107 protein-coding genes, 1 tRNA gene and 2 pseudogenes (2 of these 110 running past the window's edge) are annotated in these 113898 nt (G+C 65.1%); 51 read left to right on the forward strand and 59 right to left on the reverse strand.

All coding sequences use genetic code 11. From position 1 onward, the window contains the following. The 3 genes from QX070_RS08695 to QX070_RS08705 all read right to left on the reverse strand — a co-directional run. Nucleotides 1–181, reverse strand: the beginning of a protein-coding gene (locus tag QX070_RS08695) for a di-heme-cytochrome C peroxidase (RefSeq protein WP_315736479.1). It extends 2624 nt beyond the left edge of the window; only the first 181 of its 2805 coding nucleotides appear in the window; it begins with the start codon at nt 179–181; the stop codon falls past the left edge of the window. Between the two features lie 173 nt (nt 182–354). After that, nucleotides 355–2148, reverse strand: a complete 1794-nt coding sequence (locus tag QX070_RS08700; RefSeq protein ID WP_315736480.1) for an adenylate/guanylate cyclase domain-containing protein — start codon at nt 2146–2148, stop codon at nt 355–357. Between the two features lie 114 nt (nt 2149–2262). Then, on the reverse strand, nt 2263–4008 hold the full coding sequence (locus tag QX070_RS08705; RefSeq protein WP_315736481.1) for an adenylate/guanylate cyclase domain-containing protein: 1746 nt from the start codon (nt 4006–4008) through the stop codon (nt 2263–2265). A 174-nt stretch (nt 4009–4182) separates the two neighbouring features. Between QX070_RS08705 and QX070_RS08710 the strand changes: the two genes are divergently transcribed. Next, nucleotides 4183–4824: a LysE family translocator gene (locus QX070_RS08710; RefSeq protein ID WP_315736482.1), complete on the forward strand. Its 642-nt coding sequence runs from the start codon at nt 4183–4185 to the stop codon at nt 4822–4824. Nucleotide 4825: 1 nt separating this feature from the next. Here the strand turns inward: QX070_RS08710 and QX070_RS08715 are convergent, their stop codons facing one another. Then, nucleotides 4826–5578, reverse strand: a complete 753-nt coding sequence (locus tag QX070_RS08715; protein ID WP_315736483.1) for a sulfite exporter TauE/SafE family protein — start codon at nt 5576–5578, stop codon at nt 4826–4828. Nucleotides 5579–5663: 85 nt separating this feature from the next. Between QX070_RS08715 and QX070_RS08720 the strand changes: the two genes are divergently transcribed. After that, nucleotides 5664–6554, forward strand: coding sequence for a LysR substrate-binding domain-containing protein (locus tag QX070_RS08720; protein WP_315737053.1), 891 nt, complete (start codon nt 5664–5666; stop codon nt 6552–6554). Nucleotides 6555–6620: 66 nt separating this feature from the next. On the opposite strand, the gene hisN is transcribed toward QX070_RS08720, so the two are convergent. After that, nucleotides 6621–7406, reverse strand: coding sequence for a histidinol-phosphatase (gene hisN, locus QX070_RS08725; RefSeq protein ID WP_315736484.1), 786 nt, complete (start codon nt 7404–7406; stop codon nt 6621–6623). Between the two features lie 484 nt (nt 7407–7890). After that, the gene (locus QX070_RS08730) at nt 7891–8775 is read right to left on the reverse strand and encodes an N-formylglutamate amidohydrolase (protein WP_315736485.1); all 885 of its coding nucleotides are present in this window, start codon (nt 8773–8775) and stop codon (nt 7891–7893) included. Nucleotides 8776–9119: 344 nt separating this feature from the next. On the opposite strand from QX070_RS08730, the gene cpdR reads away from it, so the two are divergent. Together cpdR and QX070_RS08740 are read left to right on the forward strand one after the other, a co-directional pair. Then, nucleotides 9120–9479 carry a cell cycle two-component system response regulator CpdR gene (gene cpdR, locus QX070_RS08735; RefSeq protein ID WP_006610087.1) on the forward strand — a complete coding sequence of 120 codons (360 nt, stop codon included), beginning with the start codon at nt 9120–9122 and terminating at the stop codon, nt 9477–9479. A 118-nt stretch (nt 9480–9597) separates the two neighbouring features. Next, nucleotides 9598–9672, forward strand: a tRNA-Val gene (locus QX070_RS08740). A 527-nt stretch (nt 9673–10199) separates the two neighbouring features. On the opposite strand, the gene QX070_RS08745 is transcribed toward QX070_RS08740, so the two are convergent. Both QX070_RS08745 and QX070_RS08750 read right to left on the reverse strand, forming a co-directional pair. After that, nucleotides 10200–10586, reverse strand: coding sequence for a hypothetical protein (locus QX070_RS08745; RefSeq protein ID WP_315736486.1), 387 nt, complete (start codon nt 10584–10586; stop codon nt 10200–10202). A gap of 14 nt (nt 10587–10600) precedes the next feature. Next, entirely contained in the window at nt 10601–12118 is a 1518-nt protein-coding gene (locus tag QX070_RS08750) for an MFS transporter (protein ID WP_315736487.1), read from the reverse strand. Between the two features lie 165 nt (nt 12119–12283). Here QX070_RS08750 and QX070_RS08755 point away from each other — a divergent pair, with 165 nt between their 5' ends. Beyond that, on the forward strand, nt 12284–13141 hold the full coding sequence (locus tag QX070_RS08755; protein WP_315736488.1) for a LysR family transcriptional regulator: 858 nt from the start codon (nt 12284–12286) through the stop codon (nt 13139–13141). 858 nt (nt 13142–13999) lie between these two features. Here the strand turns inward: QX070_RS08755 and QX070_RS08760 are convergent. The 7 genes from QX070_RS08760 to QX070_RS08790 all read right to left on the reverse strand — a co-directional run bounded on the left by QX070_RS08760 (nt 14000) and on the right by QX070_RS08790 (nt 20983). Further along, the gene (locus tag QX070_RS08760; protein WP_315736489.1) at nt 14000–16102 is read right to left on the reverse strand and encodes an ABC transporter permease; all 2103 of its coding nucleotides are present in this window, start codon (nt 16100–16102) and stop codon (nt 14000–14002) included. 28 nt (nt 16103–16130) lie between these two features. Next, nucleotides 16131–17402, reverse strand: a complete 1272-nt coding sequence (locus QX070_RS08765; protein ID WP_315736490.1) for an efflux RND transporter periplasmic adaptor subunit — start codon at nt 17400–17402, stop codon at nt 16131–16133. A gap of 272 nt (nt 17403–17674) precedes the next feature. After that, entirely contained in the window at nt 17675–17839 is a 165-nt protein-coding gene (locus QX070_RS08770; RefSeq protein WP_315736491.1) for a DUF3309 family protein, read from the reverse strand. Nucleotides 17840–18666: 827 nt separating this feature from the next. Next, nucleotides 18667–18960, reverse strand: coding sequence for a hypothetical protein (locus QX070_RS08775; protein ID WP_315736492.1), 294 nt, complete (start codon nt 18958–18960; stop codon nt 18667–18669). A 30-nt stretch (nt 18961–18990) separates the two neighbouring features. Further along, a complete protein-coding gene (locus QX070_RS08780; protein ID WP_315736493.1) occupies nt 18991–19224 on the reverse strand; it encodes a hypothetical protein in 234 nt (77 codons plus the stop codon). 168 nt (nt 19225–19392) lie between these two features. Further along, nucleotides 19393–19965 (reverse strand): Hsp20/alpha crystallin family protein, encoded by a 573-nt coding sequence (locus QX070_RS08785; RefSeq protein WP_315736494.1) that lies wholly within the window; start codon nt 19963–19965, stop codon nt 19393–19395. A gap of 625 nt (nt 19966–20590) precedes the next feature. Continuing rightward, nucleotides 20591–20983, reverse strand: coding sequence for a BA14K family protein (locus QX070_RS08790; RefSeq protein WP_315736495.1), 393 nt, complete (start codon nt 20981–20983; stop codon nt 20591–20593). A gap of 153 nt (nt 20984–21136) precedes the next feature. Here QX070_RS08790 and QX070_RS08795 point away from each other — a divergent pair, with 153 nt between their 5' ends. Both QX070_RS08795 and QX070_RS08800 read left to right on the forward strand, forming a co-directional pair. Beyond that, the gene (locus QX070_RS08795) at nt 21137–21673 is read left to right on the forward strand and encodes a hypothetical protein (protein ID WP_409999158.1); all 537 of its coding nucleotides are present in this window, start codon (nt 21137–21139) and stop codon (nt 21671–21673) included. Between the two features lie 338 nt (nt 21674–22011). Continuing rightward, a complete protein-coding gene (locus QX070_RS08800; RefSeq protein ID WP_315736496.1) occupies nt 22012–22911 on the forward strand; it encodes an NAD(P)-dependent oxidoreductase in 900 nt (299 codons plus the stop codon). A 167-nt stretch (nt 22912–23078) separates the two neighbouring features. Here the strand turns inward: QX070_RS08800 and QX070_RS08805 are convergent, their stop codons facing one another. The 7 genes from QX070_RS08805 to QX070_RS08835 all read right to left on the reverse strand — a co-directional run bounded on the left by QX070_RS08805 (nt 23079) and on the right by QX070_RS08835 (nt 32669). Then, complete coding sequence (locus QX070_RS08805; protein ID WP_315736497.1) at nt 23079–23858, reverse strand: ABC transporter permease; 780 nt, start codon at nt 23856–23858, stop codon at nt 23079–23081. After that, nucleotides 23855–24967, reverse strand: coding sequence for an ABC transporter permease (locus QX070_RS08810; RefSeq protein ID WP_315737055.1), 1113 nt, complete (start codon nt 24965–24967; stop codon nt 23855–23857). Before QX070_RS08810 ends, QX070_RS08805 begins: the two co-directional genes overlap by 4 nt. A gap of 35 nt (nt 24968–25002) precedes the next feature. Continuing rightward, nucleotides 25003–26097, reverse strand: coding sequence for an ABC transporter ATP-binding protein (locus QX070_RS08815; RefSeq protein ID WP_315736498.1), 1095 nt, complete (start codon nt 26095–26097; stop codon nt 25003–25005). A gap of 105 nt (nt 26098–26202) precedes the next feature. Beyond that, nucleotides 26203–27318, reverse strand: coding sequence for an ABC transporter substrate-binding protein (locus tag QX070_RS08820; RefSeq protein ID WP_315736499.1), 1116 nt, complete (start codon nt 27316–27318; stop codon nt 26203–26205). A gap of 212 nt (nt 27319–27530) precedes the next feature. Next, nucleotides 27531–27752 (reverse strand): hypothetical protein, encoded by a 222-nt coding sequence (locus QX070_RS08825; protein WP_315736500.1) that lies wholly within the window; start codon nt 27750–27752, stop codon nt 27531–27533. 250 nt (nt 27753–28002) lie between these two features. After that, complete coding sequence (locus tag QX070_RS08830) at nt 28003–31185, reverse strand: multidrug efflux RND transporter permease subunit (RefSeq protein WP_315736501.1); 3183 nt, start codon at nt 31183–31185, stop codon at nt 28003–28005. 245 nt (nt 31186–31430) lie between these two features. Then, nucleotides 31431–32669 carry an efflux RND transporter periplasmic adaptor subunit gene (locus QX070_RS08835; RefSeq protein ID WP_315736502.1) on the reverse strand — a complete coding sequence of 413 codons (1239 nt, stop codon included), beginning with the start codon at nt 32667–32669 and terminating at the stop codon, nt 31431–31433. 190 nt (nt 32670–32859) lie between these two features. Here QX070_RS08835 and QX070_RS08840 point away from each other — a divergent pair, with 190 nt between their 5' ends. Continuing rightward, nucleotides 32860–33474, forward strand: a complete 615-nt coding sequence (locus tag QX070_RS08840) for a TetR/AcrR family transcriptional regulator (RefSeq protein WP_315736503.1) — start codon at nt 32860–32862, stop codon at nt 33472–33474. Between the two features lie 118 nt (nt 33475–33592). Further along, on the forward strand, nt 33593–35068 hold the full coding sequence (locus QX070_RS08845) for a M81 family metallopeptidase (RefSeq protein WP_315736504.1): 1476 nt from the start codon (nt 33593–33595) through the stop codon (nt 35066–35068). Between the two features lie 258 nt (nt 35069–35326). On the opposite strand, the gene QX070_RS08850 is transcribed toward QX070_RS08845, so the two are convergent. Continuing rightward, nucleotides 35327–36952: an MFS transporter gene (locus QX070_RS08850; protein ID WP_315736505.1), complete on the reverse strand. Its 1626-nt coding sequence runs from the start codon at nt 36950–36952 to the stop codon at nt 35327–35329. Next, on the reverse strand, nt 36939–38072 hold the full coding sequence (locus tag QX070_RS08855) for an HlyD family secretion protein (protein ID WP_315736506.1): 1134 nt from the start codon (nt 38070–38072) through the stop codon (nt 36939–36941). The genes QX070_RS08850 and QX070_RS08855 overlap by 14 nt, the downstream gene beginning before the upstream one ends. Nucleotides 38073–38672: 600 nt before the next feature. Here QX070_RS08855 and QX070_RS08860 point away from each other — a divergent pair. Further along, nucleotides 38673–38953, forward strand: a pseudogene (locus QX070_RS08860) (NAD-dependent epimerase/dehydratase family protein); the annotation flags it as partial. Between the two features lie 83 nt (nt 38954–39036). On the opposite strand, the gene QX070_RS08865 reads toward QX070_RS08860, so the two are convergent. After that, the gene (locus QX070_RS08865) at nt 39037–39330 is read right to left on the reverse strand and encodes a hypothetical protein (protein ID WP_315736507.1); all 294 of its coding nucleotides are present in this window, start codon (nt 39328–39330) and stop codon (nt 39037–39039) included. A 214-nt stretch (nt 39331–39544) separates the two neighbouring features. Then, the gene (locus tag QX070_RS08870; RefSeq protein ID WP_315736508.1) at nt 39545–40819 is read right to left on the reverse strand and encodes a sensor histidine kinase; all 1275 of its coding nucleotides are present in this window, start codon (nt 40817–40819) and stop codon (nt 39545–39547) included. A 450-nt stretch (nt 40820–41269) separates the two neighbouring features. Between QX070_RS08870 and QX070_RS08875 the strand changes: the two genes are divergently transcribed. Beyond that, nucleotides 41270–41569, forward strand: coding sequence for a helix-turn-helix domain-containing protein (locus QX070_RS08875; RefSeq protein ID WP_315736509.1), 300 nt, complete (start codon nt 41270–41272; stop codon nt 41567–41569). A gap of 74 nt (nt 41570–41643) precedes the next feature. Here the strand turns inward: QX070_RS08875 and QX070_RS08880 are convergent, their stop codons facing one another. The 4 genes from QX070_RS08880 to QX070_RS08895 all read right to left on the reverse strand — a co-directional run bounded on the left by QX070_RS08880 (nt 41644) and on the right by QX070_RS08895 (nt 46523). Further along, complete coding sequence (locus tag QX070_RS08880; RefSeq protein WP_315736510.1) at nt 41644–42393, reverse strand: Crp/Fnr family transcriptional regulator; 750 nt, start codon at nt 42391–42393, stop codon at nt 41644–41646. A gap of 211 nt (nt 42394–42604) precedes the next feature. After that, complete coding sequence (gene trpS, locus QX070_RS08885) at nt 42605–43624, reverse strand: tryptophan--tRNA ligase (RefSeq protein WP_315736511.1); 1020 nt, start codon at nt 43622–43624, stop codon at nt 42605–42607. A 256-nt stretch (nt 43625–43880) separates the two neighbouring features. Continuing rightward, on the reverse strand, nt 43881–45515 hold the full coding sequence (locus QX070_RS08890) for an ABC transporter substrate-binding protein (RefSeq protein WP_315736512.1): 1635 nt from the start codon (nt 45513–45515) through the stop codon (nt 43881–43883). A 390-nt stretch (nt 45516–45905) separates the two neighbouring features. Further along, nucleotides 45906–46523 (reverse strand): TetR/AcrR family transcriptional regulator, encoded by a 618-nt coding sequence (locus tag QX070_RS08895; protein WP_315736513.1) that lies wholly within the window; start codon nt 46521–46523, stop codon nt 45906–45908. A 103-nt stretch (nt 46524–46626) separates the two neighbouring features. Between QX070_RS08895 and QX070_RS08900 the strand changes: the two genes are divergently transcribed. From QX070_RS08900 to QX070_RS08915, 4 genes are all read left to right on the forward strand, one after another. Beyond that, nucleotides 46627–47325, forward strand: coding sequence for a PspA/IM30 family protein (locus QX070_RS08900; protein ID WP_315736514.1), 699 nt, complete (start codon nt 46627–46629; stop codon nt 47323–47325). A 60-nt stretch (nt 47326–47385) separates the two neighbouring features. Continuing rightward, nucleotides 47386–47661, forward strand: a complete 276-nt coding sequence (locus QX070_RS08905) for a YiaA/YiaB family inner membrane protein (protein WP_315716622.1) — start codon at nt 47386–47388, stop codon at nt 47659–47661. A gap of 262 nt (nt 47662–47923) precedes the next feature. Further along, nucleotides 47924–48928: a hypothetical protein gene (locus tag QX070_RS08910; RefSeq protein ID WP_315736515.1), complete on the forward strand. Its 1005-nt coding sequence runs from the start codon at nt 47924–47926 to the stop codon at nt 48926–48928. Continuing rightward, a complete protein-coding gene (locus QX070_RS08915; RefSeq protein WP_315736516.1) occupies nt 48925–50193 on the forward strand; it encodes a hypothetical protein in 1269 nt (422 codons plus the stop codon). The genes QX070_RS08910 and QX070_RS08915 overlap by 4 nt, the downstream gene beginning before the upstream one ends. Here the strand turns inward: QX070_RS08915 and QX070_RS08920 are convergent. The 3 genes from QX070_RS08920 to QX070_RS08930 form a co-directional block, all read right to left on the reverse strand. Beyond that, a complete protein-coding gene (locus QX070_RS08920) occupies nt 50126–51712 on the reverse strand; it encodes a hypothetical protein (protein WP_315736517.1) in 1587 nt (528 codons plus the stop codon). The genes QX070_RS08915 and QX070_RS08920 overlap by 68 nt on opposite strands. Nucleotides 51713–52122: 410 nt before the next feature. Further along, nucleotides 52123–52974, reverse strand: coding sequence for an SDR family NAD(P)-dependent oxidoreductase (locus QX070_RS08925; RefSeq protein WP_315736518.1), 852 nt, complete (start codon nt 52972–52974; stop codon nt 52123–52125). 152 nt (nt 52975–53126) lie between these two features. Next, nucleotides 53127–53516 carry a winged helix-turn-helix domain-containing protein gene (locus QX070_RS08930; RefSeq protein WP_315736519.1) on the reverse strand — a complete coding sequence of 130 codons (390 nt, stop codon included), beginning with the start codon at nt 53514–53516 and terminating at the stop codon, nt 53127–53129. A 100-nt stretch (nt 53517–53616) separates the two neighbouring features. Between QX070_RS08930 and QX070_RS08935 the strand changes: the two are divergent. The 10 genes and pseudogenes from QX070_RS08935 to QX070_RS08980 all read left to right on the forward strand — a co-directional run bounded on the left by QX070_RS08935 (nt 53617) and on the right by QX070_RS08980 (nt 64353). Next, nucleotides 53617–54740 (forward strand): annotated as a pseudogene (locus QX070_RS08935) (alkene reductase). 102 nt (nt 54741–54842) lie between these two features. Further along, nucleotides 54843–55322: a GFA family protein gene (locus QX070_RS08940; RefSeq protein ID WP_315736520.1), complete on the forward strand. Its 480-nt coding sequence runs from the start codon at nt 54843–54845 to the stop codon at nt 55320–55322. A 260-nt stretch (nt 55323–55582) separates the two neighbouring features. Continuing rightward, nucleotides 55583–57247, forward strand: coding sequence for a thiamine pyrophosphate-binding protein (locus QX070_RS08945; RefSeq protein ID WP_315736521.1), 1665 nt, complete (start codon nt 55583–55585; stop codon nt 57245–57247). A 246-nt stretch (nt 57248–57493) separates the two neighbouring features. After that, nucleotides 57494–58876 (forward strand): M20 family metallopeptidase, encoded by a 1383-nt coding sequence (locus QX070_RS08950; RefSeq protein ID WP_315736522.1) that lies wholly within the window; start codon nt 57494–57496, stop codon nt 58874–58876. Nucleotides 58877–59444: 568 nt separating this feature from the next. Continuing rightward, nucleotides 59445–60359 (forward strand): amino acid ABC transporter substrate-binding protein, encoded by a 915-nt coding sequence (locus tag QX070_RS08955; protein WP_315736523.1) that lies wholly within the window; start codon nt 59445–59447, stop codon nt 60357–60359. Nucleotides 60360–60561: 202 nt separating this feature from the next. Continuing rightward, a complete protein-coding gene (locus QX070_RS08960; RefSeq protein ID WP_315736524.1) occupies nt 60562–61293 on the forward strand; it encodes an amino acid ABC transporter permease in 732 nt (243 codons plus the stop codon). A gap of 1 nt (nt 61294) precedes the next feature. Beyond that, nucleotides 61295–61987, forward strand: a complete 693-nt coding sequence (locus QX070_RS08965) for an amino acid ABC transporter permease (RefSeq protein ID WP_315736525.1) — start codon at nt 61295–61297, stop codon at nt 61985–61987. A gap of 9 nt (nt 61988–61996) precedes the next feature. Then, nucleotides 61997–62728 (forward strand): amino acid ABC transporter ATP-binding protein, encoded by a 732-nt coding sequence (locus QX070_RS08970; protein WP_315736526.1) that lies wholly within the window; start codon nt 61997–61999, stop codon nt 62726–62728. A 67-nt stretch (nt 62729–62795) separates the two neighbouring features. After that, complete coding sequence (locus tag QX070_RS08975; protein ID WP_315736527.1) at nt 62796–63656, forward strand: D-amino-acid transaminase; 861 nt, start codon at nt 62796–62798, stop codon at nt 63654–63656. 103 nt (nt 63657–63759) lie between these two features. Next, nucleotides 63760–64353, forward strand: a complete 594-nt coding sequence (locus tag QX070_RS08980) for a DUF1080 domain-containing protein (protein WP_315736528.1) — start codon at nt 63760–63762, stop codon at nt 64351–64353. Here QX070_RS08980 and QX070_RS08985 read toward each other — a convergent pair. The 3 genes from QX070_RS08985 to QX070_RS08995 all read right to left on the reverse strand — a co-directional run bounded on the left by QX070_RS08985 (nt 64340) and on the right by QX070_RS08995 (nt 65940). Beyond that, on the reverse strand, nt 64340–64489 hold the full coding sequence (locus QX070_RS08985) for a hypothetical protein (protein ID WP_315736529.1): 150 nt from the start codon (nt 64487–64489) through the stop codon (nt 64340–64342). The genes QX070_RS08980 and QX070_RS08985 overlap by 14 nt on opposite strands. Before the next feature lie 77 nt (nt 64490–64566). After that, nucleotides 64567–65166, reverse strand: coding sequence for an NAD(P)H:quinone oxidoreductase (wrbA, locus tag QX070_RS08990; protein WP_315736530.1), 600 nt, complete (start codon nt 65164–65166; stop codon nt 64567–64569). A 75-nt stretch (nt 65167–65241) separates the two neighbouring features. Beyond that, on the reverse strand, nt 65242–65940 hold the full coding sequence (locus tag QX070_RS08995) for a pirin family protein (RefSeq protein WP_315736531.1): 699 nt from the start codon (nt 65938–65940) through the stop codon (nt 65242–65244). A gap of 128 nt (nt 65941–66068) precedes the next feature. On the opposite strand from QX070_RS08995, the gene QX070_RS09000 reads away from it, so the two are divergent. Together QX070_RS09000 and QX070_RS09005 are read left to right on the forward strand one after the other, a co-directional pair. Beyond that, nucleotides 66069–66977: a LysR family transcriptional regulator gene (locus QX070_RS09000; protein ID WP_315736532.1), complete on the forward strand. Its 909-nt coding sequence runs from the start codon at nt 66069–66071 to the stop codon at nt 66975–66977. Between the two features lie 20 nt (nt 66978–66997). Next, nucleotides 66998–67582 (forward strand): hypothetical protein, encoded by a 585-nt coding sequence (locus QX070_RS09005; RefSeq protein WP_315736533.1) that lies wholly within the window; start codon nt 66998–67000, stop codon nt 67580–67582. A gap of 50 nt (nt 67583–67632) precedes the next feature. On the opposite strand, the gene QX070_RS09010 is transcribed toward QX070_RS09005, so the two are convergent. The 3 genes from QX070_RS09010 to QX070_RS09020 form a co-directional block, all read right to left on the reverse strand. Continuing rightward, nucleotides 67633–68100, reverse strand: coding sequence for a YbaK/EbsC family protein (locus QX070_RS09010; protein ID WP_315736534.1), 468 nt, complete (start codon nt 68098–68100; stop codon nt 67633–67635). Further along, nucleotides 68090–68836 (reverse strand): haloacid dehalogenase type II, encoded by a 747-nt coding sequence (locus QX070_RS09015; RefSeq protein WP_315736535.1) that lies wholly within the window; start codon nt 68834–68836, stop codon nt 68090–68092. Before QX070_RS09015 ends, QX070_RS09010 begins: the two co-directional genes overlap by 11 nt. Nucleotides 68837–68935: 99 nt before the next feature. Then, a complete protein-coding gene (locus QX070_RS09020; protein ID WP_315736536.1) occupies nt 68936–69820 on the reverse strand; it encodes an amidohydrolase family protein in 885 nt (294 codons plus the stop codon). 254 nt (nt 69821–70074) lie between these two features. Between QX070_RS09020 and ykgO the strand changes: the two genes are divergently transcribed. The 3 genes from ykgO to QX070_RS09035 all read left to right on the forward strand — a co-directional run bounded on the left by ykgO (nt 70075) and on the right by QX070_RS09035 (nt 71281). After that, nucleotides 70075–70200 (forward strand): type B 50S ribosomal protein L36, encoded by a 126-nt coding sequence (gene ykgO / locus QX070_RS09025; protein ID WP_006611362.1) that lies wholly within the window; start codon nt 70075–70077, stop codon nt 70198–70200. A gap of 96 nt (nt 70201–70296) precedes the next feature. Further along, nucleotides 70297–70926, forward strand: coding sequence for a tetratricopeptide repeat protein (locus QX070_RS09030; RefSeq protein ID WP_315736537.1), 630 nt, complete (start codon nt 70297–70299; stop codon nt 70924–70926). A 100-nt stretch (nt 70927–71026) separates the two neighbouring features. After that, nucleotides 71027–71281, forward strand: a complete 255-nt coding sequence (locus QX070_RS09035; RefSeq protein ID WP_315736538.1) for a hypothetical protein — start codon at nt 71027–71029, stop codon at nt 71279–71281. A gap of 28 nt (nt 71282–71309) precedes the next feature. Here QX070_RS09035 and QX070_RS09040 read toward each other — a convergent pair whose 3' ends face one another. After that, nucleotides 71310–71492 carry a hypothetical protein gene (locus tag QX070_RS09040; RefSeq protein WP_231319498.1) on the reverse strand — a complete coding sequence of 61 codons (183 nt, stop codon included), beginning with the start codon at nt 71490–71492 and terminating at the stop codon, nt 71310–71312. 251 nt (nt 71493–71743) lie between these two features. Here QX070_RS09040 and QX070_RS09045 point away from each other — a divergent pair, with 251 nt between their 5' ends. Further along, a complete protein-coding gene (locus QX070_RS09045) occupies nt 71744–72700 on the forward strand; it encodes an alpha/beta hydrolase (RefSeq protein WP_315736539.1) in 957 nt (318 codons plus the stop codon). 65 nt (nt 72701–72765) lie between these two features. On the opposite strand, the gene cycA is transcribed toward QX070_RS09045, so the two are convergent. After that, a complete protein-coding gene (cycA, locus tag QX070_RS09050; RefSeq protein WP_315736540.1) occupies nt 72766–73161 on the reverse strand; it encodes a cytochrome c-550 CycA in 396 nt (131 codons plus the stop codon). Between the two features lie 208 nt (nt 73162–73369). Here cycA and QX070_RS09055 point away from each other — a divergent pair, with 208 nt between their 5' ends. After that, on the forward strand, nt 73370–74863 hold the full coding sequence (locus QX070_RS09055) for an FAD-linked oxidase C-terminal domain-containing protein (protein ID WP_315736541.1): 1494 nt from the start codon (nt 73370–73372) through the stop codon (nt 74861–74863). Nucleotides 74864–76043: 1180 nt separating this feature from the next. Here the strand turns inward: QX070_RS09055 and QX070_RS09060 are convergent. The 4 genes from QX070_RS09060 to QX070_RS09075 all read right to left on the reverse strand — a co-directional run bounded on the left by QX070_RS09060 (nt 76044) and on the right by QX070_RS09075 (nt 79561). Then, the gene (locus QX070_RS09060) at nt 76044–76757 is read right to left on the reverse strand and encodes a hypothetical protein (RefSeq protein ID WP_315736542.1); all 714 of its coding nucleotides are present in this window, start codon (nt 76755–76757) and stop codon (nt 76044–76046) included. Further along, on the reverse strand, nt 76758–77468 hold the full coding sequence (locus tag QX070_RS09065) for a hypothetical protein (protein ID WP_315736543.1): 711 nt from the start codon (nt 77466–77468) through the stop codon (nt 76758–76760). Further along, nucleotides 77465–78637, reverse strand: a complete 1173-nt coding sequence (locus tag QX070_RS09070; protein ID WP_315736544.1) for a hypothetical protein — start codon at nt 78635–78637, stop codon at nt 77465–77467. The genes QX070_RS09065 and QX070_RS09070 overlap by 4 nt, the downstream gene beginning before the upstream one ends. Before the next feature lie 570 nt (nt 78638–79207). Next, nucleotides 79208–79561 (reverse strand): putative quinol monooxygenase, encoded by a 354-nt coding sequence (locus QX070_RS09075; protein WP_315736545.1) that lies wholly within the window; start codon nt 79559–79561, stop codon nt 79208–79210. 544 nt (nt 79562–80105) lie between these two features. Between QX070_RS09075 and QX070_RS09080 the strand changes: the two genes are divergently transcribed. The 4 genes from QX070_RS09080 (at nt 80106) to QX070_RS09095 (ending at nt 84668) form a co-directional block, all read left to right on the forward strand. After that, nucleotides 80106–81344, forward strand: a complete 1239-nt coding sequence (locus QX070_RS09080) for an FAD-binding protein (RefSeq protein WP_315736546.1) — start codon at nt 80106–80108, stop codon at nt 81342–81344. Beyond that, nucleotides 81341–82663, forward strand: a complete 1323-nt coding sequence (gene glcF, locus QX070_RS09085; protein ID WP_315736547.1) for a glycolate oxidase subunit GlcF — start codon at nt 81341–81343, stop codon at nt 82661–82663. Before QX070_RS09080 ends, glcF begins: the two co-directional genes overlap by 4 nt. A 75-nt stretch (nt 82664–82738) precedes the next feature. Beyond that, on the forward strand, nt 82739–83182 hold the full coding sequence (locus tag QX070_RS09090) for a hypothetical protein (protein ID WP_315736548.1): 444 nt from the start codon (nt 82739–82741) through the stop codon (nt 83180–83182). 490 nt (nt 83183–83672) lie between these two features. Then, nucleotides 83673–84668, forward strand: a complete 996-nt coding sequence (locus QX070_RS09095) for a TorF family putative porin (protein WP_315736549.1) — start codon at nt 83673–83675, stop codon at nt 84666–84668. Nucleotides 84669–84982: 314 nt separating this feature from the next. Here the strand turns inward: QX070_RS09095 and QX070_RS09100 are convergent, their stop codons facing one another. Next, a complete protein-coding gene (locus QX070_RS09100; RefSeq protein ID WP_315736550.1) occupies nt 84983–86743 on the reverse strand; it encodes an ABC transporter ATP-binding protein/permease in 1761 nt (586 codons plus the stop codon). Between the two features lie 321 nt (nt 86744–87064). Between QX070_RS09100 and QX070_RS09105 the strand changes: the two genes are divergently transcribed. Both QX070_RS09105 and QX070_RS09110 read left to right on the forward strand, forming a co-directional pair. Then, nucleotides 87065–88729 carry an L-lactate permease gene (locus QX070_RS09105; RefSeq protein ID WP_315736551.1) on the forward strand — a complete coding sequence of 555 codons (1665 nt, stop codon included), beginning with the start codon at nt 87065–87067 and terminating at the stop codon, nt 88727–88729. A 149-nt stretch (nt 88730–88878) separates the two neighbouring features. Further along, a complete protein-coding gene (locus tag QX070_RS09110) occupies nt 88879–89286 on the forward strand; it encodes an META domain-containing protein (RefSeq protein WP_315736552.1) in 408 nt (135 codons plus the stop codon). Between the two features lie 329 nt (nt 89287–89615). Here QX070_RS09110 and QX070_RS09115 read toward each other — a convergent pair whose 3' ends face one another. The 3 genes from QX070_RS09115 to groES all read right to left on the reverse strand — a co-directional run bounded on the left by QX070_RS09115 (nt 89616) and on the right by groES (nt 93010). Further along, nucleotides 89616–90806 (reverse strand): hypothetical protein, encoded by a 1191-nt coding sequence (locus QX070_RS09115; RefSeq protein WP_315736553.1) that lies wholly within the window; start codon nt 90804–90806, stop codon nt 89616–89618. A 142-nt stretch (nt 90807–90948) separates the two neighbouring features. Beyond that, nucleotides 90949–92592: a chaperonin GroEL gene (groL, locus tag QX070_RS09120; protein ID WP_315736554.1), complete on the reverse strand. Its 1644-nt coding sequence runs from the start codon at nt 92590–92592 to the stop codon at nt 90949–90951. Between the two features lie 121 nt (nt 92593–92713). After that, a complete protein-coding gene (gene groES, locus QX070_RS09125) occupies nt 92714–93010 on the reverse strand; it encodes a co-chaperone GroES (RefSeq protein WP_008961387.1) in 297 nt (98 codons plus the stop codon). A 332-nt stretch (nt 93011–93342) separates the two neighbouring features. Here groES and QX070_RS09130 point away from each other — a divergent pair, with 332 nt between their 5' ends. Beyond that, nucleotides 93343–93849, forward strand: a complete 507-nt coding sequence (locus QX070_RS09130) for a hypothetical protein (protein WP_315736555.1) — start codon at nt 93343–93345, stop codon at nt 93847–93849. Between the two features lie 140 nt (nt 93850–93989). Here the strand turns inward: QX070_RS09130 and QX070_RS09135 are convergent, their stop codons facing one another. Beyond that, on the reverse strand, nt 93990–94769 hold the full coding sequence (locus QX070_RS09135) for a protein phosphatase CheZ (protein ID WP_315736556.1): 780 nt from the start codon (nt 94767–94769) through the stop codon (nt 93990–93992). A 307-nt stretch (nt 94770–95076) separates the two neighbouring features. On the opposite strand from QX070_RS09135, the gene QX070_RS09140 reads away from it, so the two are divergent. After that, nucleotides 95077–95868 carry a L,D-transpeptidase gene (locus tag QX070_RS09140; protein ID WP_315736557.1) on the forward strand — a complete coding sequence of 264 codons (792 nt, stop codon included), beginning with the start codon at nt 95077–95079 and terminating at the stop codon, nt 95866–95868. Nucleotides 95869–95957: 89 nt separating this feature from the next. Here the strand turns inward: QX070_RS09140 and QX070_RS09145 are convergent, their stop codons facing one another. The 6 genes from QX070_RS09145 to QX070_RS09170 all read right to left on the reverse strand — a co-directional run bounded on the left by QX070_RS09145 (nt 95958) and on the right by QX070_RS09170 (nt 101939). After that, nucleotides 95958–96758, reverse strand: coding sequence for a DUF2076 domain-containing protein (locus QX070_RS09145; RefSeq protein WP_315736558.1), 801 nt, complete (start codon nt 96756–96758; stop codon nt 95958–95960). 223 nt (nt 96759–96981) lie between these two features. Continuing rightward, entirely contained in the window at nt 96982–97824 is an 843-nt protein-coding gene (locus tag QX070_RS09150) for a ChbG/HpnK family deacetylase (RefSeq protein ID WP_315736559.1), read from the reverse strand. Then, nucleotides 97821–98864: a glycosyltransferase family 2 protein gene (locus tag QX070_RS09155; protein WP_315736560.1), complete on the reverse strand. Its 1044-nt coding sequence runs from the start codon at nt 98862–98864 to the stop codon at nt 97821–97823. Before QX070_RS09155 ends, QX070_RS09150 begins: the two co-directional genes overlap by 4 nt. 70 nt (nt 98865–98934) lie before the next feature. After that, on the reverse strand, nt 98935–99912 hold the full coding sequence (gene hisG / locus QX070_RS09160; protein ID WP_315736561.1) for an ATP phosphoribosyltransferase: 978 nt from the start codon (nt 99910–99912) through the stop codon (nt 98935–98937). After that, complete coding sequence (locus QX070_RS09165) at nt 99909–101069, reverse strand: ATP phosphoribosyltransferase regulatory subunit (protein ID WP_315736562.1); 1161 nt, start codon at nt 101067–101069, stop codon at nt 99909–99911. The genes hisG and QX070_RS09165 overlap by 4 nt, the downstream gene beginning before the upstream one ends. A gap of 117 nt (nt 101070–101186) precedes the next feature. Further along, the gene (locus tag QX070_RS09170) at nt 101187–101939 is read right to left on the reverse strand and encodes a 16S rRNA (uracil(1498)-N(3))-methyltransferase (protein WP_315736563.1); all 753 of its coding nucleotides are present in this window, start codon (nt 101937–101939) and stop codon (nt 101187–101189) included. Between the two features lie 209 nt (nt 101940–102148). Between QX070_RS09170 and QX070_RS09175 the strand changes: the two genes are divergently transcribed. The 3 genes from QX070_RS09175 to ubiA all read left to right on the forward strand — a co-directional run bounded on the left by QX070_RS09175 (nt 102149) and on the right by ubiA (nt 104434). Next, the gene (locus QX070_RS09175; protein ID WP_315736564.1) at nt 102149–102568 is read left to right on the forward strand and encodes a hypothetical protein; all 420 of its coding nucleotides are present in this window, start codon (nt 102149–102151) and stop codon (nt 102566–102568) included. Nucleotides 102569–102851: 283 nt separating this feature from the next. After that, nucleotides 102852–103505: a hypothetical protein gene (locus QX070_RS09180; RefSeq protein ID WP_315737057.1), complete on the forward strand. Its 654-nt coding sequence runs from the start codon at nt 102852–102854 to the stop codon at nt 103503–103505. Then, a complete protein-coding gene (gene ubiA, locus QX070_RS09185) occupies nt 103502–104434 on the forward strand; it encodes a 4-hydroxybenzoate octaprenyltransferase (protein WP_315736565.1) in 933 nt (310 codons plus the stop codon). The genes QX070_RS09180 and ubiA overlap by 4 nt, the downstream gene beginning before the upstream one ends. Here ubiA and QX070_RS09190 read toward each other — a convergent pair whose 3' ends face one another. Next, nucleotides 104435–104959, reverse strand: a complete 525-nt coding sequence (locus QX070_RS09190) for a DUF6101 family protein (RefSeq protein ID WP_315736566.1) — start codon at nt 104957–104959, stop codon at nt 104435–104437. Between the two features lie 284 nt (nt 104960–105243). Between QX070_RS09190 and QX070_RS09195 the strand changes: the two genes are divergently transcribed. From QX070_RS09195 to lpxK, 6 genes are read left to right on the forward strand one after another with little or no spacing between them, the layout of a single operon-like run. Then, nucleotides 105244–106632: a TldD/PmbA family protein gene (locus QX070_RS09195; protein ID WP_315736567.1), complete on the forward strand. Its 1389-nt coding sequence runs from the start codon at nt 105244–105246 to the stop codon at nt 106630–106632. A 58-nt stretch (nt 106633–106690) separates the two neighbouring features. After that, entirely contained in the window at nt 106691–107437 is a 747-nt protein-coding gene (locus QX070_RS09200) for a 3'(2'),5'-bisphosphate nucleotidase CysQ (RefSeq protein ID WP_315737058.1), read from the forward strand. Between the two features lie 59 nt (nt 107438–107496). Further along, nucleotides 107497–107736, forward strand: coding sequence for a DUF4170 domain-containing protein (locus QX070_RS09205; protein WP_009031572.1), 240 nt, complete (start codon nt 107497–107499; stop codon nt 107734–107736). A 17-nt stretch (nt 107737–107753) separates the two neighbouring features. Further along, nucleotides 107754–108494 (forward strand): lysophospholipid acyltransferase family protein, encoded by a 741-nt coding sequence (locus QX070_RS09210; RefSeq protein ID WP_315716682.1) that lies wholly within the window; start codon nt 107754–107756, stop codon nt 108492–108494. Continuing rightward, a complete protein-coding gene (locus QX070_RS09215) occupies nt 108487–109794 on the forward strand; it encodes a 3-deoxy-D-manno-octulosonic acid transferase (RefSeq protein ID WP_315736568.1) in 1308 nt (435 codons plus the stop codon). Before QX070_RS09210 ends, QX070_RS09215 begins: the two co-directional genes overlap by 8 nt. Beyond that, nucleotides 109787–110812, forward strand: a complete 1026-nt coding sequence (gene lpxK, locus QX070_RS09220) for a tetraacyldisaccharide 4'-kinase (protein WP_315736569.1) — start codon at nt 109787–109789, stop codon at nt 110810–110812. The genes QX070_RS09215 and lpxK overlap by 8 nt, the downstream gene beginning before the upstream one ends. On the opposite strand, the gene QX070_RS09225 is transcribed toward lpxK, so the two are convergent. After that, nucleotides 110782–111009: a DUF2093 domain-containing protein gene (locus tag QX070_RS09225; RefSeq protein WP_315736570.1), complete on the reverse strand. Its 228-nt coding sequence runs from the start codon at nt 111007–111009 to the stop codon at nt 110782–110784. The two genes, lpxK and QX070_RS09225, sit on opposite strands and share 31 nt — an antisense overlap. Nucleotides 111010–111210: 201 nt before the next feature. Between QX070_RS09225 and QX070_RS09230 the strand changes: the two genes are divergently transcribed. Beyond that, nucleotides 111211–112041, forward strand: coding sequence for a dienelactone hydrolase family protein (locus QX070_RS09230; protein WP_315736571.1), 831 nt, complete (start codon nt 111211–111213; stop codon nt 112039–112041). 7 nt (nt 112042–112048) lie between these two features. On the opposite strand, the gene xseA is transcribed toward QX070_RS09230, so the two are convergent. Next, nucleotides 112049–113665, reverse strand: a complete 1617-nt coding sequence (gene xseA / locus QX070_RS09235; RefSeq protein WP_315736572.1) for an exodeoxyribonuclease VII large subunit — start codon at nt 113663–113665, stop codon at nt 112049–112051. Nucleotides 113666–113796: 131 nt separating this feature from the next. Here xseA and QX070_RS09240 point away from each other — a divergent pair, with 131 nt between their 5' ends. Beyond that, nucleotides 113797–113898: the beginning of an alpha/beta hydrolase gene (locus QX070_RS09240; RefSeq protein ID WP_315736573.1), read on the forward strand. Its footprint extends 885 nt past the window's final position; only the first 102 of its 987 coding nucleotides appear in the window; the start codon lies at nt 113797–113799; its stop codon lies beyond the right edge, outside the window.

A 113898-nucleotide genomic window follows, 5' to 3' on the forward strand; every position in this document is an offset into this window, starting at 1 on the left:
TCTTGAAGCCGGTCTCGCCGCTCGCCGCCTCGACCCGGTCGCCGATGGTTTTCAAGGGGACGCTGTGGCCGTCGACGAAGCCGCCGGCGACGAGCGCGCGCAGGAAGGGACACGGGTTATCGGACGAGACCGGAAGCTGTCCGGGCAGGGCGTCACGGACGCGGGCGCTGTCTTCTTGCATCGAAGAACATCCTTGGAAAGCACCTGAGTGATGAAAACGAAATCACGCCAACAAACGAGGGCGGCGCCGAATTGCGCCGAGGAACGGGCGGAGCCCCGCCATCTGAACGTTACAATGCAATCATCAATGATTGGCGTAACCCGCCCAAGTGTCAACCTCAAGTCGCGATCGCGCTACTCGCCCGCGAATTTCGCCTTGGTGTCCACCAGGGTGAGCTTGGTCAGCGGCACGCCGGCCTTGGTGAGGCCGTCGCGATAATGCGCGATGTCGGCCGGATTGCGCCAGCGGATGTTGCTCAGGAGGCGCTCGATCGTCATCCACGGATGCTGGCTCAAAAGCGCCGCGACGGCCTCGCCGGCTTCGACCGAGCGTCCGAGCTGCGCCAGCGCGGCGGCGCGGATGGCGAGGCACTGCAGATGGTTCGGGTTCTGATAGTGCGACTCCCGCGCCCAGGACAGCGAGGCGTCGTACTGGCCGAGCATGTAGTGGCTGAATGCGCTCAGCACCGACCACTGATAGCGCGGATCGCTGTTGCCACGCTGGGCCGCGACCGAGAACAGCTCGATCGCCTGGCGGTGCTCGCCGGCGACGAGATGGCAGACGCCGAGCACGCCGCGCGCACCCATGTCGTAGGGATTGAGCTGCAGCGACTTGCGTGCCGCTTCCATCCCGGCTTCCACCCGACCCTGCATGGCGTGGACATAGGCCAGCAGCGAATAGGAGAAGGACGAGCGGGAATCGAGCCGGACGCCGGCCTCGGCGAGCGCCATTGCCTCGTCCCACAGCTCCCGCGAATTCCTGATCCAGCCGAAATGGATGCCCTGCAGCAGGATGGTGCCGAGATAGGTGTGGGCGATGGCGAGACCGGGGTCGATCCTGATCGCCTCGCGGAACAGCGAAATCGAGCTCTCGTAGTCGGCCTTGGTCGGCTGGTAGTAGTGCGACAGCCCGCGCAGGAAGCGGTCCCACGCCGTGAGGTCGGTGGTCTTGGACCGCACCGGCACCGCCGCCTCGGCACGGTAGATCTCGGGGATCAGCGCGGTGCACAGATTGGCGGTAATGTCGTCCTGCACGGCGAACAGGTCGCCGATGTCGCGGTCGTAGCGGCCGGCCCACAGCTGCTCGCCGTTCTCCGGCGCGACCAGCTCGGCGGTCACCCTGATCTTGTCGCCGGAGCGCCGCACCGAGCCCTGGATCAGATAGGTCGCATCGATCTCGCGCGCGATCAGGCGGGCGCTCATGCCGGCATGCTTGAAGGCGAAGGTGGAGTTGCGGCTGAGCACGCGGAAGAAGGACTGCAGCGACAGCGCGTGGATGAGGTCTTCCGCCAGGCCGTCCGAGAAATATTCGTCGGTCTCGCCGCTGAGATTGGCGAACGGCAGCACACCGACGATCGCAGTCCGGTATTGCGCCGGCAGGGTCGTGGCGGACCGCTGCTCGCGGCTCTTCTCCGGCGAGGACGGATCCCAGGTCCAGACGTTGATGGTGTCTTCGATGTTCTTGAAGCGGAACGGCCCGCGGTCGACGAAGGTGACCGTGAGGTGCTTGCTGGCTTCCTGGTAGGCCTTGTGGGAGACGGCAATTCCGCCGGGCGGTGCTGCGGCTTCAAGTCGCACAGCAGTGTTGACGCCGTCGCCGAATACCTCGTCCTCGTCGAAGATGACGTCGCCCATGTTGAGGCCGAGGCGAAACTGCATCACCCGGTCGGCCGGCAAATGAGCATTGCGCTCGGCCATCAGCTTCTGCACCTCGACCGAGGCCGCGATGGCGCCGACGACGCTCGGAAATTCCAGGAGAAATCCGTCCCCTGTGTACTTCACGATGCGGCCGCCGTGATTGAGGATGATCGGGTGGATGGCGCCGCGATGCGCCTTGAACGCGGCATGGGTTCCCGCCTCGTCGGCGCCCATCATCCGCGAGTAACCGACCACATCGGCACAGACAATCGCGGCCAGCCGTCTCTCCATTCCGTCTTTGCTCCTACTCAGGGCGATACCACGGCAACAGCAGTCGAATCCAATCAATTTGCGGAAGCAATGTGTAGGCCATGTGGCGGGCCGGCGACATGCGGTCCGATTGGCTCACGTCAGCCCGGCCCTGATCAGTCCGTCGCGGTAGTGGTCGATGTCGTCCCGGCGTTTCCACCGGATGTTCTTGATGTGGCGATCCAGCGTGAGCCAGGGATATTGCGCGCGCAGCGCGTCGACGGCGTCGCTCGCCTGGTCCGTCGCACCAAGTTGCGCCAGGGTTGCCGCGCGGATCGTCAGCGCCTGCAGATGGTTCGGGTAGAGAAACAGCTCCTCGCGGGCCCACGATAACGCGGCCTCATAACGGCCGAGCAGGTAGTGGCTGTAGGCGTTCAGCGCCGGCCATTGATAGCGCGGATCGCTGTTGCCGCGCTGGGCCGCGATCGAGAACAGATCGATGGCCTGCTGGTGCTCGCCGTTGACCATATGGCAGAGCCCGAGCACGCCGCGCGCCCCCATGTCGTAGGCATTGAGCTCGGTCGCCTTGCGCGCCGCCTTCATGCCGTCCTCATGGGCGCCCTGCATGGCCTGCACGAAGGCCAGGATCGCATAGGCGAAGGAGGAGCGCGCGTCGAGCCGCACGCTGTCCAGCGCCAGGTTCTTCGCCTCGTCCCAGAGCTCGCGCGAGCCCTTGATCCAGCCGAAATTGATGCCCTGCATCAGAATGGTCGCGAGATAAGCGTGCGCGAGGCCGAGCGTGGGATCGAGCGCAATGGCTTGTCGAAACAGCGAGATGGAGATCTCGTAGTCGGCCTTGGTCGGTCGGTAGTAGTGCGACAGACCGCGCAGGAAGCGGTCCCAGGCGGTCGGGTCGGTCGCCGGCGCACGGACCGGAATCGAGGCTTCGACACGATAGATCTCCGGCATCAGCGCCGCGCACAGGCTGGTGGTGATCTCGTCCTGCATCGCGAACAGATCACCGACGTCGCCGTCATAGCGACCGGTCCACAATTGAGCGCCGGTCTCGGGCGCGATCAGCTCCGCCGTCACGCGGAGCTTGTGACCAGAGCGCCGCACCGTTCCCTGAATCAGGTAGGTCGCATCGGTCTCGCGTGCGACCAGGCGGGGATTGAGGCCGCGGTCCCTGAAGCGAAACGTCGAGGTGCGGCTCAGGACACGGAAGAACGATTGCAGCGACAGCGCATGGATCAGGTCGTCCGCGAGCCCGTCGGCGAGATACTCGTCGGCGCCGTCGGAGAGGTTGACGAATGGCAGCACGCCGACGATCGCCGTGCGATATTGCGGCGGCAGGCCGGTGACGCTCGTCCCGGCCCGGATCGCCGCCTCGCTGCCGGGCTCCCATGTCCACGCCTGCACCGGCTCCTGCAGGTTCTTGAACTGGAAGCTTCCGGCGCTGGTCAGCTCGATGGGGAGTTGCGGGCCGGCCTCCTCATAAGCCTTGGCCGAGACAGCAACACCGCCCGGGACGGCGATCGATTCGAGATTGACGGCGACATTGATGCCGTCGCCGAAGGCCTCGCCGTCGTCGATCGTGAACTCACCCTTATGAATTCCGAGCCGGAAGCGCATGTTGCGGTCGGCCGGCAGATCGGCGTTGCGCTCCGCCATCAGGGACTGCATCTCGACCCCGAACTGGATGGCGCTGGCGGCGTTGGCGAATTCCAGCAAAAAGCCATCGCCGGTGTGTTTGACGATGCGGCCGGCGTGATTGAGAATGATCGGGTGGATGGCGCCGCGATGAGCCTTGAAGGCGGCGTGCGTGCCGTCCTCGTCGATTCCCATCATGCGTGAATAGCCGGCGACGTCGGCGCAAAGGATGGCAGCGAGGCGTCTTTCCATCACATCGTGCTCCCGCCTCGCGCATACCACGACCGAGGCGGCCGAATCCAACGCTTTTCCGGACCCTATCGCGGCACCTTTGCCATGCGGCCCCGCGCCGGCCTCTGCGGTGCGAGACAGCAATGCCGAGGCCAGGTAGATGATTAGACCGGTATCGTTAGGAAATGTTCAATCATGCTCGGCATTCACGATCTGCCTTTGTTTCTCGTCTCCGGGCTGCTGCTCAACATCACGCCGGGTCCCGACACCGGCTACATCGTTGGCCGCAGCGCGCAGATCGGCTGGCGCGGCGGGGCCGCTGCCGCTTTCGGCATCAGCACGGGGTGCCTCGTTCATGTGTTCGGAAGCGCGATCGGGCTGTCGGCGCTGCTCACGGCCTCCGCCACGGCCTTCGCGGCGGTGAAATGGGCCGGTGCGGCCTATCTGGTCTATCTCGGCATCACGCAGCTTCTGGCGCGGAGGCCGGACGCCGCCAGGGCCAGTGATGCGACGTCGATGCCGGCGGTGACGCTCCGCCAGGTGTTCTGGCAGGGCGCGCTCACCAACATTCTCAATCCGAAGGTTGCGATGTTCTTTCTCGCCTTCCTGCCGCAATTCGTCGCAGCCGATGCGCCGCACAAGGCGCTCGCCTTCCTGCTGCTCGGCACGATCTTCATCGTCAACAGCACGATCTGGTGCCTCGGCGTCGCCGTCGTCGCGGCCCGGGCTGCGCGCCGCGTGCGCGGCTCGTCCGCCGCGCTGCTCTGGCTCAACCGCGCGATCGGCGGGCTGCTGATCTATCTCGGCGTCCGGATCGCGATGCTCGAGGCGCGCTGACCTACCAGAGCAACTCGACGACCGCCGTGCCGGCGAGATACAGGCCGAGCAGGATCATGGCGATCAGGAACACACGGCGGAACGCCTCGGCCGGCAGTCGGGATCGCGCTGCCTGGCCCGCGAACATGCCGACAAAGGCGCAGGCCATGGCGACCGCGCCGGGCAGGGCGGTGGCCGTGCTGAGCAGGCCGGAGCTCGTCAGGTTGAACGCCAACGTGATGGTGGCGACCGTGAAGAACACGCCGAGCGCCTGGACCAGCTCGTCCTTCTCGAGCCCGATCGCCTGCATGTACGGCACCGAGGGCACGACCTGCACGCCGGTGGCGGCCGAGATCAGCCCAGTGACGAGGCCGACGATGCCGCCGACCCATTTCTCGTGCGGGGGCGCGACCTTGAAGGCGAACTTGGTGAGGCCGAGCAGGGCATAGAGCATCAGCAGCACGCCGAGCGCGACGTTGCCCCAGCGCGTCGAGGCATGGCTGAGCGCGCCGGCGTTGAGGCAGATGCCGATCGCGGTGCCCAGCATCAGCGGCCAGAGGCGCCTGGCGATATCGCGCAGATAAGGGCCGGCGAAGGTCTGCCAGATGTTGGTGATCACTGCCGGCACGATGACGATGGCGAGCGCCCGGCCGGGCGGCATGGCGACCGCGAGCAGCCCGACCGAGATGGTCGGCAGGCCGAGGCCGAGCGCGCCCTTAACGAAGCCGGCCAAGGTGAGCGCCAGGGCGATGAAGATGAGGATGGGGTCGATCATGGTCGTCACATTGACCAGACCGCGCTGGCGGCACAATGTGGAGGTTACGGAGCAAGCCTTCGTCCAGGACTGAGGCAGGATGACCATGCGTTTCGATCTGGTCGATCTCAGACTTTTCATTGCCGTGGCCGAGGCCCGCAGCATCACCGGCGGCGCCGACCGGGCGCATCTGGCGTTGGCCTCGGCGAGCGCGCGGATCAAGGGTCTGGAGGACGCGTTCGGCGTCGAGCTGTTCAAGCGCGGCCGGCGTGGCGTGGATCTGACCGCGGCGGGCGAGAGCCTGCTCGATCACGCCCGCATCATCATGGCCAATGTCGAGGCCATGCAAGGCGAGCTTTCGGGCTTCGCGTCCGGCCGCCGCGCCAATGTGCAGCTGCTCGCCAACACGGTCGGCCTCGCCGAGCATCTGCCCAAGGCGCTGGCCGCCTTCCTGCGCGAGCATCCCGACATCAACGTCGACGTCGAGGAGCGCGAAAGCACCGAGATCGCCGAGGCGATCGCGTCCGGCAGAGCGGATCTCGGCTTTGCGGCGGAGCATGCGTTGCCCGAGACGATCGAGCGCTTCGCCTTCGGCGAGGACCGGCTGATCCTGGTCGCCGGGCGGCGCAGCCCGTTCGCAGCCCGCCGGCAGATCGACTTCAGCGAGACCGCGGGGGAGGATTTCATCGGCCTCACGCAGGGGACGGCGCTCAACGTCCATATCGGCCGGCACGCCGCGCGGCTCGGCATCCGCCAGCACGTGCGGGCCAGGCTGCGCGATTTCGACGCGATCTGCCAGATGGTGGCGGCCGGGATCGGCATAGCCGTCGTGCCGGAAGCGGCGGCGCGGCGTTGCGCGCGGTCGATGCCGATCAGCCTCGTCGCGCTGCGCGATGCCTGGGCCGATCGCCGGCTCGTGATCTGCGCCCGCAGCTTCAAGGCGCTGCCGCGTCCCGCGAAGCTGCTCGTCGAGCATTTGCGCCGGGCCGCCGCGTGAGGCGTCCGGCGACAGGCCGGACGTCTCCGTTCAGCTCGAGGCGGAGCCAGGCCGGTGGAGGCGGGCTCAGCCCGCTGCCAGCCGCTTCAGCGCCGCTTCATGGACGCGCTTGTCGCCGGCGGCGACGATCCGGCCGCCGTTCTGCGCCGGGCCGCCTTCCCAATCGGTGACGATGCCGCCGGCGCCGTTGATGATCGGGATCAGGGCGGCGATGTCATAGGGCTTGAGCTCGGTCTCGATGACGAGATCGAGATGGCCGGCGGCCAGCATGCAATAGGAGTAGCAGTCGCCGCCATAGCGCGACAGCCGGGTCTCGGCCTCGACCCGGCCAAAGGTGGCGCGATCGGCCTCGTTCATCAACAATGGGCTCGTCGTATAGCACACCGCGTCCGCGAGACGCTCGCAGCGCCGGACCGAGAGCCGGCGCTCGCCGCCGCCGTTCTTGTAGTTGGCGGAGCCGTTGTCGCCGGCGAAGCGCTCGCCGATGAAAGGCTGGTGCATCATGCCGAACACCGGCGTGCCCTTGTGCAGCAACGCGATCAGCGTGCCCCAGGTCGGAAAACCGGCGATGAAGGACTTCGTGCCGTCGATCGGATCGAGCACCCAGACGTAATCGGCGTCCGCGCGCTCATTGCCGAACTCCTCGCCGACGATGCCGTGCTGAGGAAAGTTCGCCTTGATCAGGCGGCGCATCACCGCCTCGGCGGCGCGGTCGGCCTCCGTCACCGGATCGAAATCGTGCCTGCTGCTCTTGTTGTCGACCAGCAGCGAGGTCCGGAAGAACGGCAGGATGGTTTCGCCCGACGCGGTCGCCAGACGACCGATGAAGGCGGAGAAATCGATGACCGTCACAACGCGTCCTTGGGTGAGGGAATCGGGTGGCAATGAGCGGCTATGCCTAGCTCAAAGCGGTCCGGCGTGCATCCGGATATGGAACGCTGGCGTGGCATCTTGGATACCGTTTGGTGTCCGGCCCGCTGGCCGGGCGCGATTGATCCGTCGCTGGCCTCTCATGTGAAAGTGAAAGCGAAACCCGCGGTCCCTCTCGGGTCGTTTGGAATCTCCAATCAAGCCATTGACATCTATGATGAAAAGCAGAGGGCTGGGTCGCGCTGAACGCAACCCGGCCTATGTTTTTTTGCATGGAGAAGGGCGGAAAAACCCTTGCGCTTTGTGCAGCGCGATTGCATATTGTTGCGGTGCGGTAGCGCTTCGCGTTATCGCTGCCCTCCTTGGGCGTTTCCTCCCTAGACTTGGGCCGCTTGTCATTCAAGCGGCCCTTTTTTTTGTGCCGACGCCACCCGCCGAAATCCCTCGTACCGAAAGCGCAGCCGGTCTATTCCGCCGCCGCCTGGAACGGCCCGAGGTCGCCGAGCGGCACCGTCGCCAGCACCTCGGCGAGCACGGCGAGATCGGAAGCGACCTGCGCGAAACGCGGTCCGCGCTCCCTGCGGCGCTCGTCCATGTAGACCGCGCGATTGAGCTCGATCTGGATCGCATGCAAGCCCGTGGCCGGATTGCCGTAATGCTCGGTGATGAAGCCGCCGGCATAGGGCTTGTTGCGGCCGACGGAATAGCCGAGCCGGCCGAGCACGTCCTCGACCAGGTCCGGCAGCAGCGACGCGCAGCTCGTGCCGTAGCGGTCGCCAATCACCATGTCGGGCCGGCGCGGCTCGTCGCGCGAGACGCCGACCGACGGCATCGAATGACAGTCGACCAGGACGACCGTGCCGAACTGCTGGTGCACGCGGTTGATCAGCCGGCGCAGCGCGCGGTGATACGGCTTGTACAGCGTCTCGATGCGGTGCAGCGCCTCGTCGACGCTCAGCCGGTCGCGATAGATCTCCTGGCCGTCGCCGACCACGCGCGGGATCGTGCCGAGGCCGCCGGCCACCCGCATCGAGCGGGTGTTGGCAAAGCTCGGCAGCCGCCCGGTGAACATCCGCGGATCGAGCTCATAGGGCTCGCGATTGACGTCGACATAGCAGCGCGGGAAATGCACCCGGACCACCGGAAACCCGCGCGACAGGAGGTCGCCGATCAATTCGTCCATGAACGAATCTTCGGAGCGCCGCAGCGACGGCAGATCGATGCGCGAGGCCTGGAGGAAATCGTCGGGGTAGGCCGATCCGGAGTGAGGGGAATTGAAGATGATGGGCGCGCGCCATTCGGTCGGCTCCATGATCTCGAACGGCGGCAATTCGCCATCAAAGTCCGTCATCTCTGGGCGCCGTCCCCTTGGTCACGTGCGTCGATGTCACGTCCGTTGATGCGCCGGTATCCTCCGGCCGATTCGCGCTGGACAACGCAGGCACTGCTCTTGCCAACGCACATCTTCGATAATCCGAGCCGTTCTGCCAAGCGAAAAGCAATGAAAAAGTTCACCCGCCGTTTGGAACAACTCTGAGCTGGCGTGCTGTTTCGGTCGAAGACCGCACCTTCAGCCCTCAAATTGCCTTGCCGATGTCGGATCAAAAGGCGCAATCTTTCACCCGAAATTTACCGCCCGTCAGGCTTAGTGGCGGCAACGCTCCGCCTCTCACCCGGACCAGACAACCCCTCGCCATGCACAAAATCCTGCTCGCCGAAGACGACAACGACATGCGCCGCTTCCTGGTCAAGGCATTGGAAAATGCCGGGTTCCAGGTCTCGCCCCACGACAATGGCATGTCGGCCTACCAGCGGCTGCGCGAGGAGCCGTTCGAGATGCTGCTCACCGACATCGTGATGCCGGAGATGGACGGCATCGAGCTGGCGCGCCGCGCCTCCGAGCTCGATCCGGACATCAAGATCATGTTCATCACCGGCTTCGCCGCGGTCGCGCTGAACTCCGATTCGGAGGCGCCCAAGAACGCCAAGGTGCTGTCCAAGCCGGTGCACCTCCGCGAGCTCGTCAGCGAGGTCAACAAGATGCTGGCGGCCTGAGCCGCCGGGGACGGACGTCCGGAACTGGCGGATTATTCCCAATTTCGGCATTTTGCGTCCTTGCCTGCCTGCGTGGGAGCCGATATAGGGACGCCCACCCGAACGGACTTCTGGACTAGGGCACGTAGCTCAGCGGGAGAGCACTACCTTGACATGGTAGGGGTCACAGGTTCGATCCCTGTCGTGCCCACCATCGGCCGATCCGGCCGGTGACCCAACCTCGGTCCATTCCCCGACCTTCGAAGAACCAGGCACCGAGATCCAGGCGCTGACATTGTCGGCACGTGCGATTTTCCGGTGCACGGAGGCGCACCTGCGCCGAACGCGAGGCCTGCAGAGCGGCATGCCGATGGACGGTCCGGTGCTGGCCGATTTGGCGAACTTGACGTTGTCGACATGATCAAAGGACATGGCTTCGCTGTCTCGCGGCGCGCTGTCGCGTCCGAGGCTTGCTGATCGATCGCCCTCTTCGAGAAGAGGGCGCGGGGAATGCCGGGCGCTGGCCGCACCCATGGCCCGCCTGCAGAAAAAAAGCAGGCGGCAGTCACCACAGGTTCAGCCGAGAACACCCGGCATTCCCCGCGCGATGGTTTTGACGGCTGCTTCGCGATCTCCCCGGTGCGCCGGGCTTTCTGGCCACCGTATCGCACAACGTGCTTGCGCACGTTGCGCTGGACATCAGCATCGGGATGCCAGGACCACGCGACTTGACCGTGCGCATCAACGTCGTTCGTCGGCGCGGCTCAGCCACGCTGCAACATCGACACGCCCACCGCATCCCGCCTCGACGTTCGTGACGACCGCGAAGCGCCCCTCTTGTGAGACGGGACGGACGAGAGGAAAGCACGATTTCTGGAAAAAAGAAACAGAAATCTTCTTGCTCGAATGGCCGGCGAGGGCGATGTGTTTGAACCGGCGCGCGAAATGAGTTTTTCGGCGCATGCGGTTGGGGCCGCAATCGACCTCGAGCCCGCGGGGATGAGCCGGCACATCGCGCCTCGTGCAGGCTGCTTGCGCGGCAGCGATTTGCCCGGCGGGCCGGGCCACTCGATCTTTCGCCGACGGGTCGTGAGTTCGAAGAGACTGGCCGACGGCCGAACGGACCATTCACCGCGCTGCCTTCAAACCATCGGCGACTTCATCGATCGATGGTCCTGAGGCCGAAAAGCAAGCAGGCTGACGAGAGCGAGCCCCCAAACGCCAACCCCACCGTAAAGCATCACCCATCCAAAGCCTTGGACAAGCGCCTGATGGACGAGCGACTCCGACAGCTCTGGAACGGAAACAAGACTTCCTGCGGCGATCCTCTCGGCGAAGAAGCGCAGATGCGCGGCGTCCAATGAATCCGGCAGCGCATTTTTGAGGTGTGCCAGCACGCCGCTGATCAAGATGAAACCCATCACCGCGATATTGATCGCCAGTGAGATCATCCGGGCGCTCATGTCGATGCCGGACGCCATACCGGCACGATCGCTCGAAACCGCACCCGTTGTCGTATTGGTAACAGGGGTGTTGGTCAGGCCGAGGCCGATCCCGGCGAACAGCGACCCGGGCAGCATCGTCAGCCAGCTTGCCTGCGCGGCGGCGCTACCAAATTTCATCAGAATGAAGCCCAGACCGATCATGAACAGGCCAACGGGAATGACGAAACCGGGCTGATAGCGTAGCGAAAGCCGCTCCGCCAGCGGCGGCACGACGAGCGTCGGAAGGGTGTAGGCAAGCAATGCGAGACCAGCAGAGACACTGTCGTAGCCGAGGCCCGCCTGAAACCAGATCGGCAAATAGATCATGAAGGGCCAGAAGCTGAAGTTCATCGCGGCCGAGCCGATGATTGCGCCGGAAAAAGCGCGGATGCGGAATACCGAGAAGTCGAACATCGGTCGCGGGCTGAACCTTTCGGCGATGATGAAAGCGATGAAGCTCGCGATCGCAACGCCAATGACGCCCAGGGCGGTCGGGCTGGTGAAGCCAAGATCCGGTCCCTGCGTGATGAAGAAAGCGAGACAGAAGACCGACAACGACAGTGTGATGATGCCCGCAACGTCGAGACTGCCGGCCTCAGAGTCCTTCGATTCCTGAACGCCGCTGAGGGTGAGCATCAGTGTCAGGATCGCAAACGCGACATGGACGAAGAACACCCACTCCCAGCTCGAGACCGCGACGATCGCGCCGCCGATGACCGGACCGAAGCCGAGACCAATGCCGAAGATGATCCCCCACCAGCCGAAGGCGATGGCGCGCTGCCGTCCTTCCTGGAATTGATGAGAAAGGATGGCGATCTGACAGATCAGCATCGCGCCGCCGCTGAGGCCCTGGAGAAATCGGGCGCCGATCAGCACCGAGACGTTCTCGGTCACGCCGCAGACAAGCGACGTCACGCCGAACGCGGCGATAGAGACCATGAAGATGCGCTTGCGCCCATAGCGGTCGGCCAGCGTCCCGGTCGCCATCAGAACGGTCGTCACCGCGATCGTATAGGCGTTCATGATCCATTGGAGTTGCTTGAAATCGGCGCGCAGCACCTGCTCCAGCGTCGGCAGGATTGCGGGGATGCTGGAAATCTCCAGGCCGAACATGAGGGACGAGAGGCAGGCGGCGGCCAAGGCGATTGTACTTCGGCGTGTCAGTGCAGGGGTCATGATTCGGCCTTCCGACGTTGTGGTCGGCAATGGTGGAGTCCAGCGGTGATGAGAGGCGGCGCAACTCGGTTCGCGTGTTGCGGTGGGACGCAACATAGTCGGGACTTGACCATTCCAGAACTGGATGGTTGGATATTTCAAAGACAGCAAATTTGGATAGATGGGATGACCATACTGGACGTGGATGCCGTCCAGGCCTTCGTGACGATCGCCGATCAGCAGAGCTTCACGCGGGCGGCGGAGGTGCTTGGCACCACCCAGGGCGCGATCAGCGTAAAGCTGAAACGGCTTGAAGACCGGCTCGGCCAGAAACTGATCGAACGGACGCCGCGGTTGGTCCGGCTGTCGGCGCAGGGCGCGGTGTTCCTTGAATCGGCGCGCGACTTTCTTGCCGCCCATGACCGCGCCGTCGCGGGGCTATCCTCGACTCGTCGCCGGTTTGCGCTCGGCATTGCCAGCCATGTGGCGGGATCGGAGATTCCGACACTGCTGGCGCGGTTGAACGCACACGACCCGGCGCTCACCATCGAAGTGCGGCTCGACAATTCGCGCAACCTGCTGGACGCTTTCGACCGTGGCGAAATCGATGCGGCGATTATCCGCAGGGAGGACGACCGGCGTGATGGCGAGGTGCTTGCGCCGGAACACTTCGGCTGGTTTGCATCTCCGGACTTCGTGCATCGAGCAGGCGAGCCGCTGCGTTTGGCCGCGTTGTCGCCGTCCTGCGGAGTCCGTGACATCGCCACCCGCGCGCTCGACGCTGCGGGAATAGCCTGGACGGAGGTTTTCCTCGGCGGCGGTTCCTCCGTCGTGTCCGACGCGGTTTCGGCCGGCTTGGCCACCGCCGTATTCTCGTGCCGGCTCGCGCCGGCCGGCACGGTCGAGGTTAGCCGGCGGTTCGGACTGCCCTCGCTTCCCTCGTCCGAAATCATTCTTCTCTCGACACTCTCGGACGCCAAATCCCGCGAAGCGCTTAGAACCCTCGCGACTGCGTTTCGCGAGCACCGTCCATCCTCGGCGTAAATATCGCTTGTCGTCGTCCATCGCTCCCCGTCGAGTCACCCAGGCCGACATCGGCGCTTTGCCCTGCGTGCGGATGACTGGAAGCCGTCTCAGCAGACCGCTGACGTCAGACCACATCGATGGTGGGAAACCGCGCGTCGCCCGCGATGCAATCCCAGGCGAACTGGCGCACGCGGTCGAGCCAGACCGCCGGTGCCATGGCGGAGGTTCGAGCCCTTGGTCAGCGGCCCGGCGGCCCAGGTGAAGCGTCCGCCGTCCAGGAGCAGCGCGTCGAGCGCCTTCGGCACGAACGCGGCCACATCAGCCTGCTGAGCCGGCGTCAGCCAATCCCCTCCGAGCAACAGCGGGATGACGTTTGCCCCATCGGGTGGACATGAATCGAGCTAACATGTCCACTCGTGGACAATTGCTCGCTGAAGCCCGCGTCATGTTCTAAGACGATATCTTTGGACACATCGTCGATCGTGCGTATGAGCTCCTGGGCGTCCCGCCTCTCGTCGCCGCCGAAGACCCATGCCTGGAACCAAAAAGTGGCATTTTGCGCGGGCATCCCCATATTAGCTAGATGGCAAAATGGCAGAAATCGAGCACGCGGCAACCGCATAAGACAAAGGCTGAGCTCCGTGAGATGCTGACCGAGGCGGTCCGGAATACGGCGAGTTCGGGCCCGCGACCGAAGCGCCTGGCGAAACTCGACGGCGTTGCTGATGGGGCGGCGGCTTCCGTCGATTAGGCTTCTGCGTCCTGGCCTGGTTCGTTCAGTCCATACGAGCGAAGTCTTTCGAAATTTCGTGAAGGAGTTAGGATGCGCAAGTTTCCCGAGCCCGTCAACGCCGGGCCGTCTGGTCAACGTATTGCTTACTCGTAGCGCAGCGCTTCGATGGGATCGAGCCGAGCGGCCTTTCGCGCGGGGTAGTAGCCGAAGAATATGCCAACGGCTGCCGAGAACAGGAACCCGCCGGCAATCGCGGTCAGGGATATCGGCGCCGGCCAGCCTGTGAGGATGGAGATGGCGACGGACAACGCCGCGCCGATGACAATTCCCACGATGCCGCCGCTGACGCTGATGAAGATCGCCTCGGCAAGAAATTGTAGCAGGACGTGCAATCTCCGCGCGCCAATCGCCATCCGTAGTCCGATCTCCCGCGTTCGCTCCGTCACCGAGACGAGCAGGATGTTCATGATGCCGATGCCGCCGACCACAAGCGAGATGGACGCCACCGCGGCCAAGAGGAGCGCCATGATGCGGCTGCTTCCCTCCGCGGTCTGCGCAATCTGACTGAGGTTGCGCACGGAAAAATCGTTGATGGTGCCTGGGCGGATGCGGTGACGCCGCGCCAGGATTTCAGTAGCCTGATCGATCGCCGCCTGGATGCCGGCCTGATCCACCGCCTGCACGTAAATCTGATTCACATACCCGGTCATGCGCGGTTGAAGCCCATACGGATTCGGCGGCGTCGGATAAATCCAGTTGATCGCCGTTTGCTGCTGGCTTGGGGCGGCAACGCCGATAATCTTGCGCTCGGCGGTGGTGAACGGAACCATGATCAGATCGTCCTGGTCCTGCCCAAAAGATGTCTGTCCCTTGGTTTCGAGAATTCCGACCACCCGCAACGACACACCCTTGGCCTGCACCGTCGCCCCGATCGGATTCTGAGAGGTGCCGAAGAGTTGCCGGCGCACGGTCTCGCCGAGGACCGCAACCAGCGCCGAGCTTCGCTCGTCCTCCGGAGTGATCGCCCGCCCTGCGGCGATCTGCCAGTTCGTCATCGGAGGATAATTGGCGCTTACGCCCTGAATGCCGGTGGTCCAGTTCTGGTTCGCAAAGCGGATCAGCCCCGGCTGGCGGATGAGGTAGCTCACCGCCCCGGCGGCGGGTGCCTCCTGCCGGATCGCCCGGACGTCGGCAACGGTCAGCGTCGAAGCGCTTCCGGAGCCCCCCCGAGCGCCCCCGCTTGTGGCGGCGCCCGGCAGGATGACCACGAGGTTGGTCCCGAGCCTTGCGATCTCCTTTCGGACCGCCTCGTTCGCCCCCTGGCCGACGGACACCATGACAATCAATGCGGCGACGCCGATGAAGACTCCAAGCATTGTCAGCGCTGAACGCATCTTGTTGCGCCAGATCGCCTCGGCGGCCGCCGTCATCACCATCCAGGCAAAGGGCCATGATGCGACCGACATTGCGACGTAGGCCGACCGCTCCCTGGGCCGGACCAATTTGTCCGCCGTCCCGCTGGCCGGCTGCGGCGCCTTGGCGACCTTTGTCTTCTTCACATCCGTGATGATCTGGCCGTCGCGCATGGTCAGCACGCGATCGGCAAAGGCCGCGACATCCGGCTCGTGGGTCACCACGATGATGGTGACGCCCTGTTCGCGATTGAGCGAGCTGAGCGTCTGCATGATCTCGTTGGAGTTGCGGGTATCGAGATTGCCGGTCGGCTCGTCTGCCAACAGCAGGCTCGGCTGATTGATCAGGGCCCGCGCGATTGCCACCCGCTGCTGCTGCCCGCCCGACAACTGGCCCGGCGTGTTGCGCTCCCGGTCCCGCAGTCCAAGCTTGTCCAGAACCGCGCGGGCCCGCTCGAAGCGCGCGCTCGCGTGGCTCTGGCCGGACATCGCGTACAGAAGCGGCAAGGCGACGTTGTCGATGGCGCTGGTGCGCGGCAACAGATTGAAGCTCTGGAATACGAACCCAAGCCGCTCGCTGCGAAGGCCGGCGAGATCCGGCTCCGCAAGCTGCGCGACGTCGATGCCGTCGAACCAGTAGTGACCGGCGGTAGGCCGATCGAGGCAACCGAGGATCGACATCAGCGTCGACTTGCCCGATCCGGACGCGCCCATGATGGCGATGAACTCGCCATGTTCGACGATCAGGCTGACGTCCGAAAGCGCGCGAACGTCGATGTCGCCGACATGATATGTCCGCGACACTCCCTCAATCCTGATAACCGGCTCCGCCATGTGCCTTCAATCGTTGTGGCTGATGCGATCAGAGGCGGGGCCGCGGCACGCTGGAACGTGCTTTCGCTGAATTCCGTTGCTCCGCGACGATCACCCGGTCGTCGATCTTCAGGTCGCCTTGCACGATCTCCGTAAACTCGTCGTCGTCGAGCCCGACCATGACCTGAACCGGCACCGGCGATCCGTCCCGCAGCACCCAAACGCGCGCTTGTTTCGTGTCGCCAAGGGCGGTCCCGGTCGGGACATAACGCAACGCCCGGTTCGGAACTCGGAGCACGCCGCTGCGCCGATCGATGATGATCCTTGTCGCCGCCGTCAGGCCCGGCTTGAGCGCCAGATCAGGGTTGTTGACGCTGACGACGACATCGTAAGTGATGACGTTCTGCACGGTTTGCGGGGACTGGCGGACCTGGGTCACCGTTCCCTCGAACAGACGTTTCGGATATGCGTCGACCGTGAACGTCGCCTTGTCGCCATTCTTGATGCCGCCGATGTCGCTCTCGCTGACATTGGCGTCCACCTGCATCCTGGTGAGGTCGGTCGCGATCAGAAACAAGGTGGGAGTCTGGAAACTCGCCGCCACAGTTTGTCCCATGGTGACGGCGCGCGAAACGACCGTGCCATCGACCGGCGAGATGATGTTGGTATAGTCGAGATTGACCTGTGCCGCGGCGAGCACGGCTTCGCGCTGCTGGATGGTGGCCCCGTCAAACGCAATTTGCGCCAGAGCCTGATCGTACACGTTTTTCGCATTGTCGTAGGCGTCCTCCGACACGGCGCTTGTCCTGACGAGCGTGGCGAGGCGTTCCAGGTTGGCCTTGGCATAGGTGAGCGATGCCTTGTCCTTCTCCAGTTGCGCTTTCGCGATGGCGAGACTGGCTTTCGCCTGATCGACGATGCTCTGATAGGGGCGGGGATCAATCTTGGCGCAGCTTTGTCCGCGTTTGACCTGCGTGTTGTAATCGCAACTCAATTCCTGGATCACGCCGGAGACATAGGTCCCGACAATGATCGTCAATTCCGGATTGACCGACCCCGTGGCGTTGATGTCGCGCGCGATGTCGCCGATCGCAACAGATGCTGTCTCATATCGAACTGAAGCGTCGCCGCTGAACGACCACCAGATGCCCAGGAATGCAGCAAGAAGCAGTGCCGCGATCCCAACGATAACCCAGCGCCTCGTCGCAAATCGTGGCTGTACGGCCGGCTCGCTGACCGGGCGTCCAGTCGATGGACGCGGCACATAGGGCAGAGCTTCCCTGCTTTCGGCCGCAGCACCAGTGCCGAGCTGCGTGTTCATCTCGCTTTGGCTCCGGGCCTGGGATGATGGTCATTGCCACCATAGGCTACGGCTAGGCCGAATTGTTGATTGGGATCAAGCTATACGGCCCGGTGCCGGCCAAGGCTGCGGCGCTCATTGGGGGGCCGGTGGAATACCAGCCAACGTCGTCTGGGCGCGGCCTCAGAGACTTCCCTTCAGGCCGAGAAATGGTGGGTGTTACATAGAAAATGTCCCGCCGCGTCACGGGATCCTTTGGAGGGCGCCGGCCAACGCAGCCGGCACCGGCAGAATCAGATCCGACCCAAAAGTAGCAACACGACGAGGACGATCAGGATGAGGCCGACGACACCAATCCCGCCGTGGCCGTAACCGTAGCCGTAGCCGCCAAAGCGGCCGCTGAAGCCACCAAGCAGGAAGATGACGAGAAGGATGATGAGGATAAGTCCGATCGACATTGCCCGCCTCCTTTTTATGGGTCCCGTGGATATTGGGTCTCCTGGTCGTCCGAGTTGAGTACGCAATCTTCAAGCTTCCGGCACAGGCCGTCGCCGGCAGGGAAAGAGCTATGCTACTTCTTTTCTATTGAAATGCCGCGCTCGCCGATGCTGATTTCGACGCCAGCGGTCTTCTGTCGATCCCGGTAGACTTGATAGCCCAATGTCACCGCGACGACGGCGAGTGCGTTGAAGCTTACGAGGCCGTCACTACGTCATTTTGATGCAAATCAACCGACACAAGCGAGACCTAGGCTGCAGTCCAGGCGGCGGGTGTCCAAGAGCAGACGAACGCGACCCCGTTCCCTCTACTAGGCTGCGGGGTCGGGCGGCAGCGGGTTGAAGTAGGCTTATGGCGGCCCGAAGAAGACTCGAGGGCGTAATCATCTAGCCGCGAGATCGGCTTCTATGGTATTCCATCCATGGGCCGCAGATTGCCGTCTGCCGGAAAGCGCAAACAGGAGTTGAGAATGTTCGGGCTGAAACGGCCGACTCGCATTGAACTCCGTGCCAACGACGCGGCTATCGTTGTTCGTGAAAATGGCGAGATGGAAAATGTTCATCCGGCAGGCAAAGGGCGACGAGGAACTTCCGCCCGGCCAGGTCGTTCTGGCCCTTTTCGGAATGACATTTCACGATGAGCGAGTGCGCAGACTGTTGGCGCAAATTGTAAAAGAGAAGCAAAGCCCAACATGACGTCGCCGCAGGTCGTCGTGCGCGCGGCGCCGGATCAGTCGGCTTGGGGTGCGGAGTTCATCAGATGATGGCGGTGAAAAGGCGCGGCGAAGTTAGACCTCACGCGAGGGGCCGGCACCGTCGCGATCCTCGTTGAAGAGCGCTCTCAGCAAACGCCAAAGTTCGCGGTGACCAGCTGTTTGACCGCCCTGCGTCAGATAGTCCGAAATATCCATTGTCGCCGTTTGGTATTCGATCGTGCCCCCAATGCCAGTCTCCAAACGCGCCACCTCTCGCTCGACATACAAGTTCTTGGTGTCTGTATCGAAGACAAGGAAACAGCGATCCTCGCGTGTGATATCGGGGCCTTTTACCTGGCGATACAGTTCCCTTTTTAGGAAGGCCATTGTCCGCTCCCGACGAGGACGATGCGATAGCTATGTGTCTTGGGTTAACAAGGTTCTGACCCTTGTAGCGGCGTCATAGATTTCGATTTTGAGCATCGGATAAGTCGACTTCAGTTTACGACCTGATGCTTCGGCCGCTTCGGCCGTCTCAAACGCCGACTTGAAGTGCCCGTCGACAATGACCACAAATCCTTCCGACGGCGGCCGGTCGGCACGTGGCACCTTCTGCTCAGACTCCTCAATTGAGCGAACTGACTTCTTCATCGGAGCTCTCATTCTATCGCAGAGGCGTGACGGAGGCTCGCTGAGACCAAGAAGCCGATCAAGCTACGAAGTCTCATTCGATCGCGGCACCGGAGAAGGCGAATGACCAAATCCGGAGACCGCGACCGGCTTACCTCGGTCTGGTCTCCGGCTTTCTGCCGCGCAGAACTAAGCGGCCTTGCCAGGTGCGGCGGCCTTGTTCGGTGCGGGGCTTGCGCTCGGTGGAGCACCTGTCTTGATATCGATCGTCTTGGTGGTCTTCACCGCCTTGGCCGGCTTCTTGATGGCGAGATGCAGCACGCCTTTGTCGAAGTGAGCTTCGACGGCTCCCTCTTCCGGCTCGAATGGGAGAGACATCGATCGATAGAATGAGCCGTAGCTGCGCTCCTCGACGTGCCAGTCCTTTTCGTCCTTCGTGCTCTCCGCCTTCTTCTCGCCGGAGATAACCAGCTGGTTGCCGTCCAGGCTGACCTTGATATCTTTGTCGTCCACGCCGGGAAGTTCGGCCGTCACTTCGAAAGCATCCTTGGTCTCCGCCACACTGACTGCTGGCGCCCCGGCACCAATGCTGGGAGAAGGCAAACCCTGATCGAAAACGCGAAGCGCGTTCTCCATTTCACGCCGCATGGCCCTGAATGGGTCGAATGCAGGCTCCTGGCTGGTAGTCCACAATCTCGGAAGGCTCATCTGGTTTCTCCGCAGGTTGAAGAAAGAGAAAAACAGCCTGCTCCTCGCGGTCATGGCGACCTTGATGTAGCGCAAAACCGCGGGGGTAATTTCGAGGCGGAAAGGCCGGCATGACGATAAAGGAGAACGCGTCAACCGAGTTGACCTAATCACGGCAACAAGCTTGGGCTGCGCGGCGCATGTTTAGCCGTGACGTTCCCAGGCGCAGATGAGCGCTACCGCGTCTCTTCTATATATCTTGGATTAATCGTGCCCTCAGCATGGCACGTGGCGGCGACGATAGCAGTAGGGACAACCGTATTGGCCTGGTGCGTAGTAGCCCGGCGCGAAATGGCCGGGTCCGTAGGCAGCGACTCCAGCTTCGGCGCCGGGGATGCCAGAGCCAGTTGCGGACTCCGGAGGCGCGGTAGTAGCGGCCACGATAGCGTGAGTAGTCGACCTCCGTCACGCCGGACGAGCAGGCCCTTGTTTCAGAAGAACAGCGCCCGGCGAGACTGGAGCAGCCTCTGAAGGGGAGCACGGAGTCCAATAATGTCCACTCATTTTCATGAGTGGACAAGGAGGAACGGAGCCCGCCAATGAGGCGTCCAGCTATAGCGGATTTGTTCTATTTCGAGCGGTTGATCTGAATAGATGACAGGTTTGAATCACGACAGACAGGCGGAGACTCCGGTTACTCTCACGGGCATGGATGTCGTAAGCCGTCGTAACCAAGATACGTGCCGGAATACGGGTCATAAGACCTGAAGCGTTGCGCACAATAGCTGACCGCGTCGCCCACATAGGGAGCCGGAGCGACGTAGACCGGCCCGGGACCGTAGCCGTAGTATCCGTAGGGTTGCGTTGCCCCAATGATCGCTCCGCCGATCAGCGCGCCAGCGATGCCTGCACCAATTCCGACACCCGCGCCGCCGTGCCAGCCATGGCGATATCGCACGGTCTCGACCGATGGCGCCACGGCGCTGCGCAGCATCAGCGGGGAGGTTACCGGAGCGGCAATGACGGGGGCAACGAGAAGTGGTGTGGTGGCGATGATGAGTGCAGCCAGCACGGTTTTGGACGACTTGTTCATAGGGCATCTCCAAGATCATTTTCGGGGAGCGCAGCTACCCGCATCCGGTGTCTCAAAAACGACAATGATCCGGGAAGGCCTGTATGAATTGATCTAGCGCAACGTCAGCGTGCATCGATTGGACAAATCTGATCTTGTCTCATCGGAGAGCTCGTGAAGCTGCAGCGCTGCGTGATTGAGCGCGGTCAGCGCATCCTCGTCATCATCGAAGGTCGCGACGCCGCCGGCAAGGATGGCACGATCAAGTCGATCGTCGAACCTCTAAGCCCGCGTGATACCCGCGTCGTAGCGCCAAGCAATCGGGAACAGTGTTCATGGTACTTCCAGCGTCACGTTTCGCACTTGCCCGCGGCAGGAGAGATCGTGCTGTTCAATCGCAGTTTATATAAACGGGCTGGAGTTGAGAGCATCATGGGCTTCTGCACCAAGGAGGAAACCGAGGAATTCCTCGAGATCGTGCCGGCATTCGAGGCAATGATCGAGCGTTCGGGTATCACGCTGCTCAAGTACTACCTTGATATTTCGAAACAGGAGCAGTGGAGGCGGAGCCTTTTGCGGGTTGCGAGACGGACGGGCCGCAGAGCAGGATCGTCGCCAATACTGCAACGAATGACGGCGCGACGACAATCGCACGACAACTCCTTTCCGGGACGGACCAGCCGCCCAGTGCATCTACGTAACGGCAATTAGTTACCTATCACGAGTGCGGGAACTTGGCTGCTGATGGTGAGAAAGATTCTCAGCCGTCGCCGCCGCCGGCGTCGTGATGGATCAGAGGCGAATGAGTTGCTTGGGTTTGGCCTGTCGGGACATTGGCCGAATTCGGATTGTTGGCATCGTGCGTGGAATGTTTCATCGACAAGGAGCAGCTTGAAATGGATCGCCTGCCGGCCGGCGCGTTCGTCAGCCCATGCGGCGCGGCAACACGGTTCGACGTCGAGGGACAGCGGGCCGCGGCCGGTTGGAAGTTCCTATGGAGCGGGCGCGGCGGAAGCTGCTAGAACCGACGCATTCACGAGGACAGAACAATGACAGCCAAACGCGTGGTGTTCACCGGGGGAACAGGCAAGGCGGGCAGGCATGTGCTGCCGCATCTGCAGGACGAGGGCTACGAGCTCCTCAACGTCGACCTCAAGCCGTTCGATCACCCCGGCATCAATACCCTGATCGCCGATCTGACGGACAGCGGCCAGGCCTTCAACGCGCTGACCATGCATCATGGCTTCGGCGGCTTCAACGCCGGACGGCCGCCACGGGCGCCGGATGCGGTGGTGCATTTCGCCGCGATCCCGCGGGTGCTCATCGAGCCCGACAATGAGACCTTTCGCGTGAACACGATCAGCACCTACAACGTCATCGAGGCCGCGGCGAAGCTCGGCGTGCGCAAGATCATCATCGCCTCCAGCGAGACCACCTATGGCGTATGCTTCGCGGAGGGCGACAAGGACTTCAGGAGCTTTCCGCTCGAGGAGGACTACGACACCGACCCGATGGATTCCTACGGGCTGTCCAAGGTCGTGAACGAAAAGACGGCGCGGGCGTTTGCGATGCGCTACGGCATCGACATCTATTGCTTGCGCATCGGCAACGTCATCGAGCCGCATGAATACGACAGGTTTCCCGGCTTTCTCGCCGATCCCCCGTCGCGCAAGCGCAATGCGTGGTCCTATATCGACGCCCGCGACCTCGGCGAGATCGTGCATCTGGCGATCCAGAAGGACCGGCTCGGCTTCCAGGTCTTCAACGCCGTCAACGACACGGTGACGGCTGATATCCCGACGCGCGAGCTGCTGCGCCGCTACTGTCCCAACGTCCCGATCACCCGTGAGCTCGGCGAGCGCGAAGCGCCGCTGTCGAACCGCAAGGCGCGCGAGGTGCTCGGGTTCAAGGAAGCGCACAATTGGCGGAAGTACGTGAAGGCGGGGTAGGGCGATCTGACTTGACGATCAGGGTTGTAGCCCGGCTCTCTCCACGACGTCATGGCCGGGATCGTCCCAGCCATCCGCGTCTTCATGCGTGGAGGAAAGGACGTGGATGCCCAGGTCAAGCCCGGGCATGAAGAGTAACTCGACGGGCAGGCGTGCGCGTCGGGCCTTCACGACATCCGCCGCCGGATCGCGAGCATCGCCAGCGACAGCGCGATCGTGCCGACGATGAACACGGCCGCCGCCGAGACGATCGCCGGGCTGATGTTCTCGCGGATGGTGGCGAACATCTGCCGCGCCAGGGTGCGCTGATTGGGGCCGGCGACGAACAGCGTCAGCACCACCTCGTCCAGCGACGTCGCGAAAGCGAACAATGCGCCGGAGATGATGCCGGGCAGCGCGATGGGAAAGGTCACCGAGCGCAGCACCATGGCGGGCGAGGCGCCGAGGCTCGCGGCGGCCCGCTCGAGCTGGATATCGACGCCCTGCAAGGCTGAGGAGACGTTGACCAGCACGAACGGAACGGCGACGACGGTGTGCGCGATGATGACGCCGAGATAGGTGTTGGTGAGCCCGTAGCGCGAAAACATCAGCTGCATGCCGACGCCGAGCACGACCGCCGGCACGACCATCGGCAGCAGGAACACGGTGCGCAAGGTCGAGATCAGCAGCGAGGCGCGCCTGCCGCGCAGGCCGAGCGCGGCGAGCGTGCCGAGCAACGTTGCAAGGGCTGTGGTCCCCGAGCCGATCAGCAGGCTGTTGACGATGGACAGCCGCCAGGATTCGGCGGTGACCAGCTCGCGAAACCAGCGCGTCGAATAGCCGGGAATGGGATAGTTCAGGAATACGCTGTCGGTGAGCGACAACGGCAGCACCGCGATCAACGGCCCGAGCAGGAACACGACGACGGCGATCGCGAACAGCAGCTTGATGAGCGGCAGCCATTTCATGCGCGCTGCTCCTCGGCCGAGGTCAGCCGGATGTAGACGGCATAGAGCAGGATCGTCATCGCCAGCAGGACGAGACCGAGCGCGCCGGCCATGCCCCAGTTCGCCGCCCCCGTGGCGTAGTAGGCGATCACCGAGCTGATCATCTGGTCGTTGGCGCCGCCGATCAAAGCGGGCGTGATGTAGTAGCCCAGCGCGGCCATGAACACGAGCAGCGCGCCGGAGACGACGCCGCGCATCGAAAGCGGCAGCAGCACGTGGACGAAGGCGCGCAGCGGATGCGCGCCGAGCGAGGCCGCCGCCGGCATCAGGTTGCGCGGAATCGCGATCAGCACGCTGAAGATCGGCAGCACCATGAACGGCAGCAGCACATGCGTCATCGCGATGACGACGCCGAGCCGGTTGAACATCAGCGGCACCGGCGCTGAAGTAAGGCCCAATCCCCTGAGCGTGGCATTGATCAGGCCGTTGTCCTGCAGCACGACATACCAGGCCGCGGTGCGCACCAGGAGCGAGGTCCACAGCGGCAGCAGCACCGCGCCGAGCAGGATCTGCCGGCGCCAGCCCTCGACCGAGGCGGCCACCATCGCGAACGGCAGGCCGATGAGGATGCAGGCCAGCGTCACCAGCGCCGAGGTCACGAAGGTCCGGATCATGATCAGGCGGTTGGCCGAGGCGCCCTCCGGCATCGCAGCGATATTGCCGGCGGCGTTGCGCTCGAGGTCGACGGCGGCGAGCAGGTTCTTGTCGGTCCAGGGCGAGGCCACGGCCTCGGCGATGGTCGTCCAATAGGAGGTCTCGCTCCAGCGCGAGTCGATCGCGGCGAGGTCGACCGCGCCGGAGCTGTCGAGCGCGCGGCGGGTCTTGCCGAGCAGGCTGCGGAAGCCGGACTGCGCGCTGTTCAGGCGGCGAACGAGATCGCCGAACTGCTCGTCATTGGCCAGCTTGCGGATGTCGTCGACGAACGCGGCCTGTGCGGTTGCAGGAGGCACGCTTATGCGGTCCCAGCGCGCCAGCGCCTTGTGGGTGCGGGGCAGAGACTCGGTCGCGACCGGATCCGATACCGCCGACTTCATCATCGTCACCAGCGGCACGACGAAGAACGACAGCATGAACGCCAGAAGCGGCGCGAGCAGCAGGGCCGCCTTCAGGCGCTGGGCGAGGTCTGGTCGCATGATCCCACCACCCAGACATCCGACGCCGCGAATGACAGCGCCACGTCGCGGCCGACCTCCGCCGCCTCGCTCATGCGGTCGCCCTTGATGATCAGCCGCTGCTCGCCGACTGACGCCACGAGCCGCACGTGGTCGCCGAAATAGACGGCATCGAGGATGCGGGCGGTGAGACGGTTCGCCGTCGCCGCAGCATGATCGTTGATCCGGATCGCCTCCGGGCGGATCGAAACCTGCACCTTGCCGCCGTCGCCGCGTACGACGCCAGAATGCGCCGACAAGGACAGCCCGGAGTCCGTGGTCAACCGCACGGCTTCGCCGGCGTGCTCATCGACCTGGCAGGTCAGCAGGTTGGTTTCGCCGATGAACTCCGCCACGAACGGCGTGCGCGGCAGCTCGTAGATCTCGCGCGGCCGGCCGATCTGCTCGATCCTGCCGTGGTTGAACACGGCGATGCGGTCGGACATCGTCAGCGCCTCGTCCTGATCGTGGGTGACGAACACGATGGTGAGGCCGAGCCGGCGGTGCAGGTCGCGGATGTCGAGCTGCATCTGCTCGCGCAGCTTCTTGTCGAGCGCGCCGAGCGGCTCGTCCATCAGCACCACCTGCGGCTCGAACACCAGGGCGCGGGCAAGCGCGACGCGCTGCTGCTGGCCGCCGGACAGCTGCGCCGGCTTGCGCTCGGCCATGGTCGACAGCTTGACCATGTCGAGCACGCGGGCGACGCGCTGCGCGATCTCGGGCTTGGACGTGCCGCGCATCTTGAGCGGAAAGGCGATGTTGTCGCGCACGCTCATATGCGGGAACAGCGCGTAGTTCTGGAACACCACACCCATGTTGCGCTTGTGCGGCGGCAGCCCGTCGACCCTGGCGCCGCCGACCTCGATCGTGCCGCTGGTCGGCTGCTCGAAGCCGGCGAGCATCATCAAGAGCGTGGTCTTGCCGGAGCCGGAGGGCCCGAGCAGGGCGACGAACTCACCGCGCGCGATATCGAGATCGAGATCGTCGACCACGGTCAGCGCAGCGAAGCGCTTGACCACCTGCCGGAACGAGATGAAGGGGGTATCCATGACGGAGGCTTTCGGCGCGGACCTCGCCGGGACTCATGCACGAGGAGGGCAGGCGCGCGTCGCGACGACGATCATCGCGCGCCCGGTTTGCTGATGCGGCGAGCCTCAGCGCGCCAGCCAGGCGTTGAAGCGCTTCGACAGCTCTTCCGAATTGTCGGTCCAGAAGCCGACGTCGAGCGCGATCGCCTGCTTGAGATTATCGGGGGTCGTCGGCAACTCGGCGGCGAATTTTTCCGGCACCAGCTTGGCGGCGGCGATGTTCGGCAGGCCGTAGGCGATGTATTCGGGCAGCTTGGCCTGGTTCTCGGCCTGGCTCGCAAACGCGATGAAGTTCATCGCGGCATCCTTGTTCGGCGAGCCCTTCAGCACCACCCAGCTGTCGACCGCGTAGATGCTGCCCGGAAACACGAAACCGAAATGCTTGCCCTCCGTGCGGTTGATGGCGCTGATGCGGCCGTTATAGACCGAGGTCATCGCGACCTGGCCGGACGACAACAGCTGCAACGGCTGCGCACCGGCCTCCCACCACACGATGTCGGCCTTCAGCGCGTCGAGCTTCTTGAAGGCGCGGTCGACGCCCTCCTTGGTCTTCAGCATCTTGTAGACGTCGGCCGCCGGCACGCCGTCGGCCATCAGCGCGAATTCGAGCGTGTATTTGGCGCCCTTGCGCAGGCCGCGCTTGCCGGGAAACTTCGCCGTGTCCCAGAAGTCCGCCCACGTCTTCGGCGCGTCCTTGATCTTGTCGCCGTCATACGACATGCCCGTCGACCAGACGATGGCGCCGACGCCGCAATCGCTCACGCCGGCCGGGATGAAGCCTTTCTTGTCGCCGATCTTGCTCCAGTCGATCTTCTCATAGATGCCGTCGCTGCAGCCGAGCTCGAGCTCCTCGGCCTCGACCTGCACCGCATCCCAGTTCGGCACCCCGGCCTTCACCTTGGCCTGCAGCACGCCGTAGCCGCCGTCCCAGCTCTCGTCGAGCACGGTGGCGCCGAGCTTGGCGGCGAACGGCTGGAAGTAGATCTTGCGCTGCGCGTCCTGATAGTTGCCGCCCCACGACACCACCGTGAGATCGCGCGCCTGCGCCGCCGCGGCGAGGCTCAGCACGGCTGCCGCAGCCACCAGCACCGTCTTCGAGACGGTGAGGGCCGCGCGTGGCGTCGCCCGACCCGTTCCGTTCGACACCTTCACACCCGTGGGGCTGGTCCGCCGTGAAAACATGCTCGATGATCCGTCGCGCTTTGAAAGGTTCAAAAAAGCTATCGGCTGTTCCCAGCCGTGGCAAGCGCGAGTTTTGATCGTGAGATGATGCCATTTTGGCGCTAGCGGCGGCTCGGCCGCGCCGCGGCAGGGCGTGTTGAGATCGTCCGCTGCCGGCGCCTGGCCTGGTCCGGCCGGGTTCACGCCTGGGGACGCGTTGGGGGCTTGCGGCCCTACAATCCGGCGCTGCAGCCTTGATCGTCCGGGCAGGCAAGCGCCGGCACCGGTTCGCTCTCCGCCGAATTGTCGACGACGAGGCCGAGCGCCGGTCTGCTCGTCGCCCGTGCACGGGTCGGAGCCGGCAGCCGCCGCGCTGCACCGTGTGCGCCGATGCGTTCAAAACCCTTTGCCGTCTTCTTCAGCCTGGCGGCGACGAGATGATTCAAAAAATCCATGTTGCAACTCCTTCGGTCGAATGACCCGGCGGCCTGGTGCGGGACAGGCCGCCGGGTCGGCGCAACGTGCTGGAGTTGGCGTCCTCCATTCCGCTGCGCTGGTCTGTGATCCAGTTCACAGTCGCTGAGAATTGATCGTGCCCCGGATCATCGGGGAAGCGTGATGAGGACGCCGACTGTCACTTGCCTCTACGAAACAAGAGACAATTGCGTTTCTCCGCGTCCGACATCATGCTTGTTCACATGCCGTTTACTCCGCAGGCTGCGCTGCCACCGTGCCGTGGCCGCCGTGCTGGGTCAGCGGCTTCATGCCGGTCAGCGTTCGCAGCAGCACGTAGAACACGGGCGTCAGGAACAGGCCGAACACGGTGACGCCGATCATGCCGGAGAACACCGCGACGCCCATCGCCCGCCGCATCTCCGAGCCTGCACCGGTCGATAGCACCAGCGGCAGCACGCCCATGATGAAGGCCATCGACGTCATCAGGATGGGGCGCAACCGGAGCCGGCTGGCCTCGATCGCAGCGCGCAGCGGCGTGCGCCCGGCGAATTCGAGCTCGCGCGCGAATTCGACGATCAGGATCGCGTTCTTGGCGGAGAGGCCGACGAGCACGATCAGGCCGATCTGGGTGAAGATGTTGTTGTCGCCCTTCGAGAGGTAGACACCGAACATCGCCGCCAGCAGCGCCATCGGCACGATCATCAGGATCGCGAGCGGCAAGGTGAGGCTCTCGTACAGCGCGGCCAGCACCAGGAACACCAGCAGGATCGCGAGCGGAAACACCCACAGGCCCGAATTGCCGGCGATGAACTCCTGGTAGGTCAGGTCGGTCCATTCGAAGGCGAAGCCCGGCGGCAGCACCTCGGCCGCGACCCGCTCCGCCGCCGCCTGCGCCTGGCCCGAGGAGAAGCCGGGCGCCGCTGCCGCGTTGATATCCGACGACAGGAAGCCGTTGTAGCGGATGGCGCGTTCGGGACCTGCGCTCTGTCGCACGTTGAGCAGCGCCGACAGCGGCACCATGTCGCCGGAGGCGGAGCGCACCTTGAGCTGGCGGATATCGTCGGCACGGGCGCGGAACGGCGCGTCGGCCTGCACGCGCACCGAATAGGTGCGGCCGAACTTGTTGAAGTCGTTCACGTAGTACGAGCCGAGGTAGATCTGCAGGGTGTTGAACACCTCGGTCACGGGCACGCCGAGCTGCAGCGCCTTGGTGCGGTCGATGTCGGCGAACAGTTGCGGCACGTTGACCTGGAAGCTCGAGAACACGCCGGCGATCTCCGGCGACTTCTGCAGGCCCGCCATGAACGCCTTGGTGACGTCGTTGAGCGCCTCATAGCCGAGCCCGGCGCGGTCCTCGATCTGCAGCTTGAAGCCGCCGATCGTGCCGAGGCCGTTGACCGGCGGCGGCGGGAACATTGCGATGAAGGCGTCTTGAATGCCCGCATATTTCTTGTTGAGCTCCATCGCCAGCGCGCCGCCGGACAGCGACGGATCCTTGCGCTCGTCGAACGGCTTCAAGGTCGAGAACACGATGCCGGCATTGGAGGAGTTGGTGAAGCCGGAGATCGACAGGCCGGGGAAGGCGACCGAGCTCTCGACACCGGGCTGGGTCAGCGCGATGTCGCTCATCTTGCGGATGACCTCCTCGGAGCGGTCGAGCGTGGCGCCATCGGGCAGTCGGGCGAAGCCGACCAGATACTGCTTGTCCTGGCCGGGCACGAAGCCGCCCGGCACCTGCTTGAACAGCACGGCTGTGGCGCCGACCAGGAGGACGTAGAGGATCATCACCGCGGCCTTGCCGGTGATCACCTTCGACACGCTGCCGCTGTAATTGTCGGAGGCGCGGACGAAGGCGCGGTTGAAGCCGCGGAAGAACCAGCCGAGGCTCTTGTCGAGGATGCGGGTGAGGCGGTCCTTCGGCTCGTGGTGGCCCTTGAGCAGCAGCGCCGACAGCGCCGGCGACAGGGTCAGCGAGTTGACGGCGGAGATCACGGTCGAGATCGCGATCGTCAGCGCGAACTGCTTGTAGAACTGTCCCGTGAGGCCGGAGATGAAGGCGAGCGGCACGAACACGGCGACCAGCACCAGCGCGATCGCGATGATCGGTCCCGACACCTCCCGCATCGCCTGGTAGGTGGCGTCGCGGGGCGACAGGCCGCTCTCGATGTTGCGCTCGACGTTCTCGACCACGACGATGGCGTCGTCGACGACGATGCCGATGGCGAGCACCAGGCCGAACAGGCTGAGCGCGTTGATCGAGAAGCCGAACAGGTGCATCACCGCGAAGGTGCCGACGATCGAGACGGGCACCGCCAGCAGCGGGATGATCGAGGCGCGCCAGGTCTGCAGGAACAGGATGACCACGATCACGACCAGCACGATCGCCTCGAACAGCGTGTGCACGACGGCCTCGATCGAGGATCGCACGAACTGGGTCGGATCGTAGACGATGTGATACTCGACGCCCTCCGGCATCGTCTTCTTGATCTCGGCCATGGTGGCGCGGACGTTGTCGGAGATCTGCAGCGCGTTGGAGCCGGGCGCCTGGAAGATCGGGATCGCCACCGCCTGCTTGTTGTCGAGCAGCGAGCGCAGTCCATATTCCGAGGCGCCGAGCTCGATGCGCGCGACGTCGCGCAGCCGCGTGATCTCGCCATGGGCGCCGGTCTTCACGACGATGTCGGCGAACTGGTCCTCGTTCGACAGCCGGCCCTCGGCATTGACCGAGAGCTGCAGGTCGAGCCCCTTGACGCTGGGCGATGCGCCGACCACGCCGGCCGCGGCTTCGACGTTCTGCGCCTGGATCGCCTTGACGATGTCGGACGCCGACAGGCCGTGCTCGGCCGCCTTCTGCGGATCGACCCAGACCCGCATCGAATAGTCGCCGGCGCCGAACAGCTGCACGTCGCCGACGCCGTCGATGCGCGCCAGCCGGTCCTTGACGTTGAGCACCGCGTAGTTGCGCAGGTACGTCGTATCGTAGCGGCCGTTCGGCGAGATCAGATGCACGACCATGGTGAGGTCGGGCGAGCTCTTCTTGGTGATGACGCCGAGCTGGCGCACGACATTGGGCAGCCGCGGCTCGGCCTGCTGCACGCGGTTCTGCACCAACTGCGTGGCCTTGTCCGGATCGGTGCCGAGCTTGAAGGTGACCGTGAGCGTCATCGCGCCGTCGGTGGTCGCCTGGCTGCTCATATAGAGCATGTTCTCGACGCCGTTGATCTGCTCCTCGATCGGCGTCGCCACCGTCTCGGCGATCACCTTCGGATTGGCGCCGGGATAGGTCGCGCGCACCACGACAGAGGGCGGCACGACGTCGGGGTATTCGGAGATCGGCATGGAGAACAGCGCGATCAAGCCGCCGAGGAAGATCAGCGTCGACAGCACGCCTGCGAAGATCGGCCGGTCGATGAAGAATTTGGAGAGGTTCATGGGAGGCCCCGTGGTCGGGAGATGTCAGCGTGTAGTGTGGATTTCGCTTGGCCTGTTTGGCTCGCTGCCGCCTCACATCCGGTGTCGTCCCGGCGAACGCCGGGACCCATACCGCGGACGGCCAATTGGTGAAAAAGACTGCGGGTCATCTTCCTTGGTCGACAAGCAGGGCCGGTGGTTATGGGTCCCCGCTTTCGCGGGGACGACAGTTGTGGTGGTCGCGGACAGCCGGGCCTCAATGACGATCAGCGCTGCGCCAGTTGCTTGTTGTCAGAGGCCGCCCCACCGCGTGCGCCCATCGCGGCCACCTGCGTCTTCAACAACGCACCCGGCCGCACCCGCTGAAGGCCGTTGACGACGACGCGCTCGCCGGGCTTGAGACCGGCGGAGATGATGCGCAGGCCGTCGACGCTGCCGCCGAGGCTGACCGGGCGATAGACAGCGCGCTCGTCGTCACCGACCACCATCACGAATTTCTTGTCCTGGTCGGTGCCGATGGCGCGCTCGTCGAGCAGCACCAGCGATTGCTGCTGCGGCTGGCCCATGCGCACGCGCGCGAACTGGCCGGGGATCAGCCGGCCGTCCTCGTTCTTGAACACGGCGCGGACGCGGATCGTGCCGCTCTGCCCGTTGACTTGATTGTCGATCAACTGGATGTGGCCGGATGCCGTGATACCGCCCGACGTCGTCATCTCGACGGGGATGCGGTCGAGATTGCCGCGCTTGCCCGAGCCATCGGCGATCGCCGACAATGCGCGCAACACCAGCTCTTCGGTGGCGTCGAAGCTCGCATAGATCGGATTGACGGACACCAGCGAAGTCAGCACCGGCGAGGCCGAGCCGGCGGCGACGAGGTTGCCGACGGTGACCTCGATCCGGCCGACCCGGCCGTCGACTGGCGCCCGCACCTGTGTGTAGTCGAGGTTGAGTTTGGCCGTCTGCAAGGTCGCCTCGGCGGCCTTGACGTTGGCGATCGCCTCGCGATTGCCGTTGTCGCGCTGGTCGTAATCGCGCTTGGTCACGATCGAATTGCCGACCAGCTGCGCGCCGCGCTCCAGTTCGTTGGCAGCGAAGGCGGCGCGGGCGCGCGCCGCTTCCAGCTGCGCCTGCGCCCGGTCGACCTCGGCTGCGTAGGGCGCCGGGTCGATCTTGAAGAGGACGTCGCCAGCCTTGACCAGCGAGCCCTCGGTGAAATTGGTGCCGAGAATGGCACCGGCCACCCGCGGCCGGATCTCGACCCGCTCGACGGCTTCGAGCCGGCCGGAGAATTCGTCCCACAGGCTCGCCTTTCGCGGCTCGACCACGGCAACCGTAACGGCGACGGCCTGTTCGGAGGCCGCAGCGCGGGCTGCATTCGGCGCGGAACTGAAGTTGAAATAACGGGAGCCGGCATAGGATCCGGCGGCAATCAGCAGGCCAGCGGCGGCGACGGTGCTCAGCCACCGCTTCAGGCGGCCGGAGGAACGAATTTCGGGCGAAGGCATTGGCGCGCTCCAGTTTTGTAGTGCTCGCTACAAATGTGGCGCTGGCAACCGGTTCGCAAGAGACTTATGTAACGGATGCTACGAAAATAGTAGCCCGACTTTCGGCGACTGCGCCAGATCAAAGAAATCGCGTTCAATAACAACTAGATAAGAAATCGGACGGGGCGGAGACGGAACAGGAGTTTTGCACATGGGCATCGGACGGCCCCGGACTTTCGATCGCGACACCGCGCTGGACCAGGCGATGGAGGTGTTTTGGCGCCATGGCTATGAAGGCGCCACCATCGCCCAGCTCACCGACGCCATGGGCATCAACCCGCCCAGCCTCTATGCCGCGTTCGGCAGCAAGGAGGCCCTGCTCAGGGCCGCGCTCGACCGCTACACGGCGCGACGGGAGGCCTGGATGGACGAGGTGCTGAGTGCGCCGACCGCCCGCGAGGTCACCGCGCGGATGCTGATGGGCGTCGCCGAGAAACAGACCGATCCGTCCAATCCGCCCGGCTGCCTGCTGGTGCAGGGCGGTCTCGCCTGCGGCTCCGGCTCGGCCAATGTGCCGTTCGAGCTCGCTGCCCGCCGTGCGCAGACCGAGGCGCAGCTCCGGCAGCGTTTCGATCGCGCAAAGGGCGAAGGCGATCTGGCTGCCACCGCCGACCCTGCGGCGCTCGCCCGCTATGTCTCGGCCGTCATCACCGGCATGAGCGTGATGGCGTCGTCAGGCGCCGACCGCGAGGCGCTGACGCAGGTCGCGCTGGTCGCGATCAAGGCGATCGAGGATCAGTCGGTCGCGTTTGAGAGGGCGGTCTGACGCCGCTCATGCGCTGGGCGACGGGCGCTCTTCCTTCCTGCCGGCTTGTGCTGATGGACGCGATGCGGTCCCCTGCGCCGCATCCTCGTCCCTCGCGCGAACCAAGAGCCTCCCCTCCATGCGTGTCTTCTCCGCCGCCCTTGCCACCGAGACCAACACCTTCGCGCCGATGCCCACGGGGCTCGCGACCTTCCATGAGCGCGCCTACTTCCCGGCCGGCCAGCATCCGGACAAGATGCAGATGCATGGCGGGCCGCTATGGGCTGCGCGCCAGGTCGGGCCGTCCAAGGGCTGGACGCTGATCGAAGGGCTGGTGGCTGCGGCGGTGCCCAACGGGCTGGTCACCCGCGCCGCGTTCGAGACCCTGCGCGATCAGATCCTCGCCGATCTCAAGGCTGCACTGCCGATCGACATGGCGTTGATCGGCCTGCACGGCGCGATGATCGCCGACGGCTACGATGATTGCGAGGGTGAGCTGCTCGCGCGCATCCGCGAGATCGTCGGGCCCGATGTGGTCATCGGTGCGACGCTCGACCCCCACGTTCACATGAGCGAGCTGATGGTCAGAAGCGCCGATCTGCTGATCTGCTGGAAGGAATATCCGCACACCGACATCCTCGAGCGCGCGCAGGATCTGGTGAAGCATTGCACCGAGATCGCCGAGAAGCGGCTGAAGCTGCAGAAGGCCCTGGTCGACACCGACATGATCGTCACCCTGCACACCACGCGCGAGCCGGTGCGCAGCTTCGTCGACCGCATCACCGCGCTCGAAGGCAAGGACGGCATCGTCTCGGTCTCGATCGTGCACGGCTTCGGCTGGGGCGACACGCCTGACATGGGCACCAAGGTGCTGGTCTACAGCGATGCCGCCGTCGATCCGGATGGTGTCAGGGCGAAGGCGCTGGCACGCCGCCTTGCGGACGAACTGATCGGCATGCGCGAGGCGGTGACCGAGCGCATGCCCGCCGTCGATGCCGCGCTTGACCAGGCCTTGGCGACAGACGGCACCATCGTGCTCGGCGATGCCAGCGACAATCCCGGCGGCGGTGCGCCCGGCGATTCCACGTTCATCCTGCGCCGGCTGCTCGACCGCAACATCGGCAATGCCTGCCTCGGTCCACTCTGGGATCCGATCGCGGTGCGCATCGCCTTCGATGCCGGCGTTGGCGCCAAGCTGCCGCTGCGGATCGGCGGCAAGATCGGTCCGCTGTCGGGTGATCCGGTCGATGCGACCTGGGAGATCAAGGCGCTGAAGGAGAACATGGTGATGACAGGCCTTGCCGGCACGCCCGCCAAGCTCGGCGATTGCGCGTTGATCGGGAGCAATGGCGTCGAGGTCGTGATCACGACGTTCCGCTGCCAGGCGTTCGGCACCGACTTCTTCACGCAGCTCGGCTGCGATCCTGCCACGCGCAAGCTCGTCGTGGTGAAATCCGCCCAGCATTTCCGCGCGGCATTTGCGCCGATCGCGGCCGACATCATCATGGTCGATGCGCCCGGCGTGGTCGCGCGCGACGTGACGACGTTGCCCTACAAGAAGATCAAGCGTCCGAAATGGCCGCTCGATGAGTTGCCACAACCATCGCGAGCATGATGTCCCAGAATGCGACGCTCACCGTGCCGCTGTTAAGGTTCGGAACGCGGCTGGAACGAACCGCGTCCGAATCGCTTGCGAGACACGGTTTGAAATCTGTTCACGGCTAGATGTCGTATCGCTCGGAGATGGCGCGCAACATGCAGCGCCAGCGATTCTGATCGCGCGGCTCGGCTTTCGCCAGAAGGTTAAAGGCGCTGAGGCGCGCCGGCGTTGTTGGAGAGGAAGCTACGACCCCGCATGCGGGGTCGGGCTCGCTCACGTCGTCGACGATCCGAACCGTCGCATCCACGCCGCCCTCAGACCGATCGGTATCGGCGCGAATGGCCCCGGCGGCGCGCGCGTGATCAGGGCGACCAGCAGGAGCGCGGCGATCGCCAGCCAGAAGCACAGCCAGAACGCGTCGAGATAAGCGAGCACGTTGGCCTCGCGCTGCACCTGCGCGGCCAAGGTCCCGACGGCGCGGGCCTTGGCCTGGCCGCCGCCATGCGCGGCGAAATAGCCGGTCAACCGTTGCAATGCGCGTGCGACGTCGAGATCGCCGCTCCGGATGTTGGGGCCGAGATAGGCCGAATGCACCTGCTCGCGCACCCGCAGCCACGTTCCCATCAGGGCGACGCCGATTTCGGCGCCGCCGAGCCGCATCACCTGGATATAGGCCGCAAAGGACGTCGCCCGCGCCGGATCGGAATTCGACAGCGCGAGGATGATGATCGGAAGCAAGGTCAGGGCCTGTCCGATCGACTGCAGCACGACGATGACGATGAAATCCTCGCGCGCCCAGGCATGGGTGATCTGGGTGCCGAGCAGATTGGCCGCCGCGAAGGCACTGAGACCGAGCACGACGACGATGCGAGGATCGAGATGGCGAAGCAGGACGATCGACAGCGGCACCAGCACGACCATCGGCAGCGCGCCGTAGATCAAGAGCAACGAGCCGCTCTGCTCCGGCCGCAACTGCGTGATGGTAGCGAGGAAGTTCGGCACCAGCGACGCATTCGAGAGGCTGGTCAGCGTGTAGAGCAGGATCACCACCAGCGACAGCCCGATGTTGCGCGAGAACAGCACGTTGAAATGCGCCCATGGCTGCGGGGCGAGCGCCTCGTTGACGAGGAACAGGACGAACAGCGCGGCGCCGCCGCACAGCAGCGCCATCACCGTGCCCGATTGCAGCCAGTCGAGCCGGTTGCCCTGGTCGAGACCGGCATAGATCATCGCCACGGCGCTGCCGAGCAACAGCATCCCGCCCCAGTCGGCGTTCTCGAGCAGCGCGCGGTTGACGGGCTCGGCCGGGGTGCCGAGATAGACCATCAGCGCCATCAGCGGCGCCAGCACGACGCCCTGCCAGTACAGCCACTGCCAGCCGAGATGCTCGACATAGAAGCCGACCAGCGAGGTCGAGGTATCCAGCGCGAAGCCGACCCGGATCGCATAGATCGAGATGGCCGGTAGCCACCAGCGGATCGGCAGGTTGCGGAAGATGATCATCAAGGTGGCCGGCACGAAGGTGCCGAGCAGCATGCCGTGCAGGATCGCGAGCGCGATCAAGATCGGATAGTCGCGCACGAACGGAATGATCAGGGACAGCACCGCATAGATGAGGCTGGGAATACCCAGCACACGGCGCAGACCGAACACCGTCGCGAGCCACGCCACGGCCGGCGCGATCACGATCTGCGAGCCGATCGCCGCGGTGGACAGCCAGGCGCCCTCGTCAAAACCGAGCGAGAACGCGCCGCGCAGATCGGGCAGGCCGACCGAGGTCAGCCGGCTGTCGAAATTCGCCAGGAACGAGCCGAGCAGGACGGCGCCGACGGCAAACAGCGGATGCGCCGCCTGGCCGCCGCGCGACAGCGGTCCGCGCTCGGTCTCACTTGGTGCCATCGGCCTGGCCGGCGGTGCGGATGTGGGTCACGACCGACATCCCCGGCAGCAGCCGCGCGAGCAGCGGCTGGTCGCCGTCGAGGGCGATGCGGACCGGAATGCGCTGTACGACCTTGGTGAAATTGCCGGTGGCATTGTCGGGCGGCAGCAGCGCGAATTGCGAGCCGGAGGCCGGCGCGATCCGCTCGACGCGGCCGTGCAGGCTTTCGCCGGGGAACGAGTCCACGGTGACCTCGACCGGCTGGCCGGGCGCGACATGGGTGAGCTGCGTTTCCTTGTAGTTGGCGATGACGAAAACATGCGGCAGCGGCACCACCGCGATCAGGCTGCTGCCGATATTGACGTAGTCGCCGACCTGGACCTGGCGCTGCCCGACGACGCCGTCGAACGGCGCGGTGATCCTGGTGTAGCCGAGCTTGAGCCGCGCGGCGGCCAGCGCGGCCTTGGCGCCGGCGAGATCGGCGCCGCGCTGCTTCTTGGTGCCGGTGAGCACCTCGAGCTGATGACGCTGCGCGGCGATCACCGCGCGGCTCGCGCGCACGTCCGCCTGTGCCTTGGCATAGGCGGCCGTTGCCTGTTCCAGCCGCTGCTTGGTACCTGCCTCGCTCTGCGACAGCGACTGCTGGCGCTCTTCCTCCTGCCTGGCCTGCACCTCGGCCGCGCCGGCCGAGACCTGCTGCGCTTCGGCCTGCGCGATGGTTGCGTATTGCAGCTCGACCTGATTGCTGAGGTTGTCGAGCGCCGCCTGTGCCGCCTCGACATTGGCCTCGGCCTGCGACACCTGTGCCTCGTAGTCGGCCGGATCGATCTGGACCAGCAGGTCGCCGGCCTTGACCTGCTGGAAATCGCTGACCGCGACCTTCGTCACCTCGCCGGCCACGCGGCTCGAGAGCTGCGTCAGGTCGGCGCGCACATAGGCGTCGTTGGTCGACTGGGTCGTTGCGTTGCCGGTCCAGGCGTTCCAGCGCGTGGTCGCGAGCGCCACGAAGGCGAGCGCTGCGATCACCGCAAGCAGCGGAATGCCGAGACGCGCCGAGAGCCCGGGCGCCGCGGCGGACGAGGGCGGTGGCGTCGCTGCAGCGCGCGCCGCCGCGTCGACGTTGCTCGGTGTTTCACTCAAGGGACGTCTCCCGCATCGGCCGACGCTGATCAGTCCGACGACTCGTACCCCATTCTGCGCCGCGTGCCACCTGGACTCTGGGTCGTGAGCCATGCGTCGCGGGGCATGGACATCTGCGCGCCGAACGGAACCCGCGGGCGATCGGACCGTGATGAACCAGCTAACAGGCCAGCAGGTTGAGCACAGGCACAGCCCGCGATCGCCGCGCCGGGATCGCGCCAACGACATCAGCGCTGGACTCGCTGCCACGGCCAGCCTGCGCATGATGTCCCAGAATGCGACGTCGTGCGCGCTCACATTAACGTTCAGAACGTGGCTTGAACGAACCGCGTCCGAATCAGCGGCGCAGCCCGGTACGAGGTCTGTTCACGGCTAGATGTCGTGCTGTCATCGCGTGACATCAGCTATTCGGCGTCACCTGACCGCAATCGGACGACCGGCCGGGTGCGAGAGCGTTAAGAGCGCGGAGCGGCCTGCCGCCAAGCGGTCGTCGGTGACGCCGGCCGGCGCGCGCTGCCCGGTTGCAGCGGTCGCCCCGCTGGGTCACATTTCTCATCCGCGACTCGATCCAGCCGTTTGCTGATCAGAAGGCCTTCATGCATGGATCACAAGGGAGCGATCCTGGTTGCCGGCGGCGCCGGCTACATCGGGGCTCATTGCTGCAAGGCTGTCGCCGGGGCCGGCTACGCGCCGGTCTGCTACGACAATCTGTCCACCGGCCATCGCCGCACTTCAACGCCGGCGGTGCCGACGCGTCAGGCCTGATCGGTGAGCTGCGCGATCCCGAGACGCACCTGATCCCGCGGGCGCTGACGGCGATCCTCGGCCATGTGCCGGACTTCGCGATTTTCGGCACCGACTATGACGGCACGATCATCCGCTCGGCCTGGACCTGACACCAGACCGCGCACCCGCGGATCGCGTGAGGCCGATGCCGCGTGCCTTGAGCTCGTCGGGGAAGCTGTTACGCCGCGGCGGGCGGCGTGTGCGCGAACTGGTCCACGAAGCTCATCTCCGCGCGCTCGTCGTCGACCGACCAGCAGCCGATCTCGGAAGCGCCCCGGAAGAAGTGGACGCTGTGCACCGGTGAGCGGACATCGTCGCCGCGAATGATCTGGAGCAGGGTCCGCGCCACGCGGCGGTGATCGCCGGGGAGCCTGAGGTCGAAGAATGCGTCGCCATAGCCCGGCAGGATGGTGCCGGTCGAATCGCGAACTTCCATGCGCAACTGTGCCATGCTCGCATTGAACGCCAGCAACGGTTTCCGCCCGGTAAATGCCGCCGGGCTCGCGCATGTTCGGATTTGCGGTGTGGTCTCACCATGAAGCGTGTAGCGCGCTCGTCGCCACCAGCGGCACGTGGACGAGGAGCATTGACAAAGAGCTGCCGTTCGAGAAAGCGGCCGGCCTTGTCAGCGGCGCATCGAGGATCACGTCATCGGCCGTGCTGGCGAATGATGATCGCCCAAGGGATCACCGGGTCTTCTCCAGCACCGGTCGCTCTGCGGTGACGAGTGCTGCCGCGGGTGCAATCCCTTCGTTGCGGGGGATCATCGGCAGTTCGACCAGGACACGCGTGCCGGTTGACTGGTTGGCGCTGACGGAGAGGCGGCCGCGGAGCTGCTCGACCATCCCCTTGATCATCCGGAACCCCAGGCTCGCGCGCGGCTGATCGATGTCGAAATCGGCCGGCAGACCGACACCATGGTCGGACACGCTGAGGTGCAGCCAGCCGTCGATGTCACGGGCGGAGATGTCGATCGTCCCCTCCCGGCCGGGGTAGGCATGTTTCACGGCGTTGCTGACCAGCTCATTGATCAGCAGGCCGAGAGGAACGGCATGATTGGCCGAAAGCCGTATCGGGTCGGAGTCGCAGCGCAGCACATTCGTTCCCGCGACCCGTTGCAGCCGGCTGCAGAAGTCATTGAGGAAGACGTCGACGTCGATCAAGCCGATCTGCGAGGCCCGCGAGAGATGATCATGAACCTGGGCAATGGCCGCCACGCGCGATCCTGCGTCTTCGAGGGCGCGCTTGGCTTCAGCCGAATGCGACCCGAACGACTGGACGCGGAGCATGGCCACGACGGATGCGAGGCTGTTCTTGACGCGGTGGCCCATTTCGCGCGTCAGCATGGCTTGATGGTCCAAGGCTTCCCGGAGCCGCGTCTCCTCATGCAGGCGCTCGATTGCAATCCCGACGATGTCGGCGAATGCAGTGAGGAAGGCAACGTCTGCCTCGTCGAAGCGGCGGGGGGCCGGACTGTCGACCTGGAGCACGCCGAAATAGCCGCCGCCTTGTCCGCCGCGATCGATCCGGACGCTGATCGACGTCTTGATGCCGCGGTCTACTGGAAGAAGTCCCGGTGTCTCGAAGCGACCATCAGGGGGGCCGCGACTGGTGATGATGGCTTGACCTGTCTGGAAGGCGCGGCCAGCAGGCGAGGCGCTGTCCACGACGAACGATGATTGCTCGACCGGGCTCGGCCATCCGTAACCCGCGTGGACCAGCAGTCTCTTGCCATCCGCCACGAATTCCATCGCCATCGTGAACGGTGCATTGAGGCCCTTGGCGCAGAGCGCGGTGGCGCGCTGAAGAACGCTGTTGATATCGCGGGTCTGCAATGCAGCACGACTGAATTCGGCGAGCACAGATTGTTGGATGAGCCTGTAGCTGCGTATGTCATTCCGGACGCCTGCCCGCTCGAGAAAGATCGGAAAAGCGGTATCTTGGCTCTGATGTCTCAACACGCGAATTCTCCAAAACAGGACGCACTCCGACTACAAATTCCCCACTGCTCTCTTCCTTACAATTTGATATTATGAGACTATTGTGTTGCTGTTCCCGGTCGGAGTCTGAGCAAAAGCGAACATGGGTCCAGTTTGCCGCAGCGCAATTCGTCGGGAGCCGAATCGAGGAGAATGGCTCCCCGGCGCGGGCAGTAGCACCTGACGCTCGCTGTGCCCCCCGCGCGCTCATCCAGAGGACCTTCCACGGAGAGCGGGCACTGATGCCGTGGCGAGAGGCGTGCTCATGCCAGCCTTTCAGTGGGCGGGGCAGCACCCTCATCACCGGAGACCGCCCTATGCGAGCCAGGCGGCAGGCCGGGTTGGCGCGTCGGCCAGATCCGCTCATTCGGCGGCAATTCTTTCCGCTCGGTGGTGTGGCCCACCGACAGCGAGCCGTGGGGCGTGTGACAGATGGATCCCGTCGAGCGCATCTGCCGATGGCTGCTGATGATGCACGACCGGGCCGAAGGGGCGGTGCTTCCGTACACGCATGAATTCCTGTCGCAGATCCTCGGCGCCAATCGCAAGTCGGTGACGCTTGCCGCGCAATCCATGCAGGCGGCCGGCCTGATCAGCTATCGTCGCGACACCATTCAGGTGCTCGACCGGCCCGGCCTCGAGAAAGCCTCGTGCGAATGCTACGCCATCGTCAAGCAGCGGTTCGATGCATTTCTCCAGCCGCCCACGACGGCGGTGCGCAGCCAGCATTGATTTGATGGTGGCGCGGATCGAGCAGGGCCAGCGCCAGCTCGATCTCGAGATGCACGGTCACTCGAGATGCACGGTCATAGGCTCTTGAGGGGAGCCTTGCCTTCAACCGACTTCACGCCTGCGATATGCGGCTGATCGTGCAGAACCACGTTCAGCAGGGAGTTGTGGATCACGAGATGGCCGTTGTAGTCGATGAAGCCCAGCTTGCGGAACTTGTTCATGAAGTGACTGACCCGCGAGCGGGTGGTGCCGATCATGTCGGCCAGCATCTCCTGGCTGACCTTCGCGATGACCCGCTGCGGCTTGCCGTCATTGCCGAAATTGGCCAGCAGCAGTAGCGCCCGCGCAAGGCGCTTCTCGCTCGAATTGAACAACTGATCGATGAGATCGGCCTCGACGCGGATCGTGCGGGCGAGGATGTGCGAAACGAACACCTCGGAGAACGCCGGCTGCTCACGCAGGGTGCTGATCGCGGCCGATTTGGTGATCCGCAGGATTTCGCTGTCCGTGATGGCCGACGCTGCCGACAGCCGATGAGACTGGCCGGCCAGGCACCCCTCGCCGAAAAAATCGTCCTGACCGAGCAGCGCGATGACCGCCTCCTTGCCCTGCTCGGAATGGACGACGATCTTGACCGTGCCCGTGATGATATAGAACAGCACATCGGCGAGGCCGCCCTGGGAAAAGATCTGCTGGTCCTTTCGGTATTTCCCGATCGTCCGGCCTGGGCCTTCGGTCTTCAGGAACACCGCCGGATCGAAAGCCTGCTTCTTTGGCTGCGGCTTTGCGGCCGTCGGCGGCTTTACGATGGGTCGCTTCGCCATGTGTTCTCCGGGTGAAACGCGAGTGCTGAATACTTCGAAACCGGATCTCGGCATAACAGTTGGGCAGGCGCGAACGCAGCATAGCGCCTTTCGCGGCCGCTTGACAGCGCAGCGCCTATTTCGACGGCACACGCGCAGCCGTTTCGTGTTCCAGTAACGCAGCGGAGCGAGAATTAGTTAATTCATGTTATCAGGCATTAGCATCGCACCGCTAATGCAGCGCAAACAGACCCAGCGCCTCGCGTACGTCGCGCAAGGTCGCATCGGTGACGGTGCGCGCCAGTTCGGTGCCGTGCCTGACGATCTCGAGAACATGGTCGGGATCACGCGCAAACGCTGCCCGCCGGTCGCGGATCGGCGCGACCACGGCCTGCAGCACGTCATCAAGTCGCTGCTTCACGACGCTGTCTCCGAGGCCGCCGCGGACGTAGCGCGCCTTCAGGTCCGCGACCGCCGCGTGATCGTCGTCGAACGCGTCGAGATAGGTAAAAACGACATTGCCTTCGACACGCCCCGGATCGGCGGCCCTGACGTGGCCGGGATCGGTGAACATGCGGCGGACGGCATCGCGAATCTGGTCCGCGGTGGCGGAGAGTGGAATCGTGTTGCCCTGTGATTTGCTCATCTTGGCCTTGCCGTCCACGCCAGGCAGGCGTCCGACGCTCGGGATCAGCGCGCGTGCCTCGGGGAGCACCTCCGTGCCCGCTTGGCGGTTGATGCGGCGGACGATCTCGTTGGTCTGCTCGATCAGCGGCGCCTGGTCCTCGCCGACCGGCACGATGGTCGCCCTGAAGGCGGTGATGTCCGCGGCCTGCGCGACGGGATAGCACAGGAAGCCGGCCGGTATATCGCGGCCGAAGCCGCGTGTCTGGATCTCGTCCTTGATGGTCGGGTTGCGCTCGAGCCGCGCCACCGTGACGAAGTTCATGTAGAGCAGCGTGAGATCGGCCAGCGCCGGCAGGTGCGATTGCAGGCAGATGGTCGTCATCTCCGGGTCGATGCCGACGGCGAGATAGTCGGTCGCGATCTCCAGGATGTTCCGGCTCACCTTGCCCGGATCGTGGGCGTTGTCCGTCAGCGCCTGGGCATCGGCCAGCAGCAGGAATTGCCGATGCGTCGATTGCAGCGCGACGCGGTTCTGCAGCGAGCCGACATAGTGGCCGAGGTGCAGGGGGCCGGTGGTCCTGTCGCCGGTCAGGATGACGGGACGTTCTGGCATTGAGAGAGGCATCGTGGTTCTCCAGAAGTGAGAACCGCCGCTCGATCGAGCTCTTCGATGCTGTTGATGACAAGAACCGCGTCGCAGGCCGATGAACGGCGGCGACGGGCGAATGAATGACGAGGCCGTGCCGCTCCTAGATGGAGCGCCACCACGTGTTCGCGTGCAAGGTCTCAGTCTTGATCATGCGATCGATATGGCCGAAAGCGCCGATGAAAGCAACCCGCTCATGCACGCTGCACGGAGCGGCGAGCCCAGGCCATTCAGCCTATTCGAGATCTATTGCGTGATACTGGCCGGTCTTGTCGAGCTGCGTGCCCCAGACCTTGTGCAGCGCCTGGTGGTCGGACGGGCCGAAGCTCACCTTTGATCCAACGCCCAGCTCGTAATTCCGCATCGATTCGAGGACATCGACCAGCGACTCGGTGTCGACAGCGGGACCGGCGCGACGCAGTCCTTCGATCAGGATGTTGGCGGTGAGATAGGCTTCCAGGGACGAGTAGTCCGCCGGCTCTCCCGGGAAATATCTGTCGAGCGCCTTCTTGTAGTTCAGGGTGACGGACGCGTAGCCGTCGACCGCCGGCGTGACCTGGGTGCAGATGACGCCGTCCGCATAGCGCGGGCCAAGCACCATCAGCTCACTGGCGAGGCCGGTGCTGCCGACACCCGAAATCGTCGCGTAGATCATGTCCGGATACAGGTCGCGGGTCTTCTCGATGAACTTGGCCGCGGCGCGAAAGGTGGCGACCAGCACCACCGCCTTGATCGCATGCTTCTGCCGGCGCAGTTGCGCGATGGCCTCGTCGACATTGACGGTGTTGCGGCTGTAGCTCATGCGGAAGGCGTCGCCCACGCCGCCGCGCAGCCCGTGCATCGCCTTGCTGACACCCTCCCACCCTGCGTCGCCGTAGGCATCCTGCTGGGTGAGAACTCCGATCTCCTGCGGACGCAGCTTGCGGCTCTTGACGAGATAGTTCACGAGCGCATGGGCTTCCTCGGCGTAGCCGGCACGGTAGTTGAAGACGTAGCGATCCGGCGGATCGTGGCGGAGCGAAGGAGCGCCGGTGAAGGCGCCGAAATAGAGCGCATGATGCTCGAGCGCGTACGGCACCGAGATCAGGGCCGTCGGACTGCCGTAGTTCTCGACGAAGCCGAACACCCTGTGCTGCTCGTAGAGCTCCTTCATCGCGTTCAGCGTCCGCGTCGGCTCATAGGCATCATCGGCCGTGTAGAGCTTGAGCTGCCGGCCATGCACGCCGCCTTCCTCGTTGGCCTGCGCGAAGGCGAGGTCGATGCCGAGCTTGAGCTGATGGCCCATCTCCCTGGCCGGACCCGAGAACGGCGCCGCCATTCCGAAGCTGATTTCGGTATCCGTCACGCCCTGGACCGGGGGCCGCGCGCTGGTCGGCTGCGCCGACGCGGCATTGGCCATCCGCGTATCGAACTTCGGCACGCGGTCCTCCTCCCTCAGCGGCAGGCTCTGATCCGGCGTGACGACGGGGACGGCGCTCGCGAGCGCTCCGGTCCGGAGAGTATCCTGGACTGGCGCAACGGTCTGCGCGGCTTGGACCGGCGGCGACGGGACTGTTGCCGTCGTTGTCACCGTCGCGCTGCTCTTGGCGGAGAGCGCAGCGGTCCACCGCGTCGGAAGTCTCGTCGCTGCAAAGCCGGCCACGCCCGCGGCAACAGCCACGAGCCCCATCATGCTCAACGCGCCGAGGAGACGCCGTTCCCGTGGCGGCGGAGGAACCTCCTGCACGCCGTAACGGGACGCGAATTCAGCAGGGGTAGGCCGATCGTGCTCGTCGCGCCACGGTTGTTCATACAGCGGACGCCGGCCGTCGTCGTAGCCGGACGGGAATGGCGGATCGCGGTCGTCATTGGGCGCACGCAGATGTCTCACGATTTTCCCCTTGGCTCGCGCGTCATGGACTCGTTGGAGTTTTTTCTTGATCGCGCGGCCGTCATACGCTGCAGGTTCTGCCGGCCGGATGAGCGTGGCCATGCGCCGAGATCTGCACATGTCACACAGACCAACACTCGTCATCGAGTGCTGATGGATCGGGGTTCCAGACATGTTGTCTGGAACAAGTCCGAACGTCGGCATGATACTGCGAAGCAATGGGGCGGTTGTTTGTTCTCGCCGTCAATTCCGGCTGAACAAGGCGGGCGCCGCGCCGCCAGGGCAGCAACTAGCTATCGCAGCAGGCAGGAGAGAAATGCCGTGAAGCAGTCGTGTTTGATCGTTGGCGTCAGGCGGCCGATGACGCTGCGCGCGACGCCAAGCTGCGCGTCACCGGCCGGTCGTCTCCTCCGCCACCAGTCCCGTCACCATCGCCTGCACCATGGTCGCGATCTGCTGGCGGAGGGCGGCGAGCGGAACGGCGATCAGCTTCTGCTCCAGCCCGAGCGCGACCATGCCGTGGACCGCCGAGAACAGGCTGCGCGCGGTGACGCTGATGTCGTCGAACGAGCGCTGCGGAAACAACGCCGCCAGCGGCTGGTGGATGTGACGGAACAGGTGCATCTGGTCGGCGATGGCCCAGTCGGGCAGCGGCTTCTCAGGCGCCATGCGATGCTCGAACAGCGCGCGCCAGAGCTCGAGATTGTGGGCTGCGAAGTCGCAATAGGCGGTCGCGATGCGCACCAGCGCAGCCTCGGGGCCCGGCGGCCCGGCGCTCTCGGCCGCCGACAATTCCGCGTCGAGCCGCGCCAGGGTGCGTGATCCAACCATCAGCACGAGCTCGTCGACATCGGCGACGAGATTGTAGACCGCGCCATTGGCGACGCCGATCTCCTGGGCGAGATCGCGCGTCTTCAGACCGACGAGACCCCGCGTGCGGATCATCCGCTCGGCGGCCTCGATCAGGGCTTCGCGCTGTTTTGCACGTCTTTCCAGTGTCTTGGACATTGTTAACCAAAATATTGAGCGATGCTCAAAATATTCCTTGAGCGCCGCTCATGATTGCGCTAGAAGAAACTATATGAGCAATGCTCATAACAGGGAGTTCACAATGTTCAAGACTGTTCTGACGCTGTTTCGGGGCACCGTGGCCGTCGCGGAGGAGGAGCTGCAGGACCGTACCGCACTGGTGATCCTGGATCAGCAGCTGCGTGACGCCGCGGCCGCCGTCGATCGCAGCAAGCGCGCGCTGGCGCTGGCCATCGCGCAGGACCAGCAGGAGGGCAAGCGGCTCGAGGCGACCTTGGCGCGGATCACCGATCTCGAGGTGCGCGCCACCGCAGCGCTCGACGGCGGCCGCGAGGATCTGGCCCGCGAGGCGGCGCAGGCGATCGCTGGCCTCGAGGCCGAGCGTGACGCGGCCAGGACGGCGCGGGCGCTGTTCGCGACCGAGATCACCAGGCTGAAGAAGCATGTCGCCAACGCCGAGGCGCGCATTGCCGAGCTTGATCGCGGCCGGCGGATCGCGCGCGCCTCCGAGGCCGTGCGCAATCTGCGCCGCGGCGGCATCGAGGCGGCGCGTCCCTACGAATGCACGCTGCCCGAGGCCGAGGCGACGCTGAAACGGCTGCGCGAGCGGCAGATCGGGGCTCAGGCGGCCGACGAGACGCTGATGGAGCTCGATGCCGCGACGGGGCCGATCACCACCGCCGAGAAGCTCGCCGAGCAGGGCTTTGGCCCGCGCATCAAGACCACCGCCGACGACGTGCTGGCGCGGCTGAAAGCCGGCCGCACTGCACCGGCCAACTGAATTTCGTCACCACCGATCGAAACGCATCAGCCAACCTGATCGTCATCATAGGAGCCGACCATGAACCAGAACACCCAGCCCCACAGCAGCGCCTTCATCACCTTCTCCTACGCCTCGTTCGCCGCCTCCGCTTTCCTCGTCGCCCTCGGCGTGTTCTTCATGCCGATCGATCTCTGGATGAAGGGCTATCTGACGATGGGCATCGTCATGCTGGTGCAGACTTGCGTCACCCTGACCAAGACCCTGCGTGACCGCCACGAGAGCGGCAAGCTCGTCAACCGCATCGAGGACGCCCGCGCCGAGCGCCTGCTGATGGAGGTGTCGAAGGCGGCGTGAGCAGCGGTTTCCTCGCCTCTCCCCGCCTGCGGGCAGAGGCCGGATTGCATCGAAGATGCAATCCGGTGAGGGGGACACTCCGCGCGTGCCGGGAAGCGGTGGATGCGATGGCGTCCACCGCTTGCGGTCGTTCAACCTGCGTTTACCGTCACTGACGCTCCGTCCTGCGTCATGATCATGAATTAACGGCGCGGAGCGTATGTCGTGAACTTCCGGCACGGCTTCGGCGAGCCGTTTCTGATCGGGCAGGTGGATGAGAGCAATGAACGTCGTCGCAACGGCCAGGCGTATCCACGACAATGTCGGCTTCTGGCTGACGGCGCTGGGGCAGGAGGCGATGGACCTGTCGCTGCGCACCCATGCGGAGTTTTGCACGCGCATCGTCGAGAGCCCGGGCACGACCCTGGACGACGCGCCGCTGGCGGCGCTCGTGGCCGATCTCCGCACCGTCGCCGGCAAGACGCTGCCCGCCGGCGAGCTCACCTACGGCATCTTCTCAGGCGAGCGCGACCCGCTCGCGCGCGCCATCATCACGGTGGTGTCGGAGGAGGCGGGCGGCCGGCCGATCGCCTTCAATGCGCTCGCGGTGATGCAGGTCGAGCGCGACGGCGACACCCAGCAGGTGATCCATCTCGGATTGGTGATGGTCGACCCGGAAGCGCGCGGCAAAGGCCTGTCCGGCGTGCTTTACGGCCTCACGACGCTGCTGCTGTTCATCCGTGACGGCCTGCGGCCGAAATGGATCTCCAACGTCACGCAGGTGCCGGCGGTGGCCGGCATGGTCTGCGAGACCTTCTCTGACGTCTATCCGTCGCCGCTGCCGCAGGCCCGACAGAGCTTTGCGCATCTTCAGCTCGCGCGCGGCATCATGCGGGCGCATCGCGCGGTGTTCGGCGTCGGCGGCGAGGCCGGGTTCGACGAGGCGCGCTTCGTCATCACCAACGCCTATACCGGCGGCTCCGATGCGCTGAAGAAGACGTATGACGATGCGCCCAAGCATCGCGACGCCATCTACAACGGCTTCTGCGCGCGCGAGCTGGACTACACCAGGGGCGACGATCTGCTGCAGCTCGGCCGAATCGATCTCGCCGCCGCCCGGCGCTATCTGCTGCGCGAGATCCCCTCCGGCTCGCTGCCGGCGCTGCTGGCGACCTCGGCCGTGCTGGCGCTGCAGCGGATGATCCTGCCGCTGGTGCATTGGCTCGACGACACCAGGACGTTCGGCACGCTCCGTCCGCGCCTGCAGCCCGGCGAACCCGCGCCATGACGGCCGGCATCGTTGCGGACTCCGTAGTCAACCTCTGCGGCGCGCTCGGCCTCGCGGTTGCCGCCGCCATGCTGCACCGGCGCGATTCCAGGGGACCGCTGACGGCACGGCTGGTCGTTCTGCTCGGGACCGTCGCCTCGCTGTTCCTGTTGCGCGGCGTCGCCTGGTGGACGGACAATGCTTTTCTCGACCGCATCTCCCTGATTCCGGCGGCGCTGATCCCGCTCGGCGCGCTGGCGGTGACGGAAGGTCTGCTGCGGCGGCACGCGCATCGCACGCTCAAGGCGATCGCGCTGGCCGGCGGCGTGGTGCTCGCGCTCGCCGGCGCGCTCGGTCCGGCCGAGTTCGAAAGCCACCACACGGTCGTGCTGTCAGCCTTTCAGCTCGCAGGCTTTGCGACCTGCGCCTGGCTGCTGCTTCGCCGCGACCGCGCGAGCCTGCTGGCCTGGGAGAACCGCGTCATCGATCGCGTCGCGTTCGGCGCCGTCATGGTCATTCCCTTCATCATCACCGATTTCCGCGTGCTGGCGCCGAGCATGCCGGTGCGGCTCGGCGCATTGGGCGCGCTGCTGGCGGTGACCGCGATCCTGATCGCCGGCGCCAGCGCGGAGACGCAGCGTCAGGGCGGGCTGCTGACATTGTTGCGAATCCTCGGCGCCGCCCTGCTCGGCGCCGCCGCGGCCGCGCTGTCGCCGGACGTCGATGCGGCGCAATTGATGCGTTTCTGCGCGGTCGCGGTGGCCGGCGTGCTCACGATCGGGCTGATCGGCGATGCCTTGCGCGCGATGCTGCAAGCCCGCGAGCCGGGCGTGCTCGACTCGATCGGGGCGTCGATCGCGGCGACGCGCGACGGTCTGATCGCCGAGCTCACGCGCCAGCCGGTCTTCGAAAGCGCACGCCGCTGTCGCGAGGATGAGCTGACCGCCTATGATCCGCCGCTGCTGCGCGACTTTCTCGCGTCAAGCCGTGTGCTGCGCCGGGCCGATGCGCCGTGGCGGCGGGCGGTCACCGACCCCGCCGTCGAGCGCGTGGTGGCGCTGATGGATGCGCGGCATGCGACGCATGTCATCGTGCTGTCGTACCAGCCGGTCGATCTCATCGTGCTCGCGGTCTCCGTGATCTCGGCCGATCCGGCCACGGAAACCGCGCTCGCGCTCGTCAGGCGCCTGCTGATGCAGGCGCCGGAGCTACAAGGGATCACGCCCACATGTGATGATGCTGTGGCATCTCCATCATCGGCCCCTCCATCATCGGACCGTCCATGACCAGGGTTGCCGCAGCGGCGCCGGCGTGTGCTGCCGGCGCGGCGCCGGGAAGCATGATCACGTTCGAGGCCGGCGCGCTGGTGACCGCGGCCAGCAGCGCGGCGGCGTCGGCACTGTTGCCGCCGCCGGTGGTCGCCAGCACCTGGCCGATCGTGGTGCCGTCGACATTGTAGGCGCCGCCATTGACCGGGATGTTGTTGCCGCCGACATCGGCTGCGTTCTGGTGCATCTGGTCGGCGGCCGCGGCGACCAGCGCCTTGTTGCCGGCCTGGAAGCCTTCGAGGATCTTGGCGATCTCGGCGCCGAGCGTGCTCCGGTCGCCGAGCAGCTCGTTGTCGAAGCGGGCCTGGAAGATGCCGCCCTGCGCCGCGTCGAAATCGGTGACGTCCTTCTTGAAGGTCATCAGGTCGGCGGTGACCTTGGCCATCGCGGCGGCGTCGCCGGAATTGACGGCGGCGATTGCAGCCTTGCCAAGCGCGTTGGACTGGGCGATGAACATGGCCCAGAAATCGGTCTGTGCCTGGTTGTCCTGATAGGCCGGCGTCGGGTTGAGGAAGTCGCCGAAGCCGCTCCAGCCTGTCAGGCCGTTCTGCTGCGCCATGTTGGCGAGATTGGTGTCGCCGGCGACGATGTCGATGATGTCGAGGAAGTCGTCGTTCAGCGCGCGGCCGATGTCGACATTGCCGGCCGCGCCGTTGATGTGGGTGTTGACGAGCGCGAGCTGGTCGATGATGGCGAGCGCGTGCACGCCGGTCAGGCCGCCGAACTGCAGCGGATTGGCGGCGACCAGCGCATTGAGGCCGGCGATCAGCGCGTCGACATCGTCCTGGATGACATCGACATTGCCTTCGTTCACGCCGCCGATCAGCCGGTTGGCGGCATCGTTGAAGATCAGGCCGAGCTCGGCCAGCGTGCCCTTGGCGGCGGTTGCGGCCGTCACGCCTTCGGGCAGCAGCGCCGGCGCCTGCAGGAAGCCGGTGACGCCGTCGGCGTTGGTCGCATTACCCGCAAGGTTCGGATCGTTGTTGACGACGTTGAGGATGTCGAGATGCGCGTTGCGCAGCGCGGTCTCCGCGGCGGCGATGCTGCCGAACGCGCCGCCGCCGGTCACCGAAGCCATCGCGGCATCCTGCGCGACCGTGATGTCAGCGAGGATCTTGTTGATGTTGGTGAGCGTCTGACCGGTGAACTGGCCGGCGGCAACCATCGCCTTCAGACCATCCTGAATCACGGTGAGATCGCCAGTGTAGTTGTAGGCGCTGCCAAGCCCCTGGCCGCCTTCCTCGACCACGTTGCGCCACAGTCCGCCTTCGAGAAAGCGCGTCGCGTCGTTGAAGACGACGCCGAGATCGGCAAAGCCGAGCGCGGGCGTCGGCGGCGTGGGCGGTGTCGGCGGCGTCGGAGGCGTTGGCGCAGGCGCCGGCTGGCAGTGATGATTGTGATGATGGTGGTGGTGGTGGTCGTTGTGATGATGGTGACCGTGGTGACTGTCGTGATGGTGACGGTGATGGCGCGACATGTCCGACGTACTCCTCAAAGCTGCGCACCACTGCGGATGAGCCGAAGCAACGGGGCGCGGCTGACGCGGGTGCGGATGATGAGGGCTATCTGCTGCCTGCTTCGTGGCTGCTTCGCGCAGGGATTGTGGAATGCGTCTGCGTCAGATTGTCGTGCGGCGTACGGATGGCGCTCCCGCAGAGCTGCGACATCTCACCGCTTGACGGTTGAGGGGCGCTTCAAGAGCCGGCGACCAGCGGCGATGTCGCGCCCGCGGCAAATCAGTGAGTTGGAAGAGCGTTCGACCGTAGCGATTCGGTCGACGGGTAGACGTCCCGAACGTACGCGGACAGCCTTGCGACGATCCGACGCGTCTGGGAGCTTGTGCTGAGACCGGGAGCAGCTATGCGCCGCCGCTCCGATGTGGTCGGATCATGGCGATATCTTTGCGAACTCCGCGAATGCGTCGGCGTAGTCGGCATGCCAGCGCGACAGCGGCGGCCGGTTCTCGACGATGTCGGAGGCTGCCCACAGGATGCGCCGCTCGTCAAGCGCCCGCGGTACGTCGTTGTCGGGGCACAGCACGTAGAAGTCGCCGGCCGTAACGCGCTCCAGCATGAAGTCGACCGTCTGCTCCGGCGTCCACGCGGCGGCCGGCTTCTCGACGCGGCCATTCGCGGTGAGCGGCGTGAACACGAAGCCCGGAATGAACAGATGCGCCGTCACCTGGCAGCCGGGCGTGTTGCGCAGCTCGTGCTGCAGCGCCTCGGTGAACGCCTTCACGCCGGCCTTCGAGACGTTGTAGGCGGGATCGCCGGGCGGCGTGGTGATGCCCTGCTTGGAGCCGGTATTGATGATCAACGCCGGCTTGCTCTGGGCGATCATGTTGGCTGCGAACACCTGCGAGCCGTGGATGACGCCCCACAGATTGACCCCGAGGATGCGCTGCCAATTGTCGTCGGCAAGCATCTTGCTGCCCGGCTGGATGCCGGCATTGTTCATCAGCACGTCGATCGCGCCGAAGCGCTGCCGCACCGCCGTTTCGAGCGCGACCACGCTGTCCCGGTTGCTCACATCGACCGTGGCGGTCATGACCGCAGCTTCGCCACGCTTGGCCGCAGCCGCGAGCCTGGCGGCGGCGTCGCGGAGCCGGGCCTCGTCGACATCGGCGATGCAGACGTTCATGCCGCGTTCTGCGAAGCGCATGGCGGCGGCAAGCCCGATGCCGGAGGCGCCTCCGGTGATGACGGCGGTGTGGTCGGCGGATAAGGCAGGGTGAGACACGGCAGGTTCTCCGGCATGACGATGAGATGCTGGTGTATGACGTCTTGGCGCGGCCGCAAGATCATCCGGCTGACGGCAAGAGGGGTTTCTTGCGGCTGCAACGCGAGGCGCACCAGTCCGGTCGCAGATGCATCGCGTCGGCTGGAACCGGCTTACGACGCGGCCTTGGCCCCGCGCGCCTTCCTCGGCTTCTCGATATCGCTGCGCAGCGCGGCGAGATCCTTCTTCACGGCGTCAGCCGCATCGCGCTCGATGCGCCGATAACGTTCGACCAACTGCGCGCCGAACGCCGTCAGCGCCGCGCCACCGCCATTGCGGCCGCCGGTCTGGCGCGCCACCGCCGGCTGCCGGCACACCCGGTTGATCTCGTCGACGAGGTCCCAGGCCCGCTTGTAGGACATGTCCATCGCGCGCCCGGCCGCAGAGATCGAGCCGTGTCGCTCGATGTTCTCCAGCAGCGCGATCTTGCCCGGCCCGATCCGGCTGCCGTCATCGAGATCGATGCGCAGGCTGAGCGAGGGCAGGGCGTTCGCTTTCGGCATGGAGGGTCTGCTCGTGCGGAGGTGGGGCGGACATTGCCACCATCATGTTTTGCGAACAAGATGATCCCAATCGACAATCGCAACGACATCTGGGGACGAAATGCTGCCTGCGCTGTTTTCACCGCTCACGATCGGTCCTTATCACCTCAAGCACCGCGTCGTGATGGCGCCGTTGACCCGCATGCGCGCCGCAAGGGAGACCCTCGCGCCGCGGCCGCTCAACGTCGAGTATTATGCGCAGCGCGCGACGCCGGGCGGGCTGATCATCGCCGAGGCCTCGCCGGTGCTGCCGACCGGCACCGGCAGCCCGAACGTGCCGGGGATCTACAGCGCGGCGCAGGTCGCCGGCTGGAAGCAGGTCGTCGACGCGGTGCATGCCAAGGGCGGAGTCATTTTCCTACAGCTCTGGCACGTCGGCCGCGTCTCGCATTCCTCGTTCCAGCCGGGCGGCGCGCTACCGGTGGCGCCGTCGGCGATCGCGATCGGCGACGATCTCAAGGCAATGACGGCGGACGGCAAAGGCGCAGCTTACGAGACGCCGCGTGCGCTCGACACCGACGAGATCCCCGCGCTTGTCTCCGCCTATGGCCAAGCCGCGCGCAATGCGATGGCCGCCGGCTTCGACGGCGTCGAGGTGCACGGTGCGAACGGTTACCTGATCGAGCAGTTCCTGCAGACCCGCAGCAACCAGCGCACCGACCGCTACGGCGGCTCCATCGAGAACCGCTGCCGCTTCCTGCCCGAGGTGACCGAGGCCGTGATCGCCGCCTGCGGTGTCGACAAGGTCGGCGTGCGGCTGTCGCCCTATGGCATCGCCAACGGCTCCGGCGAAGCCGAGCCGATGCCGCTCTATACCCATGCGATCGAGGCGCTCGACAAGCTGGGCATCGCCTATCTACACCTGATCGAGCCGCGCTCCTCCGGCGCCGGCCGCGCCGACGTCAACTGGCAGAACGTGCCGTCGGCCATCGCTCTGTTCCGGCCGGTGTGGAACGGCGTGCTGATCGGCGCCGGCGGCTTCACGGGCGAGCCGGCCGACGCCGCGATCCGGGCCGGCCACGCCGACGCCATCGCCTTCGGCCGCACCTTCATCTCCAACCCGGACCTGCCGCGCCGGCTGCGGCACGGCTGGCCGCTGACGCCGTATCACCGTCCACCTTTTATGGCGGCGACGCCAGGGGCTATACCGACTATCCGGCCTATGACGAGATGGCGCCCGCTTAGCTCGACTGCGTCACGAGAGCCGAGCAGTCGCGTTTTCATTGTCATTCCGGATTCAAGGCCGGTGGCCTTGCCCCGGAATGACGCCGTGGATGGATGCTTGTCATGCCCAGATCCGCTCCCGCCGGCATCGCCTCTGGCCAATGCCTGTGCGGCCGCGTCGCCTTCGAGATCGACGTCCCGGCGCGCTGGGCCTGGCATGATCATTCATCGCCCAGCCGCCGCGCCCATGGCGCGGCCTACGCCACCTATGTCGGAAGCTGGCGCAAGCGCCTTCGCATCACCTCGGGTGCGGATGCGATCACCCGCTACGAGGACGACGCCGCGAAAGCCACGCGCAGCTTCTGCAGCAGCTGCGGCTCGCCTGTGTTCTACGAGCGCGCCCGCTCGCCGCACATGGTGAACATCCCGCGCGCGCTATTTGCAGCACGAACCGGTCGCGAGCCGCTCTATCACGTTGCCATCGAGGAGGCGCCGGATTGGGCCTACACCGGCGCGCCCCTGGTGCCGCTGAAGGGTTTTCCCGGCGTGGTCTGGCAGCGCGCGCAGCGCAAGAAGCGCGGCTCGCGCGAAGGGATGTTCTGATCCGCGGGCAGCTTGGTATCGTCACAATGAGCGCACTCAAGGAGCCGTACTGATTGGCAAGGTCGTGACATGATCTTAGCCGGAGCCATCGATGAGAAGCCGGACCAACGGCCCCTCCGCCGTCATTGCGAGGAGCGTCAGCTCCGAAGCAATCCAGACTGCCTCTATGACAGACGCTGGATTGCTTTGCTTCGCTCGCAATGACGGAGTGAGAGCTTGCCGAGAACGAACAAGGCCACGACCCAGAGGAAAACGCCACCATGAAGAACCGCACCACCGGACGCTCGGCCTTCCTCGCGCTGCTCAAGGACGAGGGCATCACCCATCTGTTCGGCAATCCCGGCACCACCGAATTGCCGATCATGCATGCCCTGAAGGATCATCCCGATCTCACCTACGTCATGGCGATGCAGGAGAGTCTGGTGGTGGCGATCGCCGACGGCTTCAGCCGCGCCTCGGGACGCCTCGTCGCCTGCAACGTCCACGTCGCGCCGGGTCTCGGCAACGCCATGGGCGCGCTCTACAATGCGCAGTTCACAGGCACGCCGATGATCCTCACCGCCGGCCAGCAGGAGCAGGGCCACGGCCTGATGGAGCCGCTGCTCTACGGCCCGCTGGTGCGGATGGCCGAGCCGCTGGTGAAATGGGCGGTCGAGGTGACGAGGCTGGAGGACCTGCCGCGCATCATCAGGCGCGCCGCCAAGGTGGCGACCACGCCGCCGACCGGTCCCGTCTTCATCTCGCTGCCCGGCGATATCCTCAATGCCGAAGCCGGCATCGAGCTCGGCCGTTCCACCCGGGTCGATGCGCGCGTGTTGCCGGCCGCGGACGCGTTGCAGGCGCTGGCGCAGCGCATTCTCAGGGCGCAGCGGCCGGTGATCATCACCGGCGACGAGATCGTCAAGAGCGATGCGCTGCGGCAGGCGGCCGAGTTCGCGTCGGCGATCGGCGCTCCCGTGCATCAGCAGTCCGCGCCCTATGGCGCGCATTTCCTGTCCGAGCATCCCTGCTACATCGGCTCATTGTCGCGCGCGCAGAAGCAGGTCCGCGACCTGCTCGCGCCACACGATCTTCTCATCGTGCTCGGCGCCGATCCCTTGCGGATGTCCGTGCACAGCGAGATCGAGCCGCTGCCCGAGGGCTTGCCGATCGTGCAGATCGGCCTCGTCGATTGGGAGCTGGGAAAGAATTTCGGTGCCGAGATCGCGCTCAAGGCTGACGTTCGCGAGACGCTGCTTCAGCTCACGCCGCTCTTACACGAGCTCGGCGGCGCGGCCCTGCAGGCGCGTGCTCAGGAGCGCGTGGCCGAATTGTCCTCGAAGAACTGGAGCGCACGGCGCCGGACGCTGGCGGCGCAGATCGAGGCGGCCCGCGAGCGGACGCCGATCGACCCGGACTATCTGGCGCTGCAGGTCGCCGAGGCGATGCCGGAGCACGGCATCCTGGTCGACGAGGGCCTGACCTCGGCGCGCTACATGACGGCGCTGTGGCCCTATCGCGACCGCTATAACTATCACGCGCTCGCCTCGGGGGGCATCGGCTGGGGCCTGCCGGCCTCGGTCGGTGTCAGTCTCGCCAATCCCGATCGTCCGGTCGTGTGCTATTCCGGCGACGGCAGCGCGATGTATTCGATCCAGGCGCTGTGGACCGCAGCGCATCACAAGCTGCCGCTGTCGGTCGTCATCGTCAACAATGGCGGCTACCGCATCATCAAGCAGCGGCTGCTGTCGTTCCACGGCGACGACAACTACATCGGTATGGATTTTGTCGACCCGCCGGTGGATTTCGCAGGGCTGGCACGGTCGCTCGGCTGCGAGGCGATGCGCATCAGTGATCCGCGCGAGCTGAAGCCGAGCTTGTCGGACGCGTTCCGCAGGCCCGGCGCCAAGCTGATCGAGGTGATGGTCAGCCACGTGGTGAATTGAGAGACTGCGCCTCTGGATTGTCAGTTGATCACTTTCGTCCGGGACGAGGACGGTGTTGGCGCTACACGGGCGGGCGAGGAGTACCGAGCAAGCCGCAGCGCGGTCCAACCACCGAGTTTGATGGCAGGCTACGCGGTTCCGGAATCCGAGACTTGCTTGATATCAGCATTGAATTCAAACCCAGCCCCTTCCGCTCGCCGCGCGATCCCGATATGACGCCGCCTTCGTTGTGACTGGAAAAGCGCCATGACCAGGATTGATGCAATTGCCCGTGCCCGTCAGACGCTGACGAGCGGTGACTTCTTGGCCGAGCTCGGCCGCCGGGTCGCCTATCGCACCGAGAGCCTCAATCCCGAGCGCAAGGACGAGCTCGCGGCGTATCTGACCAAAGAGCTGACGCCGTCCTTTGCCGCCCTCGGCTTTTCCTCCGAGATCGTGCCCTCGCCGAGCGGCAAGTCGCCGTTCCTGATCGCGACCTACCGCGAGAGCGACAGTGCCCCGACGGTGCTCAGCTATGGCCACGGCGACACCGTCGACGGCATGGCTGGCGAATGGCGCGACGGCCGCGATCCCTGGGCGGTGACGCCGGCGGGCAATCGTCTCTATGGCCGCGGCACCGCCGACAACAAGGGCCAGCACAGCGTCAACATGGCGGCGCTGCGCGCGGTGCGCGAGGCGCGTGGCGGCAAGCTCGGCTTCAATGCCAAGTTCATCATCGAGATGGGCGAGGAGATCGGCTCGCCCGATCTCGCCAAGGTGGCCGATCTGCATCGCGACGCCTTGAAGGCCGACGTCTTCATCGGCTCGGACGGCCCGCGGCTGTCGACCGCGCGCCCCACCATCTTTCTCGGCTGCCGCGGCGGCATCCGGTTGCATCTCGACGTCAATCTGCGCGAGGGCGGCAATCACTCCGGCAATTGGGGCGGCGTGCTCGCCAATCCGGCGACCATCCTGGCGAACGCGATCGCCACGCTGGTCGACGGCCATGGCCGCATCAAGCTGGAGGCGCTGAAGCCGCCGCGTCTCACCAATGCGATCCGCGCCATCCTCGCCGACGTGAAGGTGGAGCCGACCGCCGACGAGCCGGCGCTGTCGGACAATTGGGGCGAGGAGGGGCTGACGCCGGCGGAGCGGCTCTATGCCTGGAATACGCTCGAGGTGCTTGCGATCTCCTCCGGCAATATCGACAAGCCGGCGAATGCGATCCCCGGCCGCGCCCGCGCCGTGCTGCAGCTGCGTTTCGTCGTCGGCACCAAGGTCGACAGTATCGTGGCCGACGTGAAGAACCATCTCGCCGCGCATGGCTTCCCGATGATCGAAGTCAGCATGGCGCAGAGCTTCATGGCCTCGCGCGCCGACATCGACAGCCCCTGGATCAAATGGGCCGCGGATTCCATCAAGATGAGCACCGGCAAAGCGCCCGCCGTGCTGCCGAACTTCGGCGGCTCGCTGCCCAATGACGTGTTTGCCGACGTGCTGAAGATGCCGACCATGTGGGTGCCGCATTCCTATCCGGGCTGCTCGCAGCACGCGCCGGATGAGCACATTCTGCTGGATGTCACGGAGGAGGCGCTCGGCCTGATGGCCGGGCTGTTCTGGGATCTCGGCGAGCTGCAGAAGCCGTTGTGAGGCGAGAAGGGGGCATGAGCACACATCTCTTGGCGTTATCGGTGCTCACCTCTCGCTGCCTGAGGCGGGGTGAGCGACGCCCCGGTCGTGTTCAGCGCCTGCGGCCGCCCTTCGAGACGGCCGCCTTCGGCGGGCTCCTCCGGGCGAGGACTGGTGCCTTGGCGAAGTCCGCGGTGACGTTCATGGTGAGGAACGCCGCGCCGATCAGGAAGATGGAAGGCGGGCTTGCCGCGCGCGGCGCGTCTCGAACCACGAGGCCCGTGTGCTGTGCGGTTGCATTGCCGCGTGCGGGAACCGCCCGAGTGAGACTTTCGTCTGGTCGCGGGGCTCGCGAGCCCCGCGCAGTTTACCATCCCGACGTTCGGCGCTGCCGTTTCAGCCCGAACGTCTTGTCGAAGGGGACGCAGGACAGGCAATTTGTCGCGATCGTCCGAGGACGTCCCGCCGCGGGGCGGTCTATGGTGCCCGCGCTCGTCCGGCCGGAGATCGTCCGGGGGGCGGGGGCCATTTTGAGTTCGCTGTGGTTTATGCAAGCATCCGGCAATCAGCCGGATTGAGGAGATCAGTTATGAAGCAGCTTCGCCTATTCGGTCTTGCCGTCGCCGCCGCGCTCTGCGCCGGCCAGGTGCAGGCCGAGGACCTGACGGGGACCCTGAAGAACATCAAGGAGACCGGCACCATTACGCTCGGCGTCCGCGACTCCTCGATCCCGTTCTCCTATCTCGACGACAATCAGAAGCCGATCGGCTTTGCCATCGACATCTGCATGGGCATCGTCGATGCCGTGAAGAAGGAGCTCAAGCTCGACAAGCTCGATGTGAAGCTCAACCCGGTGACGTCGTCGACCCGCATCCCGCTGCTCGCCAACGGCACCATCGATCTCGAATGCGGCTCGACCACCAACAATGCCGAGCGCCAGAAGCAGATCTCCTTCACCAACACCCACTTCCTGACGGCGAGCCGCTACGTCTCGAAGAAGGCGAGCAAGATCAACGCGATCGACGATCTGAAGGGTAAATCGGTCGTGTCGACCGCCGGCACCACCAACATCAAGCAGCTCACCGAAGCCAACGCGGCGCGCAACCTCGGCATCAACATCATCCCGGCCAAGGATCATGCCGAGGCCTTCCTGATGGTGGAGACCGATCGCGCCGTCGCCTTCGTGATGGACGACATTCTTCTTGCGAGCCTCGTCGCCGGCTCCAAGGATCCGGCCGCCTACGTCGTTTCCAAGGACGCGTTCTCGAAGCCTGAGCCCTACGGCATCATGCTGCGCAAGGACGACCCGCAGTTCAAGAAGGTGGTCGATGCGGCGACCGCCAAGATCTACACCAGCGGCGAGGGCGCCAAGCTGTATGACAAATGGTTCATGCAGAAGATCCCGCCGAAGGGCCTGAACCTCAACACCCCGCTGTCGGCCGAGCTGAAGGCCGAGTTCGCCAAGCCGTCGGATTCGCCGGATCCGGACTCGTACAAGCCGTAAGGTGAGGTCGCAGCTCTCGCGCCGAATTCGATGCGCCCCCCTCCCCCTTGCGGGGAGGGGTCGGGGGTGGGGGTCTCAGGAAAGATTGCCCGTGTGGACCCCCCACCCCGACCCTCCCCCGCAAGGGGGAGGGAGCGCAGCGAGTTTTTGGCAAAGACTGTGTAATGCGACTTGCGAGCTAATTCCCTCTCAGGATGTCCCCGTGAACTACACCTGGAACTGGCACATCTTCCTGGAGCCGAACCCGACCGGGGCCGGCACCTATTTCGACATGCTGCTGGCGGGGCTGAAGGTCACCATCGTGACCTCGCTGTCGGCCTGGGTGATCGCGCTGATCTGCGGCACGATCGTCGGCATCCTGCGCAGCTTGCCGTCCAAGCTGGCGACCTGGATCGCCTTCGCCTATGTCGAATTCTTCCGCAACATGCCGCTTTTGGTGCAGCTGTTCCTGTGGTTCTTCGTGCTGCCGGAGCTGTTGCCGCCCACGATCGGCCTGTGGCTGAAGCAGATGCCCAATGCGCCATTCTATACGGCGGCCGTCGGCATCGGCCTGTTCATGTCGGCGCGTGTCGCCGTGCAATTGGCGGCCGGCATCGGCTCGCTGCCGCGCGGCCAGAAGCTGGCGGCGACCGCGCTCGGCCTCACCACCTTGCAGGCCTACCGCTACGTGCTGCTGCCGATGGCTTTCCGCATCATCCTGCCGCCGCTGACGTCCGAATTTCTCAACACGGTCAAGAACAGCGCCGTCGCAATCACGATCGGTCTGATCGAGCTGACGGGCGCTGCGCGCGCCATGCAGGAATTCTCGTTCCAGGTGTTCGAGGCCTTCAGCGCCGCCACCTTGATGTATCTCGTCATCAACGTCATCGTCGTGATCGGCATGCGGCTCCTGGAGCGCGCGGTGGCGGTCCCTGGCTACATCACGGGCAAATGAGATGCTGGCCAATTTCGATTTCGACGTCATCCGCCGCTCGCTGAGCTATCTTTTCATCGACGGCATGACCTTCACGCTGACCTTGACGGCGCTGTCGGCGACGGGCGGTCTTGTGTTCGGCACCCTGATCGCGCTGATGCGGCTGTCCGGCTATCGGGTGATGGGCTTTATCGCCGGGCTCTATGTCGACTTCATGCGCTCGCTGCCGCTGGTTCTGGTGATCTTCTGGTTCTACTTCCTGGTGCCCTATATCGGGCAGTGGATCACCGGCTCGTCGCGGCCGATCAAGGTCGGCGCGTTCGCGTCCTCCCTGATCACCTTCATCCTGTTCGAGGCGGCCTATTTCTCCGAGATCATGCGCGCCGGCATCCAGTCGATCTCGCGCGGCCAGCCGGCCGCGGCCTCGGCGCTCGGCCTGACCTATGCGCAGACCATGCGCTACGTCGTGCTGCCGCAGGCGTTCCGCAACATGCTGCCGGTGCTGCTGACCCAGACCATCGTGCTGTTCCAGGACACGTCGCTGGTCTACGTGCTCTCGATTCCGGACTTCCTCGGCGCTGCTTCGAAAGTCGCCCAGCGCGACGGCCGTCTGGTCGAGATGTACCTGTTCGCGGCCCTGGTCTACTTCACCATCTCCTGTGTCGCGTCCTACGGCGTCCGTCGCCTGCAGTCGCGCATCTCCATCATCAGATAGTCGGCTCCCATGATCGAAATCAGCCACGTCAACAAATGGTACAGCCCGAGCTTCCAGGTGCTGAAGGACTGCACGACCTCGGTCGCCAAGGGCGAGGTGGTGGTGGTCTGCGGCCCCTCCGGCTCCGGCAAGTCGACCCTGATCAAATGCGTCAACGCGCTGGAGCCGTTCCAGGACGGCGTGATCACGATCGACGGCCTCAAGGTCAATGATTCCAAGACCAACCTGCCGAAGCTGCGCTCGCGGGTCGGCATGGTGTTCCAGCACTTCGAGCTGTTTCCGCATCTCAAGATCATCGACAATCTCTGCCTCGCCCAGCAGAAGGTGCTGGGTCGTGGCCATGAGGAAGCGACCGCGAAGGGCATGAAGCTCCTGGATCGCGTCGGCCTCAAGGAGCAGGCGCAGAAGTTTCCGGCGCAGCTCTCCGGCGGTCAGCAGCAGCGCGTGGCGATCGCACGTGCGCTCGCCATGGACCCGATCGCGATGCTGTTCGACGAGCCGACCTCGGCGCTCGATCCGGAGATGATCAGCGAGGTGCTTGACGTCATGGTCGATCTCGCCCGCGAGGGCATGACCATGATGGTCGTGACCCACGAGATGGGCTTCGCCAGGAAGGTCGCCCACCGCGTCATCTTCATGGACCGCGGCGAGATCGTCGAGGACGCCAAGAAGGAGGATTTCTTCGGCCAGCCGCGCAGCGAGCGGGCGCAACAGTTCTTGTCGAAAATCCTGTCGCATTAGCACTTACCGTCGTTCCGGGGCGCGCGGAACGCGCGAACCCTGAATCTCGAAGTTGGAGAATATGAATTTGGACCCGATCGCTTACGTCAACGGCGCCTTCGTGCCCCTGTCCGAGGCCAAGGTCTCGGTCCTCGATCGCGGCTTCCTGTTTGCCGACGGCATCTACGAAGTGGCGGCGGTGCTCGATGGCAAGCTGGTCGACAGTGCCCCGCATCTTGCCCGCCTGGAGCGCTCGGTCGGCGAGATCGGGCTGGCGCTGCCGGAGAGCCTGGCGCGGATCGAGGAGCTGCAGAAGGAGCTGGTCGCACGCAACCGGCTCGACCAGGGTATGGTCTATCTGCAGGTGACGCGCGGCGCCGACAAGGGCCGCGACTTCCCGTTTCCCAAGGGCGACGTCAAGCCGACCTTGGTGATGTTCGTCACCGCCAAGGACATCATCAATGCGCCCTCGGCGAAGACGGGAATTGGCGTCATCACCGTGCCCGACATCCGCTGGGCGCGCCGCGACATCAAGAGCGTGGCGCTGCTGGCGCAGGTGCTCGCGAAGCAGGCGGCCGCCGCGGCCGGGGCCGGCGAGGCGTGGATGGTCGAGGACGGTCATGTCACCGAGGGCGGCTCGTCCTCGGCCTTCATCCTGACCAAGGACGACGTCATCGTGACGCGGCCGAACTCGAACGCGATCCTGCCGGGCTGCACCCGCAAGGCCGTGGTGAAGCTCGCCGAGGAGCGCCAGCTCAAGGTCGAGGAGCGGCTGTTCACGGTGGAGGAGGCGCTCGCGGCGAAGGAAGCCTTCATCACCAGCGCGAGCTCGTTCGTGCAGCCGGTGGTCACGATCGACGGCAAGCCCGTCGGCGACGGCAAGCCGGGACCGGTGGCGGCGCGGCTGCGCGAGATCTATGTCGATTTTGCGCGCGCCACGGCGGTGTAGTTGGAGGAGACGATAGAGCAGGTGCAGCATCGAAACCCGTTTGAATTGTCCGGCGCTTTGCTATCGTGGCGACGAACGAAACAGAAATCAGGGAGGAGTTTCGATGCGGTATCGCTTGAGTGGGCTCGCGGCCGGACTATTGATTGCGGGCGCAGGCATGACGGGAGCGGCATTGGCCGATGACGGCTGGGTGACTCTGGTCGACTCCACGACCAAGGCCGACTTCACCGAGGTCGGCAAGGCCAATTGGGAGATGAAGGACGGCGCGCTGTCGGCCGACAAGCTCGACGGCAAGGATCCATCGTATCTGGTGACCAAGGTGAGCTACAAGGACTTCCAGATCAAGGCCGAGTTCTGGGTCGATGACGCCGCCAACAGCGGCATCTTCATCCGCTGCGACCAGTCGGCGAAGATCGACTCCAACATCTGCTACGAGGTCAACATCTTCGACAAGCGGCCCGATCCGAAATACGGCACCGGCGCGATCGTCGACGTGTCCAAGGTCGATCCGATGCCGAAGGCCGGCGGCAAGTGGAATACCTACGAGATCACCGCCAAGGGCACGCGGCTGACCGTGATCCTCAACGGCGAGAAGACCGCCGATGTCGACGACAGCAAGCACGCGGCGGGACCGATCGCCCTGCAGTACGGCTCGGGCGTCGTGAAGTTCAGGAAGGTGCAGATCAAGCCGCTGTAGCGGCCGTGCATTCCGGGCAGCGGCGCTGGCCGCGGCTGGCGCGGTAGAGGCTCTTGCAGTACCAGCGGCGCGCCATCATCTGCAGGGGATGGCGGGCCAACCGGGCCAGCGTCACCAGTTCGAGCATGGCGGGCATTGCGGACTCCTCTCCTACTTTCCAACTCTTGTGAAATGGGGCGGCACTTCGTTTGCGGAAGTGCCGCCCCAGTCGCATCAGCCATGCAGCTTCTTTGCGGTCTCGGCGATGACGCGGCCCTGATAGCGCGCCCCCGCCAGCTCGTTCGCGCTCGGCTGCCGGCTGCCGTCACCGCCGGTGATGGTGGTGGCGCCATAGGGCGAGCCGCCGGTGACCTCGTCGAGCTTCATCTGGCCGGCGAAGCCGTAGTTGAGGCCGACGATGGTCATGCCGAAGTGCAGCAGGTTGGTGATGAGCGAGAACAGGGTGGTTTCCTGGCCGCCGTGCTGGGTCGCGGTCGAGGTGAAGGCGCCGCCGACCTTGCCGTGGAGCGCGCCCTTGGCCCACAGGCCGCCGGCCTGATCGAGGAAGTTGGCCATCTGCGAGGCCATGCGGCCGAAGCGGGTGCCGGTGCCGACGATGATCGCGTCGTAATCGGCGAGCTCCTCGACCTTGGCGATCGGGGCAGTCTGGTCGAGCTTGTAGTAGGAGGCCTTGGCAACGTCGGCCGGCACCAGCTCGGGCACGCGCTTGACGTCCACGGTGGCGCCGGCCTCGCGGGCGCCTTCGGCCACCGCGTTGGCCATCGCTTCGATGTGGCCGTAGGCGGAGTAGTAGAGAACGAGAACCTTGGTCATGGCAGTCTCCGTGGGGACGAGGATGATCGGGAAGAGTGTCCCGGCCGGATGGCCGGCCGGGATCGCGTGAGAGGATTAGGCGGCGTCGACGAGCACCAGCTCGGAATCTTCGAGCGCGGTGATCTTCAGCGTGGCCTCGTCGCGGATGGCGGCGCCGTCGCGGGCGTTGACTCGGACGCCGTTGACTTCGACGCTGCCGGCCGCGGGCACCAGATAGATGTGCCGGGAATTGTCGGCGCTGTACTCGGCGGTCTCGCCTGCCTTCAGCGTGGTGCCGAGTACGCGCGCCTTGGCGCGGATCGGCAACGCGTCGCCGTCATCTGCGAAGCCGCTCGCCAGTGTGACCAGCTTGCCGGAGCGGTCGGACTTCGGGAACGGCTTGGCGCCCCAGGTCGGCTGGCCGCCATCGGTGGTCGGCTCGATCCAGATCTGGAAGATCCGCGTCGTGGTCGGCTCCAGATTGTACTCGGAGTGGCGGATGCCGCTGCCCGCGCTCATCACCTGGACGTCGCCGGCCTCAGTGCGGCCCTTGTTGCCGAGGCTGTCCTGATGCGTGATCGCGCCTTCGCGGACATAGGTGATGATCTCCATGTTCCGGTGCGGATGCGCCGGGAAGCCGGTGTTCGGCGCGATCTCGTCATCGTTCCAGACGCGCAGGGCGCCGTGGCCCATGTTGCTGGGGTCGTAGTAGCTCGCGAACGAGAAATGGTGCTTGGCCTTCAGCCAGCCGTGGTCGGCGCCGCCCAGCGCCGCAAAGGGCTTCAATTCGATCATGGGTTTGCTCCGTTGTTGCACGTCGGCCGCGAGCCGCCGTGCCGTTGGGCACTGGAATAGGCTGACGATCCGAGTATAGAAATAGAAACTATTGAAACCCATTGTTTCCAAAAGTGAGATTGCCGCCGATGGCGCGACTTCCGGATTTCGAGGCGATGGCGATCTTCGCCAAGGTCGTCGAGCTGCGCTCCTTCGCCGGCGCGGCGCAGGAGCTGAGCCTGTCCAAGGCGTCAGTGTCGAAGGCCGTGAGCCGGCTGGAAGAACGCCTGGGCACGCGGCTGTTCAACCGCACCTCGCGCCGTCTGGCGCTGACCGATGCCGGGCAGCGGCTGTCAGAGAGGGCCGCGCAACTGCTCGCGGATGGCGAGGCGGCGGAGACCGAGGCGTTGGCGCAATCGCTGACGCCGCGCGGGCTGGTGCGCTTCGCGGTGCCGATGACCTTCGGTGTGAAGAAGATCGCACCGCTGCTGCCGGTCTTTCTCGAACAATATCCGGAAGTGTCGATCGATCTGCACATGAGCGATGCGACCGTCGATCTCATCGGCGAGGGGTTCGATCTCGCGCTGCGCATCGCGCGGCTGCCGGACTCATCACTGGTGGCGCGCCGCCTCTGCGCGATGCCGCGCTACACGGTGGCGGCGCCGTCCTATCTGAAGCGGCACGGACGGCCGACGCATCCGATGCATCTTGCCGAGCACAAATGCTTCGGCTACGCCTATCTCTCCACCGCCGGCGTCTGGCACTACACCAACGCGGCCGGCGAGCAGGCCAGCGTGCGGCCAGCTGGACAGCTGCGCGTCAACAATGGCGAGGCGGTGCTGCCGGCGGTCATCGCCGGCCTCGGCATCGCCGACCTGCCGGACTTCATCGTTGGCGACGCGATCGCCTCGGGCGAGGTCGAGGTGATCCTGAAGGGCTGGAGCCAGCCCGAAGGGGCGATGCATCTGGTGATGCCGCCCGGCGGCCCGCGCCCCGCCCGGGTCGAGGTGCTGGCGGAGTTCCTGGTCAAGGAGCTGGCGAAAGGGAAGCGCAAGTGACGTTCGGGGGAGTGGTTTCCATGTGGAAGCAGCTGCCGAGCGCCGTTGCAAGGTGCGCCGTCGCTCTCGGAATCATTGGGTTTTTGCTACCGCTCGGATTGGGGGTGTTTCCGGACGATTGGCTGAATGCGATCGAGCTTCCAAACGCGCTTGGCTCGGCCCGGGTTGCAGCTCCAAATGGACGTGTGTTCGTTGCGAGCGAGCCGTTGGGGAGAGTGCAGCGCTATGGTCCCCAGGGCTTCGAGCGAGGTTTTTACGTCGGTTCGCAAGGCGGCGCCTTCGATATCGGTGTCAGTGACGCGGGAGATGTGCTGATCTGCTCCGTGCGTGCACGTGCGTTGATCGTCTACACACAAGACGGCGTCGAGAACGCCCGGCGTGGACCCTGCACCTTCAACGACGCAAATGGTGGACTCATGCCCGCGTCCCGGAGCTATGAGCGCAACGCTCGAGTGCCGGAAATCGCTTTCGGATGGTTCGGACTGCTGGCGGTGCCGCTCTGGCATCCGTTCGTTGCATGGTTCATGGCGCTCATGGGGGCGCTATTTTTGAAGTCGGGCACCGCTCGCTCGCAAGACAGTGAGCTTTCGTCAGTCGCCAAATGAGCGCACGACGCGATGAAGCTGCCGCGCCTGGTATCATTTCGGTGCGACGACTAAGTCGCGACCTCGCAAACGTCGACCCATTCGGCCGATGTCAGCTCGGCCATGCGGTCCGGCGTGATCTTGACGGCGCTATGGGTCGAGCCTGCCGCCGGCACGACGATGTCGAAGGCTTTCAGCGAGACGTCGCAATAGACCGGCAGCGGCGATTTCAGCCCGAACGGACAGACGCCGCCGACCTCGTGACCGGTGATGTCGGCGACCTCGTCGAGGCCGAGCATCTTCGGCTTGCCGCCGAACTGCGCCTTGACCTTCTTGTTGTCCATCCTTGCGTGGCCCGCGGCGACGATCAGGATGACGCGCTCGCCGACGCGCAGCGACAGCGTCTTGGCGATGCGGGCCGGCTCGACACCATAGGCCTCCGCCGCGAGCGCCACGGTGGCGGAACTCTGGCTGGAGACGAGGACGTCGATGTCGGGGGCTTTTTCGGTGAAGAAGGCGCGGACGGAATCAAGGCTCATGTTTGGCGACGATCTCGGGCAGTTCGGATAGCGCAGCAATACGATAGTCCGGCGCCAAACCCAACTCGTCCATCTGGGTGCGCAGCGCCTTGAACAGGGTGAGCGGCGCGACGAGGTCGGTCTGGCTGCAGGCAGCCGCCATGGCGTCCGGGGTGACGCGCTCGATCCAGGCGACGTTCAATCCGAACGCCTTGGCGCCGCAGACGTCCCAGGGGTTGGAGGACACGAACAGCACCTCGTCGGGCGCAAACCCGAGCGTCTCCTCGATCAGCGCGTACGCCTGGGGACTCGGCTTGAAGATCTTCCGGGCATCCACGCTGATGACCGCATCGAGCGGAGCATCGAAGCCGCTGGCCTTGACCAGGCTGTCGAGCATCGCAGGGCTGCCGTTGGAGAGGATCGCGAGCCGATGATCCTTCATCGCGGCGAGCGCAGCCCTCGCATCGGGGTAGGGATCGAGATCGAGATATTTGGCGATGATGCGGTCCAGCGTCGCCGCATCGGCCTGCAGCCCGAGAACGCGCAGCGTGTAGATCAGCGAGTCGCGGGTGACGGCGGTGAAGTCCTCGTAACGCTGCATCAGCGAGCGCAGCCAGGTGTATTCGAGCTGCTTGATGCGCCAGATCTGCGTGATGATGTCGCCATGGCCGGGAAAGGCCTGCTCGGTCACGGCCGCTACCGACTGGATGTCGTACAGCGTGCCATAGGCATCGAAGACCACGGCTTTGAAGGGCACGGCGATCACCTGATCGAAAGCAGACAGACGCGACGGCTGATGGCCACCGCGCCTGCGGATGATAGCACGATCCCTGACGAAACGAGCCGCCGGACGGTCTCAGATCCCTAGCAGCTTGCGGGCGTTGGCCTTCAACACCTTCGGCCGGATCTCGTCGCGGATGTCGAGCTTGGCGAAATCGGCGAGCCAGCGGTCGGGGGTGATCACCGGCCAGTCCGAGCCGAACAGCATCTTGTCCTGCAGGATCGAGTTGATGTAGCGCACCAGGATCGGCGGGAAGTACTTTGGCGACCAGCCCGACAGGTCGATGTAGACGTTCGGCTTGTGGGTCGCCACCGACAGCGCCTCCTCCTGCCAGGGGAAGGAGGGGTGGGCGAGGATGATCTTGAGGTCGGGGAAGTCGGCCGCGACGTCGTCCATGTACATCGGGTTGGAATATTTCAGCCGCATCCCCATGCCGCCCGGCATGCCCGAGCCGACGCCGGTCTGGCCGGTGTGAAACAGTGCGATCGCGCCGCCGTCGTTGATCGCCTCATACAGCGGATAGGCCAGCCGGTCGTTGGCGTAGAAGCCCTGCATCGTCGGGTGGAACTTGAAGCCGCGGACGCCATACTCCTCGATCAGCTTGCGCGCCTCGCGCACGCCGAGCTTGCCCTTGTGCGGATCGATGCTGACGAAGGGGATGAGGACGTCGAGATGGTCCGAGGCGACCTCGAGCATCTCGTAATTGTTGTAGCGCCGAAAGCCAGTCTCGCGCTCGGCGTCGACCGGGAAGATCACCGCGGCGATGTTCTTGGAGCGATAATAGGCGGCGGTCTCCGGCACCGTCGGCGGATGCTTGTGCGGCGACTTGAAGTAGTCGGCCATCTGGGCCTGGAAATCGTCGTAGCCGTCATCCGCATGCATGCCGCAGGGCTCCTCGGCATGGGTATGGATGTCGATGGCGACGACATCGTCGATCTTGGGCAGAGCGAGCTTGGGCATGGGCGTTCCCGGCGGTTGGTTCTTGGCTTTGGAAAATTGATTATAGGATATAACAAATTTGGCAATCGCCAAGTTGGATCGAGGGGCGCGTCGCCGGCCGGTTCTGTTGAAGACGGGGCCCGCCATGATTGACATCCGGCGGGCTGGTGGTTAGAAACCGGCCAATCCGGGCGACTTGGTCGCTTGCGGAACTCCCTTTGTATTTGCCACTTCCGGCCTGTCCAACACGGCCTTTCAACGTATCAGGATGTCCCATGAAGGTCCGTAACTCGCTGAAGTCGCTGCGTGGCCGCCATCGCGCCAACCGTCTGGTCCGCCGCAAGGGCCGCGTCTATGTGATCAACAAGGTCCAGCGCCGCTTCAAGGCGCGCCAGGGCTGATCCCGTAGATCTCCCCTCGAGAAGAGGGGCCTCCTCACAGGTCTTTGAGGCGCGTGCTGCTTTGCAGGACGCGCCGACTGCGTTTAGACTTGGGGCATGGCCAAGCGATCCTTGCGGGCGATTCTTCTCGCCGTTGTCGTCATTTCGGTACCGCATCTTGCCTTTGCGCAGGGGGAGCCGCGGGCCGGCGTCAAGCCAAAGCCGCCCGAGGCTCCGGCCAAGCTGCCGAAGATCGGCGCCGACAAGACCAAGGGCCTCGATTTCCTGTTCGGTGCCCTGAAGGCGGCGCCCGACGAGATCAGCGCCAAGCATGTCGAGGCGCGGATTTGGGCGATCTGGCTGCAGACCCCCAGCGATACCGTCGCCCTGCTGATGTCGCGCTCCAAAGCGGCGATGGACGCGAAGCAGAACGAGGTGGCGCTCAAGCTGCTGGACTCGGTGATTAAGCTTCGTCCGGACTATGTCGAGGCCTGGAACCGTCGCGCGACCATCTATTACCTCCAGAACGATTACGGCCGCTCGCTTGCCGACATCCAGCAGGTCCTGCTGCGTGAGCCGCGCCACTTCGGCGCGCTCGCAGGTCTCGGCATGATCATGCAGGATCTGGGCGAGGAGAAGCGGGCGCTGGACGCGTTCCGCAAGGCGCTCGAGGTCAATCCGCATCTCGACAAGGTGCCGGAGCTGGTGAAAACCCTCACCGAGAAGGTCGAGGGGCGCGACATCTAGCCGTAACGGCCGATTAACCACGTCTGGGCGGCCGTCCTTGTCGGTCCGGCCACGCGAACCTAGCTGCCTCTCAACGATGGAGCTCGGCAGGAGAGACGCGATGCGGCGGGCGGTGCTGACGGCAGCGCTGGTGATGACGACGATGTCGGCCGCCTGGGCCGAGGATCCGGATCTGTTCTGGGTGGTCGGCAACCGCGCCACCAATCGCTGCGAGATCGTGACCAGCAATCCGGTCGTCACGATCATGGGCGACATCTGGTTCGCGTCCGGCCCCTTCAAATCGAAGGATGACGCCAAGCTCGCGAGATCCACGATCAACGCGTGCCCGAACAAGGACATGACGCAGGAGGACTGATCGGCTCGCCCGCGAGCGGGCCGGCGGCTCAGTGGAACGCGGTGCTGCGGCGGTCCGGCAGGCCGTACTGGGCGGCCGCGGCATAGAGTTGTGCGATCTCGGCCTCGAGATGCTCGTTGACCAGCAGCAGCGCCTTCAGCGCGCCGCGAAGGTCGCCGTTGCAGCTCGCGACGATCTCGTCGATGGCTGCCTCGCTTGAACGAAAGCTCATCGGTAACCCCCTCCCAAAACACCAAACTAAACGCAGGGCCGGTCATCGTGCTTCGACTGCGCAATGACCCGACCGCAAGTAATTCACGGCCATCGGCTGATTGCGAGGAAATGTCCTGACCATGGTTATAAAATGGCCGACGACGCCATCATGACAGGATTCGCGGGCGAAATGACGGGAGGCGGGTGCCGGCGCCGCAACCTGCTGCGATCTGACCCGTATCTGTCCAGGTGACAGGCAGAAAATCATCAATGATTTCAATACTCGTAGTGGGGGCCCTGGGGCTGCTGGCGCTGCTGACCCAGGCCGGCGTCGTGCTGATGGAAAGACGCTATCCAGCCCAGGGAGAGGCCGTCGAGGTCGATGGAGCGACCATCAATCTTGTGGATATCGGGCCGCGTGACGGGGAGCGGCCGCCGCTTCTGCTTGTCCACGGCGCCAGCTCGAACCTCGAGGCGATGCGCAGGCCGCTCGGCGACCTGCTCGCCCGGCGTCATCGGGTGCTCCTGGTCGACCGTCCCGGCCACGGCTGGAGCCCGCGCGATCGCGCCGAGGATTCGACGCCCGCGGTTCAGGCCCGCATGCTGGACGAGGCGCTGGCCCGGCTCGGCATCGGCCCGGTGATCCTCGTGGTCCATTCCTGGAGCGGTGCGCTCGGCCTGCGCATGGCGCTCGACTTCCCTGACCGGGTCGCTGGCCTCGTCATGCTGGCGCCGGTCGCCTATCCCTGGCGGGGCGGGGTCGGACAGTACAATGCGGCCGTCACGACGCCGGTGGTCGGGCCCTTGCTGGCGCATACGATCACGCTGCCGCTCGGCCTGGCGCTGATGGCGCCTGGTGCCCGCGGGGTGTTCGCGCCGCAGGAGATGCCGGACGATTTCGTCGACCAGACCGCGACGCCGCTGTTGCTGCGGCCGCGCGAGTTCCTGGCCAATGCGCGCGACCTCGTCACCCTGAAGCAGGCGGTGATCGAGCAGGCGCCGCGCTATGGCGAGATCAAGGTGCCGGTCACGATCCTGGCCGGCGATGCCGACAGGACGGTCTATACCGAGATCCATTCCCGGCCGCTCGCGCGGGTCTTGCCCCAGGCGCGCCTGATCGTCGTGCCCGACCTCGGGCACATGGTCCAGAATGCGGTGCCGGAGCTCGTGGTGGGCGAGGTCGATCGGATGGTCAGCGCGCTCACGGCCGTCGAAGCGGCGCCCTGATGATGGAAAGGCCCCGGCGTCTGCCGGGGCCTCCAGGTCTCGAGCGGAGGGCCGCGGCCGGCCGCTTACTGCTTCTGCTTGCCGTCCTTGTCGAACGACGCGACATAGGCCCAGAGATTGTTGATCTCGGTCTCGTTCTTGATGCCCGCGAAGGTCATCTTGGTGCCGGGGATCTTGGCCTTCGGGTCCTTGATGTATTCCTTGAAGACCGCCTCGTTCCAGGTGATGCCCGAGTTCTTGTTGGCTTCCGAATAGTTGTAGTCCGGCGCGCTGCCCGACTTGCGTCCATCGAGGCCGTTGAGTTCCGGACCGACCTTGTTCTTCGCGCCTTCGCCGATCGCGTGGCAGGGCAGGCACTTGTTGAAGGACGTCTTGCCGGCGGCCGCATCCTGCGCCAGCGCGGCAGACGCCAGCGACGACGAGGCGAGGATGACGAGCGCGCTCAAAGTCATTTTCTTCATGGATCAGGCTCTGTGGGTTACGAGACGAGTTTGCGCGCAGGTTGTGGCATGGCCTCAAGCGACGCACAAGCGGGGAAGCGCTGAGGCAAATCAGCATAATGGCTGAGTTTGTTGCTCTGCCGCAAACTCCGATGCTGATCCGCTGCCTATCCAAACCGTTTCCGTTGTGATTGATATGCCAGGGCAAATCGAGGGCCGGAGGAACGCGATGGCGATCATGATGCCGGAAGCTGATCGGGCGGTGCTGGCGCGCCGCGACGAGATCGTTGCTGCACTGCGCGCAATCGTGCCGGGCGAAGGCGTCATCGACAGCGCCGCCGAGATGCTGCCTTACGAGTCCGATGGGTTGATGGCCTACCGCCAGCCGCCGATGGTTGTGGTGCTGCCGGAGACCACCGCGCAGGTCTCGCGAGTCCTGAAATATTGCCACGAGCAGGGCATCAAGGTGGTTCCGCGGGGCTCGGGGACGTCGTTGTCCGGCGGCGCGCTGCCGCTGGCCGATGGCGTGCTGCTCGGGCTCGGCAAGTTCAAGCGCATCCGCGACATCGACTTCGACAACCGCGTCGTCGTCACCGAACCCGGCGTGACCAATCTCGCCATCAGCCAGGCGGTTGCGCATGCCGGCTTCTACTACGCACCCGATCCGTCCTCGCAGATCGCCTGCTCGATCGGCGGCAATGTCGCGGAGAATTCCGGCGGCGTGCACTGCCTGAAATACGGCATGACCACCAACAACGTGCTCGGCTGCGAGATCGTGCTGATGACCGGCGAGGTGCTGCGCATCGGCGGCAAATGCGCCGAGAACGCCGGCTACGACCTGATGGGGCTGATCACCGGCTCCGAGGGCCTGCTCGGCGTGGTCACCGAGGTGACGGTGCGCATCCTGCAGAAGCCGGAGACGGCGCGCGCGCTGATGGTCGGGTTTGCCGAGGTCGAGGCGGCCGGCGAATGCGTCGCCCGCATCATCGGCGCCGGCATCATTCCCGGCGGCATGGAGATGATGGACAAGCCGGCGATCCACGCCGCCGAGGCCTTCGTTCATGCCGGCTATCCGCTCGACGTCGAGGCGCTCCTGATCATCGAGCTCGACGGCCCCGGCGTCGAGGTCGATGAGCTGATCGGCCGCGTCGAAGCGATTGCAAACGCCTGCGGCTCGACCACCTGTCGGATCTCGACCTCCGAGGCCGAGCGGAACCTGTTCTGGGCCGGGCGCAAGGCGGCGTTCCCCGCCGTCGGCCGGATCTCGCCGGACTATCTCTGCATGGACGGCACCATCCCGCGCGGCGCGCTGCCGAAGGCGCTGGCGCGCATCCGCGAGCTGTCGGAGAAGTACCAGCTCGGCTGCGCCAACGTGTTCCACGCCGGCGACGGCAACCTGCATCCGCTGATCCTGTACGATGCCAACAAGCCGGGCGAAATGGAGCGGGCCGAGGCGTTCGGCGCCGACATCCTGCGCTGCTGCGTCGAGCTGGGCGGCGTGCTGACCGGCGAGCACGGCGTCGGCATCGAGAAGCGCGACCTGATGCCGGAGATGTTTTCCGAGATCGACCTCAACCAGCAGCAGCGGGTGAAGTGCGCCTTCGATCATTTGGGCCTGCTCAATCCCGGCAAGGTCTTCCCCACCCTGCATCGCTGCGCCGAGCTCGGGCGCATGCATGTCCACGGCGGCAAGCTGGCGTTTCCGGATCTGCCGAGGTTCTGATGCGGGCTCGGGAGGGCAGGGCGGCATCGTTTGGTGTCTGCTCGATCTCACGTCCCGCAAATGCTGGAGACCCTCATGGTGAGGAGGCGCGATAGCGCCGTCTCCAACCAAGAGGCCACCGTACTGGCCTCGCCCTTCGAGACGCCCGCCTGCGGCGGGCTCCTCAGGGGGAGGAGCGGAAGTCGTGCCCAGAACACGTACCGTGTAGATCGATCCAGCACTCTCGCTCTCTCCATGACCACGCTGCTGACGGTCCATGTGCCGCGCCGCTCTCGGAGCTGAACCCTCATGGTGAGGAGGCGCGCAGCGCCGTCTCGAACCATGAGGCCCGTCCAGCCATGCCGACGGCGTGAGGTCCATATCCCAGACAATATCGGACATGACTTCGCATCCCCGCGGCGCATGACGCCCGGATCGTGCGATCGTCCGCCCTCCAAAACAAACGAGAGGGCGCAGGGAATGCCGGGTGAAGGCCTCACCCATGGCCCGCCTGCGAAAAAAATGCAGGCGGCAGGTACCACAGGTTCAGCCGATCAACCGGCATTCCCTGCGCGGCGGTCTTAACGCTTATACGTGATCTCCCCGGGGATCGGCGTTCTTGCCCCCGTCGCCCGCATGCCCGTGACCGAGCAGCGCAGGGCTTGGTCTCAGCACCGGGAGACCAGGACCACACGATTTCACGTCCGCGTCGCAGTCGTTCGTCGGCATGACCGAAGTCACGCTGCGACCCGACACGGCCACCGCATCCCCGCCTCGCATATCGTGACGACCGCGCGTACGCCCCTCTCGGTGAGGCGGGATGAGGCGAGTATGGCATGGATTTCGTGAAATCGGAAGAGGAATTTTGTTTGCCGGGGCGACTTGGCGCTCCGCATTGAAGATGCTCGCAAAATGAATTTTTTGCGACGCAATTAGGAGTTGAGACGCGTGCTCAAGTCGGGCAAGCGCGCGGACCGAAGCCGGCGTATGAAATGTGAGCGCTACCGGGCCGATCGACGCGCTGGACTGCAAGTTTCTTTTGATTGAGCACGCCTATTTCGCTGACGATCCGCGCTACGTCGCTGCCACACGCGAACGTTGGACCCGCGCGTCTGGCAGCGCGCTGATTCCATTTGATTGGCCGGTGCGAAGTGACGTGTAAGGGGCAGTTACGGTGACAGGGCTTGGACCGCAATCTTCGTCAACTTGCGAACCAGATGCAATTAGCTACCGCGCCATCAAAGTCAAAACTCATCTTGTTGAGAGCATTTGGTGGCTTCGGCAGGCCATTGAACGCAATATTCTGAATTGCAGAGACTCCGCTGGATAGTATCTCCTCATAGTAGCAGCGCTGAAAGTTGGGGGTGGCCGTATCGGTCAATTCGAAATTCCATGCAGTGACCACGCTCCCCGAACCAAATCTAACAAAGCGAAACACAGTATAGCGCGTCGACGGAAGTTCCTTGCTGATACTGGTTGTGTCAACTTGCAATTGTTCCTTGCTCGGTTGAGGGACGTCAAGCTTGAAGTCTCCTATCATCTTGACAGTCGAGTCTGGATCAAGGCTCACTGTCGTGGCAGGGTCAAGCCCAACGGTCTGTCCGCCTGCGAGACGAAGTTCAGCTGTGGGCGCGAGCATCATTGTCCCGCCTACGATGGTTTTGACTTGGGCTCTTGAAATGCCTTCCGCCACGGCAGACGCTATTCTGTTGGCTGCGGCGTCGGAAGAAGTGGTTTTGCTGTATCCGAAGAAAGCAAAGCCGATCCCAACTCCCCAAAGTGCGGCACAAAGGCCAAGCCCAGCGGCATTAAGTCCGAACGTTTTGGCACGAACTATGCGCGCCTCGGCTCCAATTCTCGCAGTAATTGTAGAAGAGAACCCTGCAAAATCGAAGCCTCTCGAGATGTCAATCATCTAAACGCCCTTTCGGAACCAAACGCACCTTTCAAATGCCGCGACGATGTCAAATTTCGCGGGTACCTTATCTTTCGTCATGAGGCCGTCGTCGCCGAGATCAATTTTGAAAGCCACACCAGAGTCATCGTTGCGCTCAGTAAAATAGCAATATTGGCTAGTCGGGTCTTTTTGTGTGCTCGTGAGAAAGCGCCAACCTGTGGATACGGTCCCGCTCTGAAAAGGCACAGATTTGAATATCGTGTAGTTCGTAATTGGGTGCGCTTTCGGCACGGTTTTCGGGCTCGACTGTGCTGGCGTGGTCGAAATTGTAGGCAGCTGGATCCGCATGCTTCCTTCCGCTCTAACCTTCGCAGATGGATCGAGCTTTAAACGCGAGTCTGGAGACAGCGCTATTTTCTGGTCGGGCGCGAGCCGGACCTCCGACGGATGTATATCTACATCGCCCACGGCTTGCCCGTGCAATTCAACCTGAGACAACGACTTTGAAATAGCCGCAGCAATCTTGTCTGAAGTCGTGCGAGAATCCGCGAGGTATGAATAACCAACAAACGACGCTGCGACAGCAAGTCCTACGCCAAGTCCAGCTAACCCAAGGCCGATCGATTTCCGAAAGAACGATTGCCCGTCTATAAATTTTAGCTCAGCGCTGATGCGCTCATTAAGGGAGTTGGCAAGATTTGCATTCAGGCGGGATGAAGGTATTTTCACTGTGAGGCCACTTTCCCTGTAGCGTTATCTTTCATCGCTGCTTGGACGGCCTCTCGTGCCTCCTGACGCAATGCTACTAGGAGCGGTCCAAACAAGTAATTCATAGCTTCATCCGGCAATTCGATGCTTGGATCTGTTTCGGAAATCTTGATCCGTCTCACCGCCGTCATGGCAATCAAAGTCGAGGAAAACGCCGCCGCTATAGACGACACAAAAATGAGATAGAACTCAACTCTCTTTATCTGCTCAGGAGTCACATTGTTTGGGTCTACGCCGAAGATCATTGCTGCTAACGAGTGTAGCTGGCTTTGGAAAATCGATTCACGATTCTCGGTTGTCGCCTTCGTGATCTGTTCTTGTATCTCACGCAACCCCTTGGCGTTTCCCGCCTTTGTATATTCGTCTTGCGCGTGTTTTACCGCAGCCTCAGCGTCGTTTGCCTTTGCTCGTGCTATCGAAATCTCTGATTCAAGTCTTTTAATCAGGGGGTTTTCTCGGCACACCTGTTTTGTCGAAGAGGGTGTCCCAGGCGGAGCGGTGGGGTTTGGAGGTACCGTCACAACGGCACAATCTGCCGGCTTTTGCTGTGCAAGCTGAGCTTGGAGCGATTGTACAGCAGTCGCTGCGGCGTTCCGCTCCCGCTCCCGGCGGTCCATTTCTTCCCTCGCCGCGTCGATCTGAATCTTGAATTGCTGCTGTCTGTCCTCAAGCTCTCTGATCAGACTATCTTTCTTATGGGTGTCCTCAAGCCGCGGGGTGAACGAAGCGGCTCCGATTGAATAGAGCGAGTTCGAAGTCACGGCGACCGCACACAGGACACCGAGAAGCGATGCGAGCTTAATGTTCCAAGATGTCTGGGTGCGTACTGCGATAGCCAACGGCACCCGCGCCAATTCAACCATCGCCATCGCAATCGGAAACAGCATGGCTTGGATAATCTTCGCCGTCGTTACATCGGGCAGCTGGGCAACCATCAAAAGCGTATTTGTAAGAATGAGACCGATGATTACAAATTCGACGGCAAAAGCTAAGATGATCTGCTTTATATTGATCGAATAGCCTCGCTGGCGATCTCGGACAGCACGCAATTCGCTGCCCGTGGGCGCCTCTCGTGGCACCACATCAAGCACGTCTTCACTACCACGAACACGACCGGCTAAGACGTTCATGATACTTGCCTCACTCCGCTCGCTGATCAGCTTAGGTCAATTCCCGCAACTTTCGCTAGATGGATTAAAGACGCTCGCGCTCGGCAACTAAATGCTACCACATGTTGTGGGTGTGTGGGATTCTATCCGCTATCTGATCGAGGTGCGTTTTCCGCTCACGCAGTGAGCCTGCCGCTAGCTTTCAAACACGCACGGTGCTGCCGGGGCACGACAAAGTTTCCAAATACCGCGATTGGCCTCCTCTGCACGACGTTGGGCGTACTCACTTTGAATACTTTGGCCTAGCGAGAGCATGTCATTTTGAGACCAGTCGAGCTTTCCAAAGTCTCGATCGTATTGACACGGAAACGGCAGGCTCGCGATGTCATCGTCCGCCACTGGTCCGGCTGCCGTATGATTTGCTCCGGCGGACGATCCAGGACGCCGTGACGTCTCTGTTCGATCTCTTCTGCCGCGGGTGCCTGCATGCTCCGCCGGAGCCGGCCCTCGGGCTCGCCGAAGGCGAGACCCGGGGCGGAGCATGACAGCCTTGGGAATAGCGAGAGCTCAACCCATCCACGAGGGCCGATTTCAAAAAACCGTCGTCTCAATCAGCCCGTACTGCATCCGCTCGCGCCGTGCCAGCAGCGGCAGGGCCTGGCCGGCGATATAGGTCTTGAAGTGGTCGCTCTCCTGGTGGGCCTTGAATGCGGCTTCGTCGCGGAACAGCTCGTAGAACAGGAACTGCGCCGGGTTGTCCTTGGCGCGGGAGATCAGGAACAGTTTTGCGCCGGGCTCGCGCTGCGCCTCGGGCAGGAAGCGCGACAGGATCTCGGCGACGCGGTCGGCTTCGCCGGCCCTCGCCTCCCATTGCGCCACCACCAGCAGGCCGCCGCCGCTGACGGCCTCGTTCACGGTTTTCGTCTCGACTGCATATCCGGTCATCGTGATCGGTCCTTTCGTTGAAGTGCTGCAAGGGCAACGATACCGCGGTTCCTGCACCAGATCCTTCGATGGCGGACGAAGGATGAATGTGCACATGAGGGCGTAGGGCGGATTAGCCGAAGGCGTCATCCGCCATGTGTCTCGGAAGGTCGGCAGGTTACGCTTCGCTAACCCGCCCTACGGGCTGGGGAGTACGCGATGCCTGGGCTTGTTCCGCCTGCGGGGCCTGGCGCCTCGCGGGGCGAAGGCCCGGCATCGACGTCCTTCCTTCTCCGGATTCGACGACGTGGATGGTCGGGACAAGCCCGGCCATGACGACGTTGAAACAGCTCGGCCGGACTCTGACGGCGTCATATGCGATAGTCCTGCAGGGCAGCGAGGCCTCGATGCCGCAGAGCACGACGGCGGCGCCATGCAGATCGCTCGGGAACGTTCCGTCTTGCCCGCCCTTGTGTCCGGCCCGCAACGCTTTAGAAAGGCCCCAACGTCGGTGGCCGCGTCGCGCTGGACCGCCTGTCATCATCAACAAGCAAGGCGAGCAGCGGTGGACGCCCTCAAAGTACGCAACGCAGCCGACGTGGAGGAGGTGGTTCGCGCCGCGATCGCGAGCGAGCAGCCGCTCGACGTCATCGGCCATGGCTCGAAGCGCCAGATCGGGCAGATCACGACCACCAACGCCGTGCTCGACCTGTCGGCGCTGAACGCGGTCGTCGGCTACGAGCCCAACGAACTGATCATCACGGCGCAGGCTGGCGCGCCGCTCGCCGACCTGCTGTCGCTGATCGATTCGAAGAGCCAGCAATTCGCGTTCGAGCCGATGGACACGGGACCGCTGCTCGGCACGGCCGGGCGCGGAACGCTGGGCGGGATGATCGCGGCGGGGCTGGCCGGCCCGCGGCGCATCCGCGCCGGCGGGGCGCGCGACCATCTGCTCGGCGCCCACGCGGTCTCCGGCTTCGGCGAGAGCTTCAAGACCGGCGGCAAGGTCGTCAAGAACGTCACCGGCTATGATCTCTGCAAGCTGCTGGCGGGCTCCTGGGGCACGCTCGCTGTCATGACCGAGGCGACGCTGAAGGTGATGCCGCGGCCGGAATCCGAGCGCACCCTGGTGCTGCGCGGGCTCGACGACCTCAAGGCCAACCGCGCCATGACGGCGGCGCTGGGATCGCCGTTCGACGTGTCGGGGGCTGCGCATCTGCCGGCCTCCACGCTGCGGCCGGAGGTCGATGGGCTGAGCCCGATCGGCTCGCCGCGCGAGGCGGTCACGGTGATCAGGCTCGAGGGCATCACGGCGTCCGCGGCGCATCGGGCGGCGTCGCTCGCCAAGCAGCTCGCGACCTTCGGTGCGGCCGAGATCATCGCGGACGACGCCTCCGCCGATGTCTGGAGCGCCGTGCGCGACGTGCTGCCGTTCGCGGCCAATGGCCCGCTCGGCGCCTGGCCGGTCTGGCGCATCGTCTGTCCGCCCGTATCCGGCGGCGTCATCGGACAGGCGCTGACGCGCCAGACCGGCGGCGAGGTGATCTATGACTGGGGCGGCGGGCTGATCTGGGCCGCGCTGCCGCCGCAGCCCGATGCGTCCGCGGGGCTGGTGCGCAAACAGGCCGAGGCCGTTGGCGGCCACGCCACCCTGCTGCGCGCGTGGGACGAGATGCGTCTGGCGGTCGACGTCTTCCACCCGCAGCCGCCGGGTGTCGCCGCGCTGGAGGAGCGGGTGCGCGTCTCCTTCGATCCCAAGACCATTCTCAACCGCGGCCGTATCAGGCGGAGCGTTGCGCCATGAAGACCGAGTTCACCTTGGCGCAGCTCGCCGATCCCGACATCGCGGTCGCCGACAAGATCCTGCGCGCCTGCGTCCATTGCGGCTTCTGCACGGCGACCTGCCCGACCTACGTGCTGCTCGGCGACGAGCTCGACAGCCCGCGCGGCCGCATCTACCTGATCAAGCAGATGCTGGAGAAGGACCAGGCCCCGACCGCCGACGTGGTCAAGCATATCGACCGCTGCCTGTCGTGCCTGTCCTGCATGACGACCTGCCCGTCCGGCGTCCACTACATGCACCTCGTCGACCAGGCGCGGGGGCGAATCGAGCAGAGCTACCAGCGCCCGCTGACGGACCGGCTGCTGCGCGCCGTGCTCGCCTATGTGCTGCCGCGGCCGCGCGAGTTTCGGCTCGCGATGACCCTGGCGCGGCTCGGCCGGCCGTTCAAGGCGCTGCTGCCGGCGTCCTCCGCGACGCAGGGACCTGTGCCGAGCCTGCTGCGGCGCGTCAGGGCGATGCTCGACCTGGCGCCGGCCGCGGCGCTGCCGCCGCCGGGGCCCGCGGGCGGCAGCGTGTTTGCCGCGCAAGGCGAGCGTCGCGGCCGCGTCGCGCTGCTGCAGGGCTGCGCGCAAGCGGCGCTCGCGCCCCGCATCAACCAGGCTGCGATCAACCTCCTGACACGGCACGGCGTCGAGGTCGTGCTGGTCAGGGACGAGCAATGCTGCGGTGCGTTGACCCATCACATGGGGCAGGACGCCGACGCGCTGGCGCGCGCCCGCGCCAATGTCGGGGTGTGGGCTGCCGAGGCAAAGCGTGGCGGTCTCGACGCCATCCTGGTGACGACCTCGGGCTGCGGCACCGTCATCAAGGACTACGGACACATGCTGCGCGAGGACCCGCAATATGCAGCGCCCGCTGCGGCCGTGTCGGCCATGGCGAAGGACATCAGCGAGTATCTCGCGGGTCTCGATCTGGTCTCCGCATCTCGGCACGACGACCTCGTCGTGGCCTATCACTCCGCCTGCTCGCTGCAACATGGGCAGAAAATCACGAGCATTCCGAAAGAATTGCTTTCCAAGTGCGGATTCGTGGTGAAAGATATACCGGAGAGTCATTTGTGTTGCGGTTCGGCGGGGACCTACAACATTCTCCAGCCTGACATCGCGATGAAGCTGCGCGATCGCAAGGTCGCCAACATCGCGACCGTCAAGCCGAATGTGATCGCGGCAGGCAATATCGGCTGCATGATGCAGATTGCCAGCGGCACCACCGTTCCCGTCGTGCACACCGTTGAGCTTCTCGACTGGGCGACGGGCGGTCCGCGACCAGGAATGATTTGACGGACGGGCGCGTGCTGACTGCCGGCCCGTCCCGCCGGATGAGTTGATCGATCGGCGGCAACTGGAGGGTTTCTGATGGCGAAGGACAAGAAGGCGAAGAAGGACAAGAAAGAGAAGAAGAAGCTGATGGCGCAGGCCAAGACAGCCAAGAAGGCGACGAAGAAGTCCGCCAAGAAGGCTGCCAAGAAGTCCGCGAAAAAGGCTTCCAAGAAGGCTGCAAAGGCGCCGGCCAAGAAGGCGAAGAAGACCGTGAAGGCCGCGGCGAAGAAGGCGGCCAAGGCTCCTGCCAAGAAGGCTGCTGCGAAGAAGGCTCCCGCCAAGAAGGCCAAGACGTCGGCCGCAAAGGTTCCCGCTGCGCCGAAGAAGAAGGCCGCCAAGAAGCGGGCTCCCAAGATGGCTCCTCTGGTCGAAACCCCCGAAGTGAGCGCAACCGAATCGGCGACCGAAACCAGTTGGGCGATGCCGAGCGTGGCGCCCGAGGCGCACGAGGACGGAGAGGGGACTGCCTCCGGAAGCTGATCTTTCCGGATCGGATCGTTCTCACCACCGAACGAATTCACATCGGGAGGCCGCGGCGGCAACGCTGCGGCCTTCTCGTTTGTTGTTGCCTCCGTCTGTTGCCACCGTCTGTTGGCTCTGTTTTGGCTGGCCGTTTTGTCGATCTGCTCGTCGCCAGCGTCGCCCCCGCAGATCTACGGCCGGGCGAATCCGATCCCGGTGCGCTGCGCCATTTCGCTTGCGGCACGACGAGTCAGCGTGCCGGCACACCCGAATGTGCGTCCTGGGCTGCTCTAGGACACGGAGATTTGTTGTTCAAATGCAACACGCGCTGACTACCTGCCGTGGAATTGTCGAAACGCCCAAAAAGGCGGCAGATGCCGCGCTTTTTTGCTTCACCTGCGGCGAGACCCTGGCACAAATTGCGTCTGGATGACGCAGCCGGTCTTGTTTGTGCCCTGGGGGGCCAATGTGGGGCAGGCTTTTTCGAAATAGGGTGATGGGGATCGTCATGAAAAAGTGGGCTTTGCTGGCAACGGCGCTGGCAATGGTTTCGGGATCGGCTTCGGCGGCGGACATGGCGGTCAAGGCCTATAAGGCTCCGCCTCCGGTGGCGTTTGAACCATGGGATATCGCGTTCGGCGCGGCGATCATGAACGACTACGTCTTCCGCGGCATCACCCAGTCGAACCACAAGCCGTCGGTCGCCGCCTATTTCGAGCCGCGCTTCAACGTCAACAAGGACCTGCAGTTCTACGTCGGCGTCGCTGGCGAGAGCATCTCCTTCCCGAACCGGGCTGCGGCCGAGATCGATATCTACGGCGGTATCCGCCCGACCTTCGGCGCCTTCGCCTTCGACATCGGCGTCTGGGGCTACCTGTATCCAGGCGGCACCTGCTATTACGGCGGCGGCGCCACGACGGACTTCGCCGGCCGCGCGCTGAGCGCCGAGTGCCAGGCCAACACCTTGACGAACTTCAACACCATGAAGAAGGACGTCAGCTTCTTCGAGGTCTACGGCAAGGGCACCTATACGGTGAACGACAACTGGTCGTTCGGCGTCACCGAATTCTATACCCCGAGCTTCCTGAACTCCGGCGCCTGGGGCAACTACGCCTCGGTCACCGGCAAGTATACCGCTCCGAGCACCCTGTTTGGATCGAGCGGCGTCGGCATGTACGTCTCGGGTGAGTTCGGTCGCCAGTGGTTCGGTACCACCGACAGCTTCTACGGCACCGCGGCCTTCCCGAACGGCATCCACTACGCCGACTATAACACCTGGAACGTTGGCGTCGGCTTCACCTACAAGGTGTTCACGCTGGATCTGCGCTACTCCGACACCAACCTGTCGAAGGGCAATTGCAACGCCTTCACCGGCGACTTCACCGCCAGCGGCACCACCAACGTCACCGCGATCAACCCGGGTGGCCTGGGCTCGAAGTGGTGCGGTGCGACCGGCATCGCCAAGCTCTCGGTCGACCTGACGGCGATGACCAACCTGAAGTAATCGTCCCAAGGCGGATCGAAATTCCTGACGAGGGCGGCAGAGCAATCTGCCGCCCTTCTGCTTTGGTGACGGCAGCTCGCCGTGGTCGCTCGGGCGTCTTGCCGTCCTTCTGGAACGCCATCTTCTGGAAGGCCATGGCTCGGACGCCGCCGGGGCAATTGGACTTCTCATCATCGGCGCAGGGGCGCGATGAGATCCCTGGCGGCGCCCTCGGGACAATGGGCTGCGTTCGGGACGGATCTCTCAGACCCCTTGCCGATGGAGGCGCGCCGCCTTGCGGCACATCTCCATTCCATGAGGTCGCGGCGCTTGCTTCAATTGCCTCCACCCGCGGTCGCGTCGGCAGCCTTCTCAGTCTGCCGCAGCGCGAACCGGTCGCCATCCCGAATCAGCTCGACCTTCCGATCATGGAACTCGTGCAGGGTCGAGCGGTGGCCGATCGAGACGACGGTGGTCTGGGGCAGGCGTTCGGCGATGACCCGATACAGCCTCGCTTCGCTCGGCTCGTCCAGCGAGGCCGTGGCCTCATCGAGGAAGAGATATTGGGGCGCATGCAGCAGCGCGCGGGCAATTCCGAGCCGCTGCTGCTCGCCGAGCGACAGCATCCGATTCCAGTGCGAGTCCTCGTCCAGGCGGTCCGCAAGTTGTGGCAGACCGACGGCCACCAGCGCCTCCCTGACTTGCTCGACGCTGAAAGCGTCGGCGGCCGCGGGATAGACGATCGCCGCCTTGAGCGCGCCGATCGGGAAATAGGGCCGCTGCGGCAGCATCATCAGCTTGGCATGCGCGGGCACGCTGATCGCGCCGCTGCCGAACGGCCAGACCCCGGCGATGGCGCGGAACAGCGTCGACTTGCCGGCGCCGGAGGGGCCGGTCAGCAGCGTGCGCTCGTTGTTGCCGATGCTGAACCCGTCGGCCGCGACCAGCGGCAGGCCATTGGGCAGCTTCAGCAGCAGCTGGGCGAGATCGATGCTGTCGCCGGCATGGTCGACGACATCGATCGTCTGCGGCTCGCCCGAGAGCTTGTGCGCGCTCTCGATGGACATGTCGAAGCCGTCGAGGCGGGCGACGGTCGAGCGCCAGTCGGCAAGCGTCCGGTAAGTCGTCACGAAGAACGACAGCGCGCCCTGCACCGTCGAGAAGGCGGACGCCGTCTGCATGATGCCGCCCATCTGGATCGACTTGGCGAAGTAGGCAGGCGCAACGAGCACATAGGGAAAGATCACGGCCGCCTGTGAATAGCCCGCCGTGAAGGCCGTCAGCCGCTTGGTCCGGCTCATGATCTGGTACCAGTTCTGGACGACCCGGCCGAAGCGGGTTCCGAGCTGACCCTGCTCGGCGCCTTCCCCGCGCAGCAGCGCGATCTGCTCGGAGCTCTCGCGCACCCGCACCAGGTTGAAGCGGAAGTCGGCCTCGTAGCGCTGTTGCTCGAAGTTGAGATTGACGAGCGGCGAACCGATCCAATGCGTCAGTATGGTGCCGAAGACCGCATAGATCAGCGCGATCCAGACCAGGTAGCCGGGGATCGCGATGTCGGTGCCGAACAGTTGCAGCGGGGCATCGGTCGACAGCCCCCAGAGCACCACCATGAACGAGGCGAGCGAGACGATCGAGCTGAGCAGCCCGATGGTGATGTTCAGCGTCTTGTCGACGAACAGCTGCACGTCGTCGGCAATGCGCTGGTCCGGGTTGTCGGCGATGTCGCCCTTGAGCTGCATGCGATAGTGCGTGGCGTTGTCCAGCCAGCGGCGCAGGTAGACGTCGGTCATCCACCGCCGCCAGCGGATCTGCAGCCATTGATTGAGATAGAGCTGGTACACGGCCAGGATGATGAAGATGGTCGCCAGCACGGCGAACACGCCGATTTCCCAGATGAAGCTGTTCCAATCATACTGCTGCAGCGCGTTGAAGAACCTGTTCTGCCACTGGTTCACCAGCACCTGGATCGCAACGAGCGACAGTTCGATCGCAATGACGGCGGCGAGCAACACGCGGCCGGCGACCTTGTCCTCGGAGCGGAAGTAGGGAATGGCGATCCGCCAGACGGTGGCGACGGTCGAGCGCAGATTGTTCACAGAGGGGCTGCTCCTGAGAAAAGGTCTTAACGGGCTGACGAAAAACGAGAAAATCGCAGTGATTGCCGCCTGTATAGACTAAAGTCGTAATGTGGCGGGTGACCGCCGGCTTGTCGGTCGCGTGTGACAAACCGTAGCATGGGGTAGGGGAGAGGGACTGCGACCGCCGCCAGATTTCGCGAGAATTTGAGCAGAGTTGGGCGTTGCCGGTTTTGTGATCTCCTTTTCCGACCTTTGCCAGGCTTGGGGGCCTGGGCGAGGAGACCTGATCCGTCCCGCCGGACCGGGTCCAACAACAAGAACGTGGGGGGAGAAGTCACGATGTGGAATCAAATCTACGACCCGATGGGGAGCCCGGCGCTGTCGACGCTGGCCGCCGCCGTCCCAGTGGTGACGCTGCTGGTGCTGATCGCCAGCGGCAAGGTGAAGGCACACATCGCGGCGATCATCGCCGTGATCCTGACCAACCTGATCACGATCTTCGTGTTCACGATGCCGGCCAACATGTCGCTGCGCGCGACGTTTCTGGGCGTCATCACCGGCTTCTTTCCGATCGGCTGGATCGTCCTGAACGTCATCTTCCTCTACCAGGTCACGGTCTCGACCGGCCGCTTCGAGTTGCTCAAGCGCGCCATCGGCGGCGTCACGGAAGACCGGCGGCTGCAGCTGCTGCTGGTCGCCTTCTCCTTTGGCGCGTTCTTCGAGGGCGCGTCGGGCTTCGGCACACCGGTGGCGATCACCGGTGCCGTGCTGATCGGCCTCGGCTTCTCGCCGCTCGCGGCGTCCGGCCTGTCGCTGATCGCCAACACCGCCCCGGTCGCCTATGGCGCGCTGGGCACGCCGATCCAGGGCCTCGCCTCGGTCACCGGTCTCGATCCCTACATCCTCGGCGCGATGGTCGGCCGGCAGCTGCCGGTGTTCTCGCTGATCGTGCCGTTCTGGGTGATCTGGGCGTTCGCGGGCTGGAAGGGCATGAAGGACGTCTGGCCGGCGATCCTGGTCACCGCCGTCTCGTTCGCGGTCCCGCAGTTCCTGATCTCGAACTACATCAATCCGTGGATCGTCGACATCGGCGCCTCGCTGATCTCGATGGGCGCGCTGATCCTGTTCCTGAAGGTCTGGCAGCCGAGGCAGCTGTGGCTGTCGCCGGCGTTGCGCGGGCGTGACGAATCGGCCGCCACGATGACGGCGGCGAAGCCGCTGGACCGCACGCCGCTGACGCAAGCCGAGCTCTGGGGCGCGCTGCTGCCCTGGATCATCGTCTGCGTGATCATGCTGATCTGGGGCAACGGCGCCTTCAAGGCCTGGGCGAACTCGATCTTCACCTGGAACTATCCGGTGCCCGAGCTCGACAAGCTGATCAACAAGATGCCGCCGGTGGCCGCGAAGCCGACACCGGAAGGCGCGGTGTTCTCATTCACCTACCTGACCTTCACCGGCACCGGCATGCTGATCGCCGCGATCATCTCCGGCTTCCTGATGGGTGTCGGACCGGGCAAGCTGATCGCGGAATATGGCCGCACCATCCGTCTGTGCGCGATCTCGCTGATCACGATCTCGGCGATGCTGGCGATCGGCACGCTGACCCGGCTGTCCGGCGTCGACGCAACGCTCGGCCTCGCCTTCGCCGCGACCGGCGTGCTCTATCCGTTCTTCGGCACCTTGCTCGGCTGGTTGGGCGTGGCGCTGACGGGATCGGATACGGCCTCGAACGTGCTGTTCGGAAACCTGCAGAAGATCACCTCCGAGCAGCTCGGCCTGTCGCCTGTCCTGATGGCGGCCGCCAACTCATCCGGTGGTGTCATGGGCAAGATGATCGATGCGCAGTCGATCGTGGTCGCCTCGACCGCCACCAACTGGTACGGCCACGAGAGCTCGATCCTGCGCTACGTCTTCCTGCATTCGATCGTGCTGGCCTGTCTGGTCGGCCTGTTCGTCACCTTGCAGGCCTACGTCTATCCGTTCACGGCGATGGTGCTGAAGTAGCAACACCGGCAGCGACAAAGCCCCGCGCCGCAGCTGCGGCGCGGGGTTTGCTATGTTTGGAACACATTTGTGCGGGAGCCGTGGCGGCGGGGATCACGGTCGTCGCCTGGAAGGCGCAACCCTGCGTGTGATTGGTCTGAAGAGGAACGATGCAAGTGTTGAAGCGTGGCTGCGCCGTGGCGATGATGGCGTTGTCGATGTCGGGCCTGCCGCTTGCCGGCGCGTCGGCGGAGGAGTTTCCCTTCGGAATGGAGATGACGCTCGATGCGTTACCAATGCCCGGCTCGAAGCGCGTGCCGGATCTCGACATCGGCGACAACGGCGAGACCGTGCTGGAGCTCTGGTGCAAGGGCGGCAAGGGGCAGTTCTCGGTCGCCGGCAACACCATCGTGTTCATCGCCAGCAAGATCGAGGACCGCAACTGCCCGGCGGCACGCGCGCAAGCCGATGACGAGCTGATCGCGGCGCTGAGCGCGGCGACGAACTGGAAGCGTCAGGGCGACCTGATCATCTTCATCGGACCGAAGACGCTGCGCTTCCGGCTCAACACCAATTGAGCCGAGACGGGCGTATCGAAAGTCCTAGTCTTGGTCACATCGATATATCGGCATGTGGACCTCGCTGTCATGGTCCGGCACCTGGTCCTGCTTCATGCACGTTCGCGATTCCGCAGCACGCAGCTTTGAGGTCAGCCCCGCTGTCACCCTCCCCTGGAGGGGGAGGGTCGCCTCTCATGAGCGCAGCGAATGGGAGGCGGGGTGGGGTGATCTCTCCACGTGCACCGGTGCCCGCGGCGTCACCCCACCCCGCTCGCCCGCTTCGCGTGCGATCGACCCTCCCCCTCCAGGGGAGGGTGGCATCTGAGATCGCGGCGCCTGCCGTCGCCTTACTTCCAGACAGAGTTGTCCGCATCCCAGCGCTTGGCCTTGAAGGCCTTCGCCAGCTCGTCGATGGCACCGCCGTCGTCGCGGGTATCGCTTTCCTCGTCGCCGGACGATTCGTCCGACAGGATCAGCTTGGCGCTCGATGCCTCATCGACGGTGGTCGTCGTCGGGCTGCTGATCCACAGCATCAGCGCGTCCGCGCCGCCCGGCTTGTCCGCCGAGACGAGGCCGGTGACCTCGATGACGTCGGTCAGCTCGAGCGCCGGCATCAGCTGGCTCGGCCGCTTCAACGTCAGCTTCAGCTTGCCGCTGACCGGATTCCACGCCGCACTCGTCGGCCTGGCATTGTAGGTCTTGGCCAGCACGTCGGAGATGGCGCCCGCCAGCTTGTCCTTGTTGATCTTGTCACCGTCGCGCCAGTCGGCCGCCGCAAAGCGGATGGTGCGGTCCATCTCGACCGTGCCGGCGGTCCAGCCGGCGGTGACGACGCCGTTCATGGTCCGCGCCTTCGCGATCAGTGCGCCGGCTCGTTCGGGGTCGACGGTCATGCTGATGGTCTGCTCGCCCGCGCGCAGTGCGTCGCAGCTCACGATGAGGCTCGACAGCGAAACTTCGACGTTCTCGCCCTTCAGGCTCTTGAGGAAGTCGGTCACCGCGTCGAGCTTGAGCCGGACCGAGACCGCCTCGGGCGAGACGTCGGTGAAGTCCTTCGGCTGGGCGCTGATGCCGTCGTCGCTCGACTGGCTCTCCTGGAACTCTTTCTCGCTGACGTCGGAATTGTCGGTCGACGCCACCTCGGTGACGGTCTTGCCGATCGCGATCTGTCCGCGGAACTCGAACGTGTCGCCGGTCGGCTTGCGATTCAGCTTCACCGTGACCGGCTCCTTGGCGCCGTTGCTCTGGGTCGCACCGGTCAAGGTCTGGCCATTGACGGTGAGGCTGACCACGAAGCGGTCCTTGCGATCCGAATTCTTTGCGACGGGATAGCAGACGTCGAGCGTGGCGGCGGTGACGGTCTTGCCCTGGCGCGTCTCCTTCAGGATCACGTCGGCATTGCCGTCCATCAGGCCGTCGATCGCGGTGAAATACCGAGTCTCGTTGGCGGGGGCCTTGGTCCCGCTCTTGCTCTGGGCCCAACCGAGTTCCGGCGCGGCCGCTGCAATCACGGCCAGCGCAAGCAAAATCGCGCGCATCTGAAAATCCTTGTGGGGGCAGAATCGGCCTTAAGCTGTAGCGCCGATTTGCGATCGCTGCACCCCCGGGCGCGGACACTCGGCCAAAAAGAAGGCCGCCCGGAGGCGGCCTTCCTGAACGTCTCGGTGATGCAAGGGGGGCTCAGAAGCCCATGCCGCCCATTCCACCCATGCCGCCGCCGGCCGGCATCGCGGGAGCTGCGTCCTTCGGCAGCTCGGCGACCATCGCCTCGGTGGTGACCAGGAGGCCGGCGACCGACGAGGCGTCCTGCAGCGCGGTGCGGACCACCTTGGCCGGGTCGATGATGCCCTTGGCGACCATGTCGACATAATCTTCGGTCTGGGCGTCGAAGCCGAAGGTCTCGGACTTCTCGTCCAGGATCTTGCCGACCACGATCGAGCCTTCGACGCCGGCGTTCTCGGAGATTTGGCGAATCGGAGCCTCGAGCGCCTTCAGCACGATGTTGATGCCGGCCTGGACGTCCGAATTGGCGTTGGTGATGCGGCCGACCGCCTTCTTGGCGCGCAGCAGCGCCACGCCGCCGCCGGGGACGATGCCTTCCTGCACCGCAGCGCGGGTCGCGTTGAGGGCGTCCTCGACGCGGTCCTTCTTCTCCTTGACCTCGATCTCGGTCGCGCCGCCGACGCGGATCACCGCGACGCCGCCGGCGAGCTTGGCCAGACGCTCCTGCAGCTTCTCACGGTCGTAGTCCGAGGTGGTCTCCTCGATCTGCGCCTTGATCTGGCCGACGCGCGACTCGATGTCGGCCTTCTTGCCGGCGCCGTTGACGATCGTGGTGTTCTCCTTGTCGATCACGACCTTCTTGGCGCGGCCGAGCATCTTCACCGTGACGTTCTCGAGCTTCATGCCGAGATCTTCCGAGATCAACTGACCGCCGGTCAGGATCGCGATGTCCTCGAGCATCGCCTTGCGGCGATCACCGAAGCCCGGCGCCTTGACGGCGGCAACCTTGAGGCCGCCGCGCAGGCGGTTGACGACCAGCGTCGCCAGCGCCTCGCCCTCGACGTCCTCGGCGATGATCAGCAGCGGACGGCCCGACTGTACCACGGCTTCGAGCACCGGCAGCATGGCCTGCAGGCCGGACAGCTTCTTCTCGTGCAAGAGCACGTAGACGTCGTCGAGCTCGGCGGTCATCTTCTCGGCGTTGGTGACGAAGTAGGGCGAGAGATAGCCGCGGTCGAACTTCATGCCTTCGACGATGTCGACCTCGGTATCGAGCGACTTGTTCTCCTCGACCGTGATGACGCCCTCGTTGCCGACCTTCTGCATCGCCTGGGCGATCATCTTGCCGATCGCGGCGTCGCCATTGGCGGAGATGGTGCCGACCTGGGCGACCTCGGAGGACGAGGCGACCGGCTTGGCACGCTTCTCGATGTCCTTGATCACGGCGGCCACCGCGATGTCGATGCCGCGCTTGAGGTCCATCGGGTTCATTCCGGCGGCAACCGCCTTGGCGCCCTCGCGCACGATGGCCTGGGCCAGCACGGTCGCGGTGGTGGTGCCGTCACCGGCGGTGTCGTTGGTCTTGGAGGCGACCTCGCGCAGCATCTGCGCGCCCATGTTCTCGAACTTGTCCTCCAGCTCGATCTCCTTGGCGACGGTGACGCCGTCCTTGGTGATGCGCGGAGCGCCGAAGCTCTTCTCGATGACGACGTTGCGGCCCTTCGGGCCGAGCGTCACCTTGACGGCGTTGGCGAGAATGTCGACGCCGCGCAGCATGCGGTCGCGTGCGTCGCCAGCGAATTTGACGTCCTTGGCTGCCATTTCAAAATTCTCCTGGAGTAGACCTCGACGGCGAGGGGCGTGATCGCCCGTCTGTCGCCGGAACGAGGTTGCAGAGCATTTTCGCCCGGGGCGGCTGATCGCCGCCCCCGGCAGGTCGGGATCAGGCGACGACGCCCATGATGTCGGACTCCTTCATGATCAGGAGCTCCTCGCCGTCCAGCTTGACCTCGGTTCCGGACCACTTGCCGAACAGCACGCGGTCGCCGACCTTGACGTCGATCGGGATCAGCTTGCCGCTCTCATCACGGCCGCCCGGGCCGACGGCGACGACTTCGCCCTGCGAGGGCTTTTCCTTGGCGCTGTCGGGAATGATGATGCCGCCCTTGGTCTTCTCTTCGGCGTCGATGCGCTTAACCACGACGCGGTCGTGCAGGGGACGAAACTTCGATTTGGCCATGACGGATCCCTTTTGGGGTGCTTGGATAAGTTTGTTGCTGTCGGAGGAAATCTGAATGCGGCCACATTTGACGCCCACTTGGCGCCAACTGGCTCGCAGCCTTAGCAATCGCGCCCTCCGAGTGCTAAAGACCGCTCGGGGAAATATGGCTTGCGGCTGTTCCTGTCAAGCAACGGCCGGCAGTTAAGCCGTTCTTGAGGCTGTTAGGGGATGTTGTCCCGGGCCAGACATGTTAGTGGAGCGGCGTCGTCATCCGACGTCATTGCTCTGACGAGCGTTTTGGGTTTGGTTGCCGGACGGGGCAGCCACGATCTTGTTCCTAAGGGGATGCCATGACGAGTTCACGGTGCGCGCGGCCGGTTGCCAATCTCGCGATCGCGTCGGCGCTCACGATGCTTCTGGGAGCGTGCACGGGCTTCAGCCTGTCGCCGTCGCCCCCCATGCAGACCGAGGCGCCGGTCGAGCCCGAGGTTCCGGCGACGATCCGCCCCGAGGATCTCGTCGGCAAATGGGGCCTCGCCGCTTACAACAACCCCAACGACCGTCCGCGCACCGAGAAGATGGCGTTGGCGCAGTGCAAACAGCCCTATGTCATCGGGGCGGGCACGTCCGGCGGTGTCGTGATGCATCTGGCCGACCAGGCGACTCCCCAGGAGCTGCGCCTGAAGGGCTCGGCCAGCGGCAAGAACTATATCGGCCCGGCCGGACCGCCCGGCGGCGAGCAGGACCGCGAGGTCGTCTCCTTTGACGGCCGTGTGCTGATCACCCGCTTCGTCGACAAGGATGCGGCGACCCGTTACCAGACGATGGTCTACGTCCGCTGCGGACCGCGCGCCTGAGATCCGGGCGAAGCCCTCGCGACAAGCCCCGGCCACACCCAAAAGCCAAACGAAAAACGCCGGCGAAAGCGCCGGCGTTTTGCTTGGTGCTGCTCGGTGCCGTCCCTGGCCGGCGTGGCCGCCGGTCAGGCAGGATGAGCTCAGTTGAACATTGCGTCGATGTCGTCCTGCGAGGCGTGGCCGACGTCGCCGTCCGCCTTCGGGCCGTTCAGCAGCCGGGCGTCGCCCTCGCGGTGGTCGACGATCGGCGGCGTATGCGCCTTGATGGCGTCGACGCCGCCCCAGATGTCCATCATCACCACGATATGGTGCTCGATGAACTTCATCGTGGTCATGACCTTGTTGATGCGCTGGCCGGTCAGGTCCTGGAAGTTGCAGGCCTCGAAGATCGAGACCACCCGCTCCTGGATCTCTTCGCTCAGGATCTTCTGCTGGTCGGCCGAGTCCACCTTGGACAGCGCGCTGGCGGCCTGGTCGATCGCCTCCGCGGCTTCGAGGATCTGCTGCGTCGCCTGCTCGGTGCCGCCGACGACCGCGCCGAGCTCGCCGTTGACCTTGGCCATCTCCTCGCCGTTGAAGCTCTTGGCATGGAGGGTCGCGATCTCGCCCTTGGTGCGGTTGATCGCGTCGTGGATCAGGTCGAGCTCGACCTTGAGTTTTTCGCACTGCTCGATCTGGGCACGATAGGTCTCGAGCAGCGCGCGCGCTTCGGCGACCTCGCGTGCGGCGGACTCTTCGATGGCGGCGTTCGCCGTGTTGCTGCCGCCGCTGCGGATCGCATTGGCCATCTGGGAGCGGATCGCGCGGAGCTCGTCCATGATTTCCTTGTGGTTGGGGCCGATCTCGCCACCCACGAATTCAGGCTCCGGCATATGGCCGACGATTGCTTCTTCGATACGGAAACGCTTGCGAACAGCCATGATAGTATCCCTGACCTTTTGCTCGGATCAGTTCTACGCAGAGGCTATTTAACATCGCGTTCACGCCAGGAACCGCCGTTGAGCAACGCTGGCGTGCATCGTGCGTCAACGATTAACCATGCGCCAGCGGCCTTCACGCAAAATAAACGCTAGCGATCAAAACCGCCGACGTATGCAGCGATGGTAAATCCCGGCGCCTCCCGCGTTTACCAAAGCGATCGGGTTTTGCTCTTTATTGACGATACGCGGCGGCGCATTTGCCTCGCGCGATGAACAGTCTTCAGACGAAACAGTACAGAGTACGTCGATGTTCAAATCAGTATCCGCAGCGCTGCTGGCCGGCGCATGCGTTTTCCATGCAGGTCTGGGCCGCGCCGCGGCCCAGGGATTTCAGCAGCCGACCGTGATCTATAGCGGCCCGCCGCAGCAGTCCGCGCCGGTGCGCACCGCCTATGTCGAACGCTCGCGCATGGGCGGCGGCTTCATCGAATTCCTGTTCGGGGATCCGCAAGGCGGCCGCGGCGCGCCTCCGCCGGGACAGCCGATGTACCAGCAGCAGCCGTCCTACTACGAGCCGCAGCGGCTGGCGCCGGGCATGGTCCCGCAGCAGGGATTGCCGGATGAGGAGGCCTATGAGCAGACGCAGCGGCCACTCGATCCGAAATACGAGAAACAGATCGTTGACTATGACGGCAAAGAACGGCCGGGCACGATCGTCATCGATACGCCGAACAAGTTCCTCTATCTGGTCCAGGGCGAGGGCAGGGCGCTCCGCTATGGCATCGGCGTCGGTCGCCCCGGCTTCACCTGGTCGGGCGTGAAGACGATCTCGGCCAAGCGCGAATGGCCGGACTGGACGCCGCCGCCGGAGATGCTCGCGCGCCGGCCCGACCTGCCGCGGCACATGGAGGGCGGACCGCAGAACCCGCTCGGCGCACGCGCGATGTATCTCGGCTCGTCGCTGTATCGGATCCACGGTTCGAACGAGCCATGGACGATCGGCACCAACGTCTCGTCAGGATGTATCCGGATGCGCAACGAGGACGTCATCGACCTCTATGGCCGCGTGAACGTCGGTGCCCGGGTCATCGTGCTCTGACGACCGCCGCTGCGCGACATCAGCAACTGAAAAAGGCCGCCCGTGGAGGGCGGCCTTTGCATTTTTGAGTTGGCTGCGACCCGGGAGCTTCACGCGTAGTCGCTGCCACCGTCGTCGTCGCCATAGCCGTCATCGGCATCGAAGTCGGCCGCGTCGCTGTCATTGCCGCTGTCGTCATGGCTCGCCTGGTCGAACAGGCCGGCCCGGCCGCCGTCGCCGCCCGGGCGGCCGATGTCGTCGAGACCGGCATCGCGCGCCAGCGAGCCGCCGGACTGGTCGCCGCTCCACGGGCTGGCACCGCCGCCCCGCTCCTCGATGATCGTGGTGTCACCGAACGCCTGATGCGACCCGCCGCCCATCATCGAGCGGATGCCGCCGAGCAGCAGCGAGCCGCCGACCATGCCGGCCGCTGCGGCCGCCGCCGTGCCGAGGAACGAGCCGCCTCCACCGCCGAACATGCCGCCGCGCGGCTGGCCGAAGCCGCCCTGATCGTAAGGGCCGGGCTGACCGGGATAGCCGGGCTGGCCCTGGTAGCCCGGGGGTATCGCCTGGCCGCTGTTCCAGACCGGGCGGCTCTGCGAGGGCGGCGGCACGTTGGGGACCGAACCGCGGCTGCCCGAGCCGAAGATGCTGTCGCGCATCGAATCGAGGAAGCCGCCGGACTGGCCCTGCGGGGCCTGGGCGTGCTGCAGCTCCTCGATGCGGGCGTTGGCGCGCTTCAGGGCCTCGTCCTGCACCAGCACCGTCTGGACCAGCGCATAGACGGCATTGGGAGCCCGCTGCAGCGCCTGGGCGATGGCGGCGGCAGCCTCCGGATCACGCGGTGCACTCTCCAACGTGGCAAGCCGGTCGAACAGATCGTCGATGAGTTGGCGTTCTTGCGGTGTCATGTCGTTCTCCTGCCGCTTGCCTTGTTCCGGCCAAGCGCGGCCAAGATTTAGGGGGACTTTGTGGCCCGGCCAGCCGGGGCGCGGATTAAATTTCCGTATGCGACAAAGCGTCTTTGCACTTGCGAGGCGTTTCGGAAGCCGAAGGCGGACGGCATGCCTGCCTCCCTCCCACTTCGAACGCCGCCGCGCCGGGTTTTGTTCGCCGGGGCACGCGAAACATCCATCAGCCGAGCGTCACCTTGCGGCGCTCCAACAGGCCCGGAAAATGCTCGCCGGCAAGATAGGCGTGCTCATGCTCGCGCTGCACCGTCAGCGGATCGAGCTCGATGAGGACGTCATCGACGAAACCGGGGTGGCACATCACCAGCCCATGCTCGGGCAACTCGTCGAGGAAGCCATCCATCAAAGCTCCGAAGTCGGAGGCCTTGGTGAAGTCGTAGGCGCCCGCGAAGCCGGGATTGAAGGCGATCTCGGCCCGCCTGGCCTGACGGCGGAATTGCGCGCTGAGCACGTCCAGCAGCAGCGCTTTCGGTGCCGCCAGCCGCTGCATCAGGGGCAGATTGCGGCCGCCCTGGCGCACCCAGGCCGTGGGCGCAGTTTCCTTGACGGCGGCGAGAAAGCCCTCGCGCACCTGCGGATAGAGCTGGGCATGCTGGTGGCCGTCGACGAAATCGGGGGCGCGACCGAACAAATCGCCGAACGCTGCAAGCTGAACCAGGACCTCGGCACGGATCATCTCGGGATCGAGCCGGCGGGTCAGTCCGGCGCGCAGCAGCTTCGGGAAGGGCAGGAACATGCCGCCTTCCGAGGGACGGAAATGCATCGTCAGGGGCCGGAATGGCGCGGTCAGCGTGACGTGCAGGCCGATGGCGCAACGCGGGCTGTCGGACGCGACCTTGGTCAGCTCCGTCACCTCGTCGCGCCCGATCGCGGCGCCCACGGTCATCACCGAGGTTGCGTTCAGCCGACCGCGCGCGATCAGGTCTCGGATGGCGCTGTTAACCCCGGGGCTGATGCCATAGTCATCGGCGCACAGCCAGATGCGCCGGTGCGGCGTCGCGCTCATTCGGCGGCGTTCCTCTCGGCGCCGTCGCTGCGCGCATCGAGCGCTGCACGCTTCTCGCTGTGCTCGGCGACGAAGTAGATCGGCCGCGCCTTCAGCTCGGACAGGATCTTGCCGATATACTCGCCCATGATGCCGATCATGATCAGCTGCACGCCGCCGATCGTCATCAGGCCGACCATCAGCGAGGGATAGCCGGGCACCGACTTGCCGGTAGCTAAAGTCTCCCACAGGATCGAGAGGCCGAACAGAAAGGCCGCCGAGGCGAGCAGGATTCCGAGCAGACTGGCGAACCGCAGCGGGGCGACCGAGAACGAGGTCAGGCCTTCGATCGACAGGCCGAGCAGGCTGGTCAGGTTGAAGGCCGTCACGCCATGGGCACGCGCGGCAGGCTCGTAGTCGACGCGGATCTGGCGGAAGCCGATCCAGCTCGCGAGTCCTTTGAAGAAGCGGTTGCGCTCGGGCAATTGCCGCAGCGCCGCCACCGCGCGCGGCGACAGCAGCCGGAAGTCGCCGGCATCCTCCGGGATCTTCTGCCGCGCGCCCCAGTTGATGAGCGCGTAGAAGCCGTGCACGGCGACGCGGCGCAGGAACGGCTCGTTGTCGCGATGCGCCTTGGCGGTATAGACGACGTCATAGCCGTCCTTGATCCAGTGCGTGACGAGCTGCTCGACCAGGGCCGGCGGATGCTGGCCATCGCCGTCCATGAACAGCACGGCGCCGCGCCGGGCATGATCGAGGCCGGCCATCAGCGCGGCCTCCTTGCCGAAATTGCGCGACAGCGAGACGACCTGGATGTCGAGCGCATCGGCCTGCAAGGTGCGCGCAATCGCGAGCGTATTGTCGCGGCTGCCATCGTCGACATAGACGAGCTCACAGGCGAGACCGAAGCGCTGGCGCAGCGTACGGGCGAGATTATTCAGCCGCTCGTGCAGCGCCGTCAGTCCCGCGCCCTCGTTGTAGACGGGGATAACGATCGACAATCCCTGCGACGCGGCGTCGGCCGCAGTCGTGGTCAGATCCGACACGTCAGTTCCCAGCATTGCTCAGCGTCCTCGTTCTGCTACCAACATATGGTAGCTGCGCTCGCCTGTCGCTACGATGAACGGCGATTTATGATCGCAGGAAGGCCTCGAGGCGAGCAAACAGCGGATTTTCGCGGTCGAGCACATAGTCGAGCGAGGCGACCGAGACGGTCTCGGCGCCATGCGCGCGCAGAAAGCTGCCGAGCGCGTAGATCTGCGCCGGCGGGCAGTGCAGGGTGAGCATGCCGGACGAGGTCGGGCCGCCGAACGGCGCCACGACGCCGAAGCGGTTGTGCGCCTCGGTCAGCATTGCTGCGTCGCACCCTTTGAAGCGGGTGCGGACCTCGCGGTATTTGCTGGCGCGGGCGCGGGCATGGATGTGGTCGAGAATGATCCGGGCGCTCTCGCGCGGCCCCTCCGACCAGTCGGCGTCGCGGGAGGCGACCAGATTGGCCTGGCTGCGCAGGATCACGCCGTCGTCCAGCACCTTCAGCCCATTGGCGGCGAGCGTCGAGCCGGTGCTGGTGATGTCGACGATCAGCTCGGCGGTGCCCACCGCCGGCGCGCCCTCGGTGGCGCCGGCGCTCTCGACGATGCGGTAATCGACGATGCCATGGGCGGCGAAGAAGCCGCGCGTCAGGTTGATGTACTTGGTGGCGACGCGCATGCGGCGATTATGCTGGGCGCGAAAACCGGTGGTGACGTCATCGAGATCGGCCATGGTGCGGACGTCGATCCAGGCCTGCGGCACGGCGACGACGACGTTGGCGCCGCCGAAGCCGAGCGTATCGATCAGCAGCACGCGCTTGTCGGCATCGGTGATGCTCTCGCGCACGAGATCCTCGCCGGTGACGCCGAGATGCACGGTGCCGCGCGCCAGTTGCGAGGCGATCTCACTCGCAGAGAGATAGGCGATCTCGACATTGTCGAGACCTGCGATGGTGCCGCGATAGTCGCGAGCGCCGCCGGGCTTGGACAGGTTCAATGCGGCGCGGCCGAAGAAGGCTTCGGCATTCTCCTGCAGACGTCCCTTGGAGGGAACGGCGAGGACGAGGGGGCCGCTCATGATGCTCTCCCGCGCGGGGACTTGCCGACGGCGCTGCTCTGGGCCAGGCGCTCGATCCAGATCGAGAAGCCGACGGCCGGAATCGACTCGGCGGCGCCAAGCTGGCTCAGCAGGCCGTCATAACGGCCGCCGGCGACCAGTGGCTCGTCGCCATTGCCCGGATGATGCAGTTCGAACTCGAAACCGGTGTAGTAGTCGAGGCCGCGGCCGAACGACGTGGCGAAGCGCACCTTGGTGATGTCGATGCCGCGCTGGGCCATGAAGCCGGCGCGGGCCTCGAACGTGTCGATCGCCGCTGAAATGTCGAGCTTGGCGTCGGCGGCGAGCGCGCGAAGCTGCTGGACAGCCTCGGTCGGGCTCCCGCTGATGGCGAGGAAGCGCTTGATACGGTCCAGCGCGTCACGCGGCAGCGCGCCGCTCTTGAGGGTGGACTGCTCGAGGAAGCGGTCGGCGATCTCCGCCACCGTGCGGCCGCCGACCGCCGTTGCGCCGGCAATCGACATCAGGTCGGTGACCAGGGCGAGCGCCGCCTTGCGGTCGGAGCCGGCCAAGGCGGCGAGCACCCCTTCATACTCGTTGCGCGGGGCCACCGAGGCGATCGCCAGCCGCTCGAGGTCCTGCGCCAGGGTGCGCTTGCGGTTGAAGTCCTTGGTCAGCCGCCGCCGCCATACCGGATAGAGATCGAGGGCGTCGATCAAGGCCGTGAACAACGCGACGTCGCCGGTGCGGATATCCACCGCGGCAAGGCCGGCGGTGGCGGTCGCCTCGATCGCCAGCGCCAGCATTTCGGCATCCGCGGCGGGCCGATCCTGACGGCCGAACGACTCGATGCCGGCCTGCAGGAACTCGCTCGGGCGGCCCTCGCGGTAACGAAATACTGGACCGAGATAGCTGAAGCCAGCCGGATGCCCGGCGCGGGCCGAGGCGAGGTAGTCACGGGCGACGGGAATGGTCAGGTCGGGGCGCAGGCAGAGCTCTTCGCCGGCGGCGTCGCCGGTCAGATAGAGGCTCTTGCGGATGTCCTCCCCGGAGAGATCGAGAAATGGCTCGGCCGGCTGCAGGATCGCCGGTTCGGCCCGCTCATAGCCGGCCTGGGCGAAGGATTGCAGCAGCATGTCCGCCCACGCGGCGGGTCCGGTTGGAGCGGGTCCGGTCATGTCGATCGAGTTCCAAAGTGGAGTGGGCGCCTCTGGAGGCCGCGGCTGCCCCTTAGCATGGCCGTTTGACGGTTTCGACTGCGAATGGCCGCGGCAAGCCACAATTGGCCGGATGCCTTAACCGCGGGGGCCGGTCCAGTCCCCGAGCGTCGCCTGGATCACGGCGAGGGCGGCAACGCCGGCCGTATCCGCGCGCAGGATGCGCGGGCCCAGCGCGAGTCTGATCACGTGCGGCTGGCGGAGCAGCAGCGCCCGCTCGTCGTCGGCAAAACCGCCCTCCGGTCCGATCAGCAGGTCGATGCCGGCCGGATCCTTGCCGCCGCGCAGCGCCTGCAGCGGATCGGCCAATTCGGCGGCCTCGTCGCAGAACACCAGCAGCCGCTCAGATTGCCGCTGCGCGAGGAAGCGCTCCAGCGGCACCGGGTCCTTGACTTCGGCGAGACTGAGGATGCCGCATTGTTCGGCGGCCTCGACCACGTTGGCGCGCATGCGCTCGCCATTCACGCGCGACACCTGGGTGTGACGGGTGATGACCGGCTCCAGGCGCGAGGCGCCCATCTCGACCGCCTTCTGCACCATGTAGTCCAGCCTCGCGTGCTTGAGCGGTGCGAAGACGTAGGCGATGTCCGGCAGGTGATCCTGGGGCCGGCTCTGCTGCTGGATCGTCAGGCCATCTGGCCGCTTGCGGCCCTCGATCACGGCCCGCCATTCGCCGTCGCGGCCGTTGAAGACCAGGACGTGATCGCCGGTGCCGAGACGCAGGACGTTGCCGAGATAGTTGCCCTGATTGCGGTCGAGCGCGACCGTGCCTCCCTCCTGCAGGGGTGCGTCGACGAACAGGCGCGGGGCGGTGAAGTCGTATGCGGGCATGGAGCGAAGCGGTGCCGATGATGGATGTTGCTTAACCAGACCACGCGCCGGCCGCAAAGCCGGCGGAGCCGTCACGGGGTGTTGTATCGGGTATTGGCGATGGCGCCTTTCGGCCGTGCTGTCGACAGATTTTACCGGTTCGATCCCGCCGGTCGTCCCTTGGGGACGGACATCCGACGATTCCGTGAGCCTTGAAGCGGAGAACGGCCTTGATCTTGAGACATTCGACTTGGGCGCTTGCCGCGGTCATCGTGGTGACGGTCGCCGGGCCGTCCCGGGCCGACGACAAGGCGATCGCTGCTCCGCCCCAGCAAGCGGCTCCCGCGGTGCCGGGTGGTGCCGCAGCGGCCGGCTTTCGCCCGCCCGAAACCTGCCTGAAGGAGTTCACCCCGCTGCGGGACGAGACCGCCCGCCGGGCCAAGCTGCTCAAGGCGGCGACCGAGCGGCGTTTCGCGCCCGGCGAGGCTTGCCAGCTGGTGCATGACTACGAGCTCGCCCAGACCAAGATGATCGACTACGCGGTCGCCCATGCCTCACTCTGCGGCATCCCGCCCAAGATCACCGATCAGCTGAAGGCGAATCACGAAAACACCCTGGCCGTGATGCGCAAGGTCTGCACGGCGACGTGAACCGTCCCGCCGGCCGCCGAACTGGCGACTCCGGCCTGACCAGGTGGGCGAGGGCGCCGAGTGAACGGATTTTGGGCCCCGATGTTCGGGAAGGACCTCGTTTTGGGCCTCCGCGCCGGTTGGAACCCGGCTGCGTCCCTCCGCCGCGGCTGTGATCAACTCCGCGGTTGTGCTGGACGGGCGAGAATCGTAAAAGCCCCGGATCGGATCGTGCTTTCATCCGGAAGTGTTGAGGATTCTTGGTCTTACCGGAGAACCAGCCTTGATCGTCCGCCAGTCTTTCATGCCGCTCGCCATTGCCGCCCTGGTGCTCTCCACAGGGCAGCTCTCCGCGCAGAGCTCCTTTCCCGCGCCGATGCCTGGTCAGGCCCAGACCAGCAGCTCGCCGTTTCCGCCCATCAACGGCGCGGCGCCGACCCGGGCCGCAGCTCCGGCAAGTCCGTTCCCCAGTCCAGGCGCCTCGGCGTTCGGCGGCGGTGGTGGCTTCCAGCCGGCCCCGATGGGAGCCGCGCCGCAGGGTGGCCCGCCGGAGAGCTGCATGAAGGAGTTCATTCCGCTGCGCGAGGAAGCCGAGCGTCGCGGCAAGCTGATCAAGGCCGCGAGCGACCGCAAGGCCTCGCCTGACGAGGCCTGCAAGCTGATCGCAAATTTCGGCAAGGCCGAAGTGAAGATGATCAAATATGTCGAGGCGCATTCGGCGAGCTGCGGCATTCCCCAGCAGATCGCCGATCAGCTGAAGGCCGGTCACAAGAACACCGACGCGCTGGAAAAGAAGGTCTGTGCCGTGGCGGCGCAGATGCAGTCGGGGGCCGGAAGGCCCTCCGCTCCGAGCCTGAGCGACGTCCTGGGCTCGTCGGCCGCGTTGCCTGAGGCCAACACGACCAAGAAGGGCGGATCCGCCTTCGACACCATGACCGGCAACGTTCTCACCCGATGAGCGACACGGCCGTCCGCGTTGCTGACGCGACCGGCAATTGGGTCGATACGCTGGCGCCGGTCTGGAGCCGGCCCTACCTGCGTCTCGCCCGCTTCGATCGCCCGATCGGATCGTGGCTGCTGCTGATGCCGTGCTGGTGGTCGGCCGCTCTGGCTGCTGGGATCGCCGGGAACCTATCCATGTTGCCGGCGTGGATCGGGCTCTATTTCGTCGGCGCGTTCGTCATGCGTGGCGCCGGCTGCACCTGGAACGACATCACCGACCGCGATCTCGACGCCAAGGTGGAGCGCACACGTTCGCGACCGATTCCCGCCGGTCAGGTCGGCGTGAAGCAGGCGCTCGCCTTCCTGGTGGCGCAGGCCCTGATCGGCCTGGTGGTGCTGCTGCAGTTCAACCGGTTCGCGATCGCCACCGGCATCGCCTCGTTGCTGATCGTCGCGATCTATCCGTTCATGAAGCGTGTCACCTGGTGGCCGCAGGTCGTGCTGGGTCTCGCCTTCTCGTGGGGCGCGCTGATGGGATTTGCGGTCGCGTTCGGCCGCATCGATGCCACCGCGCTGCTGCTCTACGCCGGGTCGATCTCGTGGGTGATCGCCTATGACACGATCTACGCGCATCAGGACGCCGAGGATGACGCGCTGATCGGCATCAAGTCGACCGCGCGCCTGTTTGCCGACCGCACGCATCTGGCGCTGGTCATCTTCTACAGTCTGGCCGTCATCCTGATTGGGGCCGCGTTCGCGACCGCCCACGTGCATGTCGCGGCGTGGCTCGGGCTGGCGTGTTTTGCCGCCCATCTCGGCTGGCAGATCCGGCGTCTGGATATCGCCGATCCGGCGCTGTGCCTGCGGGTGTTCAAGTCGAACCGCGATGCCGGACTGCTGCTGTTCGCAGGGCTGTTGGTCGATGCCGTGCTGCGCGCAACCTGATCAGTTGCGCGCGACGATCTCGCGCTCGCCGCGATGGATCGAGGCTGGATTGAGCTGGTAGCCGACACGGCGTCGCATCAGGAAGCGCGGGCGGCGCGAGCGGATCGCGTTGCGGCGGCGGCGGCGCGGCGTGGCCTCCCGGCGCGGGTCCTGCAACTGGGGCAGCGCGAAGGTCTCGCTCCACATCGCCCACGCAGCAACGATCTCGTTCTGGTCGTCGCTGACGCAGAGCGGGATGGTCAGGGAAGGGTCGCGGTGGACGAGCACCAGCATCACCTGTGTGTCGTCGATCTCGCGCACGCCTATGCCGAGGAAATCGCTGACGCGGAGGTTCAGGGCCATGCGCATGCCGCTGACGGCACGACGCAGGACCACGCGCTCCCGGTGCAATTCGATCTGCCGGATTCCGCCATCGGCACGGGTATCGTGCGCGCTGTACGAGACGGGCAGGGAAAGAGGGTCGAGCCGCAGGGCGCGGCCCGACCCAGCGGAATGGCTTCCGCCTGTTGCTGTTTGACGCCTCACGGCTTGGTCTCCCCGCCGGGATTATGCTCCCGGTCGATGCGTGTGACCTTGCCACGCGGATCGCCCGTATCGGCTTAACAAGCCTGGTTAATCAGATCTCACGCGTGATCCTCCTACCGTCATGATTGACAAGCGCTTGCCCCGCATGATTGACGAGACCTTGCCGATTTGCCGACAATCCGATGTGCCGTCTGCCGTCCTGCTTGAAGTCGGCGTGAACAGGCCACATTTCCTTTGGATTGAGCCGTCTTCGCCGCCCACCTGACATCGATCGGATCGTGTTCGTGACCTCTTCCTCAGCCTCATCGTCGACATCAGCCCAATCAGATCTGCTCGACCAGTCCGCCCTGCGAACGCTCGCCGAGCGGCTGGTGGAAGCCGCGAGGAAGGCCGGCGCCGATGCCGCCGACGCCATCGCGGTGCGCGGCATCTCGCAAGGCGTCGAGGTCCGTGACGGGCGCGTCGAGGAATCCGAGCGCTCGGAAGGCGACGATGTCGGCCTGCGCGTTCTCGTCGGCAAGCGCCAGGCGGTGGTGTCGACCAACGACGTCAGCGGGGACGGCGTGGCGCGGCTGGCCGAGCGGGCCGTGGCGATGGCGCGGGTGGCGCCTGACGACCAATATGTCGGCCTCGCCGATCCGGCGCTGCTGGCGCGCGACATTCCCGAGCTCGACCTGCTCGATCCGCAGATTCCCTCGACCGCAGAGCTGGAGCGCCGTGCCCAGGAGGCGGAGGCTGCCGCGCTCGGCGTGAAGGGCGTGACGAAGTCCGGTGGTGCGTCGGCCTCGACCGGCATCGGCGGCATGGTGCTGGTCACGAGCGACGGTTTTCACGGCGCCTATCTGCGCTCGAGCCAAAGCATCTCGACGACCGCCATTTCCGGCGAAGGCACCGGGATGGAGCGCGACTACGACTACACGGCGGCTCCGCACGGCGCCGACCTGCTGGCGCCCGCGGCCGTCGGGCGCAGCGCTGGCGAACGCGCGGTGGCGCGCGCCAATCCGCGCAAGGTTGCCACGTGCCAGGTGCCGGTCGTGTTCGATCCCCGCGTGTCCGGCTCGCTGGTCGGACATCTGGTCGGCGCCATCAATGGCGCCTCGATCGCGCGCAAGACCAGCTTCCTCAAGGACAAGCTCGGCGCGCAACTGTTCGCCAAGGGTATCCGCATCATCGATGATCCGCTGCGCAAGCGTGGGCTGCGGTCGCAGCCGTTCGACGCCGAGGGCGTGAAGGTGAAGCAGACCGCGCTGGTCGACGATGGCGTGCTGACGACGTGGCTGCTGGATTCGGGCACCGCGCGCGAGCTCGGCATGGTGACGACCGGCCACGCCCATCGCGGCGTGTCGTCGTCGCCTTCGCCCGGTCCGTTCAATCTGCATCTCGAAGCCGGCGTCGTGACAGCCAAGGAGCTGATCTCGGACATCAAGCAGGGCTTCTACGTCACCGACCTGATTGGCTCGGGCGTCAACGGCGTCACCGGGGACTACAGCCGTGGCGCGTCCGGCTTCTGGATCGAGAATGGCGAGATCGGCTATGCCGTGAGCGAGGTGACGATCGCCGGGCATCTGTTCGAGATCTTCAAGTCGATGACGCCTGCCAGCGATCTGGAATTCCGCTATGGCGTCAATGCGCCGACGGTGCGCATCGAAGGATTGACGCTTGGCGGACGGTGAGATCGAGAAACCGGACGAGACCAGCCTCGCGGCAGACGCCAGGCTCCTGAAGGAGGCGGTGCGCGAAGCCGGCGAGCTCGCACGTTCGATGTTCGGAACGGAGTTGCGCAAATGGACCAAGGGTGCGTCGTCGCCCGTCTCCGAAGCCGACATGGCGGTCAATGCGCTGCTTGAGCTCAGGCTGCGATCGGCAACGCCGGATTACGGTTGGCTGTCCGAAGAGAGCGCGGATGATCGGGCGAGACTCGGTCGGTCGCGGGTCTGGATCGTCGATCCGATCGATGGCACGCGGTCCTATCTCGGCGGCCGCAACGACTGGTGCGTGAGCGTCGCGCTGGTCGAGCACGGTGCGCCGATACTCGCCGCGGTGCATGTCCCGGTCAGCGAGGAGTTCTTCTTTGCCGCCCGCGGCAGCGGCACCACGTTGAACGACGAGCGGGTTCAGGCCTCGACCGGACGCGTGCTCGACTTCGCGCGGGTGGCCGGTCCAAAACCGTTGGTTGAGCGGTTGGCTCCGAGTTCTGCGCGGATTGAACTCCATCCGCGAATCGGATCATTGGCGCTGCGCCTGTGCCGTGTCGCGCATGGCGGGCTCGATGCCGCTTTTGCAGGCGGGCAAAGCCGCGATTGGGATCTTGCGGCGGCTCATTTGATCGTGCAGGAAGCGGGGGGTAAAATGACCGCGTTGTCCGGCGAGGCGATCCTCTATAATCGTCCGGAGGTGGTGCACGGGATGCTGGTGGCAGCGGGCCGCGACCGACATGCCGACATCGTCGCGCAGTATCGCAGGTTACCGCCGGACTGAACGCCCCTGGATCGCACCCTCCACGTCGCCTGCAAGGCGTTGACTAGGAAACAATACCGATGACAGATAGCGCCTCGCAGCAGCTCCTTCACCTCGTGATCGGCGGCGAGCTCATCAATCTCGACAAGAACGAATTCAAGGATCTCGACAAGGTCGATATCGTTGGCGTCTATCCGAACTACGCGGCGGCCCACGCCGCCTGGCGCGCCAAGGCGCAGATGACGGTCGACAACGCCCACATGCGCTATTTCATCGTTCACCTGCACCGGCTGCTCGATCCCGGTCAGGATGCGAAGTAAGACGCAAAGCTCGCGACTTGAAACACCTGATCCGCAATACGCTGCGTAGCGGCTGGTTCCAGCGCGCCGTCGGGTTCCTCGCGGCCGAGTACCTGCGCCTTGTGTGGCTGACCAATCGCTTCACCTATGAGCCGCCCGAGGTCTACGACATCGTCGAGCCGCAGATGCCGGCGATCTTCGCGTTCTGGCACGGCCAGCATCTGCTGACACCCTTCATCAAGAACAAGCCGAGCTATCGCGCCAAGGTGCTGATCTCCCGCCATCGCGACGGCGAGTTCAACGCGATCGCCGCCGAGCGGCTCGGCATCGGAACCATCCGCGGCTCCGGCGATCATGGCTCCTCCTTCCACCGGAAAGGCGGGGTGGGGGCGTTCAAGGAGATGGTGCGGGCGCTCGAAGACAATTATAATGTGGCATCGACCGCCGATGTGCCGAAGCGTGCGCGGATTGCGGGGCTGGGCATCATCATGCTCGCGCGCGAATCAGGACGTCCGATCATGCCGTTCGCAATGGTCACGAGCCGCTTCATCCGCCTGAAGAACTGGGACAGCACCACCATCAATTTGCCATTCGGCCGCGGCGCATTGGTGGGAATCAAGGAAATCAACGTGCCGCGCGATGCCGACGCCGCGATGATGGAAGAGGCGCGTCTCGACCTCGAGGCGACGCTGAACGAGTGCATGCGCCGCGCCTATGAGATCGTCGGCCGTCCCGAGGCCTGTCCTCCGCCGGTCGCGTCGGGAGCATCAAGTGCCTAGGCCGCTGCCGATGGCCCTGCGTGTCTACCGCGGGTTGTCCTCGGCGGCGGTGCCGCTTGCGCCGGCACTGATCAGACAGCGGCTCAAGCATGGCAAGGAGGATCCCGAGCGGACCGACGAGCGGCGCGGCCTGAGCCACGACACGCGCCCGCTGGGTCCGCTGGTTTGGATTCACGGTGCCAGCGTCGGCGAGGTGCTGGCGGCGGCGGCGCTGATCGAGCGGCTGCGTGAGCTCAACATCCGCATCCTCATCACGTCCGGCACCGTGACGTCGGCCGCCATCGTGGCCAAGCGCTTCCCGCCCGACGTGATCCACCAATACGTGCCCTATGACACGCCGCGCTTCGTGGAGCGCTTTCTCGATCATTGGCGTCCCTCGCTCGGGCTGTTCATCGAGTCGGACCTCTGGCCGAATCTCATCCTCGCCGGCGCCTCGCGGCGGGTGCCGATGGTGGTGATCAACGGCCGCATGTCGCCGCGCTCGTTCCCGCGCTGGCGCCGCATGTCCGGCACCATCTCCGCCCTGCTGGGACGCTTTGATCTCTTCCTGACGCAGTCGCAGGCGGACGCCGACCGGTTCTCCGCGCTCGGCGCGCGCACCGTCATCACCACCGGCAATCTCAAGCTCGACGTGCCGGCGCCGCCCGCCGATCCGGCGAAGCTCGATCGGCTCACGGCGATGACGCGCGGCCGTCCGGTCGTCGTCGCCGCCTCCACGCATCCCGGCGAGGACGAGATCCTGATCGCGGCCCACAAGGCCTTGTCGGCTACCTATCCGTCGCTGCTCACCGTGATCGTGCCGCGCCATCCGCATCGTGGCCCGGTCGTCGCCGAACTCGTCGCAAGCGCCGGCCTGCAGGGCGCCTTGCGTTCGCGCGAGGAACAGCCGCTCGCAGGCACCGACATCTACGTCGCCGACACGATGGGTGAGCTCGGCCTGTTCTACCGGCTGGCGCCGGTCGTGTTCATGGGCGGGTCGCTGGTCGAGCATGGCGGCCAGAATCCGATCGAGGCCGTCAAGCTCGGCGCGGCCATCGTGCACGGACCCCACGTGTTCAACTTCACCGACGTCTATGAGTCGCTGGACAAAGCCGGGGGAGCCAGGCTCGCCCACGATCAGGAGGCGCTGATCCGCCAACTCCGGCAGCTGCTCGCTGATCCCGCAGCCGGCAACAGCCTGGTTGCGGCAGGAACGCGCGTGGTCGATCAGCTCGGTGGCGCGCTGGAGCGGACGCTGTCGGCGCTGGAGCCGTATCTATTGCAGGTCAGGCTCGAAATGGGGGCAGCCGGCGATGCGTGAGCCGGCCTTCTGGCATCGGCCGCCGTCCTGGCAATCGCGTCTGCTGTTCCCGCTCTCGAAACTCTACGGCGCCGTTGCCGCACGCCGCATGGCGCAAGCCGGCGTCGATGCCGGCTTGCCGGTGATCTGCGTCGGCAATTTCCATGTCGGCGGAGCCGGCAAGACGCCGACCGTGCTGGCGCTGACCGATATGCTGCGTGACCTCGGCGAGCAGCCGGTGGTGCTGAGCCGTGGCTATGGTGGCCGGCTGCACGGGCCCGTTGTCGTCGATCCAGCTGTCCATGAGGCTGCCGATGTCGGCGACGAGCCGCTGATGATGGCGGCGTGGGTGCCGGTCGTCGTGGCGCGCAACCGCGCCGACGGCATCGGTCTCGTCAAGGCGCAGGGCGCCTCCGTCATTCTGATGGACGATGGCTTTCAGAATCCGTCGATCACCAAGGATCTCGCGTTGATCGTGATCGACGGTGCGCGCGGCCTCGGCAATTCCGAGGTGTTTCCCGCCGGCCCGTTGCGCGCGCCGCTGCCACCGCAGCTGGCGCGCACCGACGCGTTGGTCGTGATCGGCAGCGGCCGAGCCAGCGAGGCGGTCGCCTCACATGTGTTGGCGGCCGGCAAGCCGGTGTTTTCAGCCGCGTTGCAGCCCGATGCGCAGATCGTCGCGGCGTTGCAGGGCAGGCCGCTGCTGGCGTTCGCCGGGATCGGCGATCCCGCCCGATTCTTCCGCACCCTTCGCGGCGCCGGTCTCGACGTCAGGCGGGAGCGTGCCTTTCCGGATCACCACCCATTCACGACGGCCGACGTTGTAGCCCTTGCCAACGAAGCCAGGCGTGATGGATTTGCCATGGTGACCACGGAAAAAGATCTCGTGCGGTTCCGCGGCCACGAGGCCGCGCCCGATGTCATGGCATTCCCAGTGACACTGCAGTTCGGCGATCTCGCCGCGTTGCGCGCGCTGGTTGTGCAGCGGCTGTCAGCGAAGCGGAACGGTCAGCCGCTGGCCTTCAATGCGCCCGGATAGTGCCGCTGCAGCACGGCGCTCGGCAGGGCATAGGCTTCCTGCAGATCGACACTCCAATACTTCAGCTCGTCCAGCGGAATCCGCACATCGGTGACCGCGCAGCGCACATAGCTTCCCGGTGAGATCACGCGGAAATCGCCGTCCAGATACTGCACCTGCGCCTCGCCCTGGCCCGAGGGACCAAACTTGTTGAGCACGTCCGCGATCTCCAATTCCTTGACGTGAAGTCCCCCTACGCAGGCGCAGCGCGCACACGACAGGCCGAATTTCGATGATTTCCTAGCATAGATGGGGGGCCCTGTCCCCCCGCGCAAACCCACTGATTTGTGATGCTTCTGCTCGAAACTCCGTGCTAGCTAGGTTTCAATATCCGCCGCTTGTCCCGCCCGGCTGGTTTGATGCGCTCCCTCGTCGCCATCGTCGTCTCAATGCTCTGCGCCACGGCGTTTTCAGCCTTGGCTGAGCCATTGCCGGCGCCCGTCGCGGTCGAGATCCCCTCGGGAAGCTATGTGCTGCGCGCCCAGCTCTACCGGCCGAAGGGGGCCGGCCCATTTCCGGTCGTCGTCGCGCTGCACGGCTGCGGCGGGCTTTCCGGCCGCTCCGAGCCGGTGCTGCCGCGCTATCGCGACTGGGCCGAGGAACTGGTCAAGGACGGCAAGGCCGTCCTGCTACCGGACAGCTACGGCTCGCGCGGACTGGGCCCGCAATGCCGCGTCAAGGAGCGTCGTATCAGCGGCCGGCGCGAGCGTGTCGCCGACATCGTGATCGCGCAGAAATGGCTGGCGGAGCAAGCCTGGGCGATGCCCGACCGGGTCAGCCTCGTCGGCTGGGCCAGCGGCGCGAGCGCGCTGTTGTGGGCGGTGCGCCCGCAATTGCCCGAGCATGTCTCGCCGGATTTCCGCTCGGCGGTGGCGTTCTATCCGGATTGCCGCGCCTCGTCCGGCCTCGGCTGGAGCACGCGCGTCCCGACATTGGTGCTGATCGGCGGCCTGGACGACGTCTATTCGCCGCCGGCGTGCCGACAGATGATCGATGGCGCGCGCGGCCGCAGCGCGCTGACCCGCATCGTCATCTATCCCGGCGCCTATCACGATTTCGATCGTGTGAACCTGCCGCTGCATCAAGTCGCAGGGTCGGACGCCGGGGCGCCCGAGCGCGGTCATGTCGGCTCGGATCCCGAGGCGCGTGCCGATGCGCAGAAGCTCGTGGCCGATTGGCTCGCGCGCTGAGCACCACTCAGAACAGGCTGCCCTGATCGGCGGGATCGGGCGTGCGCTTCGGTGCCGAAGGCTTGCCCTCACGCGGGGCTTTTGGCGATGCTGGCGCCGCGGCTGGAAGCGAGCGGTCCGCGCCGGCCGTGGCCGCGACCTTGCCGTCCGCAAATTCGATCGAGAGTGCGGCGCCCGGACCGATGCTCGCGGCATGGTGCAACGGATGGCCGGCCTCGTCGCGCACCAGCGCAAATCCACGCGCCAGCACGCTGCGATAGGACAGCGCGGTGAGGAGCTTTTCGTTCTGTCCCACGCGGGCCGTCAGGCGCTGGAGCTGAGTCTGCAACGCGCGCCGGGCCCGCTCGGCAAGACGTTCGGTTCGGTCGCGCTCGCGACCGATGGCCTGGCGCTTGGCCTGCGCATAGGCCTGGCGCGAGGCCTTGAAGCGGGCGTCGAGCGCCTCGAATCGCTCGCGCCGCCGGTGCAGCTGGCCGCGCGACGACAGCGACAGCCGCTCGGACGAAGCGATGAGGCGATGGCGCGATTGCGCGATCTGCGCGTGCAGCACGCGCAGAGTGAGCTTGGCGCTCGCCGCTGCGAACTGGCGAAAGTGCACATGCGTGTTGGTCTTGAGCGCGCGCGGCAGGCTGGCGGCCGCCGTATCCAGCCGCTGCCTGGGAATGGCGAGCAGATCGCCGGCGCCGGGCAGGGCGCGCGCGGCGGCGCGCAGCTCGTTGCGGCGGCTCTCCTGGCCGCGCTGCCAGCAGACGCTGACACGGCGCGCGAGGCTTGCGACCTCCTGCATCAGCTCGCTGCGCACCGGCACCGCCATTTCCGCGGCTGCTGTCGGCGTCGGCGCACGTTTGTCGGCGGCGAAATCGATCAAGGTCACGTCGGTCTCGTGGCCGACCGCCGAGATCAGCGGGATCATGCTCTCGGCCGCGGCGCGGACCACGATCTCCTCGTTGAACGACCACAGGTCCTCCAGCGAGCCGCCGCCGCGCGCGACGATCAGCACGTCGGGCCGCGGGATCGGGCCATCCTGCGGCAAATCGTTGAAGCCGCGGATCGCGGCGGCAACCTGCTCGGCCGAGCCTTCGCCCTGCACCTTCACGGGCCAGACCAGCACGCGGCGAGGAAAGCGGTCCTCGAGCCGGTGCAGGATGTCGCGGATGACTGCCCCGGTCGGCGAGGTGACGACGCCGATCACCTCGGGCAGCCACGGCAGCAGTTGCTTGCGTGCGGGATCGAACAGTCCTTCGGCGCCGAGCTTCCGCTTGCGCTCCTCCATCAGCGCCATCAGCGCGCCGATCCCGGCCGGCTCCAGCGCCTCGATGACGATCTGGTACTTCGACGAATTCGGGTAGGTGGTGAGCTTGCCGGTGGCGATCACCTCGAGCCCTTCCTGGGGCTTGAAGCGCATGCGGCCGTGCACGCCCTTCCAGATCACCGCTTCGATCTTGGCGCTCTCGTCCTTGAGCGCGAAATAGCAATGCCCCGAGGAATGCGGCCCGCGAAAGCCGGTGATCTCGCCGCGCACCCGGACATGGCCGAACTGGTCCTCGACCGTGCGCTTCAGCGCCGAGGACAGCTCGGTGACGGTGAATTCGGGCGCGTTGGGCAAGGCTTCCGCAGGCGGCATCGCTGTTTGATTCGGTTCGGGGAGCAGTTGCCAAGGTAGGGGCTTTCCGCGTCCGCCGCCAATCAAGCCGTTGCCTTTTCGATAACTCTGCAATACAGAGTACTCTAAATAGATGGGAGTTGGAGAGGGGTATGCGGGCAAGCATCAAGATCGTGCGTCGGCTCATCGGTTGGGGCTTCGGCCTCGCCGGGGCCCTTGCCCTTCTTCTGGGCGGGATGATCGCGACGCCGTTG

The organism is Bradyrhizobium sp. SZCCHNR1093 (assembly GCF_032381175.1).
GTDB lineage: Bacteria > Pseudomonadota > Alphaproteobacteria > Rhizobiales > Xanthobacteraceae > Bradyrhizobium.

Bases quoted from the DNA above. Each gene is read 5' to 3' on its own strand.
- QX070_RS09135 (WP_315736556.1), bottom strand. From the start codon at position 94,769: ATGGCTGTTCGCAAGCGTTTCCGTATCGAAGAAGCAATCGTCGGCCAT.
- QX070_RS09115 (WP_315736553.1), bottom strand. From the start codon at position 90,806: ATGCGCGCGATTTTGCTTGCGCTGGCCGTGATTGCAGCGGCCGCGCCG.
- QX070_RS09055 (WP_315736541.1), top strand. From the start codon at position 73,370: ATGGCGATCATGATGCCGGAAGCTGATCGGGCGGTGCTGGCGCGCCGC.
- QX070_RS08820 (WP_315736499.1), bottom strand. From the start codon at position 27,318: ATGTTTTCACGGCGGACCAGCCCCACGGGTGTGAAGGTGTCGAACGGA.
- QX070_RS09130 (WP_315736555.1), top strand. From the start codon at position 93,343: ATGACGAGTTCACGGTGCGCGCGGCCGGTTGCCAATCTCGCGATCGCG.
- QX070_RS09180 (WP_315737057.1), top strand. From the start codon at position 102,852: ATGCCGCTCGCCATTGCCGCCCTGGTGCTCTCCACAGGGCAGCTCTCC.
- QX070_RS08775 (WP_315736492.1), bottom strand. From the start codon at position 18,960: ATGGCCTTCCTAAAAAGGGAACTGTATCGCCAGGTAAAAGGCCCCGAT.
- QX070_RS08715 (WP_315736483.1), bottom strand. From the start codon at position 5,578: ATGATCGACCCCATCCTCATCTTCATCGCCCTGGCGCTCACCTTGGCC.
- glcF (WP_315736547.1), top strand. From the start codon at position 81,341: ATGAAGACCGAGTTCACCTTGGCGCAGCTCGCCGATCCCGACATCGCG.
- QX070_RS08785 (WP_315736494.1), bottom strand. From the start codon at position 19,965: ATGACCGCGAGGAGCAGGCTGTTTTTCTCTTTCTTCAACCTGCGGAGA.
- QX070_RS08705 (WP_315736481.1), bottom strand. From the start codon at position 4,008: ATGGAAAGACGCCTCGCTGCCATCCTTTGCGCCGACGTCGCCGGCTAT.
- QX070_RS08780 (WP_315736493.1), bottom strand. From the start codon at position 19,224: ATGAAGAAGTCAGTTCGCTCAATTGAGGAGTCTGAGCAGAAGGTGCCA.
- QX070_RS09230 (WP_315736571.1), top strand. From the start codon at position 111,211: ATGCGCTCCCTCGTCGCCATCGTCGTCTCAATGCTCTGCGCCACGGCG.
- QX070_RS08945 (WP_315736521.1), top strand. From the start codon at position 55,583: ATGAAGAACCGCACCACCGGACGCTCGGCCTTCCTCGCGCTGCTCAAG.
- QX070_RS09155 (WP_315736560.1), bottom strand. From the start codon at position 98,864: ATGCTGGGAACTGACGTGTCGGATCTGACCACGACTGCGGCCGACGCC.
- QX070_RS09165 (WP_315736562.1), bottom strand. From the start codon at position 101,069: ATGACCGGACCCGCTCCAACCGGACCCGCCGCGTGGGCGGACATGCTG.
- hisG (WP_315736561.1), bottom strand. From the start codon at position 99,912: ATGAGCGGCCCCCTCGTCCTCGCCGTTCCCTCCAAGGGACGTCTGCAG.
- QX070_RS08830 (WP_315736501.1), bottom strand. From the start codon at position 31,185: ATGAACCTCTCCAAATTCTTCATCGACCGGCCGATCTTCGCAGGCGTG.
- xseA (WP_315736572.1), bottom strand. From the start codon at position 113,665: ATGCCGCCTGCGGAAGCCTTGCCCAACGCGCCCGAATTCACCGTCACC.
- QX070_RS09110 (WP_315736552.1), top strand. From the start codon at position 88,879: ATGCAAGTGTTGAAGCGTGGCTGCGCCGTGGCGATGATGGCGTTGTCG.
- ykgO (WP_006611362.1), top strand. From the start codon at position 70,075: ATGAAGGTCCGTAACTCGCTGAAGTCGCTGCGTGGCCGCCATCGCGCC.
- ubiA (WP_315736565.1), top strand. From the start codon at position 103,502: ATGAGCGACACGGCCGTCCGCGTTGCTGACGCGACCGGCAATTGGGTC.
- QX070_RS09035 (WP_315736538.1), top strand. From the start codon at position 71,027: ATGCGGCGGGCGGTGCTGACGGCAGCGCTGGTGATGACGACGATGTCG.
- QX070_RS09045 (WP_315736539.1), top strand. From the start codon at position 71,744: ATGATTTCAATACTCGTAGTGGGGGCCCTGGGGCTGCTGGCGCTGCTG.
- groES (WP_008961387.1), bottom strand. From the start codon at position 93,010: ATGGCCAAATCGAAGTTTCGTCCCCTGCACGACCGCGTCGTGGTTAAG.
- QX070_RS08770 (WP_315736491.1), bottom strand. From the start codon at position 17,839: ATGTCGATCGGACTTATCCTCATCATCCTTCTCGTCATCTTCCTGCTT.
- QX070_RS08845 (WP_315736504.1), top strand. From the start codon at position 33,593: ATGCGTGTCTTCTCCGCCGCCCTTGCCACCGAGACCAACACCTTCGCG.
- QX070_RS09105 (WP_315736551.1), top strand. From the start codon at position 87,065: ATGTGGAATCAAATCTACGACCCGATGGGGAGCCCGGCGCTGTCGACG.
- QX070_RS09075 (WP_315736545.1), bottom strand. From the start codon at position 79,561: ATGACCGGATATGCAGTCGAGACGAAAACCGTGAACGAGGCCGTCAGC.
- QX070_RS08800 (WP_315736496.1), top strand. From the start codon at position 22,012: ATGACAGCCAAACGCGTGGTGTTCACCGGGGGAACAGGCAAGGCGGGC.
- QX070_RS08880 (WP_315736510.1), bottom strand. From the start codon at position 42,393: ATGGCGAAGCGACCCATCGTAAAGCCGCCGACGGCCGCAAAGCCGCAG.
- QX070_RS08940 (WP_315736520.1), top strand. From the start codon at position 54,843: ATGCCCAGATCCGCTCCCGCCGGCATCGCCTCTGGCCAATGCCTGTGC.
- QX070_RS08850 (WP_315736505.1), bottom strand. From the start codon at position 36,952: ATGGCACCAAGTGAGACCGAGCGCGGACCGCTGTCGCGCGGCGGCCAG.
- QX070_RS08900 (WP_315736514.1), top strand. From the start codon at position 46,627: ATGTTCAAGACTGTTCTGACGCTGTTTCGGGGCACCGTGGCCGTCGCG.
- QX070_RS08910 (WP_315736515.1), top strand. From the start codon at position 47,924: ATGAACGTCGTCGCAACGGCCAGGCGTATCCACGACAATGTCGGCTTC.
- QX070_RS09000 (WP_315736532.1), top strand. From the start codon at position 66,069: ATGGCGCGACTTCCGGATTTCGAGGCGATGGCGATCTTCGCCAAGGTC.
- QX070_RS08875 (WP_315736509.1), top strand. From the start codon at position 41,270: ATGGATCCCGTCGAGCGCATCTGCCGATGGCTGCTGATGATGCACGAC.
- QX070_RS08720 (WP_315737053.1), top strand. From the start codon at position 5,664: ATGCGTTTCGATCTGGTCGATCTCAGACTTTTCATTGCCGTGGCCGAG.
- QX070_RS08930 (WP_315736519.1), bottom strand. From the start codon at position 53,516: ATGCCGAAAGCGAACGCCCTGCCCTCGCTCAGCCTGCGCATCGATCTC.
- QX070_RS08840 (WP_315736503.1), top strand. From the start codon at position 32,860: ATGGGCATCGGACGGCCCCGGACTTTCGATCGCGACACCGCGCTGGAC.
- QX070_RS08700 (WP_315736480.1), bottom strand. From the start codon at position 2,148: ATGGAGAGACGGCTGGCCGCGATTGTCTGTGCCGATGTGGTCGGTTAC.
- QX070_RS08955 (WP_315736523.1), top strand. From the start codon at position 59,445: ATGAAGCAGCTTCGCCTATTCGGTCTTGCCGTCGCCGCCGCGCTCTGC.
- lpxK (WP_315736569.1), top strand. From the start codon at position 109,787: ATGCGTGAGCCGGCCTTCTGGCATCGGCCGCCGTCCTGGCAATCGCGT.
- QX070_RS08905 (WP_315716622.1), top strand. From the start codon at position 47,386: ATGAACCAGAACACCCAGCCCCACAGCAGCGCCTTCATCACCTTCTCC.
- QX070_RS08790 (WP_315736495.1), bottom strand. From the start codon at position 20,983: ATGAACAAGTCGTCCAAAACCGTGCTGGCTGCACTCATCATCGCCACC.
- QX070_RS09145 (WP_315736558.1), bottom strand. From the start codon at position 96,758: ATGACACCGCAAGAACGCCAACTCATCGACGATCTGTTCGACCGGCTT.
- groL (WP_315736554.1), bottom strand. From the start codon at position 92,592: ATGGCAGCCAAGGACGTCAAATTCGCTGGCGACGCACGCGACCGCATG.
- QX070_RS08915 (WP_315736516.1), top strand. From the start codon at position 48,925: ATGACGGCCGGCATCGTTGCGGACTCCGTAGTCAACCTCTGCGGCGCG.
- QX070_RS08920 (WP_315736517.1), bottom strand. From the start codon at position 51,712: ATGTCGCGCCATCACCGTCACCATCACGACAGTCACCACGGTCACCAT.
- QX070_RS08810 (WP_315737055.1), bottom strand. From the start codon at position 24,967: ATGCTGTCGTTCTTCGTCGTGCCGCTGGTGACGATGATGAAGTCGGCG.
- QX070_RS08965 (WP_315736525.1), top strand. From the start codon at position 61,295: ATGCTGGCCAATTTCGATTTCGACGTCATCCGCCGCTCGCTGAGCTAT.
- QX070_RS08765 (WP_315736490.1), bottom strand. From the start codon at position 17,402: ATGAACACGCAGCTCGGCACTGGTGCTGCGGCCGAAAGCAGGGAAGCT.
- QX070_RS09010 (WP_315736534.1), bottom strand. From the start codon at position 68,100: ATGAGCCTTGATTCCGTCCGCGCCTTCTTCACCGAAAAAGCCCCCGAC.
- QX070_RS08730 (WP_315736485.1), bottom strand. From the start codon at position 8,775: ATGACGGACTTTGATGGCGAATTGCCGCCGTTCGAGATCATGGAGCCG.
- QX070_RS09030 (WP_315736537.1), top strand. From the start codon at position 70,297: ATGGCCAAGCGATCCTTGCGGGCGATTCTTCTCGCCGTTGTCGTCATT.
- QX070_RS08815 (WP_315736498.1), bottom strand. From the start codon at position 26,097: ATGGATACCCCCTTCATCTCGTTCCGGCAGGTGGTCAAGCGCTTCGCT.
- cpdR (WP_006610087.1), top strand. From the start codon at position 9,120: ATGCACAAAATCCTGCTCGCCGAAGACGACAACGACATGCGCCGCTTC.
- QX070_RS08755 (WP_315736488.1), top strand. From the start codon at position 12,284: ATGACCATACTGGACGTGGATGCCGTCCAGGCCTTCGTGACGATCGCC.
- QX070_RS08825 (WP_315736500.1), bottom strand. From the start codon at position 27,752: ATGGATTTTTTGAATCATCTCGTCGCCGCCAGGCTGAAGAAGACGGCA.
- QX070_RS08950 (WP_315736522.1), top strand. From the start codon at position 57,494: ATGACCAGGATTGATGCAATTGCCCGTGCCCGTCAGACGCTGACGAGC.
- trpS (WP_315736511.1), bottom strand. From the start codon at position 43,624: ATGCCTCTCTCAATGCCAGAACGTCCCGTCATCCTGACCGGCGACAGG.
- QX070_RS09020 (WP_315736536.1), bottom strand. From the start codon at position 69,820: ATGCCCAAGCTCGCTCTGCCCAAGATCGACGATGTCGTCGCCATCGAC.
- QX070_RS09005 (WP_315736533.1), top strand. From the start codon at position 66,998: ATGTGGAAGCAGCTGCCGAGCGCCGTTGCAAGGTGCGCCGTCGCTCTC.
- QX070_RS09040 (WP_231319498.1), bottom strand. From the start codon at position 71,492: ATGAGCTTTCGTTCAAGCGAGGCAGCCATCGACGAGATCGTCGCGAGC.
- QX070_RS08710 (WP_315736482.1), top strand. From the start codon at position 4,183: ATGCTCGGCATTCACGATCTGCCTTTGTTTCTCGTCTCCGGGCTGCTG.
- QX070_RS09095 (WP_315736549.1), top strand. From the start codon at position 83,673: ATGAAAAAGTGGGCTTTGCTGGCAACGGCGCTGGCAATGGTTTCGGGA.
- QX070_RS08995 (WP_315736531.1), bottom strand. From the start codon at position 65,940: ATGATCGAATTGAAGCCCTTTGCGGCGCTGGGCGGCGCCGACCACGGC.
- QX070_RS08835 (WP_315736502.1), bottom strand. From the start codon at position 32,669: ATGCCTTCGCCCGAAATTCGTTCCTCCGGCCGCCTGAAGCGGTGGCTG.
- QX070_RS09090 (WP_315736548.1), top strand. From the start codon at position 82,739: ATGGCGAAGGACAAGAAGGCGAAGAAGGACAAGAAAGAGAAGAAGAAG.
- QX070_RS09070 (WP_315736544.1), bottom strand. From the start codon at position 78,637: ATGAACGTCTTAGCCGGTCGTGTTCGTGGTAGTGAAGACGTGCTTGAT.
- QX070_RS08895 (WP_315736513.1), bottom strand. From the start codon at position 46,523: ATGTCCAAGACACTGGAAAGACGTGCAAAACAGCGCGAAGCCCTGATC.
- QX070_RS08970 (WP_315736526.1), top strand. From the start codon at position 61,997: ATGATCGAAATCAGCCACGTCAACAAATGGTACAGCCCGAGCTTCCAG.
- QX070_RS08985 (WP_315736529.1), bottom strand. From the start codon at position 64,489: ATGCCCGCCATGCTCGAACTGGTGACGCTGGCCCGGTTGGCCCGCCAT.
- QX070_RS09150 (WP_315736559.1), bottom strand. From the start codon at position 97,824: ATGAGCGCGACGCCGCACCGGCGCATCTGGCTGTGCGCCGATGACTAT.
- cycA (WP_315736540.1), bottom strand. From the start codon at position 73,161: ATGAAGAAAATGACTTTGAGCGCGCTCGTCATCCTCGCCTCGTCGTCG.
- QX070_RS08750 (WP_315736487.1), bottom strand. From the start codon at position 12,118: ATGACCCCTGCACTGACACGCCGAAGTACAATCGCCTTGGCCGCCGCC.
- QX070_RS09060 (WP_315736542.1), bottom strand. From the start codon at position 76,757: ATGATTGACATCTCGAGAGGCTTCGATTTTGCAGGGTTCTCTTCTACA.
- wrbA (WP_315736530.1), bottom strand. From the start codon at position 65,166: ATGACCAAGGTTCTCGTTCTCTACTACTCCGCCTACGGCCACATCGAA.
- QX070_RS08805 (WP_315736497.1), bottom strand. From the start codon at position 23,858: ATGAAATGGCTGCCGCTCATCAAGCTGCTGTTCGCGATCGCCGTCGTC.
- QX070_RS08980 (WP_315736528.1), top strand. From the start codon at position 63,760: ATGCGGTATCGCTTGAGTGGGCTCGCGGCCGGACTATTGATTGCGGGC.
- QX070_RS09170 (WP_315736563.1), bottom strand. From the start codon at position 101,939: ATGCCCGCATACGACTTCACCGCCCCGCGCCTGTTCGTCGACGCACCC.
- QX070_RS09140 (WP_315736557.1), top strand. From the start codon at position 95,077: ATGTTCAAATCAGTATCCGCAGCGCTGCTGGCCGGCGCATGCGTTTTC.
- QX070_RS08745 (WP_315736486.1), bottom strand. From the start codon at position 10,586: ATGGTCCGTTCGGCCGTCGGCCAGTCTCTTCGAACTCACGACCCGTCG.
- QX070_RS09205 (WP_009031572.1), top strand. From the start codon at position 107,497: ATGACAGATAGCGCCTCGCAGCAGCTCCTTCACCTCGTGATCGGCGGC.
- QX070_RS08760 (WP_315736489.1), bottom strand. From the start codon at position 16,102: ATGGCGGAGCCGGTTATCAGGATTGAGGGAGTGTCGCGGACATATCAT.